The sequence below is a fragment of the Streptomyces sp. NPDC041068 genome (assembly GCF_040647455.1).
Lineage (GTDB): Bacteria > Actinomycetota > Actinomycetes > Streptomycetales > Streptomycetaceae > Streptomyces.
In genome coordinates this window covers 1-114096 of the sequence record NZ_JBEZCG010000011.1, presented here as the reverse complement: position 1 = coordinate 114096, position 114096 = coordinate 1, and the positions used below count along the sequence as shown (strand labels likewise).

Annotated in this window: 97 protein-coding genes and 4 pseudogenes (1 of these 101 only partly in view); 34 read left to right on the top strand and 67 right to left on the bottom strand. The window is 71.5% G+C overall.

What is annotated here, in order from left to right; all coding sequences use genetic code 11:
* Positions 1-195 carry the end of a DUF4132 domain-containing protein gene (locus AB0B50_RS25365; RefSeq protein ID WP_362336177.1) on the top strand. Its footprint begins 597 nt before the window's first position, so only the last 195 of its 792 coding nucleotides appear in the window; its start codon lies beyond the left edge, outside the window; it ends in the stop codon at positions 193-195.
* Here the strand turns inward: AB0B50_RS25365 and AB0B50_RS25360 are convergent.
* The 3 genes from AB0B50_RS25360 to AB0B50_RS25350 form a co-directional block, all read right to left on the bottom strand.
* Positions 113-958, bottom strand: a complete 846-nt coding sequence (locus AB0B50_RS25360; protein ID WP_362336174.1) for a transporter substrate-binding domain-containing protein — start codon at positions 956-958, stop codon at positions 113-115. The genes AB0B50_RS25365 and AB0B50_RS25360 overlap by 83 nt on opposite strands.
* 77 nt (positions 959-1035) lie before the next feature.
* The gene (locus tag AB0B50_RS25355) at positions 1036-2610 is read right to left on the bottom strand and encodes a M81 family metallopeptidase (RefSeq protein ID WP_362336171.1); all 1575 of its coding nucleotides are present in this window, start codon (positions 2608-2610) and stop codon (positions 1036-1038) included.
* Complete coding sequence (locus tag AB0B50_RS25350) at positions 2607-3827, bottom strand: ROK family transcriptional regulator (protein ID WP_362336168.1); 1221 nt, start codon at positions 3825-3827, stop codon at positions 2607-2609. The genes AB0B50_RS25355 and AB0B50_RS25350 overlap by 4 nt, the downstream gene beginning before the upstream one ends.
* A 207-nt stretch (positions 3828-4034) precedes the next feature.
* Between AB0B50_RS25350 and AB0B50_RS25345 the strand changes: the two genes are divergently transcribed.
* The 9 genes from AB0B50_RS25345 to AB0B50_RS25305 all read left to right on the top strand — a co-directional run bounded on the left by AB0B50_RS25345 (position 4035) and on the right by AB0B50_RS25305 (position 14702).
* Complete coding sequence (locus AB0B50_RS25345; protein ID WP_362336165.1) at positions 4035-5885, top strand: peptide ABC transporter substrate-binding protein; 1851 nt, start codon at positions 4035-4037, stop codon at positions 5883-5885.
* Positions 5882-6841, top strand: a complete 960-nt coding sequence (locus AB0B50_RS25340) for an ABC transporter permease (RefSeq protein ID WP_362336162.1) — start codon at positions 5882-5884, stop codon at positions 6839-6841. The genes AB0B50_RS25345 and AB0B50_RS25340 overlap by 4 nt, the downstream gene beginning before the upstream one ends.
* The gene (locus AB0B50_RS25335; protein ID WP_362336159.1) at positions 6838-7752 is read left to right on the top strand and encodes an ABC transporter permease; all 915 of its coding nucleotides are present in this window, start codon (positions 6838-6840) and stop codon (positions 7750-7752) included. Before AB0B50_RS25340 ends, AB0B50_RS25335 begins: the two co-directional genes overlap by 4 nt.
* A 17-nt stretch (positions 7753-7769) precedes the next feature.
* Complete coding sequence (locus tag AB0B50_RS25330) at positions 7770-9851, top strand: ABC transporter ATP-binding protein (RefSeq protein ID WP_362336156.1); 2082 nt, start codon at positions 7770-7772, stop codon at positions 9849-9851.
* On the top strand, positions 9848-10780 hold the full coding sequence (mmuM, locus tag AB0B50_RS25325; RefSeq protein ID WP_362336153.1) for a homocysteine S-methyltransferase: 933 nt from the start codon (positions 9848-9850) through the stop codon (positions 10778-10780). Before AB0B50_RS25330 ends, mmuM begins: the two co-directional genes overlap by 4 nt.
* 90 nt (positions 10781-10870) lie before the next feature.
* A complete protein-coding gene (locus AB0B50_RS25320) occupies positions 10871-11956 on the top strand; it encodes an exo-alpha-sialidase (RefSeq protein ID WP_362336150.1) in 1086 nt (361 codons plus the stop codon).
* 33 nt (positions 11957-11989) lie between these two features.
* Complete coding sequence (locus tag AB0B50_RS25315; RefSeq protein WP_362336147.1) at positions 11990-12667, top strand: uracil-DNA glycosylase; 678 nt, start codon at positions 11990-11992, stop codon at positions 12665-12667.
* Positions 12664-13662 carry a BadF/BadG/BcrA/BcrD ATPase family protein gene (locus tag AB0B50_RS25310; RefSeq protein ID WP_362336144.1) on the top strand — a complete coding sequence of 333 codons (999 nt, stop codon included), beginning with the start codon at positions 12664-12666 and terminating at the stop codon, positions 13660-13662. The genes AB0B50_RS25315 and AB0B50_RS25310 overlap by 4 nt, the downstream gene beginning before the upstream one ends.
* A gap of 95 nt (positions 13663-13757) precedes the next feature.
* A complete protein-coding gene (locus tag AB0B50_RS25305; RefSeq protein ID WP_362336142.1) occupies positions 13758-14702 on the top strand; it encodes a hypothetical protein in 945 nt (314 codons plus the stop codon).
* 75 nt (positions 14703-14777) lie between these two features.
* On the opposite strand, the gene AB0B50_RS25300 is transcribed toward AB0B50_RS25305, so the two are convergent.
* The 4 genes and pseudogenes from AB0B50_RS25300 to AB0B50_RS25285 form a co-directional block, all read right to left on the bottom strand.
* The gene (locus AB0B50_RS25300; protein WP_362336139.1) at positions 14778-15821 is read right to left on the bottom strand and encodes a lactonase family protein; all 1044 of its coding nucleotides are present in this window, start codon (positions 15819-15821) and stop codon (positions 14778-14780) included.
* A gap of 328 nt (positions 15822-16149) precedes the next feature.
* Positions 16150-16758: pseudogene (locus AB0B50_RS25295) on the bottom strand (FUSC family protein); the annotation flags it as partial.
* 33 nt (positions 16759-16791) lie between these two features.
* Positions 16792-18300, bottom strand: coding sequence for an FUSC family protein (locus AB0B50_RS25290; RefSeq protein WP_362336844.1), 1509 nt, complete (start codon positions 18298-18300; stop codon positions 16792-16794).
* A gap of 499 nt (positions 18301-18799) precedes the next feature.
* A complete protein-coding gene (locus AB0B50_RS25285; RefSeq protein ID WP_362336136.1) occupies positions 18800-20305 on the bottom strand; it encodes a carotenoid oxygenase family protein in 1506 nt (501 codons plus the stop codon).
* A gap of 146 nt (positions 20306-20451) precedes the next feature.
* Between AB0B50_RS25285 and AB0B50_RS25280 the strand changes: the two are divergent.
* A pseudogene (locus AB0B50_RS25280) lies at positions 20452-20751 on the top strand (IS5/IS1182 family transposase); the annotation flags it as partial.
* Between the two features lie 24 nt (positions 20752-20775).
* Here AB0B50_RS25280 and AB0B50_RS25275 read toward each other — a convergent pair.
* Positions 20776-20982, bottom strand: a pseudogene (locus AB0B50_RS25275) (transposase); the annotation flags it as partial.
* A gap of 696 nt (positions 20983-21678) precedes the next feature.
* Here AB0B50_RS25275 and AB0B50_RS25270 point away from each other — a divergent pair.
* On the top strand, positions 21679-22305 hold the full coding sequence (locus AB0B50_RS25270; protein ID WP_362336134.1) for a response regulator transcription factor: 627 nt from the start codon (positions 21679-21681) through the stop codon (positions 22303-22305).
* Between the two features lie 24 nt (positions 22306-22329).
* Here the strand turns inward: AB0B50_RS25270 and AB0B50_RS25265 are convergent, their stop codons facing one another.
* The 14 genes from AB0B50_RS25265 to AB0B50_RS25200 all read right to left on the bottom strand — a co-directional run bounded on the left by AB0B50_RS25265 (position 22330) and on the right by AB0B50_RS25200 (position 36457).
* Positions 22330-22623, bottom strand: a complete 294-nt coding sequence (locus AB0B50_RS25265; RefSeq protein ID WP_362336131.1) for a hypothetical protein — start codon at positions 22621-22623, stop codon at positions 22330-22332.
* A complete protein-coding gene (locus AB0B50_RS25260; RefSeq protein WP_362336128.1) occupies positions 22620-22886 on the bottom strand; it encodes an FAD-dependent oxidoreductase in 267 nt (88 codons plus the stop codon). Before AB0B50_RS25260 ends, AB0B50_RS25265 begins: the two co-directional genes overlap by 4 nt.
* Positions 22879-24615 (bottom strand): glycoside hydrolase family 13 protein, encoded by a 1737-nt coding sequence (locus tag AB0B50_RS25255; RefSeq protein ID WP_362336125.1) that lies wholly within the window; start codon positions 24613-24615, stop codon positions 22879-22881. Before AB0B50_RS25255 ends, AB0B50_RS25260 begins: the two co-directional genes overlap by 8 nt.
* Before the next feature lie 62 nt (positions 24616-24677).
* Positions 24678-25469: an HAD-IA family hydrolase gene (locus AB0B50_RS25250; RefSeq protein ID WP_362336123.1), complete on the bottom strand. Its 792-nt coding sequence runs from the start codon at positions 25467-25469 to the stop codon at positions 24678-24680.
* A gap of 5 nt (positions 25470-25474) precedes the next feature.
* Entirely contained in the window at positions 25475-26140 is a 666-nt protein-coding gene (locus tag AB0B50_RS25245) for a sugar O-acetyltransferase (protein WP_362336120.1), read from the bottom strand.
* Between the two features lie 43 nt (positions 26141-26183).
* Positions 26184-27098 carry an endonuclease/exonuclease/phosphatase family protein gene (locus tag AB0B50_RS25240; protein WP_362336117.1) on the bottom strand — a complete coding sequence of 305 codons (915 nt, stop codon included), beginning with the start codon at positions 27096-27098 and terminating at the stop codon, positions 26184-26186.
* Complete coding sequence (locus tag AB0B50_RS25235) at positions 27095-28090, bottom strand: methyltransferase (RefSeq protein ID WP_362336114.1); 996 nt, start codon at positions 28088-28090, stop codon at positions 27095-27097. Before AB0B50_RS25235 ends, AB0B50_RS25240 begins: the two co-directional genes overlap by 4 nt.
* Complete coding sequence (locus AB0B50_RS25230) at positions 28087-29259, bottom strand: MFS transporter (protein WP_362336111.1); 1173 nt, start codon at positions 29257-29259, stop codon at positions 28087-28089. Before AB0B50_RS25230 ends, AB0B50_RS25235 begins: the two co-directional genes overlap by 4 nt.
* Positions 29256-29864 carry a DUF1349 domain-containing protein gene (locus AB0B50_RS25225; protein WP_362336108.1) on the bottom strand — a complete coding sequence of 203 codons (609 nt, stop codon included), beginning with the start codon at positions 29862-29864 and terminating at the stop codon, positions 29256-29258. Before AB0B50_RS25225 ends, AB0B50_RS25230 begins: the two co-directional genes overlap by 4 nt.
* A complete protein-coding gene (locus AB0B50_RS25220; protein ID WP_362336106.1) occupies positions 29861-30688 on the bottom strand; it encodes an SDR family NAD(P)-dependent oxidoreductase in 828 nt (275 codons plus the stop codon). The genes AB0B50_RS25225 and AB0B50_RS25220 overlap by 4 nt, the downstream gene beginning before the upstream one ends.
* 5 nt (positions 30689-30693) lie before the next feature.
* The gene (locus AB0B50_RS25215; protein ID WP_362336103.1) at positions 30694-32082 is read right to left on the bottom strand and encodes a glycosyltransferase; all 1389 of its coding nucleotides are present in this window, start codon (positions 32080-32082) and stop codon (positions 30694-30696) included.
* On the bottom strand, positions 32063-33877 hold the full coding sequence (locus AB0B50_RS25210) for a 1-deoxy-D-xylulose-5-phosphate synthase N-terminal domain-containing protein (RefSeq protein ID WP_362336100.1): 1815 nt from the start codon (positions 33875-33877) through the stop codon (positions 32063-32065). The genes AB0B50_RS25215 and AB0B50_RS25210 overlap by 20 nt, the downstream gene beginning before the upstream one ends.
* Positions 33874-35202 carry an aminotransferase class III-fold pyridoxal phosphate-dependent enzyme gene (locus AB0B50_RS25205; protein WP_362336097.1) on the bottom strand — a complete coding sequence of 443 codons (1329 nt, stop codon included), beginning with the start codon at positions 35200-35202 and terminating at the stop codon, positions 33874-33876. The genes AB0B50_RS25210 and AB0B50_RS25205 overlap by 4 nt, the downstream gene beginning before the upstream one ends.
* Before the next feature lie 76 nt (positions 35203-35278).
* A complete protein-coding gene (locus tag AB0B50_RS25200; protein WP_362336095.1) occupies positions 35279-36457 on the bottom strand; it encodes an aminoglycoside phosphotransferase family protein in 1179 nt (392 codons plus the stop codon).
* Positions 36458-36965: 508 nt separating this feature from the next.
* Here AB0B50_RS25200 and AB0B50_RS25195 point away from each other — a divergent pair.
* Complete coding sequence (locus tag AB0B50_RS25195) at positions 36966-37709, top strand: methyltransferase (RefSeq protein ID WP_362336092.1); 744 nt, start codon at positions 36966-36968, stop codon at positions 37707-37709.
* Here the strand turns inward: AB0B50_RS25195 and AB0B50_RS25190 are convergent.
* The 12 genes from AB0B50_RS25190 to AB0B50_RS25135 form a co-directional block, all read right to left on the bottom strand.
* Positions 37706-39091, bottom strand: coding sequence for a condensation domain-containing protein (locus tag AB0B50_RS25190; protein ID WP_362336089.1), 1386 nt, complete (start codon positions 39089-39091; stop codon positions 37706-37708). The genes AB0B50_RS25195 and AB0B50_RS25190 overlap by 4 nt on opposite strands.
* Positions 39081-40835 carry a non-ribosomal peptide synthetase gene (locus tag AB0B50_RS25185; protein WP_362336086.1) on the bottom strand — a complete coding sequence of 585 codons (1755 nt, stop codon included), beginning with the start codon at positions 40833-40835 and terminating at the stop codon, positions 39081-39083. Before AB0B50_RS25185 ends, AB0B50_RS25190 begins: the two co-directional genes overlap by 11 nt.
* 86 nt (positions 40836-40921) lie before the next feature.
* Positions 40922-42499, bottom strand: a complete 1578-nt coding sequence (locus tag AB0B50_RS25180; protein ID WP_362336083.1) for an AMP-binding protein — start codon at positions 42497-42499, stop codon at positions 40922-40924.
* Positions 42500-42516: 17 nt separating this feature from the next.
* The gene (locus tag AB0B50_RS25175) at positions 42517-42753 is read right to left on the bottom strand and encodes an acyl carrier protein (RefSeq protein ID WP_362336080.1); all 237 of its coding nucleotides are present in this window, start codon (positions 42751-42753) and stop codon (positions 42517-42519) included.
* Entirely contained in the window at positions 42750-44213 is a 1464-nt protein-coding gene (locus AB0B50_RS25170; RefSeq protein WP_362336077.1) for a condensation domain-containing protein, read from the bottom strand. The genes AB0B50_RS25175 and AB0B50_RS25170 overlap by 4 nt, the downstream gene beginning before the upstream one ends.
* 83 nt (positions 44214-44296) lie before the next feature.
* Positions 44297-45610, bottom strand: coding sequence for an acyltransferase domain-containing protein (locus AB0B50_RS25165; RefSeq protein ID WP_362336074.1), 1314 nt, complete (start codon positions 45608-45610; stop codon positions 44297-44299).
* Entirely contained in the window at positions 45607-46809 is a 1203-nt protein-coding gene (locus AB0B50_RS25160) for a hypothetical protein (protein ID WP_362336071.1), read from the bottom strand. The genes AB0B50_RS25165 and AB0B50_RS25160 overlap by 4 nt, the downstream gene beginning before the upstream one ends.
* Positions 46806-47984, bottom strand: a complete 1179-nt coding sequence (locus AB0B50_RS25155; protein ID WP_362336068.1) for an acyl-CoA dehydrogenase family protein — start codon at positions 47982-47984, stop codon at positions 46806-46808. Before AB0B50_RS25155 ends, AB0B50_RS25160 begins: the two co-directional genes overlap by 4 nt.
* Positions 47969-48238 carry a phosphopantetheine-binding protein gene (locus AB0B50_RS25150; RefSeq protein WP_362336065.1) on the bottom strand — a complete coding sequence of 90 codons (270 nt, stop codon included), beginning with the start codon at positions 48236-48238 and terminating at the stop codon, positions 47969-47971. Before AB0B50_RS25150 ends, AB0B50_RS25155 begins: the two co-directional genes overlap by 16 nt.
* Positions 48231-49163: a 3-hydroxyacyl-CoA dehydrogenase NAD-binding domain-containing protein gene (locus AB0B50_RS25145; protein ID WP_362336062.1), complete on the bottom strand. Its 933-nt coding sequence runs from the start codon at positions 49161-49163 to the stop codon at positions 48231-48233. Before AB0B50_RS25145 ends, AB0B50_RS25150 begins: the two co-directional genes overlap by 8 nt.
* A complete protein-coding gene (locus tag AB0B50_RS25140; protein WP_362336059.1) occupies positions 49151-49930 on the bottom strand; it encodes an alpha/beta fold hydrolase in 780 nt (259 codons plus the stop codon). Before AB0B50_RS25140 ends, AB0B50_RS25145 begins: the two co-directional genes overlap by 13 nt.
* On the bottom strand, positions 49927-52632 hold the full coding sequence (locus tag AB0B50_RS25135) for a beta-ketoacyl synthase N-terminal-like domain-containing protein (RefSeq protein WP_362336056.1): 2706 nt from the start codon (positions 52630-52632) through the stop codon (positions 49927-49929). Before AB0B50_RS25135 ends, AB0B50_RS25140 begins: the two co-directional genes overlap by 4 nt.
* Before the next feature lie 248 nt (positions 52633-52880).
* On the opposite strand from AB0B50_RS25135, the gene AB0B50_RS25130 reads away from it, so the two are divergent.
* Positions 52881-53801 carry a cupin-like domain-containing protein gene (locus AB0B50_RS25130; protein WP_362336053.1) on the top strand — a complete coding sequence of 307 codons (921 nt, stop codon included), beginning with the start codon at positions 52881-52883 and terminating at the stop codon, positions 53799-53801.
* 98 nt (positions 53802-53899) lie between these two features.
* Here AB0B50_RS25130 and AB0B50_RS25125 read toward each other — a convergent pair whose 3' ends face one another.
* From AB0B50_RS25125 to AB0B50_RS25075, 11 genes are all read right to left on the bottom strand, one after another.
* Positions 53900-54826, bottom strand: coding sequence for a phytanoyl-CoA dioxygenase family protein (locus AB0B50_RS25125; RefSeq protein ID WP_362336051.1), 927 nt, complete (start codon positions 54824-54826; stop codon positions 53900-53902).
* Between the two features lie 3 nt (positions 54827-54829).
* Positions 54830-55582: a class I SAM-dependent methyltransferase gene (locus tag AB0B50_RS25120; RefSeq protein ID WP_362336048.1), complete on the bottom strand. Its 753-nt coding sequence runs from the start codon at positions 55580-55582 to the stop codon at positions 54830-54832.
* 96 nt (positions 55583-55678) lie between these two features.
* Positions 55679-56944: an MFS transporter gene (locus AB0B50_RS25115; RefSeq protein WP_362336045.1), complete on the bottom strand. Its 1266-nt coding sequence runs from the start codon at positions 56942-56944 to the stop codon at positions 55679-55681.
* Positions 56945-56964: 20 nt separating this feature from the next.
* Positions 56965-58521: an amino acid adenylation domain-containing protein gene (locus AB0B50_RS25110; RefSeq protein ID WP_362336042.1), complete on the bottom strand. Its 1557-nt coding sequence runs from the start codon at positions 58519-58521 to the stop codon at positions 56965-56967.
* Entirely contained in the window at positions 58521-58763 is a 243-nt protein-coding gene (locus AB0B50_RS25105; RefSeq protein ID WP_362336040.1) for an acyl carrier protein, read from the bottom strand. The genes AB0B50_RS25110 and AB0B50_RS25105 overlap by 1 nt, the downstream gene beginning before the upstream one ends.
* Entirely contained in the window at positions 58763-59887 is a 1125-nt protein-coding gene (locus tag AB0B50_RS25100) for an acyl-CoA dehydrogenase family protein (protein ID WP_362336037.1), read from the bottom strand. The genes AB0B50_RS25105 and AB0B50_RS25100 overlap by 1 nt, the downstream gene beginning before the upstream one ends.
* Positions 59884-60330 (bottom strand): hypothetical protein, encoded by a 447-nt coding sequence (locus AB0B50_RS25095; protein WP_362336035.1) that lies wholly within the window; start codon positions 60328-60330, stop codon positions 59884-59886. The genes AB0B50_RS25100 and AB0B50_RS25095 overlap by 4 nt, the downstream gene beginning before the upstream one ends.
* Positions 60323-60994 (bottom strand): hypothetical protein, encoded by a 672-nt coding sequence (locus AB0B50_RS25090; protein WP_362336032.1) that lies wholly within the window; start codon positions 60992-60994, stop codon positions 60323-60325. The genes AB0B50_RS25095 and AB0B50_RS25090 overlap by 8 nt, the downstream gene beginning before the upstream one ends.
* A gap of 445 nt (positions 60995-61439) precedes the next feature.
* Entirely contained in the window at positions 61440-62819 is a 1380-nt protein-coding gene (locus AB0B50_RS25085; RefSeq protein WP_362336029.1) for a hypothetical protein, read from the bottom strand.
* A complete protein-coding gene (locus AB0B50_RS25080) occupies positions 62816-63883 on the bottom strand; it encodes a helix-turn-helix domain-containing protein (protein WP_362336026.1) in 1068 nt (355 codons plus the stop codon). Before AB0B50_RS25080 ends, AB0B50_RS25085 begins: the two co-directional genes overlap by 4 nt.
* Before the next feature lie 922 nt (positions 63884-64805).
* Entirely contained in the window at positions 64806-65729 is a 924-nt protein-coding gene (locus tag AB0B50_RS25075; RefSeq protein ID WP_362336023.1) for an endo-beta-N-acetylglucosaminidase H, read from the bottom strand.
* 256 nt (positions 65730-65985) lie between these two features.
* On the opposite strand from AB0B50_RS25075, the gene AB0B50_RS25070 reads away from it, so the two are divergent.
* On the top strand, positions 65986-66825 hold the full coding sequence (locus AB0B50_RS25070; RefSeq protein WP_362336020.1) for a YhjD/YihY/BrkB family envelope integrity protein: 840 nt from the start codon (positions 65986-65988) through the stop codon (positions 66823-66825).
* A gap of 46 nt (positions 66826-66871) precedes the next feature.
* Here the strand turns inward: AB0B50_RS25070 and AB0B50_RS25065 are convergent, their stop codons facing one another.
* Positions 66872-68275, bottom strand: a complete 1404-nt coding sequence (locus AB0B50_RS25065; protein WP_362336018.1) for a DUF2252 domain-containing protein — start codon at positions 68273-68275, stop codon at positions 66872-66874.
* A 125-nt stretch (positions 68276-68400) separates the two neighbouring features.
* On the opposite strand from AB0B50_RS25065, the gene AB0B50_RS25060 reads away from it, so the two are divergent.
* Positions 68401-69780 carry a diacylglycerol kinase family protein gene (locus AB0B50_RS25060; protein ID WP_362336015.1) on the top strand — a complete coding sequence of 460 codons (1380 nt, stop codon included), beginning with the start codon at positions 68401-68403 and terminating at the stop codon, positions 69778-69780.
* Here the strand turns inward: AB0B50_RS25060 and AB0B50_RS25055 are convergent.
* The gene (locus AB0B50_RS25055; RefSeq protein ID WP_362336013.1) at positions 69762-70223 is read right to left on the bottom strand and encodes a hypothetical protein; all 462 of its coding nucleotides are present in this window, start codon (positions 70221-70223) and stop codon (positions 69762-69764) included. The genes AB0B50_RS25060 and AB0B50_RS25055 overlap by 19 nt on opposite strands.
* A 196-nt stretch (positions 70224-70419) precedes the next feature.
* Here AB0B50_RS25055 and AB0B50_RS25050 point away from each other — a divergent pair, with 196 nt between their 5' ends.
* On the top strand, positions 70420-70677 hold the full coding sequence (locus tag AB0B50_RS25050; protein WP_362336010.1) for a hypothetical protein: 258 nt from the start codon (positions 70420-70422) through the stop codon (positions 70675-70677).
* 128 nt (positions 70678-70805) lie between these two features.
* Positions 70806-71285, top strand: a complete 480-nt coding sequence (locus tag AB0B50_RS25045; protein WP_362336007.1) for a helix-turn-helix transcriptional regulator — start codon at positions 70806-70808, stop codon at positions 71283-71285.
* A gap of 52 nt (positions 71286-71337) precedes the next feature.
* On the opposite strand, the gene AB0B50_RS25040 is transcribed toward AB0B50_RS25045, so the two are convergent.
* The 3 genes from AB0B50_RS25040 to AB0B50_RS25030 form a co-directional block, all read right to left on the bottom strand.
* Positions 71338-73617: a LuxR C-terminal-related transcriptional regulator gene (locus AB0B50_RS25040; protein ID WP_362336004.1), complete on the bottom strand. Its 2280-nt coding sequence runs from the start codon at positions 73615-73617 to the stop codon at positions 71338-71340.
* A gap of 208 nt (positions 73618-73825) precedes the next feature.
* A complete protein-coding gene (locus tag AB0B50_RS25035; protein ID WP_362336001.1) occupies positions 73826-74311 on the bottom strand; it encodes a DUF1269 domain-containing protein in 486 nt (161 codons plus the stop codon).
* Positions 74311-74865 carry a DUF1269 domain-containing protein gene (locus tag AB0B50_RS25030; protein WP_362335998.1) on the bottom strand — a complete coding sequence of 185 codons (555 nt, stop codon included), beginning with the start codon at positions 74863-74865 and terminating at the stop codon, positions 74311-74313. Before AB0B50_RS25030 ends, AB0B50_RS25035 begins: the two co-directional genes overlap by 1 nt.
* Positions 74866-74998: 133 nt before the next feature.
* On the opposite strand from AB0B50_RS25030, the gene AB0B50_RS25025 reads away from it, so the two are divergent.
* From AB0B50_RS25025 to AB0B50_RS25015, 3 genes are read left to right on the top strand one after another with little or no spacing between them, the layout of a single operon-like run.
* Positions 74999-76441: a hypothetical protein gene (locus AB0B50_RS25025; protein WP_362335995.1), complete on the top strand. Its 1443-nt coding sequence runs from the start codon at positions 74999-75001 to the stop codon at positions 76439-76441.
* Positions 76442-76470: 29 nt separating this feature from the next.
* A complete protein-coding gene (locus tag AB0B50_RS25020; protein ID WP_362335992.1) occupies positions 76471-79170 on the top strand; it encodes a glucosidase in 2700 nt (899 codons plus the stop codon).
* On the top strand, positions 79167-80663 hold the full coding sequence (locus AB0B50_RS25015; RefSeq protein ID WP_362335989.1) for an alpha-amylase: 1497 nt from the start codon (positions 79167-79169) through the stop codon (positions 80661-80663). Before AB0B50_RS25020 ends, AB0B50_RS25015 begins: the two co-directional genes overlap by 4 nt.
* A gap of 92 nt (positions 80664-80755) precedes the next feature.
* On the opposite strand, the gene sulP is transcribed toward AB0B50_RS25015, so the two are convergent.
* Genes sulP through AB0B50_RS24995 form a run of 4 tightly spaced genes read right to left on the bottom strand, consistent with a single transcriptional unit; the run spans position 80756 to position 86650 of the window.
* Positions 80756-82474 (bottom strand): sulfate permease, encoded by a 1719-nt coding sequence (sulP, locus tag AB0B50_RS25010; RefSeq protein WP_362335986.1) that lies wholly within the window; start codon positions 82472-82474, stop codon positions 80756-80758.
* 7 nt (positions 82475-82481) lie between these two features.
* Positions 82482-85220, bottom strand: a complete 2739-nt coding sequence (locus tag AB0B50_RS25005; RefSeq protein ID WP_362335983.1) for an HAD-IC family P-type ATPase — start codon at positions 85218-85220, stop codon at positions 82482-82484.
* Positions 85217-86218, bottom strand: a complete 1002-nt coding sequence (locus AB0B50_RS25000; RefSeq protein ID WP_362335980.1) for a polyphosphate kinase 2 family protein — start codon at positions 86216-86218, stop codon at positions 85217-85219. Before AB0B50_RS25000 ends, AB0B50_RS25005 begins: the two co-directional genes overlap by 4 nt.
* 12 nt (positions 86219-86230) lie before the next feature.
* The gene (locus AB0B50_RS24995; protein ID WP_362335978.1) at positions 86231-86650 is read right to left on the bottom strand and encodes a hypothetical protein; all 420 of its coding nucleotides are present in this window, start codon (positions 86648-86650) and stop codon (positions 86231-86233) included.
* A 160-nt stretch (positions 86651-86810) separates the two neighbouring features.
* Here AB0B50_RS24995 and AB0B50_RS24990 point away from each other — a divergent pair, with 160 nt between their 5' ends.
* Positions 86811-88223: an MFS transporter gene (locus AB0B50_RS24990; protein ID WP_362335975.1), complete on the top strand. Its 1413-nt coding sequence runs from the start codon at positions 86811-86813 to the stop codon at positions 88221-88223.
* A gap of 38 nt (positions 88224-88261) precedes the next feature.
* On the opposite strand, the gene AB0B50_RS24985 is transcribed toward AB0B50_RS24990, so the two are convergent.
* From AB0B50_RS24985 to AB0B50_RS24965, 5 genes are all read right to left on the bottom strand, one after another.
* Entirely contained in the window at positions 88262-88747 is a 486-nt protein-coding gene (locus tag AB0B50_RS24985; protein ID WP_362335972.1) for an RDD family protein, read from the bottom strand.
* A complete protein-coding gene (locus tag AB0B50_RS24980; RefSeq protein ID WP_362335969.1) occupies positions 88744-89226 on the bottom strand; it encodes a hypothetical protein in 483 nt (160 codons plus the stop codon). Before AB0B50_RS24980 ends, AB0B50_RS24985 begins: the two co-directional genes overlap by 4 nt.
* A 73-nt stretch (positions 89227-89299) precedes the next feature.
* Complete coding sequence (locus tag AB0B50_RS24975) at positions 89300-90340, bottom strand: NAD(P)-dependent alcohol dehydrogenase (protein WP_362336841.1); 1041 nt, start codon at positions 90338-90340, stop codon at positions 89300-89302.
* An 89-nt stretch (positions 90341-90429) separates the two neighbouring features.
* Positions 90430-91215, bottom strand: a complete 786-nt coding sequence (locus AB0B50_RS24970) for an SDR family NAD(P)-dependent oxidoreductase (RefSeq protein ID WP_362336838.1) — start codon at positions 91213-91215, stop codon at positions 90430-90432.
* Positions 91216-91289: 74 nt separating this feature from the next.
* Positions 91290-91910: a TetR family transcriptional regulator gene (locus tag AB0B50_RS24965; RefSeq protein WP_362335966.1), complete on the bottom strand. Its 621-nt coding sequence runs from the start codon at positions 91908-91910 to the stop codon at positions 91290-91292.
* A gap of 157 nt (positions 91911-92067) precedes the next feature.
* On the opposite strand from AB0B50_RS24965, the gene AB0B50_RS24960 reads away from it, so the two are divergent.
* The 4 genes and pseudogenes from AB0B50_RS24960 (at position 92068) to AB0B50_RS24945 (ending at position 97080) form a co-directional block, all read left to right on the top strand.
* A complete protein-coding gene (locus AB0B50_RS24960) occupies positions 92068-93060 on the top strand; it encodes a winged helix-turn-helix transcriptional regulator (RefSeq protein WP_362335963.1) in 993 nt (330 codons plus the stop codon).
* Positions 93061-93754: 694 nt separating this feature from the next.
* Positions 93755-94732: an AraC family transcriptional regulator gene (locus tag AB0B50_RS24955; protein WP_362335960.1), complete on the top strand. Its 978-nt coding sequence runs from the start codon at positions 93755-93757 to the stop codon at positions 94730-94732.
* 161 nt (positions 94733-94893) lie between these two features.
* Positions 94894-95484, top strand: a pseudogene (locus AB0B50_RS24950) (dioxygenase); the annotation flags it as partial.
* Between the two features lie 96 nt (positions 95485-95580).
* Positions 95581-97080: a hypothetical protein gene (locus AB0B50_RS24945; RefSeq protein WP_362335957.1), complete on the top strand. Its 1500-nt coding sequence runs from the start codon at positions 95581-95583 to the stop codon at positions 97078-97080.
* A gap of 52 nt (positions 97081-97132) precedes the next feature.
* Here the strand turns inward: AB0B50_RS24945 and AB0B50_RS24940 are convergent, their stop codons facing one another.
* From AB0B50_RS24940 to AB0B50_RS24930, 3 genes are all read right to left on the bottom strand, one after another.
* Positions 97133-98086, bottom strand: coding sequence for a GNAT family N-acetyltransferase (locus AB0B50_RS24940; RefSeq protein ID WP_362335954.1), 954 nt, complete (start codon positions 98084-98086; stop codon positions 97133-97135).
* Positions 98087-98157: 71 nt separating this feature from the next.
* A complete protein-coding gene (locus AB0B50_RS24935; RefSeq protein WP_362335951.1) occupies positions 98158-98526 on the bottom strand; it encodes a DUF1801 domain-containing protein in 369 nt (122 codons plus the stop codon).
* 58 nt (positions 98527-98584) lie between these two features.
* Positions 98585-99241, bottom strand: a complete 657-nt coding sequence (locus AB0B50_RS24930; protein WP_362335949.1) for a TetR/AcrR family transcriptional regulator — start codon at positions 99239-99241, stop codon at positions 98585-98587.
* 65 nt (positions 99242-99306) lie between these two features.
* Here AB0B50_RS24930 and AB0B50_RS24925 point away from each other — a divergent pair, with 65 nt between their 5' ends.
* Positions 99307-100971 (top strand): serine hydrolase domain-containing protein, encoded by a 1665-nt coding sequence (locus AB0B50_RS24925; RefSeq protein ID WP_362335946.1) that lies wholly within the window; start codon positions 99307-99309, stop codon positions 100969-100971.
* Positions 100972-101032: 61 nt separating this feature from the next.
* On the opposite strand, the gene AB0B50_RS24920 is transcribed toward AB0B50_RS24925, so the two are convergent.
* Positions 101033-101473 carry an ATP-binding protein gene (locus AB0B50_RS24920; RefSeq protein WP_362335943.1) on the bottom strand — a complete coding sequence of 147 codons (441 nt, stop codon included), beginning with the start codon at positions 101471-101473 and terminating at the stop codon, positions 101033-101035.
* Between the two features lie 290 nt (positions 101474-101763).
* Here AB0B50_RS24920 and AB0B50_RS24915 point away from each other — a divergent pair, with 290 nt between their 5' ends.
* The 3 genes from AB0B50_RS24915 to AB0B50_RS24905 all read left to right on the top strand — a co-directional run bounded on the left by AB0B50_RS24915 (position 101764) and on the right by AB0B50_RS24905 (position 106119).
* Positions 101764-102939, top strand: coding sequence for an alpha-hydroxy-acid oxidizing protein (locus tag AB0B50_RS24915; protein WP_362335940.1), 1176 nt, complete (start codon positions 101764-101766; stop codon positions 102937-102939).
* A 141-nt stretch (positions 102940-103080) separates the two neighbouring features.
* Positions 103081-104601 carry an MFS transporter gene (locus AB0B50_RS24910; protein WP_362335937.1) on the top strand — a complete coding sequence of 507 codons (1521 nt, stop codon included), beginning with the start codon at positions 103081-103083 and terminating at the stop codon, positions 104599-104601.
* Positions 104602-104799: 198 nt separating this feature from the next.
* The gene (locus AB0B50_RS24905; RefSeq protein WP_362335934.1) at positions 104800-106119 is read left to right on the top strand and encodes an RICIN domain-containing protein; all 1320 of its coding nucleotides are present in this window, start codon (positions 104800-104802) and stop codon (positions 106117-106119) included.
* Positions 106120-106155: 36 nt separating this feature from the next.
* Here AB0B50_RS24905 and AB0B50_RS24900 read toward each other — a convergent pair whose 3' ends face one another.
* Positions 106156-107139 carry a hypothetical protein gene (locus AB0B50_RS24900; protein ID WP_362335931.1) on the bottom strand — a complete coding sequence of 328 codons (984 nt, stop codon included), beginning with the start codon at positions 107137-107139 and terminating at the stop codon, positions 106156-106158.
* Positions 107136-108389, bottom strand: a complete 1254-nt coding sequence (locus tag AB0B50_RS24895) for a choice-of-anchor P family protein (RefSeq protein ID WP_362335928.1) — start codon at positions 108387-108389, stop codon at positions 107136-107138. The genes AB0B50_RS24900 and AB0B50_RS24895 overlap by 4 nt, the downstream gene beginning before the upstream one ends.
* A 206-nt stretch (positions 108390-108595) precedes the next feature.
* Here AB0B50_RS24895 and AB0B50_RS24890 point away from each other — a divergent pair, with 206 nt between their 5' ends.
* The 3 genes from AB0B50_RS24890 (at position 108596) to AB0B50_RS24880 (ending at position 110716) form a co-directional block, all read left to right on the top strand.
* Entirely contained in the window at positions 108596-109429 is an 834-nt protein-coding gene (locus AB0B50_RS24890; protein WP_362335925.1) for a hypothetical protein, read from the top strand.
* A gap of 63 nt (positions 109430-109492) precedes the next feature.
* Positions 109493-109975, top strand: coding sequence for an Lrp/AsnC family transcriptional regulator (locus AB0B50_RS24885; protein ID WP_362335922.1), 483 nt, complete (start codon positions 109493-109495; stop codon positions 109973-109975).
* A gap of 57 nt (positions 109976-110032) precedes the next feature.
* Positions 110033-110716, top strand: coding sequence for an HAD family phosphatase (locus tag AB0B50_RS24880; RefSeq protein WP_362335919.1), 684 nt, complete (start codon positions 110033-110035; stop codon positions 110714-110716).
* A gap of 78 nt (positions 110717-110794) precedes the next feature.
* Here AB0B50_RS24880 and aspA read toward each other — a convergent pair whose 3' ends face one another.
* Positions 110795-112204, bottom strand: coding sequence for an aspartate ammonia-lyase (gene aspA / locus AB0B50_RS24875; RefSeq protein ID WP_362335916.1), 1410 nt, complete (start codon positions 112202-112204; stop codon positions 110795-110797).
* Between the two features lie 96 nt (positions 112205-112300).
* Entirely contained in the window at positions 112301-113320 is a 1020-nt protein-coding gene (locus AB0B50_RS24870; RefSeq protein ID WP_362335913.1) for an asparaginase, read from the bottom strand.
* 141 nt (positions 113321-113461) lie between these two features.
* On the opposite strand from AB0B50_RS24870, the gene AB0B50_RS24865 reads away from it, so the two are divergent.
* Positions 113462-113917 carry an Lrp/AsnC family transcriptional regulator gene (locus AB0B50_RS24865; RefSeq protein WP_362335910.1) on the top strand — a complete coding sequence of 152 codons (456 nt, stop codon included), beginning with the start codon at positions 113462-113464 and terminating at the stop codon, positions 113915-113917.
* Positions 113918-114096: the final 179 nt, after the last annotated feature.

Sequence of the window (114096 nt, the reverse complement as noted above, 5' to 3'; positions counted from 1 at the left end):
GTACGCCGACGCCAAGTTCGAGGAGCTGCGGCACGCGACCGCGAGAGCGAGGCGTACACGGGCGGCCTAGCAGCCATCAAGGCCCAGGAGACCCGGCCCCCCTCTATTTCATCTACTTCATCCACTCCGCCTCGTACTGCGCATACGTCCCGTCATGCGTGGCAAGGTGCACGAACTGATCGACGTACGCCTTGAATTCGTCGTCACCGCGCGGCATCGCGTACGCCTTCTCCGAGAAGGTGAAGGGCTTGTCGGGGTGGAGCGAGCACAGTTCGGGATGGATCTTCGACTGGTAGAGCGTCTCGCTCGCGTCGGTCATCATCACGTCCGCCCGCCCGTCGATGATCTCCTGGAAGATCGTGGTGTTCTCCGGGTGGAGCTTGATCGTCGCCTTCTTGATGTTGGCGCGGGCGAACTGCTCGTTCGTGCCACCGGGGTTGACGACGACGGTCGTGCCCACCTTGTCGATGTCCGCCAGCGCGCCCGCCCCGAACTTCTCCTTGTCCGCGCAGCGCACGATCGGTGTCTTGCCGTCCTCGCGCGTCGGCTCGCTGAAGTAGACCTGGCGGGCGCGCGGCAAGGTGATCGAGACGCCGCCGACGCCGATGTCGCAGCGCCGCGCCGCCACGTCCTTGGTGAGGTTCGCCCATGTGGTGGCCACGAACTTCGGCTTGGCGTCGAGGCTCTTGGCGAGGTCGTGCGCCATCTTGATGTCGACGCCGCTGTAGGTGCGGTCGGCGGGGTCGAGCTTGGTGAACGGCGCGTAATCGCCGGTCGTGCAGACCTTCAGGACGCCCTTCTTCGGGACGGTGTCCAGGAGACTGCCGTGGTGCCGGTCCGGCCTGCTGTCCGGCCGTCGTCCCGCGTCGGGCGACCGTCCCGCGTCGGGCGACGCGGGCGCGGCGGCGGTGACGGCCAGCAGACAGACCAGGGCGGACAGGGTGGCGGCACGCTTCACGGGGGCTCCTCAGCGGTGACGGGTACGGCTCGAAGGGATCAACTTGCCAGAACCGTTACCGCAGGTGAACCCCCTTCTCACGGAGCGAGCGGCGCCAGTAGGGCGGGGGTCGGGTCCGGCGCCCCGGCGTCGTACGCGTCCTCGTCGAAGGGATACAGCGGCCGCTCCACGCGGTGGTGTCCGAGCCGCAGCAGGTCCTGGTCGACGCCGCCGGGCGTGAGGGCGAGGAGCCAGTCCGCCGCCATGTCGTGGAGCTCAGGCTCCAGATAGCCGATCTTCACGACCACCAGGTCGTACGTGCGGGGGTCGATGCCGAGGCCGCCCTCGTCGGGGCCCATGAAGTCCGCGAGGGTGTGGAACGGCTTGCGGCGCTCGACGAGGATCACCGTGAGCCCGCCGCTGCGCACGGCCGCCATGTCGACGCCCCGGTCGTAGGCGCCGCCCTCCGCGCGGTCCTTGTGGTCGGCGGCGCGCTGCAACGCGACGACGGTGCCGGCGAGTTCGTACGGTCCGCCGTGGTTCGCGTCGACCTTGCCACCGACGCTCAGCGTGACCTCCGCGCCCACACCCGCCTCGAAGCAGCGCGCGACGGCGCCCGGGTCGGTGATGCCGGGGTGGACGGCGGTGACACGGCCGGTGCGGATCGCCTCGTTCTCCAGGAGCTTGCCCAGCATGTACGCGAGGTCGCCCGCGCCGCCGGCCGTCGGGTTGTCGCCCGAGTCGCTGATCAGGAAGGGCCGCTTGTCCGAGGCCACGGCCTGCGCGACGCACTCCTCGGCACCACCGGTCGGGCCGACGAAGACGAAGTCGCGGCGGGCGTCCCAGTAGCGGCGGGCGAGCTTCTCGGCCTCGGCGGCGGCGAGTTCGGCGTCGTCGCCGGTGACGACGATGGCGGCCTTGCAGCGCGGTTCGTCGGCCCAGGCGTAGCCGACCCACATCGCGGCGTCGAGGATGCCGGGGAGCTTCTCGATCTCGGCGAGCGAGGCGTAGAGGGACTTGGCGGGCTCCAGGCGGGTGCTGGTCTTCTCGCCGGGCAGCAGCACGGGGACCTGGACCCAGGCCCGGTGCGGCCGGGTCCCGTCGAGCAGGCAGCGCACGAGGTTGCGGGCCGCGCGCTCGCGGGTCTCCCAGGCGTCCTCGTGCGGGGCGAGGCGGTGGGCGGTGAGCAGGTCGATCGGCTCGGCGAAGCGGCGCGAGACGTTGCCGTGCAGATCCATGGCGGTGGAGATCATCGGGCGCCCCGTGCCGTCCGGGGTGCCGACGAAGTCGAGGGCGGCGCGGACGGCCTCCGTCAGATCGGCCTCGGCGTCGGTGAGGCCGATGACGCTCATCGCGCCGTGGATGTCGTAGACGAGGCCGTCGAGGGGGCCCGCTTCCCGTATGCGGGTGACGAGTTCGTTCTTGAGGATCAGGTACGACTCCGCTTCCACCGGGCCGCCGGGCAGCGAGGTGGCGTGCAGCAGGGGCACCCATTCCACGGTGTCGGTGAGGTCGGAACCGGCCTGCGTCCAGGTGTAGCGGTCGAGGAGGTCCTGGCCGCGGGTCTGGCGGAAGTCGTCGGTGGTGGAGCGGTGCGGGCAGAACGTGGACGACTCGATGCCGATGCCGCCGATGCCGATGCGCAGGCGGCGGGGGCTTGCCGAGGGGGTCATGCGGGTGCGCTCTCTTCCTGGGGGGCGGGGGCGGCGGCCGGTGCGGGCGCGGCCTGTGCTGAGGCTGCCGTCGTGGTGGGGAGGTGGTGGCGCAGCGCGGTGAGCCCGGCGCCGAGCAGTCCCGCGTCCGGTCCCGTGACGGTGGTGGTGATCTCCAGGTCGGCCGTGGCGACGGGCAGGCAGCGTTCGTAGAGCACACCGCGCACCGCTGCGACCAGCGGTTCGGCGGTGGCGAGCACGCCGCCGAGCACCACGGCCTGCGGGTTGAAGAAGTTGACGACGACGGACAGGACGGTGCCGATGTGCCGTCCGGCGGTACGGACCAGGGTGGTGGCCTGCGGGTCGCCGTCCGCGACGAGCCGCAGCAGGTCGGTGGTGTCGGCCACGTCGACGCCCTGCAGTGCGAGTTCGCGGATCAGGGCGGCGCCGCTCGCGACGGTCTCCAGGCAGCCGATGTTGCCGCAGCTGCAGGGCCGGTCGCCCGCGGCGTCGACGCGGACGTGACTGATGTCGCCCGCGCTGCCGTTGGCCCCGTCGTGCGGGCGGCCCGCGGAGATGACGCCGCTGCCGATGCCGCGCCCCGCCTTGACCACGACGAGGTGTTCGAGCTCGGGACGGACGCGGTGCTCGCCGACGGCCATCATGGTGGCGTCGTTGTCGACGGTGACGGGGATGCCGAGGCGCTCGGCGAGGACGTCGCGCAGCGGGTAGCGGTGCCAGCCGGGCATACGGGACGGGCTGAGGACCCGTCCGGTGCCGGGCTGCACGGGGCCGGGGAAGGCGACGCCGAACGCGCGCACCGTGCGGCCCTCGGCGCGCCGGCGGTCGGCCATCTCCTCGACCTGGCCGCAGAGCCAGTCGACGGCGGACTCGGGTCCCGCGGTGATGTCGTGCGGCAGGTCGACGGCGTCCGTGACGGTGCCGCCGATGTCGACCACGCCGAGCCTGGCGTGATGGCTGCCGAGGTCCGCGGCGAGGGCGACGCCGCCGTCCGCGGCCACCCGCAGCAGCCGTGGCCTGCGGCCGCCGCGCGATGCGCCCTCGCCGGACTCCGTGAGCAGGCCGGCGTCGACCAGTTCCTGCACCCGCAGGGAGACCGTCGAGGGGGCGAGGCCCAACTCCCGTACGAGATCGGCCCGGGAGGTGGCCGCCCCCGAGGAGACCAGGTGCACGATGTGCTGCGCCGAACCTGGTTCGCCGAGTGGTGTTCCGGCCATGCCGCCCCCATTTACTTCGAAGCCTTCGTTCGAGAACGACACGAACTCTAGGTTCCAACGAACCAAGTTGACTACCCCTGCCGAATTTTCGACTCCTTGCCGAATGAACCTATTGACTTGTTTTTCACCTGCGGCCTAGCGTTCGGGCGCCGCCCCGTCGTTCTCCGGCACGGGGGCAGGCTCCGTCCCCCTTGGAGGCCCATCGCCATGCGCTCACTCAGGTCCGCCAGGCCCGCGGCTGCGGCGCTGCTCGTCCTCGCGGCGGCCCTCACCGGCTGCACCCGCGAGGGCGGCCGCATCGACATGGGGCCCACCGGCGGCACCCCCGTCGAGGGCGGCACGGCCACCATGGCGCTCCCACCCGCCGCGACGCCCAACTGGATCTTCCCGATCGGCGCGCCCGGCTACGGCGCCTCGTACAACTACGGCATCCAGTCGCTCCTGTTCATGCCGGTGTACGACGCCGTGGAGGACACGGAGAAGGGCGAGCTGACCACGCACGGCCCGAGCACGCTCGGGCTGAAGCCGACGTACAGCGACGGCAACAAGACCGTGACGGTGCCGCTGCGCGAGGGCGTGAAGTGGTCCGACGGCAAGCCCGTCACGGCCCGCGACCTGGAGTTCTGGTTCCACCTGGTCAAGGCCGACAAGGCGGACTGGGGCAACTATTCGGTCGGCACGATGCCGGACAACGTCAAGCGGTTCGAGACGCTCGACGACCGCACCGTGCGGCTGCACCTCACCCGCGCCTACAACCCCGACTGGTTCACCGCCAACCAGCTCACGCTGATGCGGGCACTGCCCCAGCACGCATGGGATGCGAAGACCGACGGCGGGAAGATCGGCGACTGGGACCGTACGCCGGAAGGGGCCAAGGCGGTCTTCGCGCGGCTGACCAAGCATGCGAAGAGCCTCGGCTCGTACGGCTCCGACCCGCTCTGGAAGACCGTCAACGGCCCGTGGAAGCTGGCGGGTTGGCGGGACAGCGGCCAGGTGACGATCGTGCCGAACGAGAGGTTCACCGGACCGAAGTCGCAGCGCCCGCACCTCGACAAGGTGGTCTTCAAGCCGTTCACGACCGCCGACTCCGAGTACAACGTGCTGCGTTCGGGCGGCGTCGACTACGGCTACATCCCGCCGTCGGTGATGGCGCAGAAGGAGAAGTTCGAGGGGAAGGGCTACCGCGTCGATCCGTGGGAGGGCTGGGCGGCGACGTACATCGTCTACAACTTCAACTCCACGCACGCGGGCCCGCTGATGCGTCAGCTCTACATCCGCCAGGCCATGCAGCACCTCGTCGACCAGAAGGCGATGAGCGACGTCATCTGGCAGGGCAGCGCGACCCCGACGCTCGGCCCGGTGCCGGTGACCCCGAAGAGCCAGTACTTGTCCAGGCCGATGGAGAAGAACCGGTACCCCTTCTCGGTCACCACCGCCAAGAAGCTGCTCGCACAGCACGGTTGGCGCATCGAGGACGGCACGGCGCGCTGCGTACGCCCCGGCACCGGCGCCGACCGGTGCGGCCAGGGCATCGAGCGGAACGCCCCGCTGGAGCTGACCCTGCTCTCCCAGTCCGGCTCGACCGAGACGACGAACATGATGCAGGAGCTCAAGTCGTCCCTGTCCAAGGCGGGCATCGACCTGACCGTGCGTCAGCAGCCGCTCAACTCCGTGCTCGGCAACTCCGTGCCCTGCGGGGCGAAGGACCCGGGCTGCGACTGGGACATGTCCTTCTTCGGGACCGCCGGCAGCTGGTACTACCCGCTCAACCCCAGCGGCGAGCAGCTCTTCTCGACCGGGGCGTCCGCCAACTTCGGCAACTACAGCGACAAGAAGGCCGACCGCATCATCCGGGGCGTGCAGTACTCCCCCGACATGAAGGCCGTGCACGCCTACGGCGAGTACCTCGCCGAGCAGCTGCCCGTGATGTGGATGCCCAACCCGGCGTACCAGGTCTCCGTGATCCGCAACGACTTGCGCGGCGTCTCGCAGAACCCGACCGTCACCTTCGCTCCCCAGCACTGGTACTACGTCAAGAAGAAGGGAGCCGCGAAGTGACCGGCTTCTCCGGCTTTCTGGTCAAGCGCTTCCTCCAGGCGATCGTCGTCCTCTTCCTGGTGTCGGTCATCGTCTTCGTGCTCCTGCACATGCTGCCGGGCGGCCCCGCGCGCGCCATCCTCGGCCCGAAGGGCACCCCGCAGCAGATCGAGCACTTCAACCATCAGCAGGGGTACGACCGTTCGCTGCCGATGCAGTACGCGATGTATCTGAAGCGGCTCCTGACCGGCGACCTCGGCGAGTCCTTCAAGCTCAACTCGCCGGTGTTCGACCTGCTCGAGCAGCGCCTGCCCAAGACGCTGCTCCTGACGGTGCTCTCTACGGCGCTCGCGGTGGTCATCGCGGTCCCGCTGGGTCTGCTGCAGGCCGTGCGGCGCGGCAAGGCGTCGGACTACGCCCTCACCGGGCTCGCCTTCCTGATGTACGCGACGCCGGTGTTCTTCCTCGGCCTCATCATGATCATCCTGTTCGCGCAGGTGATGCCGATCTTCCCGGCGGAGGCCCCGCAGGGCGAGACGATCGGCGAACTCCTCGGCGACTTCACGGGGTTGATCCTGCCGGTGGTCACCATGGCCTTCGGCATCGTCGCAATGTTCAGCCGCTACATGCGCTCGGCGGTGCTCGACAACCTCACCGAGGAATACGTGCGTACGGCGATGGCCAAGGGGCAGTCGAGCCGCCGGATCATGGTCAGGCACGTGCTGCGCAACGCGCTGATCCCGCTGGCCACCCTGCTCGGCCTCTATCTGCCGACGCTGTTCAGCGGCGCCCTCGTCGTCGAGTCGATGTTCAACTACCCGGGCATGGGGCTGCTGTTCTGGAACGCGGCACAGGGGTCCGACTTCCCCGTCCTGCTCGGCGTGACGCTCGTCGTCGGTGTCGCCACCGTCGTCGGCTCGCTGCTCACCGACATCCTGTACGCCGTCCTCGACCCCCGGATACGGAGCGTGGCATGAGTACCACGAGTACGACGGCCGCCCCCGCCGTGGCCCCCGGGCAGGAAGAAGCGGCGCAGGCCACGCCCTCGCTGGCCCGGCGCACCCTGCGGGTCTTCACCGGCAACAAGCTCGCCCTGACGGGCGTGGTGGTCCTGCTGCTGCTCCTTGCGTTCAGCTATCTGGGTCCGCTCGTGTACTCCACCGAGCAGGTGCACACCGACCTCTCGCAGGCGAACCTCCCGCCCGGCAGCCCCGGCCATCCCCTGGGCACCACCGACCTCGGCTACGACATGATCGGCCGCCTGATGGTCGCCGGGCGGACGTCGCTCGAAATCGGCCTGGCGGCAGGCCTGTTGGCCACGCTCTTCGGCACCGTGTACGGCGCGGTCGCCGGCTACTTCGGCGGCTGGGTCGACGCCGCGATGATGCGGATCACGGACGCGGCGCTCGCCATCCCGGCGATGTTCCTGCTCGTCGTGGTCGCCGCGATCATCACGCCCAGCAAGGGCGTCCTCATCATGATCATCGCAGCGGTGGCGTGGCTGTCGCCCGCCCGCCTGGTCCGCGGCGAGGCCCTCTCGCTCCGCAACCGCGAGTACGTGCAGGCGATGCGGATGATGGGCGGGGGCGGCGCGCGGGCGGTCTTCAAGCACATCGTGCCGAACGCCGTCGGCACCGTGATCGTGAACGCGACCTTCCAGGTCGCCGACGCCATTCTCTACGTGAGTTATCTGGCCTTCCTCGGCCTGAGCATCCCGCCGCCCTCGGCCGACTGGGGCTCGATGCTGTCGTCCGGCATCACGTACACCCAGAACGGCTACTGGTGGCTGATCTTCCCGCCGGGCATCGCGATCGTGCTGGTCGTCGCCGCGTTCAACTTCATCGGCGACGGACTGCGGGACGCGTTCGACGTACGGCTGCGGAAGTAAGAGGGAGTACCGCGAAGATGACCGAGCCCCTGCTCACGGCCGAGCCCCGGCCCACGACTGAACCCCTGCTCTCCATCGAAGACCTGAGCGTCGACATCGTCTCGCGCGAGCGCACCGTCCACGCCCTCGACGGCGTCAGCCTGTCGCTCGCCCCCGGCGAGGCCCTGGGCATCGTCGGCGAGTCCGGCTGCGGCAAGACCATGACCGCGCTGAGCGTCCTCGGTCTGCTGCCGCCGGGCGGCCAAGTGACCGGCGGGCGCGTCCTGTTCGACGGCCGCGACCTCGCCGCCGCGCCCGCGCCCGTCCTCCAGGACGTCCGCGGCAACACCGTCGGCATGGTCTTCCAGGACCCGCTGACCTCCCTCAACCCGACGATGACGATCGGCGCGCAGGTCGTGGAACCGCTGCTCCTGCACCGCCCCGGCATCGGTAGGAAGGAGGCCTGGACGCGCGCCGAGGAGATGCTGCGTCTGGTCGGCATGCCGCAGCCCGCCGAGCGCATGAAGGCCTACCCGCACCAACTGTCCGGCGGCATGCGCCAGCGCGTGGCGATCGCCATGGCGCTGGTCTGCGAGCCGAAGCTGCTGATCGCCGACGAGCCGACGACGGCCCTGGACGTGACGACGCAGCACCAGATCCTGGAGCTCGTCGACGATCTGCGCGCCCGCCTGGGCATGGCGATGATCCTGGTCACGCACGACCTGGGCGTCATCGCCCACCGCGTCGACCGCGTCGCGGTGATGTACGCGGGAAAGGTCGCCGAACAGTCGGACGTGCGCGGCCTGTTCGCGCGCCCGCGCCACCGCTACACCGAGGCGCTGTTCGCCGCGCTGCCCGAGCGGGCGGCCGACAGCGGCACCGAGCTGCACACCATCCCCGGCCTGCCGCCGAACCTCGGTGTGCGGCCCACCGGTTGCCGGTTCGCGCCCCGCTGCGCCTTCGCCACGGACGAGTGCCGCGACACGGAGCCACAGCCGGTCGACGACGAAGTGCAGGGCGCGGAGCACCGGTTCGCGTGCTTCCATCCGGTGCCGGTCTCGGCCGCGTCCGAGGCCGACGTCGTGGTTCCCGCGCCCGCGCCCGCCACCGGCACCCCCGGCGCCGTGCTCCTCGAACTCGACTCCCTGGTCAAGGAGTTCCCCCTCAAGGGCGGCCCGTTCTCGCGCGGCAGGGGCACGGTCAGCGCGGTCGGCGGGGTCTCGCTCACGATCCGCAAGGGCGAGACGTTCGGGATGGTCGGCGAGTCGGGCTGCGGCAAGACGACGCTCGGCCGGATCGTCGCGGGCCTGGAGAAGCCGACCGGCGGCGCGGTGCGCTTCGAGGGCGCCGACCCGTCGCGGATGTCACGGTCGCGGCGGCGCGCCCACCGGCGCCGCGTCCAGCTGATGTTCCAGGACTCCACCGCCGCGATGGACCCGCGCATGCGGGTCGGCGAGATCCTGCGCGAGCCGCTCGTCATCCAGGGCGTGGGAGGCCGCGCCGACCAGGAGAAGCTGGTCGCCGAACTCCTCGACGCCGTCGGCCTGCCGCGCGGCGCCGTGCACCGCTATCCGCACGAGTTCTCCGGCGGGCAGCGTCAACGCCTCGGCCTGGCACGGGCGTTGACGCTCTCCCCCGACCTGGTGGTCGCCGACGAGCCGGTCTCCGCGCTCGACGTGTCCGTGCAGGCGCAGATCCTGAACCTGATGCGGGAGCTCCAGCGCGAGCGCGGCCTGACCTATCTGTTCATCTCGCACGACCTGGCCGTCGTACGACATCTGGCGGACACCGTCGGCGTGATGTACCTCGGCAAGCTCGTGGAGTCGGGTCCGGCCGCGCAGGTGTACGCGCATCCGCTGCACCCGTACACGCGCGGGCTCCTGGACACGGTCAACCTGCCCGACCCCGAGGCGGCCGCCGGTACGGAACGCACACCGCTGGAGGGCGAGACGCCCTCGGCGGCCAAGCCCCCGTCGGGCTGCCGCTTCCGCACCCGCTGCCCCGTGGCGCAGGACGTGTGCGCGACGGCCGAGCCGCCGGTCAGCACGCCGAACGGGGCGGGCCATCAGGTGGCCTGCCACTTCCCGTCGGCCGCGCCTCGGCTAGCGTCGACGGTGTGAAACTCGCAGCCGCGCTCTCGCACCGCCCGCTCGTGCTCGACGGCGGCCTCTCCAACCAGCTGGAGGCCGCCGGGCACGACCTGGGCGATGCCCTGTGGTCCGCGCGGCTGCTCGCCGACGAGCCCGGGGCGATCGAGGCGGCCCACCGCGCGTACTACGAGGCGGGCGCCGACGTCGCGATCACCGCGAGCTACCAGGCGACGTACGAGGGGTTCGCCCGGCACGGCATCGACGCGGCCCGCACCGCCGAACTGCTGCGCCTGAGCGTGGAGTTGGCGCGGCGGGCCGGTGAGGGGCTCGGGCGCGAGGCATGGGTTGCGGCGTCGGCCGGGCCCTACGGCGCGATGCTCGCCGACGGTTCCGAGTACCGGGGTGGTTACGGCCTGACGGTGGACGCCCTGGAGCGCTTCCACCGCCCCCGCCTGGAGACCCTCGCCGAGGCGGGCCCCGACGCCCTCGCCCTGGAGACGGTCCCCGACACCGACGAGGCGCGGGCGCTGCTGCGGGCGGTGCGGGGCCTCGGGGTCCCGGCCTGGCTGTCGTACAGCGTCTCGGGCACGCACACGCGCGCGGGACAGCCCCTGGAGGAGGCCTTCGCGCTCGCCGCCGACGCGGACGAGGTGATCGCGGTCGGTGTGAACTGCTGCGATCCGCGCGACGCCGACGCGGCGGTGGCGCTCGCCGCCCGGATCACGGGCAAGCCGGTGGTCGTCTACCCCAACAGCGGCGAGACGTGGGACGCCGGGGCCCGCTCCTGGCGCGGGCCCACGCGGTTCGCGGCCGGTCAGGTCGCCGGCTGGCGGGCGGCGGGCGCGCGACTGATCGGCGGGTGCTGCCGGGTGGGCCCCGCGACGATCGCCGAGGTGGCGGCGGAGCTGGCCGCGGACGACCTCGGCACGCCTCCTCACGGCCCGGAGACACGGCGCTGACCTGCGAGGACACCGCGTCCAGGGGAGACTGTCAGTGCCGGGGTGCAGACTGGCCGTACCTGAGACAACGACGTCCCGGAGGTGGTCGGCATGGCCGACATCATCCTGACCGTAGGTACGCGCAAAGGCCTGTTCATCGGCCGCAGGCGAGGCGGCGCCTGGGAGTTCGACGACAGCCCGTACTTCAACGCCCAGGCGGTGTACTCCGTCGCCATCGACACCCGCGGCCCGACCCCACGCCTCCTGGTCGGCGGCGACAGCGCGCACTGGGGCCCCTCCGTCTTCCACTCCGACGACCTCGGGCGGAGCTGGACGGAGCCCGCGAAGCCCGCCGTGAAGTTCCCCAAGGACACCGGGGCGTCACTGGAGCGGGTCTGGCAGCTGCACCCGTCGGCCGCCGAGCCCGACGTGGTGTACGCGGGCACGGAACCCGCCGCGCTGTACCGCTCGCAGGACCGCGGCGAGAGCTTCGAGCTGGTGCGTCCCCTCTGGGAGCACCCCACGCGCTCCAAGTGGGTGCCGGGCGGCGGCGGTGAGGGCCTGCACACCGTGCTGAGCGACGCCCGCGACGCCCAGGCGGTGACGGTCGCGGTGTCCACCGCGGGCGTGTTCCGCACCCGGGACGGCGGCGCGAGCTGGACCCCGTCGAACAAGGGCGTCTCCGCGGTGTTCCTGCCCGAGCCGAACCCGGAGTTCGGGCAGTGCGTGCACAAGGTCGCGCGGGACGCGGCGGACCCTGACCGGCTGTACCTGCAGAACCACTGGGGCGTGTACCGAAGCGACGACGCGGGCGCGCACTGGACGGACATCGGCGAGGGTCTCCCGTCCACCTTCGGCTTCGCGGCGGTCGCGCACCCGCACCGCGGCGGCACGGCGTACGTCTTCCCGGTCACCGCGGACAGCGACCGCGTCCCCGCCGACCGCCGCTGTCGCGTCTACCGCACGGCGGACGCGGGCAAGAGCTGGAAGCCGCTGAGCGAGGGCCTGCCCCAGGAGGATCACTACGGCGTGGTGCTGCGGGACGCGATGTGCAGCGACGACTGCGACCCGGCGGGCATCTACTTCGGCAATCGCAACGGCGAGGTGTACGCCTCGGCGGACGACGGCGACAGCTGGCAACTGCTCGCATCGCACCTGCCGGACGTGCTCTGCGTACGGGCCGCGGCCATCGGTTGAGGTGCCCGGCCGTTACGGCAGTAGGGTGACGCCGTGGCACCACGACCCTTGCATGAAATCGTCGAACCAGGCTGGGCGAAGGCCCTGGAGCCGGTGGCCGAACGGATCGCCTCGATGGGGGACTTCCTGCGCGCGGAGATCGCCGCGGGACGCACCTATCTCCCGTCGGGGGCGAACGTCCTGCGCGCCTTCCAGCAGCCCTTCGACGACGTCCGCGTCCTGATCGTCGGCCAGGACCCCTACCCCACGCCCGGTCACGCGGTGGGCCTGTCGTTCTCGGTCGCGCCGGAGGTGCGCCCGCTGCCCGGCAGCCTCATCAACATCTACCGCGAGATGAACAGCGACCTGGGCCTGCCCCCGCCGTCGAACGGCGACCTCACGCCGTGGACACAACAGGGCGTCCTGCTGCTCAACAGGGCACTCACCACGGCCCCGCGCAAGCCGGCCGCGCACCGCGGCAAGGGCTGGGAAGAGGTGACCGAGCAGGCCATAAAGGCGCTCGCCGCGCGCGGGAAGCCGCTGGTGTCGATCCTGTGGGGGCGTGACGCGCGCAATCTGAGGCCGCTGCTCGGGCAGTTGCCGTCGGTGGAGTCCTCGCACCCCTCCCCCATGTCGGCGGACCGCGGCTTCTTCGGCTCGCGCCCCTTCAGCCGGGCCAACGACCTGCTGGTCCAGCAGGGGGCACAGCCGGTCGACTGGCGGCTTCCGTGACGCCGGCGGCTTCCGCGACACCGCAGGCGTATGTCCTCGGCGTCGACTCGGGCGGCTCCGGGCTGCGGGCGGCCCTGCGCACGCCGCGGGGCCTGCGCGGTCCCGAGCCGGTGCGCTCCGCGGAGCCGGTGCGCACCGGGGCGCGCGGCATCGACGCCGGGCACTTCATACGGCAACTCCTGCCCATGGCCGAGGAGTTGCTGGAGCGGGCGGGCGGCGGGCGGATCACGGCGGTCGCCGTCGGCGCCGCGGGTCTTGCGACCCTCGGCGACGACCTGCGCGCCGAGCTGCCGTCCGCGCTCGAACAAGCCCTGGGCGTACGCCGCCTGGCGCTCGCCGCGGACGCCGTGACCGCGTACGCGGGCGCGCTGGGCGACCGCCCCGGCGCGGTCGTCGCCGCGGGCACCGGCATGATCGCGATCGGCACGGACCTGACGGCCTGGCACCGCGCCGACGGCTGGGGGCATCTGCTCGGCGACTGCGGCGGCGGTGCCTGGATCGGCCGCGCGGGACTCGAAGCGGCGATGCGGGCGCTCGACGGGCGCCGCGGCGGATCGAAGTCCCTGCTCGCCCGCGCTGAAGACATGTTCGGCCCCCTGGCGGGCCTGCCGGGACAGCTCTATCCGCGCACCGACCGACCCGCGGTCCTCGCCTCCTTCGCCCCGGAAGTGGCCGGCTGCGCGGTGGACGACCCGGTGGCCGATGCCATCCTGCGGGGCGCGGCCCGCCACATCGCCGATGCGGCCGTCGCCGTCTGCCCCGAGGGCGAGGGGTGCGAAGTGGCGCTCACCGGCGGCCTGTTCAAGATGGGCGAGCCGCTGCTCGCCCCGCTGCACGAGGAACTGACGGACCGACTGCCGCGGGCACGACAGGTCACGGCCGCGGGCGATCCGCTCGACGGTGCCCTGCGTATAGCGGTTGACCTGGCCTTCGACCGGCTGCGGCTCCCCCTCGACGTGCGCATGCTCTCGGTCCATGGAGAAGACGACAGTTGACCTCTACGTAACTGATCAGACAAAAACGGACTTATACCGCCCACCTGTACCCTCCCCGAACAGCAATGGCCCGCAAGCCAGTAGCATGCGGGCGCATGAGCTCCTCCACTGGGCCCGCATCCGGCCTGCCCGTACGAATGCCGCGCCCCCGCCAGCCGGGCCGGCACCGCCGCCCGGAGCCCGTCGCGGCTCCCGAGGGCGCGCCCGCACTGGTCCTCGCCGTGCCGGGCGCCCCCAGCACCACCACGCGCAGCCTCGCCGAGGAAGTCGTGAGCATCGCCCGCTCCGAGCTGCCCGGCCTCGACGCCAGAATCGGTTACGTCGACGGTGAGGAAGACGCCACCGTCACGTCGTTCCCCGAGTTCCCCTCGCTGCAGTCCGTGCTCGCGCGCGCGGCCGCCGAGCGCACCGCCCGCTTCGAGCAGGCCCGCGCCGCCGGCGCCGACGTCGCCGAGCCGGAAGGACCCGTCGCGGTCGTCGTGCCCCTGCTCGCGGGCCCCGACAGCGCGCTGATGCGCCGTATCCGCCAGGCCGTCATGGACAGCCGTGCCGCCGCCGAGCTGACCGACGTGCTCGGCCCGCACCCGCTGCTCGCCGAGGCGCTGCACGTGCGCCTGTCGGAGGCCGGACTCGCCCGCGCCGACCGCGCCCGCCTGTTCACCGTGGCGACCGCCGCGGACGGCATCGTGCTCGCCACGGTCGGCGGCGAGGAGGCCGTGCAGGCCGCCGGGATCACCGGCATGCTGCTCGCCGCCCGCCTCGCGGTGCCGGTGATGGCCGCCGCGCTCGACCAGGAGGGTGCCATCGCGGCGACCGCCGAGCAGCTGCGCGGCTCGGGCTCGGCCCAGCTGGCGCTCGCGCCGTACCTGATCGGCCCCGAGCTCGACGCGGGCCTGCTCGACGCCGCGGCGAAGGAGGCGGGCTGCTCCGTCGCCGAGCCGCTCGGCCCCTACCCGGCGATCGGCAAGCTGGCGCTGTCGAAGTACACGACGGCGCTGGGCATCACGCCGCAGCAGCCCTCGGGCACGCCGGTGCACTGAGCACTCTCGTCCGTACGCGAACGGGCCCGCCCCCGATGTGGGGGGCGGGCCCGTCGTGCGTCCTGGACTCCGGTCTCAGTCGAAGATCACGCAGGAGGCCGCTGGGGCCTCGATCGCCCCCGCCTGCCTCGGAATCCCCGTCTCCTGGTCGATCGTGAACCAGGTGACGTCTCCGGAGCGCTCGTTGGCCGCGTACAGATGCCGCCCGGAGGGATCGATGGCGAGGTCACGGGGCCAGTGCCCGCCGCACGACACGGTCGCCGTCAGCCGGGGCGTGTCGCCCGCCTCGTCGAGCGCGAGGACCGAGAGGACGTCCGCGCCGCGCGTGGCGGTCCACAGGAACCGTCCGTCGGGCGCGACGACGACCTCGGAGGGGTAGACGTCGCCGTCGGGGACGTCCACGAGGAGCTGCACCTCGCCGAGCGGCTTGAGCGTGCCGTCCTCGGCGTCCCAGGCGCAGACGGTGAGGGTGGGGCTGAGCTCGTTCAGGACGTACGCACGGTCGCCGCGCGGGTGGAAGACGAGGTGCCGCGGGCCCGAGCCGGGGCGCAGCGCGACCTCGCGGTGCAGCGTGAGATCGCCGTTCCCGTCCAGCGCGCAGACGCGCACGGAGTCCGTGCCGAGGTCCACGCTCACCGCCCAGCGGCCGCTCGGGTCGGGGAGGACCTGGTGGGCGTGCGGGCCCTGCTGGCGCTGCGGGTGCGGGCCCGAGCCGGTGTGCCGCAGCTGCCCCGACGCCGCGGGGGCAGGCGTACCGTCGGCGCCCAGCGGCACGGCGGTGACGCTGCCCGAGCGGTAGTCGGCGGTGAGGACGTGACCGGCGTGCAGGGCGAGGTGGGTGGGTGCCGAGCCGACCGGGACCAGCGGCGCCGCGAGCTCGGGCGCGCCGCCCGTGGTCCGGAACGCGGCGAGGGCGCCGTCGGTGGTCTCGCTGACCGCGTAGAGCATGTCGCCCGCGGGCGAGAGCGCGAGGTAGGACGGGTCGGCGACCGCGTCCGTGGCACCGATGGCGGTCAGCGCGCCGGTGTCCGGGTCGACGGCCGCGGTGAGGACACCCGGTCCTCCGGCCGCGGTGAAGGATCCGATGTACGCCCGACCGGCGTGCCTGCCGACGACCACTGCTTGTCCCCTCTCGACCGGGGCGCCGCGTGCGTGGCGCCGCTCGTGCGGCCGACGCTAGCAGTCGGTCTAGACCAAGCAGCCGCCGGAGGGACGATCTTGCGCGGCGAGGGACGGTCGGGCACGGCGAGGGAAGGTCGGGGAAGCCAGAGACGGTCGGGCACGGCGAGGGACGATCTTGGACGGCCAGGGACGATCCTGATCGGCGACGACCGCGAACCGCTCCCGCCCGGTCCGCGTCCGTCAGCCGCTGAGTACCCCGCGGACGGCATGATCCACCTTGTATGTGCCAGAAGCACATGACTGATACGGAGTACAGGGGTCCGGATCACGCGCCGAGCAGCGCCCTCGTGGGCTGGCTCAGGGGCACGGCCGGCTCGGCGAGTGCCTTCTCCAGACCGTGCAGGTGGGCGAGCGCGGTCTCGACGGCCGGGGCGTGCGGCACGGCGGCGGCCGCGACGGCGTCCGGGCGGCGGGCCCTGTCCCGCGCGGTCAGCCCGTCCACGGCCGCCTCCACTGCGGCCTCCGCTGCGGCCTCCGCTGCGGCCTCCGCTGCGGCCTCGACGCGCCAGCAGGCGGCGGCGAGCCGGTCGGCGTGCGAGGCAACGGGGTCCGCGGCGATCGAGGCGAGCCCGCACACCTCGTGGGCGCAGGCGTCGAGCAGCGCGAGCCCCTGATGGGCACGCTCCTTGCGGGCCCGCAGCGGGCTGAGCGGGTGCACCAGCGGGGCGAGCACGAGCCGTACCCTGCCCAGGAGCCGCTCCAGCTCGGCGACGCGCGACGCGGGATCGGCGGTCGCGGAACTGCCGAGCCGGGCGGCGGCCTCGGCGGTGCGGGCGCGCACGCACCGCAGGGCACGCTGGATCCAGGCGTTCGTGGTGGCGTGGGTCGTCACGGGCAGGACGAAGAGCACCGCGAGGACCACGCCGAGCGCCCCCGCGCCGCGCGCCTTTGCCGATCACGCCCGTAGTCAGCCGCCGATCGCCGGTGCACACCTCGTTCGCTGCAACGGCGCCGCAAGGTCGACCAGAGCCTTCTCCAGGCTGTGCAGATGAGCGAGTGCCGGCTCGGCAACCGCAGCATGAAGCAGATCACCGGCCGCCTCGGGCTTCCCCGGCACCGATCCCCTCGTCGTCAGGGCTTCGACCGCAGCCTCGACGCGCCAGCACGCGGCAGCGAGTCGGGCATCGTGGGACGCCTCCGGGTCGCCGGCAATGGACGCCAGCCCGCGCACCTCACGCGCACAGACATCGAGCAGAGCGAGCACTCGCAGAGCACGCCCCTTTCGTTCCCGCAGCGGGCTGAGCGGATGCACGAGCGGAGCCAAGGAGAGGCGCACCCGCCCGAGCAGGGCTTCCAGTTCCGCGACCCGCGGGGCGGGGTCGGCAGACTCCGAGCCCGCAAGGCGTGCTGCCGCTTCTGCGGTGCAGGCGTGCACGCAGCGGAGCGCGCGCTCGACCCAGGCGTCAGTCGTGGCGTGGGTCGTGATGGGCAGGATCAGCAGCACGGCGAGTACCGCACCGAGGGCGCCCACGCCCGTCTCGGCCAGCCGCAGTCCGAGCAGGCTCGCATCCAGTACTCCGAGAAGGCCGTACAGAGAGCCGGCCAGCACCGTCACCGAGAGCATCATCCACGAGTACGACACCGCTGCCGTGTAGAAGATCCCGAAAACACTGACCGCGACCAGCAAGGCGCTGGGCACGGGTGCACCGTTCAGCGGTACGACGAGAACGAGACCTGCCGCGATGCCGAAGAGCGTCCCGAGGACCCTGCGGAATCCCCGAACGAGCGTCTCGCCCCGAGAGGTCGTGTTCACGAAGACCCACCAGGTAGCGCCCACCGCCCAGTACCAACGCTCGCCGGACAGCACCTGCCCCACGGCGAGCGCGAAGGCGCCACCGGCCGTGGCCTGTATCGCCTGCCGCGTGGTGGCCCGCGCCAGCCCCTCGCCTGCCGGCGGAGCAGGCGCTGCTACGACCGGCTGCCGACGCTCGTAGCACCACAGCCCGAAGCGCACGACGGAGGAAGCCGTCAAGGACAACAGGACCGCTGCGTAGAGCTGGGGCAGCTGCCGCACCTCAGCGTGGAGGAATTGAGTGGCGAAGAAGGTCATAAAGGCGAATACGCCGAGCGAGTGCCCGCGCGGCCCCCACCGTCGCGCGTACACGCCGACCCCCATGACGGCCAGGAAGGCAAAGTCCCGCGCCACGGGGTAGTCGTGCAGTCCCGCCGCCAGGGCCAGCACAGGGAAGCCGACGACGGGCAGCAGCGCGGTGGTGACCGCCTGGCCCCGCACGGTCGCGTCCGTGACGGTGAAGAGCGCGAGGAGGGCGGCGAGCCCACCGGTGATCGCTGCAACGAGCGAATGTCCGGCGAGCCCGCACACGGCGACCGCCAACGTGATGCCGAGGACAGCACGCGAGGCGAAGCGCAACCGCGCCCGCCCCGGATCCGGCGCCACGAACACCCTCTTCAGCACGGATTCCCCGCCCCTTCCACGACCTGCCCGACTTGCCCACATGAAAAAGGCGCCGCGGAGATCCGCAGCGCCATCGACAGACACATCACACCATCTACCTGCCCAGCGGCTCAACCGAGTCGGATCCTACTGAGCCAATGGCCCACACATACATCACCGCAGCGGGCCGTGAGCGGGCCAACGGACCACGCTGTGGGTGCTAGCCGGGCGCCCGCCCGCACCGACGCGATCGCCACGCTTCGCATGCCTGGCATCGGCCGGCCACTCGAACCTCCGAGACACACCTGGGGCATGCATCTGCACCTGCACAGAGGCCCCGCCAACGGTTGCCTCATAGCGTCGGTCCCCCGGTCAGCAAAACCGGGATTTCACTTCGCAATCACCCCCGACTGAGCACGGATGGATAGGTGAAAGCAGCCTGGGGGCACCCAGGCTGCTTCATCGTTGCCTCGTTCGGGTTTCCCGTCAGGGCCCTTGGCTTGAATTGGGGAGTCCGGAATCACGGCAAGCAGTCAAGGTCTGTGCTCTGCTGCCGCGCGCCAAGGACGCCACCGCCGAGCACACCGATGAGACCTGTGGGTACAGCGTCCGTGGCGGCAGTTCGCCAGCCTTGAGATTTGGGCGCGGAGCGGAGCGCGGTTGGCTGGCCGGGGATCCAGTTGCCGTGGAAGCCTGCCGGTATACGGACGGGCACGTGGATCTCGGCGACCGGGGCGGCGCTGAGGTCGGCCGCGTCCAGGATGGCCAGGTAGCTGGTGCCACGAGAGCGGTCGTGGGCGAACGTCAGGAGGTATCCGTCGTCTTCCTGGCCGGGGGTGGAGGAGGTGCGGGGGACGAAGACGGGCTCTCCGCAGGAATGGCCGGCGGGGAAGCGGTGGGTACTGCGCAGGGCGCCGTGGGTCAGGTCGTACTTGTAGATCTCGGTGTGCTGGGGCTCGGCATCGAGGGTGAAACCGGCGGTGTAGCCGTAGCGGTGGGGCAGGCCGATACCGGTGTCGGCGATGCGGGGGTATTCGCTGGGCGTGTCGTCCAGCGGGGTCTCGGTGACCTTGCCGGTGGCCAGGTGGAGCACCCACTGGTGCAGGGCGGGCAGGCCACCGCTGAGGTCCTGCGGCCCCTGGCGCCACAGGGTCGGGACGCGGGTGCCGGTGAGGGTGATCGTCGCGCCGGTCTCGAAGGCGTTCATGGTGTGCCATACGTAGCAGGGAGCGATGTCGAACCACCGTACGCAGGCGGTCTCCTCGGTCCGGGGCAGGACGCCGAGGCGGGCGCGGTGTTCGTCGTCCCATCGCCAGGGCGGGCCGCCACGGGCGGCCCGGTCGGCGTCGAAGACGACGGGCAGGTCCATGAAGACGACGTGGTGGGCGGTGATGGCGAAGTCGTGCATCATGACTGCCCGCGGCAGGTCCACGGTCTGTTTCTGGAGCACCTCTCCCGCTGCGGAGGCCCGGTAGTAGGTCAGGTACGGCGGACGGAGGCGGTAGCCGAAGAAGTGCAGCTCCCCGGTGCGGGGGCAGGTCTTGGGGTGGGCGGTCATGGGGGTGGTGAGCGCCCCGTCGAAGGTGAAGGCCCCCAGGGTCGCCAGGTCGGGGGTGACCTCGTAGGGGAAGCCGCCTTCTTCCAGGGCGAAAAGCCGGCCGGCATGGGCGATCAGGTGGGTGTTGGCCGTGGTGACGCGGTAGTCGATCCGTGAGGTGGCCGGGTCGAAGGCGAGGGCGAAGCGGGAGGCGCCCGGTTGTGCGTACAGCGGGGTACGCACATAGCGGTTGCGGTACCAGGTGGCGTGGCCGCCGGCCAGCGCGATGGTGTGTAACATCCCGTCGCCGGCGAAGGAGTGGGGCGACCAGCCACTGCGCGGGTTGGGCCCGTTGCGGAAGTACTGGCCGCACAGCTCCTCGGGGACGGTGCCGGTCACTGTGCTCGGGCGGTGGGTGACCTCGGCCGCGATCGGCGCGTTGTTGCCCGAGAGGTGCAGGGGCGCGGGGGCACCGGATGGCATCGTCATCTGCGGTCTCCTGCCGTGGGGTAAGGCAGCCAGGGTCCCGCAGTCGGCTTCCCAACGGCAGTCTTGTTCTTTTCGCACGCGTCAGCCGCTTCTTTTCGCACGCGTCAGCCGCCGCCCTCCCCACGACGTGATCCATCCGCGGCAGCCACAGCGGCCGGTATTTCAAGCCCCAGCGCCTCCACTCGGACAAAGCCTACGACCACGTCTACCTGCGCAAATGGCTCCGCTGGAAACGCATCGGAGTACGCATCGCACGCAAAGGCATCGAGCCCAGTGAACGATTGGGGCGCCGGAGGCGGGTGATCGAGCGCACGACGTCATGGCTGTCCGGCCACCGCAGACTCAGCCCCCCCCCGCTACGAGCGCAATCCCCGCAACTACCTGGGCTTTCTCGGAATCGCTGCAGCCCTGTGCTGTTACAAGGACTCGTCCGCCTCACCACGTAGGACACGGTCTAAGGCCGTATCGAGCAGGCCGAGCCCTTGGGCGGCCTTCCATCGCAGGTCGCAGCGGAGTTCCAGGACTGTCTCGAAATCCGACAGGCCGTGCAAGCTCCGCAGCACCACGGCGGCGGTCGGTACCTGCGGCGGCGTGGACGGCCGCCCACTGGGCGACGGATACACATCGGCGAACAGACGCCACCCGGCGGGATCAACCCCGGCAGGTCTCCCGTACATCGGGCCGACCGGCTCCCCGGCCTGCTCACCCTGCCCTGCGTGCCCACCGGACTGGCTCCGGAGCACGAGATCCGGAGCCGGAACGAGCGAGATTTTCAGTGATCTTCCAGGGCCGGTCGCCAACGGTGTTGTCCCGCCCGCCGCTCATGGCGGTCGGGTCGGTGGTTCCGGCGGCTCGGGCTTTTCGTTTCCCGCCACGGGGCGGCGAATTCACATCGGTCCCGGCTGGGTAATACGTACCGCCCCTGGCTCCGCGCGGATGGCCGACCGGTCAACGGCTTCCGACGTCCGCATCCCGCGGGGGAAGCCCGCGGCAATGGCGGAAAAGGAGCAGAAGCTGACGGCGCCCGCGCGTCAAGGACGCGTTACGCGAACGGGCCGGGGAACAGCGCGGCCCCTTGCTGTGTACGGTGCCGGAGCCGGGCCCTGGCCGGGAGATCACCACATCGGGCACGGGAACGAATTGAGTCAGTTGGGCGTTGGCAGCATGACTCTCTTGATCGTCTTCATAAGTCCGGAGAGAATCACGTCAGTCTCGTACACCCTCGTCGGCCATACCTGAGGTGCGCCCTTCTCCCTTCCTGTCCCCACTTTGCCTGTTGGTTCACCGACGGTTTGCCCGACCGGAAAATCCTTGCCGCATCGGTTCTTCCTGCGCCATCCCACGGCGCGGGACCTGTCAGAAAACCTGTGTCAGTGAAACGCATTCCCGTAACCGTCCACACGTCCGATCCGCTGAGCGAAACCGGAATTCTCAGTTTCTTACGCGACGACCCCACCCTTGAGGTCCTCGACCGGGAGGAGCCCCGCACCGGTGGGGTCGCAGTCGTTCACACCGGCCGCCTGCACGAGTTGGCGGCGACCAAGCTGCGCAGACTCTCCCGCGGTAGCGACCAGGCCATCGTGCTGATCGCCGACCGCTTGCGGGAGCCGGAGATGATGGCCGTCGTCGAGTGCGGTGTGCGGGTGGTCCTGTGGCGTCAACAGGCCACCCCCGGGCAGCTGGTGGAGGCGATCCACTCCGCCGCGCGCGGCGAGAGCCTGCTCCCGCCGGACCTGCTGAGCCGTCTGCTGGCGCAGACCAGCCTCCTGTACCGGCACACCCTGAGCGACGGCGATCAGCGGCCAACGCTGGGGCTCTCGCTCCGGGAGGTGGATGTCATCAAGCTCGTCGCGGAAGGGCTGGGCACCCGTGAGATCGCGGACAAGCTCGCCTATTCGGAGCGGACGGTCAAGAACGTCCTGCACGCGATGATGACCCGCATGCAGTTGCGCAACCGGGCCCACGCGGTCGCCTACGCACTGCGGGAAGGCCATATCTGACAGGCACTGCGGGAAGGCCATATCTCACCCGCCTGTGGCCATCGTGTGACGGAACCGGACGGTGTCCAGGTTCTTGGCCGCCTCCGCCAGGACCGCGGCGACGGCCGGGGCATCGGTGCCGATGATGTCGGTCCGCAGGTCGGCGTCGCCCGCGGCGATCCGGGTGGCATTGCGCAGCCCCTGCCCCGACAGCCGCAGCTGTGCCTCCTCGCCGTCCAGCAGCCTGGCGGCCGGGAGGCTCGCCACCAGGTGGCCGTCGGCGAAGCGCGCCAGGTCACAGCCCGCCTCGGCCGCCTGGCTCCGGGGGCGACCCTTCATGGCGGCCACGTCCGTGAAAAATGCGCCAGTTCGCGGTGCTGGTGTTGCGTGAGCACCTGCGCGGTACGGCCCGGCGGGACAGCGAGCACCGCCAGGGCGACGGGGGCGCGCGAGCTGTCCGCGACGCCCGCTCCCGGGCCCGCCGCGGTCCGCGCGGCCAGTGGGTCGCGGTCCAGCAGACAGGTGGTCACGCCCCGGGCCCGCAGGGCCAGGGCCACCGACGTACCGATCGGGCCGGTGCCGACCACGGCGACGCTACGCATCGGTGTCCCTTCTGCGGGCGTCCTCGTCCGGGGGCCGCGTGGCCGACCGCTGATCGCCGGGGGCGGGGGCGGGGGTGCGCAGCCATACGGCGGTGTCGGACGGCAGGTGGAGGTCGCGCAAGGGGCCGCTGGTGAGGAGGACGGTGTGCTCGGGCGGCAGGGCGACGGGCCGCTCGCCGAAGTTGACCACGCAGACCAGGTCGCCGCGTCGCAAGGCGAGGACTTCCGGGCCGCTGGGCAGCCACCGCATCGGGCCGTCGGCCGCGGCACCGACCGAGCGGCGCAGCCGCAATGCCGTGCGGTACAGCTCCAGCATCGAACCGGGGGTGCCGTCCTGGGCCTCGACGGTGAGTTCGGCCCACTGCTCGGGCTGGGGCAGCCAGGGTTCGGCGCCGCCCTGGGTGAAGCCGAACGGCGGGGCGGTGCCGGACCAGGGAAGGGGGACCCGGCAGCCGTCGCGGCCCGGGTCGGTACCACCGGAGCGGAAGTGGATCGGGTCGCGCAGCCGCTCCGGGGGGATGTCCTCGGCCTCGGGCAGGCCGAGTTCCTCGCCCTGGTAGAGGTAGACCGCGCCGGGCAGGGCAAGGGTGAGCAGGGCGGCGGCCCGGGCGCGGCGGGTGCCCAGGGCGAGGTCGGTGGGGGTGCCGTGGGTCTTGGCAGCGAGGTCGAAGGAGGTGTCGGCCCGGCCGTAGCGGGTGACGGTGCGGGTCACGTCGTGGTTGCACAGCACCCAGGTGGCGGAGGCACCGACAGCCAGGTGGGCGGCGAGAGTGGCGTCGATACGGGCGCGTAGCGGCCCGGCGTCCCAAGGGCTGCTCAGGAGGTCGAAGTTGAAGGCGGTGTGCAGTTCCTCGGGGCGCAGGTAGCGGGCGAAGCGTTCGGGGGCGTCGGGGAGCCAGATCTCGCCGACCAGGACGCGGGGATCGGGGTAGGAGTCGGCGATCTTCCGCCAGGAGCGGTAGATGTCGTGGAGTTCGTCGCGGTCGATGTAGGGGTGCGGCCGGGAGTGTTCGGTCAGGTCGGGCAGGGCGGGGTCCTTCGCCGAGGCGATCGCGGTGTCGATGCGCACCCCGGCGGCGCCACGGTCGAACCAGAAGCGGAGCACGGCCTCGTACTCGGCCCTGACCTGCGGGTGGCTCCAGTTGAGGTCGGGCTGATCGGGCGTGAACAGGTGCAGGTACCACTCGCCGGGGGTGCCGTCCGGGGCGGTGGTGCGGGTCCAGGCTGGGCCGCCGAACTCGGAGGTCCAGTTGTTGGGCGGCTCCTGGCCTTCGGGGCCCCGGCCGGGGCGGAAGTGGAACAGGGCGCGTGCGGGGCTGCCCGGGGGCGCGGCGAGGGCCGCGCGGAACCACGGGTGGGCGCTGGAGAGGTGGTTGGGCACGATGTCGACGAGGGTGCGCAGACCCAGGTCGCGTGCCGCGGCGATCAGCCGCTCGGCCTCGTCGAGGGTGCCGAGGTCGGGGTGGATGCCTCGGTAGTCCGCCACGTCGTAGCCGCCGTCGGCCAGCGGGGAGGGGTACCACGGGGTGAACCACAGTGCGTCGATGCCCAGTTGGGCCAGGTACGGCAGCCGGGCGCGGACTCCCGCCAGGTCGCCGGTGCCGTCGCCGTTCCCGTCGGCGAAGCTGCGCGGATAGATCTGGTAGATGACGGCGCCGCGCCACCAGTCGGCTCCGGGGCCCTGCTCGGTCGCGGAGGGTTCCCGGGCCGTCGTTGCCGTGGCCGCCATCGCCGTCGTAGCCGTTGGCGCTGTCGTCGTCCGGGCCGGGACCCCGGGGCTCGTCGGGGGGTTCACGGCGTGCCCGCCGACGGGCCCAGCCGTCCCAGGTCCACCGCCCACAGGCCGGGCAGGACGTGGTCGGCCGCGGAGTAGTCCAGGGAGCGGGTCAGTTCGGTGGGGACTGCGGTCACGGTGATCCCGGCGGCCTTCGCGGCGGTGACTCCGGTCAGCGAGTCCTCGAAGGCGACGCAGCGGGACGCCGGCACGCCGAGCCGGGCCGACGCCTCCAAGTAGACGGCGGGGTCAGGCTTTCTGCGGGGTACCTCGTCGCCGCCCACCACGGTGTCGAAGAACTCCTCGATGCCGAAGTGGTCCAGCCAGCGCCGCACCCACTGCGTGTCGGCCGCCGACGCCACCGCTACGGGCAGACCGGCGGCGCGCAACTGCTCCAGCAGGTCCCGTACGCCCGGCAGCAGCCGGATGTGCTCAGGGGTCATGAAGCGCTCCCACAGCTGGGACAGCCGCTCCTTGAGAGCGGCATGCGCGCGGGGATCGCTGTCGCCGGGGCCCGGGGAGGACGCGGGCCCCGGGGAATCCGGCGCGCCCGACGAGGCAGGGGAGTTCGCGGTGTCCAGGAGGATGTCGAACAGGCGCGGGTAGCCGTCGGGTCGGCCGCACACCTCCTGGGCCCATATCCGTGCGGGAAGGGTCGCGCCGTGCTCCTCGAACAGGGCGGAGCAGGCGAGGAAGTCTGGGCGTATGGAGTCGACCAGGATGCCGTCGTGGTCGAAGATGACCGCCTCGGCCATGGGGGCCGTGGGCAGGTGCGGGACGGCGGTGGCGGTGGCGGTGGCGTCGCTCATGGCGGTCACAGCTCGCGGATGACTCGGGCGGGGTTGCCTGCCGCGAGTACCTTCGGCGGCAGGTCCTTGGTGACGACGCTCCCGGCGCCCACCACGGTCTCCGTACCGATCGTCACCCCTGGCAGGACGGTCACACCGCCGCCGAGCCAGACCCGGTCCTCCAGGGTGATGGGCTTGGCGTACTCCCACATGCTGGTGCGCAGGTCGGGGTCGAAGGGGTGGTTGGCGGTGAAGAGCTGGCACCGGGGCGCGACGAAGACGTCCGCGCCGAGAGTGATGGGGGCGCAGTCCAGCATCATCACATCGAAGTTGACCTTCGTCCTGGGGCCGAACTCGATGAAGAACCCGAACTCGCACAGGAAGCGGGGCATCACCCAGCCCCCCGGTTCGATCCGGCCCAGGAGGTCGCCCAGGAGGCGCTCGCGGGTCTTGAAGTCGCTCAGCGCGGTGCTGTTGACCTTGTCCAGCAGGTCCATGCAGCGCTGGCGGTACGGGCGCAGGGCCGGGTCGGTGGCCGAGTACAGCTCACCGCCGGCGAGCCGGGCCTTGATCCGGGTCAGCTCGGCCGGTTCGAGGGTGGCCGCGGGCGCGGCCGAGGGCGGCGCCTCGGGGGACGTCGCCGCGGCGGGTTCGGGGTGTGCGGACGAGGTGGTGGGGTTCGTCGGGTTCATCGGGTGCGGGAGGTGCCTTTCTGCGTGCTGTCGGCCCGGCCGTTCAGCGGCGGTGGAGCCGGAGGGTGATCGGCCGGTGGTCGGAGGCCGCGGGCCGCGTCCCGTGCGGGTGCAGCCGGGGGTCGTCCACGGGCCGGTACGCGGCCAGGTCCCCGGCGAGGCCGGGGGTCAGCAGGAACACGTCGATGCGCCGTGCCGCTTCGCCGGGCGGATGGAAGCCGAAGGTGGGCGACCGGTCGCCGGTCCGGGCGCCCGCGTCGAGGAACAGCGGTTCCGGCGCGGCGTCGAGCAGCCGGTGCAGCGGTGCCCGGTCGGCGTGGTCCTCGCCGGGCATCGTGTGGTCGGCACGGCGGTGGCGGGGCACGGTGGACCAGTCCGGTTCCGCGTCGCCCGGCGGCACGGTGTTGGCGTCCATCGCCAGCAGCGTGGGGTGAGGAGCGTCGGGGTCGGCGTACCGGCGCAGGTGATCGGACTCGATGCGCCGGTTGGTCGCGCTGTACGGGTCCAGGTGGGCCACGACGAACCGCAGCGGGGCCGAGCGGCTCGGCAGCCGCAAGGTGGCGCTGCCGTGGCCGTGCCACTGGGCGAGGTCGGGCGCCGACTGCTCGACTTCGACCAGCTCGATGTCCCGCTGCCAGAACACGGCCAGGTTGCAGCCGGTCTTGGCGGGGAAGAGCACCCCGTCCATGCCGAAGGCGGCCTTGGCGTCCTCGAAGAAGGCGCGGTCGTCGAGGTCCCAGCCCCACCCCTCGGTGGTCATCAGTACCCGGGGCCGGTGGTCCAGGACCAGGTCCCGCTGGAGGTGCCAGCGCTCGTCACGGCCGTAGTAGCGGTCGACGCCCGCCTCGTAGAGGTTCCAGAACATCACCAGGTCGCTCGCGCCGGTCACGTCACCGTCGGTGCCGGGGCTCGCCCCGGGTGCGCCGGTGGGAGGCAAGGGCCTTTCGGGCAGCGTCATTTGATGCCCACGACCATGGACTCGGGGCCGTCCAGGTGCTCCACGTAGGTCTGCGAGAAGCCCGCCTCGCGCAGCCACGCCTGGCAGTCGGCGCCGGTGTAGTCGAAGCCGCCGGGGACCTCGGCGTGCATGATGAGGCTGAGGATCAGCCCGACGGCGTTGCTGCACCGCTCGTCGTCGATCAGTGTCTCGTAGACCAGCACCGCGCCCCCGTCCGGCAGCGCCTGGTGGGCGGCGCGCAGCAGCCGCAGTTTCTCCTCCCGCCCCCAGTTGTGCAGGACGTGTCCGAGGACCAGGACGTCGGCGGCCGGGAGCGGGTCGCGGAAGAAGTCGCCCTCCTGGAAGGTGACGCGGTCGGCGACGCCGAGGCGCGCGGTGTACTCCGCAAAGCCCTCCCGGGCCGGGGGCAGGTCGAATCCGACGGCGCTCAGGTGGGGGTGTCGGGCCAGGACGTGGCCGGGCAGCGCGCCCTCGGCGCAGCCGATGTCGGCCAGCGAACGGTAGCGCTCCCAGGGGAACTTCTCCGCGATGGCCTTGGCCGAGCCCATGCTCAGCGCGGTCATGTCCTTCTGGAAGGCGCGCACCGAGTCGGACGCGGCGTACATGGCGGCGTAGAAGTCCCGCCCGTCCTGGGCCTGGCACGCCGCCTGCCCGGTGCGCAGCACCTGCGTCAGGTCGTCGGCCAGTCCGGCGCACTGGGTGACGAAGCTGCCGCCGAGGTAGGTCGTGGGACGGTTCGCGTCCAAGTACTCCGCCGCCTCGGGGGAGTTGACGTACTGGCCGTCGGTGCGCACCAGCAGTCCGAGGGCGACCAGGGCGTCGAAGAAGTCGGCGGCGGGCCGGGGGTGCACTCCCAGGCGGTCGCGCAGTTCGGGGGCCGGCAGCGGATTCTTGGCCAGTTCGGTGAAGACGCCGAGCTCGACGGCGCTGAGCATGGTCTTGGTCTTCCAGTGGGCCCACATCAGGTCGGTGACGGGCTGCGGTGAGGTCATGGTGAGGTCTCCAGTTCGTGGTGGGGTGCCGGTCGCGGCAGGGCGGCGGGCCGGTGGGCCAGTCGGGTGGCGACGGCGACGGCCAGGCCGCACAGCAGCGTCAGACCGGTCAGGGACAGGGGGATCGCCGCCCAGCGGCCGGGGGCCGCCAGGCCGATCAGGTAGGGCAGAGCCGCGCTGCCGACGAGATTGGCCACCAGCAGCGCGGAGTTGACCCGCTCGGGCGCGGGCAGCAGGGCGTTCGCCCAGGCGAGCGTGGTGGGGAAGACCGCGGCCAGCGCCAGCCCGGCCAGGCCGTACGCCACCGGCGCCACGGCCGCGGCCAGGGTGGCGGCCAGTGCTCCGGCGGCGGCCAGCAGGCACACTCCGATCAACTGGGGGTGGCTCAGCCGCCGGGCCGCCCACGGCACCACCAGACGGCCGACGGTGAGCCCGGCCCAGAACAGCGCGGTGAACCGCGCCGCGTCGGCCGGGTCGTGCCCCAGGGCGCTCAGATGGGTCGACTCCAGCGCGCCGATCCCGGCCTCGACGCCCGCGTAGGCCAGCGCCATCAGGGCGAAGACGGCCAGCAGCGGCGCGGACGGGCGCCGGGAGGCGGTCTCGCCGGTGCCCTGTGCGCTCTCCCCGGCGGCCGTGGCCCGTACCAGCAGCAGCGACAGGGCACCGGTCACCAGCAGCAGCCAGGACACCCCGCCCCACTGGCCCACCAGCAGCGGGCCCAGCGTGGCTCCCGCACCGAAGCAGGCGTGCAGCACGTTGAGCAGCAACGCCGGGCGCGGCAGCGAGGGTTGAGCGAAGAAGGTGTTCAGGTGCAGGATCAGCCCGCCGTACCCGACCCCGGCGACCAGGGCGAAGGCGCACAGCAGCCACCAGTGCGGCGCCAGGGCCATCCCCGCGGTGCTGCCCGCGAAGGCTGTCAGCAGTACGGTCATCAGCGCCCGGCCCGGCAGGCGCCGGGCGCCCAGTCCGCAGCCGACGATGGCCAGCAGGGCGCCGAGGTTGTAGAGCACGACCAGTTCCGCGCCGCTGCCGTCCCCGAGCCCGTAGGCCGTCCGCAGCAGCGGCAGCGCCGCGCCCAGCGCCCCGGTGACCACACCGAGGAGCAGGGACAGCGCCAGCGCCGCCGCGATCAGCGGGCCGGGCCCGGCTGCCGGTGTGCGCCCGGTCACCGGCGGTCGCCCAGGGGGACGGGGCTCAGGCGCAGCGGGGCGAACCGGGCCGCGGCGGACGGGGAGAAGGGTGCCTGGACGAACGCGCCGAGCTGGAGCTGCGGTGCCGTGAAGCCGAGGAAGGTACGGACGAACCGCCAGTCCTCCTGCGGCTGTTGGCGGTAGAAGACCGCGTGCCGACGGCCTTCGCGGGTCACCAGCAGGTCGGCGGCGGGGCCGTCCAGCGCGGGTCCCATCGCCTCGTCGGACGCAGGGCGGGACAGGACGGTGACCACCGCCCAGCCCCCCGCCCTGGTCCGCTCCACGCACACCTTCAGCCAGCCGTCCTCGCCGTGCAGGGCCAGGCCCGCCGCGTCCCCGAACGCCGAGCCCTCGACGGTGATCCGCGTCCAGGCGGTGAAGTCTCCCTCGACGGGCCGCCGCAGCAGCGGCAGGGAATCTGCCTCGTACGAGCCGGGCAGGTTGTAGAGGTCCGCTCCCCCCGGCGCTTCGATGCGCAGCGAGTCTCCGGCGCGGGACCAGGACTGCGGTTGGCCCTGCCACCGCCAGGGGCTGGGGGCGTCGGCTCCGTCGCCGGGCCAGGGCGCGTCGGCACATCGCGTCATGGGGCTGTCATCCCGCCGTCGACGCTGATGGCCTGCCCGGTGACCTTGGTCGCCGCGGCCAGGTAGACCACCAGCTCCGCGATGTCCTTGGGGGTCTGGAACTCGCGCTGGGGGATCATCGAGCGCATCCGCTCCCAGCACTCGTCCTCGCTCTCGCCGGGGCGGACGAACTCCGAGAGCAGGTAGCGCCACATGTTGGAGCGGACGATGCCGGGGCAGACGGCATTGACGCGGATGCCGTCGCGGGCCACTTCCTGGGCGAGCGCGGCGGTGAAGCCGACCACCCCGAACTTGGCGGCGCAGTAGTGCGCGACCTTGGCGAAGCCAGAACGGCCCGACACCGAGGAGAAGTTGACGATGGCGCCGCCACCGGAGGCGCGCAGCAGAGGCAGGGCGTTCTTGGAGGACAGGAAGACCCCGTCGAGGTTGCCGGCCACCACGTGCTGGAACTCGGTCAGTTCCATCTTCTCCACCGGGCAGACGTGGGTGACGCCGAAGGCGTTGACCACCACGTCCAGGCGCCCGGCGTCCTCGGCCAGGTCCGCGTACAGCGTGCGCACCTGCTCCTCGTCGGTGGCGTCGGCCTGGGCCGCGCCGACCTTGAGCCCTTCCTCGGTCAGCCGGGCGGCGAGCTTCTGGGCGTCGGCGAATCCGGTGACCTGAGTGGACTGGTAGTGATTGAACTGCGAGGGCAGCTTGTCGGTGTCGGCCACCACGACGCGTGCGCCGCGCCGGGCGAGCTCTTCCACCACGGCCGAGCCGATGCCCCGGCCGCCGCCGACGACCAGCGCCACCTTGTCGGCGAAACCTGTTGCGAAGTCCATGTCTCTCATTCCTTTCCGGCGCCCGCGCCCACCGGTTGGGGCGCGAGGCGATAGGTCAGCGGCGGCAGTACCAGGGCGTCCAAGAGGCGGGGGAAGGCCCGGTAGTCGGCGAGGTTGCGGCCGGGCCGGTCCACCAGGTCGTGCAGCGCGGCCCGTTCCCCACGGTCCTGGTCTCCGTGGCCGGTCCGCGTGGCGCAGGCGTCCAGGGCGCGGTGCACGGCCTGGTCGCGGCGGCCGAAGAAGTCGGTGAACAGCCGCTCGGCCCGCTCCAGGGTCCGCTGCGGGTCGAAGCCGGTGCGGGCGGGCACGCGCAGGGCCTGGGGCAGCGTGGTGTCGTAGGCCAGGGCGTGTTCGTCCACGTCACCGGACAGGGCGCGCAGGAACGCTTCGTCCTGGAAGGGCGCCACGCTGCGCAGGGCGGCCGGGTCGTAGTCGCGGTCGAGCAGCTTGGCCGCAAGTACGTCCTCGTCGACCCGGCCCAGCGGCCCGACCCGGCTCATGGTGAACTCGCCGGCGGTGTCGAGTTCGGTGGGCACCAGGTTGCGGGCGGGCAGCAGTTCCACAGCGGGGCCGATGTCGGCGGCCAGCACCGGAACGCCGTGGGCCAGCGCCTCCAGCACCACCCGCCCCAGGGTCTCCCGGGAGGCCGTGCTGGGGAAGAGCAGCACGTCGATGCGGGCGAAGAAGTCGGCGAGCTGGTGTTGGCCGAGGATGCCGAGCAGTTCGACGGCGCCGGGCTCGACGCCCTGCTCCCCCAGGGCCGCCCGCACCGCGTCCGCCTCCCAGCGGGCGTGGTTGGGCTTGCCCGCGCACACCAGGCTCGCCCGGCCGCCGCTGTCGCGATGGCAGCGGGCGAACACGTTCAGCACCTGGTCGAAGTTCTTGGCCAGCGACAGCGCGCCGAGGTAGCCGATGCGCAGGGTCTCCCCCGGCCCCGGGGCGGGGGCGGGCTCGCTGCGGGGCAGCCGGTCCAGCATCGGGTAGGCCACCGCCGAGTTCTCCTCGGTGACGGAGGCGAAGTGGCGGATGTACAGGCGGCGGGTGTACTCGGTGGGAAAGAGCGCCAGGTCGCCGGGGCGGACCAGCGGCGCGCACAGCTCTTCCTGCGCCCAGTAGCCCGACCACAGCGCGGTGTGCACCTCGCGGACGATCCTGAACCGGCCGCCGGTGCGCTGCCGCCAGAGGTGGTAGAGGAAGGCGTACGGCCCCGACCCGGCGTAGACCACGTCGCCCGGCCCGGCGGAGGCGACGCTGTCCGGCCCCTGGGCCAGGTCGTGCCAGGTCACGGGCTGGCGGCGGGTCAGCAGCTCGGCCATCTCACGGTGCATCAGGATGGCGCCGTCGACGATGCCGTCGGTGTCCGGGGCGCGGTAGTCATGCGTGTGCAGTCGCATGCGCGCCCTCCTCGATGCCGTCGGCCGCGGTGAGCTCGGCGCCGTCGGGCCACTCCCCCAGGCCGCGCAGCAGCTCGCCGAGCTGCTCGGAGCTCATGCCGTGCAGCCGCAGCTGCCGGTCGTGCACGCTGTTGGCGATGTCCTGGCGTACGCCGTGCACCTGGGCGGGGAGCAGGTACTTGGTGCGCAGCCGCTCGCCGAAGCCGCCGTGGGCGCCGTTGTACTCGACCGTCAACAGGCGTCGGCAGCCGCCGAGTCGGGCCAGGGTGGCGCTGTCCAGGTCGGGGTCGAGGGCGGCGCAGTGCAGATGCGGGATGCCCAGCTCGCGGTTGGCCTCGGCGATGAGGACCCCGGCGTAGCCGAAGGTGACCACGGCCGCCTGCGGCTGCTCGTCGCCGGGCGGGGTGAGCCAGGTGCCGCCGTCCACGTCGGCGGCACAGTCGGCCGCGGGCGGGTCGAACTTGGCGTCGACGGCGCTGATCACATGGGTGGTGTCCGGGTGCTGGTGCAGGCGGTCCAGGCAGGCGGCGAACTCGGCCGCGGTGACCGGCTCGTACACCCGGGTGTTCAGCAGCTGGCCCAGCAGGTTGGTGGCGTTGTGGGCGCCGCCCCACGCTCCCCAGCTCCGCCCGGCCAGCACCAGCAGGTTGCGGACGCCGGTGGTGGCCTCGGTGAGCATGCTCAGGGAGTCCATGTAGTACATCGCGTCGGTGGCGACGACCTTGACGGTCTCCTCGGGCAGGGCCAGGGTCAGCCCCAGGCTGAGCGTCTCGGCGAGCCCGGTGTTGGTGTAGGGGACCTTGCCGCGCAGGCCGAAGCGGGCCGCCATGTCGGCGGTGAACACGGCCAGTTCGCGGCCGGTGCGCTCCTGATGGGCGGCCAGGGCCGTGCCGGCGGTGTTGGCGAAGGACACCTTCGCCGGACGGCTGGTGGCCGGTGCGGCAGAGGCGGCGGGCTTGAAGCTGTGATCGCCCTTGCGGGTACGGCACACCAGCGCGGCGGAGGTCGGCGCGGCCAGCAGCTCGCTCAGGGAGCCGCGGACGGTTGCGCTGTTCAGGCCGTCGACTTCCTCGACCCGGCCGAGGTAGCTGGCCAGGTAGCCACGGCTGAGCGGTTTCAGCAGCGGCTCGATGCCCTTGTCGTTGGTGTCGACGACGAGGATCAAATTGTTCAGGTCCGCCTCGTGGGCGAAGCGCAGGCACTCGAAGACCACGCCTTCTTGCAACTCGCCGTCGCCGGCCAGGCAGACCACCTTGCGGTCCTCGCCACGGCGGGCGAGGTCCCAGGCGAGGCTGACGGCCTGGGCCACGCCGACCCCCAGGCTGTAGCGCATGGTGTTGGTGAAGCCGAGGTCCTGATGGACGACGCCGGTCAGGCCGCCTTGGTGGAGGGTGGCCAGCGGCGCGAACGGTAAGTCGCCACGGACGTAGCGCTCGGCGTAGAAGGCGGGGGCGATGTGCCCGCGCCCGACGATGAGTTCGGCCGGGGCGGGTCCGTCCTCGGGTACCAGGCCCAGCTCGAAGCAGGCTTGCACCATCGGCAGGGAGGACAGGTTGCTCTGGTAGTTGCCGGACCCGGCTATCTCGTGCATCCGCAGCAGCACCCGCGCGCTGTCGCCGTAGAGCCTCTCGGGTACGGCGGCGGCCAGTTTGCGCATGCTCTCCAGCAGAGGGCCGCTGTAGGCGCCCGCTTCGAGCTCGGCGAGCTCGCGGCGCACCACGGCGCTCTCCTGCTCGGTCAGACGGGGCAGCGCGGCGGTGGCCGGGCCCTCGATGAGGGTGCGCAGCGCGCTCATCGGGCCGCCCCGCAGACCTCGTCCAGGGCTTCGCCCAGAATCCGCAGCGTTTCGTCCGCCTCGGCCTCGGTGGTCACGAACGCGGGGGCCAGCGTGATCCAGTCGTCCTGGCCGCGCAGGATCAGGCCCCGCTTGAGGCAGGCCCGGGCGACCCGCTCGCCGATCGGGCCCTGCCCGGTGCCGCCGTCGGGGCCGGTGAGCTTGGCGCCGTACAGCAGGCCGATGGCGCGCAGGGTGCCGCGCCCGTCGACCAGTCGTCGCAGCCGGGGCTCGATGTACTGGGACAGGTTCCGCACCTTGGTGAGGTAGTCGCCGTCGTTGAACAAAGTCACCGCGGCCAGGCCCGCGGCCGAGGCCAGGGGGTTGGCGGCGTAGGTGTGGGAGGGGGCGAAGGAGCGCGGCCCGTCGGCGTCGCCGAGGACGGCGGCGACGTGCTCGCCGATCAGGACGGCGGCCAGCGGCGCGTAGCCGCCGGAGATGCCCTTGCCGACGCACATCAGGTCCGGGGTGACGCCGAAGGCCTGAGCGGCGAAGGGGTGGCCGGTGCGGCCGAAGCCGGTGACGATCTCGTCGAAGACGAGCAGGACGTTGTGCCGGTCGCAGATCTCGCGGAGGCGGCCGAGGTAGTCGGCCGAGGGGATGGCCATGCCCCGCAGGTGGATCACCGGTTCGATGACCAGGGCGGCCACCGAGTCGGGCCCCTCGGCTTCGATGGTCCGCTCGATCATCTCGGCGGCCAGCGCGGCGGACCGGTCGGCCTCCACACCCCAGAACTCCTCCAGGCAGTCCGGCGGCCAGACGTGGACGACGCCGGGCAGGCCGGGGCCGAAGCGGCTGACGTCGGGGCGGCCGGTGAGGCTCAGCGAGCCGAAGGTGGCGCCATGGTAGCCGTGGTAGTGGCTGAGCACCTTGACCTTGTCGGGGTTGCCGTGCGAGCGGTGGTACAGCCGGGCCAGCCGGATGGCGGCCTCGACGCTCTCCGAGCCGCCGTTGACCAGCTTGGCGGCGGTGATGCCGTCGGGCGCCAGGTCCACCAGGGCCTGGGCGAGGTCGAGGGCGGCTTGGTTGGCGCCGTGCAGCGGGGGGTTGAACGGCAGGGTGTGCAGCTGCTGCTGGACGGCCTGGGCGATGGGCCCGCAGTCGTAGCCGAAGCAGGTCACGAACACACCCGACATGGCGTCCAGGTAGCCGCGGCCGTCCGCGGCGGTCAGGCGGACGCCCTTGGCGGAGGTGAAGAGGAGGGAGTCCTCGGAGTGGGGGACCTCGAAGCAGTAGGCGGACAGGTCGGTCGGCCACGGCGACGCCGCGGTCTCCTTTGCGGTCATGCGGGAACTCTCTCTGTGCGGGAAGGAGTGATCAACGAAGGTTGATACACCGGCGACGAAAGAAGCTGACGAGTCGTCAGATTTCGTACGGGGACGGGCCGGACGCCCTACACGACGCGGGCGCGGAGGCGTCCGGAGCGGTGAGCAGGTGGTGGATCTCCAGCCTGCGCGCCGGTGACAGGAGGTCGAAGTAGCCCAGCCACACGGGGCTGAGGATGTTCCGTTCCAGGATGTCCTTGGCGATATCGACGATCACGGGTAGCGCGTGGGCCATGAGCAGCGGCATCAACAGCCGTTCCTCACCCGGCCGCAGGAGGCCGCGGGCCGTCGCGGCACCCCGGAAGGCGGCGAGCGAGCGGCGCCGCCGGTCGGGGTCGGCCACCCGTCCGGCCGCCTCGGCCAGCCAGGCCAGGTCCAGGAGCCGGTCGCCGAGGTGGACGTTGTCGAAGTCGAGGACTCCTCGGACGCGCGGCTCACCGGTGGGGCCGTCGTCGGTGAGCAGGAAGTGGTGATAATGCAGGTCGCTGTGGACGACCGCGGGCCTGGCGACGGGCTCCCCCACGGCGGGGACACCGGTGTGACGCAGCAGGTGCCCGCCCGCGACCGTCTCGCGCAGCGCCGTGGCCGCCGCACGGTGCCAGTCGTCCTCGCCCTGCTCGGCCAGCGGGAGCAGCCGTTCCTCGGCGTCCTTGAGGGCCGTCGGCCAGTGCTCCTCCTCGACCAGCCGGGGCAGCGGTATCCGCGCAAGCTCCCGTGCCACCGGTGACGGCAACTGGTCCAGGGCGGTACGCAGATCCAGCCCGGCGCGTACCACCTGCTGGGCCTGGGCGGCGGTGAACCACACGGCGGAGGAGCCGTCCAGGCGGGGGTTGAGCTCGCAGACCAGGCCCTGGCACCACACGCTGGTGGCGCCGTTCAGCGCGGGCACGGCCTCCGGGACGGGCACGCCCAGGTTCCGGCAGTGCGCCGCGATCCGCTCCTTGAGCGGGTAGAAGCGGCGCTGCCGGGCGGCGTCGGGGTTCAACTGCACCTTGAGGACATGGCTGTTGCCGGGCAGGTCCACGTGCCACAGACCGGCGGTGTGGGTGAGCGGCGCGGCGCCGTCGGCCGAGAACGGGCGGACGGGCAACCCCGCCCAGGGCTCGCCCCAGCCCGCCGCCAGCACCCGGCGCACCCATTGCGCGCTGCCGGGCAGCGCGTCACCCGGCGCCGGGAGGTCGTCCCGGTCCTGCTCAGGCCGTTCGTGACTGTGCATGTCGTCCCTGTTCGCGAGGTGGTTTCGGCCACCACTCCACCCCACCCACCGGGCCGTGGGCCAGATCCAGAGGGTCTCTTCCACGGGGCAGTTGCCGCTGCCCCACCGACGGCGCTTGCCCGCCGACCGCCCCGCACAAAATGCCCCCGCGCCGGGAGCCGGCGCCTGCCCGTCCTGCGCCGCCTGCCTCCCTCCGACGCCGCCGGAGAGGGCCCGTACACGGGCGGTGGCGGCCCCCTATCGGCTGGGCGGCGGCCCTTTTTCCCCCCGACCAGGGGCCGGAGGACGAGGATCGTTGCCCCAACGGTCACCGGACTGGGGGGTCGATCGCCGCCCCGGGCCATGGCCGTAACTACCCACCAGCGCCCCCTGTGGGGGCTTTTTCAGGTGCCCGGCAGCAACTGGGAACGCCGTTGACGGAGGTTTCGGTGGCGTGGATGATCCGTTGGAGCCGCGTCGGACGTCGTGACGCGTGCCCGGCCGGCCTCGAGACCCGACAGGAGTTCTCATGCTCAATGAGTTCAGTTACGACTTGGGGCAGTGGGACATCTCTCGCTTCCGGGAGCGCCCGCCGCAGGACACCTTCACGGCCTTCGACCTGGAATGGCATCTGCTCCCCGACGTATGGCCGGGGAACGCGGTCGCCACGAAGCTCTTCACGTCCTGGCTGCCCTACTCGGAGGTCGACAGTTTCCTCGAGGTCGGCTGCGGTGCCGGCGTGACGGCCGTCATCGCCGCGATGCGGGGCTGTTCGCGGGTCTGTGCCCTCGACATCAATCCGGCGGCGGCCGAGACGGCCCAACTGAACGCGACGCGGCATGGTGTGGGCGACAAGGTCACCACGCTGACCAGCGATCTGTTCTCCGCGCTCGACGAAGGCACGACGTTCGACCTCATCTACTGGAACTCACCGTTCGTCGAGGCACCGGTCGAGCACGAGTACCGAAGCCAGATCGATTACGCGGCCTTCGACGCCGACTACAAGATGCACGAGGCGTTCTTCGCCGCCCTCGAGCGGCACATGTCCGAGACCACGCGTGTCTTCCTGGGCTTCAGCGAGACCCTCGGAAATCCGCAGCGCCTCCACGAGTTGGCCGCGCGGTCGGGGTTCACCGCGTCCGTGTACCGCAGGGACACGTTCGACCTCCCCGCCGACTACGCGGGTCCCCGCAGCGGCGACGGCGAGGGCGACGGCCTCACGTCTTTGGTGTACGTGCTCTACGAGTTCCGGCGCACCGCTCCCGCCGCCTAGGCCCGGCCCGGCTCCCACAGCCTGAACTGTGGGTCGGCGGTGCCCGTGGCGAGGATCCCGCGGAACTGTTCGGCGATGTCCCGTGCCGTCGCCGCCTCGAAGAGGTCGGCGTTGTATTCGAGGCGTCCCGAGCAGCCCTTGCCCGAGCGCGTGACGGTCAAGGAGAGGTCGGCCTTCGCCGTTGCGGTGTCGCCGAACTCACCGCGCACCGCGCAGCCGGACAGGGTGAGGCCACGCCCCGCGCCGCCGTCCGCCTGGGCCGCCCCCTCCTCCTGGGCCATCTCCTGGTAGCCCAGCATCAGTTGGAATACGGGGTTGAAGGCCGGGTCGCGTACCGGCTTCAGCTCGTCCACCAGCAGGTCGAACGGCACGGCCTGGTGGGCCATCGCGCGGCGGCTCTCGTCACGGGCCCGGTGCACGAGTTCCTCGAAGGTGGGGTGCCCCGTCACGTCGACGCGGTGGACGAGGGTGTTCACGAACATGCCGATCATCCGGTGGTGGCTCTCGCGCTGCCGGGACGTCACCGGCACCCCGATCACCGCGTCGGTGCCGCCGCGCAGCCGCACGAGGGCCGCGTACACCGCCAGCAGCACGGCGAACGGCGTCGCCCGGCACGCCTTGGCGAGCGTCACCATCCGATCCGTCACCTCCGGCTCGACGGTGAAGCGCACATGCCCGCCGAACACCCCCTGGAAGGCGGGGCGTTCGCGGTCGGCCGGGAGGGTCGCGGGGGCAGGAACTCCCGCGAGGTGAGCGCGCCAGTGATCGATCAGCGGTCCGGTTCTCGTCCGGGTCAGTCGGGCCGTCTGCCACGCGGCGAAGTCGGCGTACTGCTCGTCGAGGGGGCTGAGCCCGGACGGTTCCCCTCGCCGTGCCGCCCGGTAGCAGGCCGACAGTTCGCGTTCCAGGATCTGCAACGACCCGCCGTCGCAGGCGATGTGATGGAGAGTCAGGCACAGATGATGTCGGGTGGGGGCAGTGCGCAGGAGCAACGGCCTGATGACCGGTCCCGCCGCCAGGTCGAACGGACGCCTGCCCTCCGCGACGGCCCGGCGGCGCGCCTCCGCGTCCGGGTCCGCCTCCCGGTCCGCGTCCGGGGTCGTGCCCGGGTCCGCGTGCCCCGAGACGTCCTCGACGGGGACGTTCACCGTCTCGGCGGGGCGGACGACCTGGCGCACGGTGCCCGCCCGTATCCGGTAGACGGTCCGCAGCACCTCGTGCCTGCGGACCACCTCGCTCAGGGCACCCTCCAGCGCCGCGACGTCGAGGTCGCCGTCCACTGCGTAGATCAGGGGGACGTTGTAGACAGCCGTTCCTGGCCGGAACCTGTCGATGATCCACAACTTCCTTTGGGCGTGCGAGACTTCGTGGTCATCGTTCACGGGAGACCTCGGCGGCCAAGGTGAGCACGGTCGGGTCGTAGAGGAACGTCCCGAGGTCCACATCCGCGTCGAACGTGTCGTTGATCCGGGACACCAGCCGCATGGCGAGCAGCGAGTGCCCGCCGAGCGAGAAGAAGTCGTCGGTCAGGCCGACGGACGCGAGGCCCAGGATGTCGGCGGTGGTCGCCACGAGGCGGCGCTCGAGGTCGGTGCGAGGTGCTTCGGCGCCGGTGTCGGTGTCGGGGGCGGCCACCGGCAGCGCCTGGAGGGCGAGACGGTCGATCTTTCCTGCGGAGGTCAGGGGCAGTTGGGGCGTGCGGAGGAAGACGGACGGGATCATCCACTCGGGCAGCACGCCCGCGAGGAACTCGCGCAGTCCGTCGAGGGTGCCGTCGGCCGCGGCGGGCACGGTGTGGGCCACCAGGCGGCGGTCACCGGTGGACTCGTCCACGGTGACCGCCGCCTGCCGGATGCCGGGGTGGGTGGCGAGGACGGCTTCCACTTCGCCGGGCTCGACGCGGTAGCCGCGGATCTTGACCTGGTTGTCGACGCGTCCGACGAAGTCGAGGGTTCCGTCGGCGCGGGCCCTGACCAGGTCGCCGGTTCGGTACATCACGGATTCGTCCTCGTCGGCGAAGGGGTCGGACAGGAAGCGTTCCCGGGTCTCGTCGGGACGCCCCACGTAACCCCTGCCGACGCCGGGGCCGCCGATGAAGAGTTCGCCCACCGTGCCCTCGGACACCGGCTCCAGGTCCTCGCCGAGGACGTAGCAGGAGGTGTTCGCGATCGGTCCGCCGATGGGTACGGACGTCGCGTCGTCGGGGACGGTGTCGACCGGGCCGCATACCGCGAAGACGGTCGTCTCGGTGGGGCCGTAGCCGTTGACGAAGCGGTCGGGCCGGTCGGCGGGGGCCCTTGAGGCGAGCTGGCGGGCACGGGCGACGTTGAGCACGTCGCCGCCCACGACGAGGTTGCGCAGGCCGCCGAAGCTGTCCGGCCGGTCGGCCATGACCTCGGTGAACAGGGCCGAGGTCAGGACCAGGGTGGTGACGCGGTGCGTGTCCAGCGTCCGCTTCAGCTCGCCGGGCGCGAGGACCACCTCGCGGGGGACGACGACGAGGGTGGCGCCGTTGAGGAGGGCTCCCCAGATCTCGTAGGTGAAGGCGTCGAAGGACGGGTCCGCCACCTGCGCGATGCGCTCGTCGGGGCCGAGGGGGGCGACGTCGCCTTCGCAGACGAGCCGCAGCACGGACCGGTGTTCGACCATCACGCCCTTGGGCCTGCCGGTGGATCCCGAGGTGAACAGGACGTACGCGAGGGAACGCGGCCCCGCCACCGGCTCGACGCCACCGTCCGTGCCCCCCGCGACGGCTGCCCGGACGTCCTGCGCGCGCACGACGACGCTCGCGCCCGCGTCGACCAGCATGTCCTCCTGACGGCGACGCGGGTATGCGGGATTGACGGGGACGTAGGCGCCCCCGGCCTTGAGCACGGCGAGGAAGGCGGTGACCATCTCATGGCCCCGGTCGAGGAGGACGCCCACCCGGCTCTCGTCGCCGACGCCCCGCTCGCGCAGCAGGCGGGCGATCCGGTCGGAGCGCCGGTCGAGTTCGGCGTAGGTGAGGGAGTGCGCGCCGTCCACGACGGCCACCTCGTCGGGGCGGGCCCGCACGTGTTCGGCGAAGCGCTCGGGGATGGTCGAGTCCGCGGGGTAGGGGGTCGCGGCGCCACGCAGCAGGGCCATGTCAGCTCCTCCAGTTGCTGGTTCGGGTGGTCGCTCCGGTCCCGGTCGGCCGGGGTACGGGGTTCAGGACGTACCGGGGGCGGGGTTCACGGCGTACCGGTACGCGCGGCCCGAAGGGCCAGGGCCCTCAGCGCCCGACGATCGGTCTTGCCATTGGTGTTGAGGGGAAGGGTCGCCAGGTGCAGGAAGCGCCGGGGCACGAGATGGACCGGGAGACTCGCCCGCAGGGCGCGGACCAGATCGCGGGGCGGTACGGCCTCGCCGGTGTAGCAGGCGACCAGTTCGGCGATGTCGGAGCGGCGCACCGCGGTCACGACGACGTCCTGGATCTGGGGCAGTCGGCGCATGGCCGCCTCCACGTCGCCGGGTTCCACGCGCAGGCCGCGGATCTTCACCTGGTCGTCCAGGCGTGCCAGGTGGACGAGTTGGCCGTCCTCGAAGGCGACCCGGTCGCCGGTGCGGAAGAAGTGCTCGGGTCCCGGGCGTCCGCCGTCCCCCGGGCCGAGGAAGCGTCCGGTGTCGTCCCGGGGGTCCACGTAGCCGTCGAAGCGCTGGGGGCCGCGTACGCACAACTCACCGGTGGCCGCGTCGTGCAGTGGCTCCAGGTGGTCGAAGACCTGGCCGATGGGGACGGTGCCGTTGGAGGTACGGGGCCACTGGGCGGGGTCGCGGGGCAGCCGGTAGGCGGCGCAGGCGACGGCGGTCTCGCTCGGCCCGTAGACGTTGTCGATACGGGAGCCGGGGGCGACGGCATGCCAGGCGCGCGCCTGGTCGAGGGTGAACTGCTCGCCGCCGAAGGCGCTGAAGCGCAGGGTGGTGATCTCACCTGGCGGGGTGATCTCACCGGGCGGGGCGGCCCCGGTGGTCGGCCCGGTGGGCAGCCGGCCGAGCTGGGCGCTGACGGAGACGGCGGACGGCACGGAGAACCAGTGGGTCAGGGCACGCCGCGCCACGTAGTCGACGGGGCTGAACATCTCGCCGCGGTCGGGCACGACCAGGACGGCGCCGCCGGCCCAGGTGACGAAGAGGTCGTACACGGACGGGTCGAAGCTCAGATCGAAGGTGTGCGACATGCGGCATCCGGGTCCGACCTCGAAGCGGGCGAGGCACTCGCGGACGAAGGGCAGGACGTGCCGGTGCCGCAGCGGCATGCCCTTGGGGCGTCCGGTGGTGCCGGAGGTGAACAGGACATAAGCGGTGGCGTCGGGGTCGGGGCGGTACGGCGGCAGCGTGCCGCCCGGCGCGGCGGCCAGCGCGTCGTCGTCGGTGAGCGACAGGACCGGGAGGCCGTCGGCCCACGCGTGGTCGCCTCGGCGCACGGCGGGGTCGGCCACGACGACGTCCACGGCGGCCTGTTCCCTGACGCGGGCGAGCCGGTCGTCGGGGTGCTCGGGGTTGAGGGGCACGACGGCCGCGCCGAGCCGGAGCGTGGCCAGATAGCCGACGAAGGCGACCGCGCTGCGGGTGGCGAGGAGCCCCACGCGCGCGGTGGTCGGCCCCAGGGTCCTGATCCGCAGCGCGAGGGCGTCGGCGGCCTGTCGCAGCTCGCCGTAGGTGAGGGTGCGGCCGGGCAGTTCGACGGCCGGCGCGTCCGGCAGGCGCTCGGCGGTATCGGCGAACACCTCGTACAGGGTGCCGCTCGCCGGATGAAGGTGGCTGCTCACGGGGTGAAGGACGCTGTTCACCGGTCCCCCGCGAGGAGCTCCGCCTGAGCGCGCACGGTCGGGTGCTGGAAGAGGTCCGCGACCGGCAGCGGGCGCCCCACGACGTCCTCGAGCTGCTCGGAGAGCATCACCAGGAGCAGCGAGTTCCCGCCGGCCTCGAAGAAGCCCACGTCCAGCGGTACGTCGTCGGGATCGACCACCAGGGTCTCGGCCCAGGCGTCGCGCACCACGCGCAGGGTGTCGTCCTCGGTCATCGTTCCTCCGGTGGCGCGGTCAAGGCGGCGAGGCGCAGGTGCGGGTCGGCGGCCACGGCGGCCAGGAGTTCCTCGTAGCGGCGGGCCGCCCACGCGACGGTCTCGGCGTCGAACAACTCGTGGTCGTACTCCCAGACGAGCTCGATGTCCCGCTCGGTGTTCTCGGCCTTGCCCACCGCCTGCTCGGCCCTCGGGATCGCGACGACGCTGAGGTCGAACTTGGCGCTGCCGTTGGAGACGCCGACGGTCACCGAGACGTCGAGTCCCGGCATCGTCATGGCACCCAGCGGCGAGTCGTGGAAGGCGAACATGACCTCGGACAGCGGCTGTCGGCCCGGGACGCGGGGCGGCCGCAGTGCCGCGACCACCTGGTCGAAGGGGAGCTCCTGGTGCTGGACCGCGCCGAGCGTGGTCGCGCGTACGCGGGTGAGCACTTCCCGGAACGTGAGGGCGTCGCGGAGGTCGGCCCGGAGCGCGACGGTGTTCACGAGCATGCCGAGGAGGTTCTGGGTCTCGGGGCGGCCGCGGCCCGCGATGCCGGTCCCCAGACAGAAGTCGTCCTTGCCGGACCAGCCGTGCAGCAGGACCTGGAAGGCGGCGAGCATCACCGTGAACAGGGAGACGCGTTCGCGGCGGGCGAGGTCGCGGACCTCGTCGGCGACGCGGGCCGGGACGGTGACGCGCAGGGTGTCGCCGGTGAACCGGCGGCGGGCGGTGCGCGGCCGGTCGGTGGGCAGGTCGAAGTAGGGCGGTACGCCGTCGAGTTGCTGGGTCCAGAACGCCCGTTGCCGCTCGGCGTCCGCCGACTGGAGCCACTCGCGCTGCCAGACGGCGTAGTCGGCGAACTGGAGGGCGGGTTCGGGCAGCGGCGACGGCAGGCCCTGCGCGTAGGCCCCGTACAGGGCGCACAGTTCCTCGACGAAGACGTTGAAGCCCCAGCCGTCGTGGATCAGGTGGTGTTCGAGGTGGAGCAGGACGTGCCGGTCGGACCCGGTGCGCAGCAGCCGCCAGTTGACCAGCGGGAGCCGGTCGAAGGGGATGTCGACGCGGACGGCCTCGCGCACCACCGCGCGGGCGGCTTCCTCGGGGTCGGCGGCATCGCACAGGTCCTCGACGGGCAGCTCGACGGGGAACGGCGGGTGGACGATCTGCCGAGGCCCGTCCCGGCCGTCGGCGAAGGTCGTGCGGTAGACCTCGTGGCGCCTGACCACCTCGGTGAGCGCTTGCGCGAGGGCGGTGGCGTCGAGCGCTCCGTTCAGTTCGAAGGTCGCCTGGAACTGATAGGCGCGCATGCCCCGGTTGAGGTGCAGCAGGAACCAGAGTCGCTCCTGCGAGCGCGACAGCGGAACGGGGTCCGGGTGGGGGCCGGTGCGGAACGCGGGCGCCGACCTGTCGGTGCGTGTGGTGCGACTCTCGGTGCGTGTGGTCCCACTGTCGGTGCGTGTGGTCCGACCGCTCACTGGTGCGCTCCCCCTTGCCCCTTCTACACCTTCTGTCTCTTCTGACTCTTCTGCCCCTTCGGCTTCCTGCGGCGCACGGTCCTTCACTCCCATCGCACGGCACTCCAATCGATCTCGACTCCGGCGGCCCACAACCGGCCTGCCGCGCCGAGCAGCAGCTCGCTTTCCCCACGGCTCTCGAACTGGCCGGGCATCGTCTGCACCACCAGGGCGGCGGCATCCGCGGGGCGCCCGGGATGGGCGAGCGCGAGGCGGGAGAGCGCCTGGCCCGGCCCCAGTTCGACCAGCATCGGGTCGGGCAGCCGCCACACCTCGGCCAGTTGATCGGCGAACCGGATGGTGCGGCTCAGCTGCCGGGCCCAGTAGCCCGGGTCGGTGGCCTCGTCGGCGCGCAGCCAGGTGCCGGTGGCGTTGGAGAGCACGGGCAGGCGGGGCGCCACGATCGGCATCGTCGCGATGAGGGCTTCGAGGGGTTCGGTCAGGGGCCGGGTCATCGTGGAGTGGAAGGCGTGGGTGGTCGCGAGGCGGCGGCACGCCACCCCTTGTGCGGTGAGGGCCTTGGCGCTCTCCTCGACGGCCTCGACCGGGCCGGAGAGCACGGTCTGTTCGGCGCTGTTGAGCGCGGCGAGCGACACCTCGGGCGCGAGGTGCGGGGTGACCTCGTCGGCCCCGGCCGTGACGGCGAGCATCGCCCCGTGCGGCAGCTCATCCACGAGCCGGGCGCGGCTCGCGACCAGGTGCAGCGCGTCCTCGAGGGAGAAGATCCCGGCGACGCAGGCGGCGACGTACTCGCCGACGCTGTACCCGGCCAGCGCGGTCGGCTCGGCGCCGAGGTCCGACAGGGCCCGCGACAGCGCGTACTGCATCGCGAAGAGCAACGGCTGGGCGACGACCGTGCGTTGGATCTCCTGGGGCTTCTCGCGCCGTTCGAAGAGGGCCGCGAGGTCGGGGCGTGCGTCGACGGCCGTCGTGTCGGCCTCCGGCGGGAAGAGCGCGGGGCGCAGGTCGAGGTCGTGGTCGGTGGCGAGCAGCCGCAGACAGCGGTCGAGTTCACGGCGGAAGGCGGGCACGCACCGGTACAGGTCGGCGCCCAGGCCCGGGTACTGGTCGCCGACCCCGGAGAACAGGAAGACGCGGGAGGCGCGGGCTCCGGGGCCCGCGGTGAACACGCGGCGGGGGTCGCGTCGGCGCAGCCACCGTGCCGCGTCGGCCGCCGAGGTGGCGACGAGCACGCGGCGTACGGTTCCCGGGGGCGCCGCGGCCGCGGGGAGGTCCGCGGCGGGGGCGGCGGCGCCGTCCTCCAGGGTGTCGAGCTGGTCGGCGAGTGCGTCGCTGGCCCGTTCGAGGGCGTCCGGTGTCGGTGAGGTGAGGATCAGCAGGCGGGGCGGTCCGCTCATCGGGCCACCGCCTTGCGGACATGGGCGGGCCAGCGGGCGGGGTCGACGCCGTGGCGGCAGAGGAAAGCGTAGGTGAGGCGTTCGAGGCCGAACCCGGCGCAACCGGTGAACACGGGCTGCTGGTCCGCGTCGTGGATGCCGAACGACGTCCCGAAGAACTGCTCGTGGTAGTTGAAGGAGCCGACGGCCACGTCCCGTTCGTCGTCCAGGGGCAGCCGCAGTTCGTACTTCATCTCCAGGAGCCGCTGGGACCAGGCACGGACGGCCGCGGACTCGTGGAGGAAGAACGGGTCCCCCGCGACCTCGCACCGGCCGCCGAGCCCGAGGGACTCCGTCAAGGCGTACGCGCGTTCCATCAGCCGGGCCCGGGAGGCGAGGACGAAGCCGGGGGTGCCGAGGAAGACGATCTCGCGGATGGTGAAGTCCCAGAGCCGTTCCAGGGAGCGGCGGTAGCGGGACTCGTACCGGAACGACTTGCCGCGGGAGGTGACCACCGTGTTCGGTCCTGGCGGCGGGCCGTCGGCGTACTGGTGGTAGGTGTGGAAGCACATGGTGGGCGGCAGGACGTGGTCGACGGTGCCGGTGTGCTCGCTCAGGGCCGCGGCGAGAGCGGCGTCTTCACCGCCACCGTCCCCTTGGGTCAGCGTGTCCCGAAAGGCGCGGTAGGTGTCGACGTCGCCGTGCAATCGCGAGACCAGCATGAGGAGTTGGGGGAAGGAGTCGAAGTAGCCGGTCCGGCGCAGCGCGGGGGCGGACATCAGGGTCGGGTAGCGGAACTCGTGGGCGTCGAACTCCTCCAGGACGAGGGCGCGTATCTCGGCGTCGAGGTGGTCCATCAGGGACAGGACGGGTTCGCCGAGCGCGATCTGCCCCTCCCCCAGCTCGGCGGCGACGCCCCGCGCCAGGAGTTCGGGGAAGACGTCCCGGACCGGGCCGCCCTCGGCGGAGCGCCACACCACCTTCGGCCGTACCTGACGCTGGCTCAGGACGTCGTTGGCGACGACCAGATGGAGCTTACGGGTGAGGGCGTCGAGGTCGGCCGTCGCCGCGTCCTGGGTGGTGACGTCGACCGCGGTGACGGTGTCCCCGGAGCGGATCAGCGTGAAGTCGGTGATCCGGTCGGAGACGAAGTAGACCCGCTTGGCCAGTTCGTCGGCGAGTGCGGCGGGGACCGGGGCGTCGAGCGGTATCAGGGTCATCGCGGCTCCCGGGTCGACAACGCGCCGCGTACACCGATGAGTTCACCGAGGATGCCGCGCTGCACGGCGTTGGTCCCTGCGTAGATGGGTCCGGCCAGCGCGTCGCGCAGTTCCCGCTCGAAGCCCTCCTCGGTGAGGTAGCCGCGGGCGCCGTGCACCTCGACGGCCGCCATGGCGGTCCGCACCAGGCTCTCACTGACGAAGATCTTGGCCATGGTGGCGTCCAGGAGCGCGAGACGCCCCTCGCGCTTCAGCCAGCCGACCTTGTACAGGAGCATCCGCGCCAGTTCGAGACGGATCTTCATGTCGGCTATCTCGTGGGAGACGGCCTGGAAGTTTCCGATCGAACGTCCGAACTGCTCGCGGGAGTTGGCATGGCGCACGGAGGCGTCGAGGAGCCGCTCCATGACTCCGATCTGCGGCGCGAACATGAACGAACGCTCCCACTCGATGGACGAGGTGAAGACGCCGTATCCGCCTCCCACCCGGCCGAGGACGTTCGCGGCGGGCACCGGCGTCCCGTCGAACTCGATCACGCCCATCGGTGTGGACCGCAGGCCCATCTTGGACAGTTCGGCCTTCTTGACGACGCCGGGCAGGTCGGCGGTGACGACGAACGCGGTGAGCTGGTCCTGCTTCCTGCCGTCGTCGCCGGTGCGGGCGAGGACGACGAAGACGTCGGCCACCGGTCCGTTGCTGATGAAGCACTTGGTGCCCGTGAGCCGGTACACGTCGCCGTCGCGGCGCGCCGTGGTGGTGATGTCGAGCAGGTCGGAGCCGGCCTCGGGTTCGGACAGCGCCTGGGCGCCGATGAGGGTACCGGCGCACAGCGACGGCAGGTAGGCGCGCTTCACCTCCTCGCTGCCGTGGAGCAGCAGATGAATGGTGCAGGCCCACAGGTGGTTGTTGACGGCGAAGACGAGGCCGTTGTCCCGGCATCCGTAGCCGAGTGCCTCCAGGGCGATCATCGTGGTCAGCGGGTCGAGGCCGCCGCCTCCGTACTCCTTCGGCACGGGCCAGCCGAGCACGCCGAACGCGGCGCAGCGCTCCCAGTCGGCGCGCGGGAAGCGGGCGTCGCGGTCGTCGGCCGGGGTGTCCTTGCCGAGCTCCCGCTCGGCGAAGGCGATGACGTCCTTGCGCAACCGGCGCTGCTCCGGGCTCAGTTCGAAGTCCACGCCCCACCTCCGACGCCCGCGCGCTTGCCGTCCACGTACGCCGCGACGGCATCGATCGACGAGAAGTTCACGAAGTCGAGGTCCTCACCGCTGACCACCAGGTCGAAGGTCTCCTCGACCCACATGACGAGCTGGACGGCGAAGAGCGAGGTCGCGTATCCGCTCGCGAAGAGGTCCACGTCGTCGTCCACGGGCTGCTCGCCGACGTGCAGGCCGATGAACGCGCGGATCAGTTGCTTGTCGTCCTCAGTCATGCCGTCGTTCTCCCGACTCGTCGGAACTCTCGGAACTCTTGCGACTCTCGGAACTCTTGGGACTCATGGCTCTGGGGGTGTCGTAGCGGTGGAAGCCCCTGCCCGTCTTCCTGCCGAGGAGCCCCGCGTCGACCAGCTTGCGCAGCAGCGGGGACGGGCGGTACTTGGGGTCGTCGAAGCTGTCGACCAGGACGTCGAGCGAGAACAGCACCGTGTCGAGGCCGATGAGGTCGGCGGTCGCCAGCGGCCCCATGGCGTGCCCGAAGCACTCCGTGAACAGACGGTCGATCTCGGCGGCTCCCGCGACGCCTTCGTGGAGCAGGAAGATCGCCTCGTTGACGGTGAGCATCAGGACCCGGTTGGTCACGAAACCCGGTGAGTCCGCGACGACGATGTGCCGTTTCCCCACGCGATCCAGGAGGTCCTGGGTGCGCGCCAGGGTCTCGTCGGAGGTGTGGTGACCGCGGATCAGCTCCACGGTGGGCTTGGTGGGCGCCGGGTTCATGAAGTGCGTACCGATCACCCGGTCGGGCCGCCCGGTGGCGGAGGCGACCCGGGTGATGGGGATCGCGGAGGTGTTGACGCCGAAGGGCACGTCGGGTGCGCACAGGGAGTCGAGTTCGCCGTAGAGAGAACGCTTGAGGTCCCAGTTCTCGGTGGTGTTCTCGAAGAGGAAGTCGACGCCCCGCACCTCCTTCAGGTCCGTGGTGAACGTGATCCGCCCCACGACCTCCTCCGGCGCCCGGGTCGGTGTCCCGGGGCGCAGCATCCGCGTGAAGCGGACGTCCCGGCCGATCTCGGTCCGCGCGGAGTCGAGGACCTCGTCCACGACGTCCACCAGAACGATGTGGTGCCCCTGCTCGGCGAAGAGCTGCGCGACTCCACGGCCCATGGTGCCGGCGCCCACGACGCCTATTCGCTCCACTCCGTGCCTCCATTCGTCTCGTCGAGAAGTGCTCCGGAACGCGTCAGGACGGTCTCCCGGACCAGGCTCAGGGCCTCGGTCCGGCTGTCGCGGAAGTAGAAGTGACCGCCCGGCACGAGCCGGATGTCGGTGGGCCCCGTGGTGTGCCGGGACCAGCCGCCGATGGTGTCGGCGCCCGGCTCGTCCGTCCCGGCGAACGCGGTGACCGGGCAGGTCAGCGGGGCGTCCGCGGTGGGCAGGTAACTCCCCAGGAGCGCGAAGTCGGTGCGGAAGCTGTTGAGGGCGTCGGCCCTCAGGTCCGGGTGGGCGCGCAGATGGTCGAGGGGCTCGCCCCAGCGCCGTTCGATCTCGCTCAGGAGCGCTTCGTCGGGCAGCAGATGGACGGGCTCGCCGAACACCGGCAGGGGTGGCGCCGGGCACGAGGAGACGATGAGGCGGTCGGGGCCTCGTCGGCCGCGGCGGCGCAACTCCTGCGCCGTCTCGAAGGCGAGCAGCGCACCGAGGCTGTGCCCGAAGAGGACGAACGGTCCGTCGCCGTCGAAGGGGACGGCGGTCACCAGGGCGTCGACCAGCGGGCCGACGTGCGAGAAGGGTGGTTCGTCCTGGCGGGTGGTGCGGCCGGGCAGATGGACTCCCCAGACCTGTACGTCCGGCAGGTCGTCGGCCCAGCGCACGTACTCCCCGGGCGATCCGCCGGCGTGCGGGAAGCAGAAGAGGGAGACGGCGGCGTCCGGTCGGCGGTGCCTGCGCACCGTCCAGGCGCTCATCGGGCGCTCTGTGCGGTCAGGCGCTCCGCTATGAGCGCGGCGAGCTGCTGGGCGGTCGGGGCCTGGAACAGGGTGCGGGGCACCAGTTCCACGGAGAAGACCTCGTGGGCGCGCGCGACGAGCTTGGCGGCGATGAGGGAGTCACCGCCGAGGTCGAAGAAGCTCTCGTCCGGCTCCACGCAGGGCAGTTCGAGGATCTCCGCGAAGAGGGCGGCCACCTGGTCGACGTTGCCGCTGTCACCTGTCGGGGTCGGTGCCGATGCCGGTGTCGTCTCTTGTAGCGGCTCCGGGGACGTGGCGGGAGACGGGCCGGGCCGCTGCGCGGTGGCCGGAAAGGCGTCGTCCGTCTCCACCGTGTAGCGCTCTCCCGCGAAGGGATAGGCCGGGAGCGCGACGCGCTCGGGCGTGGCGTCGTGCAGTGCTGCCCAGTCGACGGGGGCGCCCGCGAGCCACAGGCGTCCGACGGCGTCGAGCGCGGCCCGTTCGTCGGTGGGGGTCCGCTCGACGCACAGGTCGAGGGCGATGCCGCGCGGACCGCGCGCGCCGGTCCGGTGCTCCACGCTGTACGGGGCCTCCACACCGGACGAGTCCTTCACACCGGACGAGGCCTCCATACCGTACGAATCCTGCGCACCGTACGAATCCTGCTCGTCTCCTGAGGTGTCGGGCCTGCCCAGGAGCGTGGCCCAGTACGCGGGATCGACCGCCTCGTCCGACGTGACCCGCGCCGGCATCCCCTCCCGCGCGACCCAGAGCGGCAGTTCGGGCGCCCGGGGGCCGACCAGCTGGACCGACTCCTCCAACTGCTGCGGCTTCTCCGCTGTTTTCGCCAGCAGTCGTCCCGCCTCCGCCGCGTCGAACACCCCGGCCACCACGGCCGCCGCCAACACCCCGGCCACGCCCTCGCCGGAAACCGAGGCAGGTGCGACGCCGCGCCGCCGCCACAGCTGGGCGAGCGCGTACCGAGTGGCGAACCCGACGATCCGCGCGGGGGCGGCCCCCTCGAAGACGTCGCCGACCGCACACGCGTCCACGGCGCTCCGGAACGTCGGCTCGGCCGCGTACAACTGGGCGGCGGCGTCCCGCTCCCGCGCCGCGTCGGCGCCGGTCACCGGCGTGCACCGGAAGACCACCGGCTTCGGCGCGCCAACTCCGGTTTCTGTGTCGGTGTCGGCAGTGCCGACGAGCCGTTCCGGCAGCTCTCCGGAGAGCACGCGTACGGCGTCGTCGACACCGTCCACGACCGCGAACCGCCGTCGTGGGTGCTCCGTACGCCCTGTCTGGAGCGTCCAGGCCAGACCTGCGGCCGGCGTCCCGGGGAGCACCCGCAGATGCTCCGCGAGACGGGCGACGCTCTGTTCGAGCGCGGCCGGGGTCTTCGCCGACAGCGGGAGGATGTGCCAGGAGCGGCCGGGCGGCGGCGCGGTCTCCCGGGTGGGGGGCTGCTCCAGGACGACATGCGCGTTGGTGCCGCCGAGGCTGAAGGAGCTGACTCCGGCGCGGCGCGGCATTCCCTCGGGCCGCCACTCCCGCAGCTGCGTGACGACGCGGAAGGGGCTCGCCCCGAAGTCGATGTGCGGGTTGGGGGTGGTGAAGTGCAGGCTCGGTGGCAGCAGGCCGTGCTTGAGGGCCAGGACCGTCTTGATCAGCCCGGCGGCACCGGCCGCGGCGTCCGTGTGTCCGATGCCGGTCTTCACCGAGCCGATTGCGCAGGGGGCGCCGCGCTCACCGCCGCGCCGGAACGCCTTGGTGAGCGCCGCGATCTCGACGGGGTCGCCCAGCGGCGTACCGGTGCCGTGCGCCTCCACATAGGTGCAGGTGGCCGGATCGATGTCGGCGGCGCGCTGGGCGGCCTCGATCACGGCGGCCTGTCCTTCGACGCCCGGGGCGGCGAACCCCATGCGGTCGGCGCCGTCGTTGTTGACCGCGCTGCCCAGGACGACCGCGTCGATCCGGTCCCCGTCGGCCAGCGCCCGGTCGAGGCGTTTCAGTACGACGAGACCGACACCGTCGGCTCCCACCGCCCCGCCCGCTTCGGCGTCGAACGCGCGGCAGACGCCGTCCGGCGCCTGAATGCCCGCCTCGGTCGCCTCGTCCGGCACGAACGGGAAGCGCACCGTCGCTCCCCCGGCGAGCGCCAGGTCGCAGTCGCCCGCGAGCAGGCCCTGTACCGCCAGGTGCACGGAGACCAGGGAGGTGGCGCAGCCCGCCTGGACGGCCACGGTGGGGCCGCGCAGGCCGAGCTTGTAGGCGACGCGGCTGCACAGGAAGTCGGCGCCGTTGCCCATCCGGATCTCGTACGCCGACACCGGTGACTTCTGTGCCCGTCGGGCGGCGAGGACGTGCGCGTAGGCGTTGTCGCTGCCGCCCCCGTACACGCCGACGGTCCCCGGGTGGCGGGCCGCGTCCACGCCCGCGTTCTCCAGGGCCTCCACCGCGCACTCCAGGAAGGCCCGGTGCTGCGGATTGACGAGGCGGGCCTCGCGCGGGGACATGCCGAAGTAGTCGGCGTCGAAGCGCTCGGGATCGTCGAGGAGTCCGCGCGCCGCGATGCCGCGCGGGCCGGTCACGCGGGTGACCGCGTCACGGCCCTCGACCAGGTTGCGCCAGAATTCGTCGGCATTCCTCGCTCCGGGAAAACGGCAGGCCATACCGATGACGGCGACGGGGACGGTCCTGTTTTCCGGGTGCGGCTGACGCACGACATCGGTGTTCCGGCCCTGAATTGCCACTGACCGTCCAATCTCTTGCTGATGCGATCAACCGCCCTGCAATCGGGACCGTACCGCCAAGTGCCGGAGAATCGAAGGGATTCCAAACCGCTTGACATACGTCCTTTGACGCAACTGGACACATGGGCGCGGGACGGGTAGACCAACAATGTGATGCCTCTGGCAGGCCGGAATGACGTACTCAGCGCGTCTGACTCTGTTTTGGAGGAAAATTACTGGTGTTCGCAGAATTCATCGCTCCGCTCACTCCGGAGCAGTTCTTCTCGGACCACTGGCCCGACGCCCCGTACGCGGGACCGCCCGCCGCGCTCCCCGAGCGGCTCCTCGACGCGGTACCCGAACTGGGCAGCGCCGAGGCGGTGCTGAGGTCCTTCGGCGGCACCGTCTCCCTCATCCAGCGCAACGGCCCGCATGCGCGCGTGCCGCGCGGCAGCGACGCGCTGCCGATGTACCGGGCGGGGTTCACCTGCTACATGCGCCACGTGGAGCGGGAGTTCGTCGGCCTGGCCGAGCTCATCGACGATGCGGGGTCGCGGCTGGGACTGCCGCCCGACTGCATCTCCTGCGAGATCTTCTGCTCGGCGGACCGGAGCGGTGTGCCCCTGCACAGCGACTTCGACGTGAACTTCGCGCTCCTCCTGTCCGGCTCCAAGCGGTGGCGCCTCGCCCCGAACACGAGCATCGAGAACCAGACGAAGATGTGCTTCGCGCGCGACCGCAAGCAGGCGGACGACCGCCAACTCACCTATGCGCACGCCCCGTTGCCCGAGCGCATGCCGGACGACGCACGTGAGGTCACGATGGAGGCCGGCGGGCTGCTGTTCCTGCCACGCGGCTGGTGGCACGAGACGTACTCGACCGGTGCCTGCATGCAGCTGAACCTCGTGGTCAAGGGACCGCACTGGGGCCGCGTGTTCAGCGGCGCTCTGGAGGAGCGACTGCTCGAAGCAGCCGACTGGCGGGAGTTCGCGTACGGGGTGTCGGCGCCCGACGGCCCCGGGCACGACGCGGCTGTGGACCGCCTCGCCGACCTGATCACCGGCCTCCAGAAGTCCCTGGCCGGCGAGGACCCCCGCGCCCTGGCAGCCGAACTCGCCGCGTCGTTCCGGGCCGCCGCCCCGCGCCCGTCCGGCGGCTGACTCCGGCCTCGAAGGCATCGAACGTCCGATGGCCCAGCGCGTGTGCGCTGGGCCATCGGACGTTCGAGGGTGCCGCACGACGGGCGCGCGGCAGGCGCTCAGCGCTTCACCGTGCCCGCACGCAGCCGGTCGATCATGTGCCGCGTCATCTCGACCGGGCTGTCGTCGCGGGCAGCGGCGCGGCTCTGCGGCAGTTCCTTGTTGCGCAGTTCCACCGTCGCGTTCCATTCCTCGCGGCCCGCGAAGGGGATCGTCTCGCCCTCCTGGTAGGCGGGGAAGGGGCGGTAAGAGTTGAGGGCTGCGGGGTCGCTCCCCCGGACGAGCAGCGGGTCGAGGTAGAGGCCCTCGCTGTGGATCCGCGTGCTGGTGGAGATGTAGCCGATGTCGAGGCCGCAGCGGCGCTTCGCGGAGGTGTTCGCTTCCGAGCAGTGCAACAGGTTCGGGTGGTGGATCGAGACGTCGCCCGGCTGGAGCTCGATGTCCACGACGCCACGCTCGTCGGCCCACTCCCGCACCACGGTCTCGTCGGCCGTGGAGAACAGCATGTTGTCCTTGTCGGTCCGCACCGACGGCTTGTGCAGCGGCAGTCGGTGGCTGCCGGGGATCATGCGCAGGCAGCCGTTCTCCGTGGTGCTCTCGTCGATGGCGAGCCACACCGTGAGGGCTTCCATCGGGCTCAACGTCCAGTAGGCGCCGTCCTGGTGCCACAGGACGGGCTGGCCGTCGTGGGGCGGCTTGCAGATGTAGTGGGCGGTGAAGCAGGCCAGGTTCTCGCCGAGGAAGAACTCCCCGATGTCCACGAGCAGCGGCTCCGAGACCAGGCGCGCCCAGAAGGCGTCGTTGCGTATCAGGGGATGGTGGAAGTGCTCGGGGCGCAGGTCCGGGTACTTTCGGATCAGCCACTCGACGTGGCCGCGTGCCTCTTCCAGGAGATCCGGCGGCAGGACGTCACGGATGATGGCGAAACCCTGGTCCTGGTATTCCGCCGCGGCCTTCTCAAGGACACGCCGGTTGAGTGTGTGCATCTGTCAGCTCCTCGTGAGATGTGCCAGGTACTGCTTTCCGTGCCGCACCAGTTCGTGGACTCGCCACGCTGTCCCGTCCGCCAGTGATTCGAGTTCCTCCGCGGACGCGTAGAGGTAGTCGAACCAGGGCGTGGACGTCACGCCGTCCCTGATGCGCAGCCGCTGCTGGCCTGCCAGTCGGCCCGCGGCGAGATTGCGTTCCCGGTAGGCGCGGTTCCAAGCGCTCGACAGCGCGTTCGGGTCGACGCTCACGCCGAGGAGCGAGCCGCCGGGCCGGGTCACGGCGGCCAGGCGTCGCAGAATGTCCCCGGCCTTGTCGCGGTTGCCCAGGAGCCCGATGTTCTGGCCGCCGAGCAGCACGGTGTCGAAGCCGCCGATGTCGGGCGTGAGGGTCTCGACGGTGGTGGTGAGCGTCTCCACGCCCCGCAGACGGGCGATGTCGGCGGCGCCGGGCGAGGACTCGACGCCGAGCACCTGGTGGCCCTGTTCCTGCAGGTGAGTCGCGTGTCGGCCGGGCCCGCACCCGACGTCGAGGACCCGCTGTCCGGCCCGCTCGCAGAGCTGTTGTTCGAGCGGGGCCCACTCGGCGTACGGCGCGAAGTACCGGTGGACGTCGTTGGCCGTGATCAGGCCGTCGTCGCGCTCGATGATCTCGTAGGCGACGCCCGGTCGGGCACCTGCCTCCCAGGCCTCACGGACGGCGTCGCCGAAGGGGTCCCCGCCGGTGACGAGATCGAGGGTGGAGTGAACACTCACGGTGATTCTCCCGCGTGATGGGGTCGGTTGCAGGGCGAGGACGGGGCCGGTCGCAGGGCGAGGGAGGCGGGACACCGCGGGCCTCTTTCGAGCCCGTCAGGCCTCCCACTCCGAGGGAAGGGTCCGGTGCCTACGGATCGGTGAACGCAGCAGGATGACGACGGGGACGGCCGTGACGACCACACCGACCCAGAGGGCGACCGTGGTCGACCAGGTGCCGGCGAGGACGCCGCCGATCAGTCCGCCGAGCGGGGTGGCGCCCTGCGTGACGACGCCGTTGGCGGCGGAGACGCGTCCCATGTAGGCGAGCGGGGTGGCACGGGCCCGCAGTCCGGCGACGGCGACGGCCCGGCCGACCACGACGAAGCCGATGAGGATCTGGGCGGCGGCGACGAGGGGGACGGCCGCGTCGCGGAAGACAGCGGCGAAGGGTGCGGCGACGAGGGCGAACGGCGCGAGCGCGGAGAACACGATCGTCATCCGGATCTCGCCGAACCGGCGCCGCAGCCGCGGGCACATCAGCGAGGCGACGACACCGGCGACGGCGCCCAGGGTGGACAGCAGGCCGAAGACCCAGGAGGAGACGCCGACCTCGTCGAGGAGGAAGACCGGCAGCATCGCGAGCATGATGCCCGCGCCGAGGTTGTTCAGGGCGGCCTGACAGACGATCAGGCGGAGCAGGGGGTGCTTGAAGAGGAAGGTGATGCCTTCGACGATCTCGCGGCGGAAGTCGCGCTTCTCGACGGGAGGCCGGTCCGTCTCCGCGGGCTCGATGCCCTTGATCATCAGAAGGGATACGAGATGGCAGACGACGGCGAACAGGTACAGGAGGGGCGCGGGAACGGCCCGGGTCGCCAGGCCGGCCGCTCCGGGCGAGACCGCCATGATCGTGGTGGAGGAGGTCTGCAGCCGGGCGTTGGCGTCGGCTATCCGGCGCTTGGGCAGCAGTTCGGGCAGGACGCTGTTGTGCGCGACGTCGAAGAACACACCGCTCACGCTGCCGATGAAGGCCACGACGATGAGCTGGGGCACGGTCAACGCGTCGAGAGCGTAGGCGAGCGGGATGCTCACGAAGCCGACCGCGTAGATCGCGTCCGCCCAGAGCAGGACGGACTTGCGGTTCCAGCGGTCGACCCAGACTCCGGCGGGCAGCCCGACCAGCAGATAGCCCAGGCGGCTGAAGACGAAGATCAGACCGACTTCGAACGGGTTCGCGTGCAACGACGTCACTGCCGTGATGGGGAGGGCGAAGCCGGCGACCTCGGCCGCGGAGAACCGGAACCCGTTCGCTCCCCACAGTCGTCTGAAGCCGGGTATCCGAAGGACTTCGGACTCGGATTCGGACTGTTCCTCGGTGGTCACCACAAGAGCGCTCTCTTCTCCTAGCCGAAGATCGTGAAGCCACTCATTGTGGGCAGGTGCGGTGAACTCGCCAGACCAGAGAGCGATTTCCGGTCGACTTTCCCGTTGCTGAGCCTGGGGAGCTCGCCGTCGACGTGCACGACATGGCGCGGGAGCATGTAGGGCGGCAGGTATTCGGGCAGCAATCCGCAGAGCGCGCGGGCCGCTTCGATGTCGGCGGTGACGAATACCGTGATCAAGTTGGAGAAGACGGGGTCCGGGGTGGCGACGGCCACCGCCTCGTGGACGCCCGCGCAGCGGCGTACGGCCTTTTCCACCTCGCCGAGCTCCACGCGGTAGCCGCGCGACTTGATCTGCGCGTCCATCCGTCCGATGAACCGCAGATCTCCGTCCGGGTTCTCGCAGACCTGGTCCCCGCTCGCGTACCACTCGCGGCCGTCCGCGGTGTGCACCATCGACCGTGCGGTCTGCGAGGCGTCGAGGTAGCCGGTCATCAACATGGCGCCCCGCACGAGGAGTTGACCCGGCTCTCCCGGTGTCACGGCGTTCAGCTCGTCGTCCACGACCAGGATCTCCGCGCCGGGCAGTACGCGCCCGATGAGTACCTCGCCCTCGGGCCCCAAGGGGGGCTTGATCTCGTGGAAGGTGCACACATTGCTCTCGGTGGGGCCGTACACGTTCAGCAGTCGCAGCGTCGGCAGGGCCTCGTGCAGGGTGTCGACGTCGACGGGATGCAGGATTTCGCCGCCGGTGACGAACGTACGGAGCCCGGAGAGGCGGGGCAGCAGAGAGGTGCCGTGCCGCACCAGCCAGACGAGGGTGGACGTCACCGCGTACAGGACGGTGCCGCCGGAGCGTCGGCAGAAGTCGACGTACGCGGCGGGGAAGGGCGCCGCGGTGGCGGGCATCAAGGCCACCGCGGCGCCCGACCTGACGGCGGCGAAGAGGTGCAGGGTGGTGGGGTCGAAGTGGAGCGGGGCGGAGTTGACGATGACGTCCTCGGGCGTGAGGGCCAGTTCCGCCACGGCCCAATCGACGAACGCCGAGGCGCTCGCGTGGGTGTGGACGACACCCTTGGGGATACCGGTGCTCCCGGAGGTGTGCAGGACGTAGGCGAGGTCGTCCACCGGCGGGCGCGGGTCGCCCTCGCACAGGTGGGCCCACAGCCTGTCGTCGGCGCCGGGCGGCGCGGGCAGCGGGCTCCAGTTCAGGCCGGGTGTCAGCTCCTCCCACTGGGCGCGGGCCGTGCCGTCGGCCACGACGGCGCGGGGAGCGCAGGCGCGGGTGATGAGGTCGGCGCGGGCGATCGGCCCGTCCGGGTCGAGGGGCACATATCCGCCGCCCGAGCGCAGGATGCCGTGCACCGTCGCGACACCGGCGGACGACTTGCGGCCGTGCCACACCACGCAGTCGCCGTCGCGCACCCCGAGGTCGCGCAGGGCGAGCGCGACAGCCTCCGCCGCGTCGTCCAGCTCGGCGTAGCTGAGGGTCACCTCGCCGTCGATCACGGCGGGACGGTCGGCATGCAGCTTGGCCGCGGCCCGCAGGTCGTCGCTGAGCGAGGTGCCGACGCCCATCAGTGCCCCTTCGCGCTCAGGAAGGAGCGGATCGCCGTGATGGTCTCGAAGTGGTTCGGCAGCACCTCCGTGTCGTCGATGCTGATGCCGAACGAGTCCTCCAGCCGGGACACGACCGTCAGGAGCGAGAGGGAGTCGATGATCCTGTGCGCGATGAGGGGGGTCTCGTCCGTCACCTCCCGACCGGACGCCGTCTCTTGGACAATGCTCCGCACGGTGGCCAGCACGGAATCCTGCGCCATCACACACCCAGCCCTTCAGCGATGATCTTCATTTGCATGTCGGAGGTGCCCGAGTAGTACCGGCTGGCTATCGCGTCCGACATGAGGTGGGCGGCACCGGTCTCGGGCAACAGCGCGTATCCGCCGTAGACGTCGGGAAGCTCCTGGCAGAAGGCGTTGAACTCGTTGCTGACGTGGAGCTTCGTCAACGAGGCGCGCGCATGGTCGAGTTCACCGCGATCGGCCGCGCGCGCGGTCGCGACGAGGACCTCCCGGGCGCTGGTGAGACTCAGGTGCATGCGTACGAGGCGCTGCCGGATCGTCTCGTAGGTGCTCAGGGTGGAGCCGAACTGGCTGCGCGTGCGGACATGTTCGACGGCCTTGCGCAGGGCGTGGGACATCAGGCCGAGCACCGGCGCGAGGATGAAGGCACGCTCGTAGCGCATCGCGCGCATGAGGACCGCGTAGCCGCCGCCCACCGGACCGAGTACGGCGGATGCGGGCACCGAGCAGTCGTCCAGGCGCAGCGAGCCGACGTGAGCGCCCGGCAGCCCGGCCTTCTCGAAGGCGGGGCCGACGCCGAGGCCCTCGGTCGTGCGCGGGATCAAGAAGGCGCTCAGACCGGACAGCGCGCTGCCCTCCGCGGTGCGAGCGAGGACGACGAAGACGTCGGCGACCGGGCCGTTGGTCACGAAGGTCTTCGCGCCGTCGAGGGTCCACCCGCCGTCGTCTCGCGGGGTGGCACGGGTGGCGAGGGAGAGCAGGTCGGACCCGGCGTCGTACTCGGTGGCGGCGAACGCGCCCACCGCGGTCCCGGCCGCGAGCGGCGTCAGCCAGGTGCTCCGCTGTGCGGCGTCGCCGAACGCCGCGACCGGTTCCTGGCAGGCCCACATGTGGGCGGAGAAGGCGAACGGCAGCCCGGAGCGGCCGGTGGCGTCGGCCATCGCCTCCAACGCGATGCAGCCGGCGAGGAAGCCGGCGCCGGTGCCGCCCCGCTCGGCGGACAAGGGCAGCGAGAACAGGCCCTGGGCACCGGCCGACTTCCACGCCCGCTCGTCCTCGGCGGCGCCCGCCGCCCAGGTGCGGAATCCGTCGAGCCAGGTGGTGAACTCGGGGCTGTCCACCAGGTGCGGGGCGCTGCTCATGGGATCTCCTGCGTCGGGGTGATCGGCCACTTGAACACGTTGTGGGAGCGGGCGAGGCCGAAGTGGGCCATGCACGAGGGCTCCTGCCCCTCGGAGGTCAGGGCGAGGACCTCGATGTCGCGACCGGCTCCCATGTCGCTGCGCAGCCAGGCGAAGACGTCATCCGTCAGGCCGACACCGCGGTGGATGGGGCTCAGCTTGATCTCGTGCAGGAAGACGCGCGGGGCACCGTCGGGCCGCAGCCGACCGAGCCGGGTGAGGGTGAAGGCGGCCACGACCCGGCCTTCGCCCTCCACTACGTAGTGGGTGGTGCCCGGGGTCCCGCCCTGAGCGAGGAGCGTGGCGAAGTCGCCCTGGCCGTCCTCCTCGTAGATGCGCTGGAGCGCGTCGGCGTCGTCGGGCACCGCGGGGCGGATGCGGCGGGGCGCTGATCCCTCAGTCATCGTGCGCCGCCCCTACCGCGCGCACGGCCGAACCCATGTCGGCCCGGTGGCGCTCCCAGCGGTCGATGGCCTGACGGAGTTGGTCGGTGTAGTCACTGTTGGCGATGAAGCCGTGGCCGCGTCCGTCGCGCAGCATGACGGCGCGCAGGCTCGGGTGCCCGCCGAGGTGTTCCATGATCGGCCGCAGGTGCTCGAGGGCGAAGTAGGAGTCCTTCTCGGGGATCACGACATGCAGGAGGCGGGCGCTGCCGGGGGCTGCCCAGTCACGGATGTTCTCCGTGGTGGGGCGCGGGTGCGCCATGGCGGGCAAGGCGCTGAAGGGCTCTGCCTCGCGGGTCCACTGGGGCAGGATCAGGGGGTCGTTGTGCGGTGACACGACGAAGGCGAGGTCGTCCTGTCCACCGCGCATGCAGTGCTTGATGGCCGCGTAGCCGCCGGAGGAAAGGCCGTGCCAGACCGTGCCGCGCAGGTCCCACTGCTGGAGGAGCGAGGCGCGCAGTTCGAGTACCCGGGGCAGGAACTCGTCCTCGCCGAGCAGGAACCAGCCACAGCTGGATTCCTTCGTGTAATTGTGGATCGGGTCGGAGACGAGGAGGCAGACGGAGTTCTCTGCCTCGTCCCACTGGCGGCGTGCGAATACCGGAGGAACATGTTTCTCGATCACGCTGAAGCCGTGGAAGAGAACATGCAGATAAGGGCTTGTGATCTTTTCGGGCACACTCACCATGTAGTCGAGAGAATAGCCCTCGGAATGGACGAACCTTCCACTGTGCGAGCTCAGGGGAACCTCCGGTAAGTAACGCCGGGGTGTGGCGGCCTCGGCTGGACCGCCACACCCGTCAAGCGGTGTTATCCATCACTGGCGCAGTGAGTCAGTTCTTGACTTCGCTGTCGGTGATGGTCAGCGGGGTCTCGCCGAAGAGCCTCTCGAAGTCCTCCGCCGTGATCTCCTCGGTCGCGCTGACGGTCTCCTGCGTCATTTCCTGCTGCATATCTGTCTCCCAATCTCAGGTAGGGAAGTGCAGCCCGCTCTCACGAGCCGGAATAGACATTAGCGAGAGATTCAACTTCTGCCTAGATCGAGCTCCTGGCAAGGAAATGGTTTCAATTCACGCGAGGTAACGCCGGTCAAGGCTTTTCGGAACGACCGCGGGATAGGTGAGAAGGCGCCGCCGCGGCGGTGTTTCGTCGCCCGCGGCGCCGACGGGCGCGAGTTCCCTGGCGCCCTCCGAGAACGTCATGAGGCGTGGCGTGAAACTCGTACGGCACTTGCGCGCGGACTCCTCCAGACAGAAGGCCACGGACTCGTGGACGACGTTCTCGTCGCGGGTCGCCAGGAAGATGAATCGGGGCTCCACCTCGCGCAGCAGCGTCTGGGGGATGCGCGCGGGGAGCGTGAGGGAGTAGTAGCGCGGGAGGTCGATCAGCGGCCTGCGCTCCAGCCAGGACCGCCCGAAGGGGCGCAGGCTGGAGAACATCGCGAAACTCCACTCCAGCTTCAGGCCGGCCGGCACCAGCGCGACGTTCAGCAGGAAGGCGCCCCCGAGGAGCAGGTGGGTGACCAGGGCCCCGGTGCCGGTCGGCGGGGCCGCGAAAGGCTGGGCGCTCAGGACGAGGCCGCACAGGTATCCGTAGACCAGGCCCTGGAAGAGGTCCTTGCCGAGATAACTGACGGAGCGGCGTCCTGAGGCGGTTCTGCCGAGCGCGAGGGCGAGCACGGCACTGCCGGCGACGGCCGCCCACAGGAGCGGCCCGCCGCCGGGGTCGATGGCCGCCGAGTCCCGTGGCGTGAGGGCGATCACCCACAGGGCGAGGGCGAGGACGGAGAACGGAAAGTTCCCGGACACCCCGAACGCTCCGTGCATCAGGATCGCGACGCACAGGCCCCATGTCTCAAAGCCCGGCGCCAACAGCGCCGCGCCGACCCCGAGTTCGACGGCGATCACCCCGTAGGGGGCGAGGCGAAGGAGCCGGGCGGACGGCTCGAGCCCCAACAGCCCGAGGTAGTGCGCCGTCACGACGCGGCCGGCGCTGCGCTCGCTGGCCAGATACTCCTCGTTCATCTTGAGCAGCGCCGCCGAGAGATAGACACCGATGAGCAGATCGCGGGCGACCGCCGCGTGCAGCTCCGACGGCACGAACGCGAACAGCGCCGCTGCCACGACCCCGAGCAGGGCGTGGTCGGCGAGACGCCTCTGAGTGGACACCATCCACAGGACGAGCAGCGCGACCGCGACGGTGCGCGCCGCGAGCGACTGCGAGGCAAGGGCGAGCGCCAGCGCGGCCGGGAGCGCGAGCAGTTGGGCCACCGCGGTCGCCCAGCGGGGCAGCCGCACCACGAGGACGGGTGCGTAGTGGTAGGCCACCCCGGAGAGCCCTTGCTCCCACAACCGGCTGACCTGGTGGAAGAGGACTCCGGCGACCGCCAGGACAAACGGTGTGAGGGAAACGGTGTCGCCGGTGAACGCCGCCTCTGACGGAAGGCTCACTGGGCCTCCTGCAGATTGTTGTTGAGCCGCTCGGTGTGCTGGAGGGCGTCGGCGAGCCGCTCCCACTCCTTGGCGTAGTGCCGTGCGACCTCGGCGGCGGCCCGCATGCAGTGCGGCGGTACCGACTCCAACAAGCGCTTGCCCGCGGCCAGTTCCCCGTTCTGGCCGTTGATCCAGCGCAGCAACGCACGCCCCCGGTCCGTGAAGCGGATCGAGGGGTCGCGGTAGAGGGAGTCGGCGGCCCGTGGCTGGGCGCGCGCGCTCTCCGCCTGGGGCTCGGCCCGTTCGGAGATGCTCCGCAGAGAACGTTCCTCGCAGGCGACCACCACGGTGCCGATCCGGTCCCCCGCTCTCGGCGCGGCCTCCGCCGAGAGGGGCGGCAGGCTCTCTCGGCCCCGGCCCGTGTCGGGGGGTTGGGCCGATGCCGCGCGGCGCAGCCGGTGCACCGTACTGATGGAGACGCCCGCCTCCTCCGCGACGTCCCGGAGCGTGGCCTGCGGGTGTTCCGCGAGCAGGAGGCGTGCCTTCTCGCGGCGCTGCGGCATGTCGAGGGGGCGGACCCTGCCGTCCCTGCCGACGCGAGCGGTCTCCTTGCCCCCGTCGTCGCCCTCGTTCGAGTGAGGAAAATCCTCACTCGAACGTCGTTTCCTGGCGGCTCCCACGGTCTTGGGCGAGACCCCGCTGACCGCCGCGATGGCCCGGTCCGACCAGTGCGGATGGGAGGCGAGGATACGGACGACGGCCGCTCTGCGATCCTTGAGGGTCAAGGGCAGTCCATGGCGGGTGTTGGCCGCCACGGAGTGGACGAACAGGTCGGCCGATGAGCCCTCGACATAGCGGACGGGGAGGTCGCGGGCGCCGCGCAGCATCGCGGCGCGCAGCCGGTGCATGCCGTCGACCACGCGGCCGGTGGCCCTGTGCACGAGGATCGGTTCGAGTTCCTTGACGCTCTCGGCCAGCAGCTGAGCATGGTCGTGACAAATTCCCCCGAGACGCGGTGAGTCCGCCGGCAGGAGGGTCGCAACGGGCACTATGTGGATCTCAGAGTCCGGTTCGTCGAGCATTCTTCTGACCCCTTTCGAGCTGTGACGACATGCGCCCACGCCCGGAGGCTGCCTGGGGTGGGGCCGCGTCTGGCCGTGTACGAGGACTGGTTGTCTTCTCCGATGCGCTGCCCCCGATGGGTTGTCGACCGGTGGGCGGATTCACCGCGGCCGCGCGGATCCCGGCGTCGAGCGCCCTGCCTCGTGGCCGCATATGGACCCTGGCGGTCCCACCGTGGTCAGGGGCTGGAATGAACACCCGGATACGGTCCTGGGGTTGCGCCGCTCCTGTGGGACAGGGGTGCCTCACCTCTCGCAGACACAATCCGGCCAGCGTGGCGTGTGGTTGCTCTCCGTAAGCCGGGCATGTGACCGCGCGTGTGGCGCACGCGCCAGGCGTGCAGTCTCCCCCTCCGGACCACCGTGCCACCCCTCCGGTCATGAGTGATGTCGCCAGTACTGCCCGCGCCACTGCCTCCACTCACCCGGAGTCGGCGCGCGCAAGAACATAACAGCGAGGTGACAAGGCCGTGAAGCCCCGAAGATCATGGCTGAAATCAGGAGAACGGCCGTCCTGCGAAACCTCAAGGCATCGAGCTCCTTTTCGACCCGAGGAGTGCCGCTGTCAAGGGCTCCAGGACCATGCTTTGGCCGAAAACCGAAGAGGTTTCACCCACACCTCAGCCGTATCAACCGCGCGTGGAGGATGGCGAGTTCTCGGGCACCCTTCGCCGAATAGCGCTTGCTTTCACGGGGTAGCGGTGCGCCTCCCACCGTCCAGCGGCGGCGGCCTGCACCGGCTCGGCCGAGTGCGGCGCCGCGGTTGAGCCAGAACCGGCCATGCCTCCGACATCGTTGTCGGAGACGTGGCCGGTACGGTTCACAGCCCTACGGGATGCGGCGAGCCCCGGGAGAGCGCCGCGCGCCGGGGCTTCCGGTCTCCTTACGGCGTGTAGACGGCGTCACTGCCGTACAACTCCCTTGTGAACGCGGAGACATCGGCGCTGCGGTCGGTGCCGTCGAGGTTGTACGTGAGGTAGACGCCGTACCCCTCGCCGACGGTGCGGCGGGCCAGGTTCGCGGCCGTGCTCTGCGAGGTCCGGCCGATCTCGACGGCCGCCGGCGACAGCTTCGACTTGGGCAGGGCGATGCCGGGGACCTGCCAGGTGCCGTAGTACGGGTTCCAGGCGTAGTCGAACTTGGACGAGACGTCGACGCCGCCGTAGGAGAGGCGCGAGGCGGCCGGGCCGATGTTGTAGAGGCTGATGATCTTGTCGGGCATGTTCGCGCGCAGCGCCGTCACCAGGTGCACGAACGAACTGGCGTTGGGCTGACCGGTGCCGTTGTTGCCGTACTCGGCGTACTCGTCGTCGAAGTCGATGCCGTCGAGACCGTACTTGCCCACGGTGTCCGACAGTTGCTTCGCGAACGCCGAAGCCGCCCGCTGGGACGGGAAGTTGGCGAAGCCCGCGCCCTGGTGGTTGCCGAGGACGGAGAGGACGACCTTGATGCCCTTCTGCTGCAACGGCCGTATCTGTGTGGCGGCGTTGTCGAGGACGCGCTGCACGTTCTCGTTGAAGTGCAGGTACGCCTCCTTCTTGCTCGTGTCGTAGTTGATGTTCGCCGCGAAGATCACGGCGACGTCGAAGACGTTGCCGCCGCCGCCCGCGAGCGTGTACTTGCCGACGTTGAGCATGCTGTTGTCGTTCACCTCGACGTACGCCACCGAGGTCGGCCCCTGTTTCGTGGGAGCGGGAGCGGGGGCCGCTGCCGCGCCGGTCGTGGCGGTCGTGCCGAAGGCGAGGGCCGCGACGGCCGAGAGCGCGAGCGCGGCCGTCCGCACTCTGCTCCGCACCAGAGTGAACATCGTTGATCGGTCTCCCATCACATAGGTCGGCTCACATGGGTCGGCGCCCGACCTGTTTCGAAAGCGCCCAGTGAGCCCTCTGAGTTTTCCGCCCCCGTGACCGAATCCCCAGAAGCGTGCGCGAATTTTTCACAACTCCCCTGCCCGCCGGGCCCCGCCCCGCCCGGGATCGTCACCCGCGGCGGGCGACGTGCCGCGGGCCTCGGGCCATCACCGTGACCGGTAGGAACCAAGGCCGTCACGAGAGGACGCCGTCATGCCGATCGCCGGTGCCGTTCGGCCGCTGGCGGCCCGTGTCGTCCAGCAGCTCGTCCACGTCAACATCCTCGACATGGCGACGCGACTTGCGGCCCAGGCCTTTCTCGCGGCCCTGCCGATGCTCATCGCCGTGGCCTCGTTCTGCCCGGAGGCCGTCCGGCGCGAGCTGCTGCGCTCGTTGCGCACCCTCTTCGGTACGAGTGGGCCCGTGGTGGCGCAGACCGAGGAGCTGGGCGCGGGCGGGGACACCGCGCTGCACAGCTGGGGCGCGGCGGGCGTGCTCGTCGCGCTGCTGTCGGCCACGGCGTTCACCCGTGCCCTGCAGCGGCTGTGCGAACGCTCCTGGGATCTGCCGCGTGCGACGGTCCGACTGGTCGCCTGGCGCTGGGCCGTGTGGCTCCTGGTGTGGGCCGCGATGCTGATCGTGCAGGGCATGCTGCACCGGGCCTTCGGGGCGGGCCCCGTCCTCGGGGTCCCGCTGCAGCTGGTGGCCGCGGTCCTGATGTGGTGGTGGACCCAGCATCTCCTGCTGGCCGGGCGGGTCTCCTGGCTCTTGCTGCTGCCGGGGGCCCTGCTGTCCGGTGCGGGGGTGGTCACGTTCTGCACCGTGTCAGGGCTGTGGCTGCCGCGCGCCCTGCGGATGAGCGAGGGACGCTACGGGGCGCTCGGCTCGGTGTTCACCATGCTCTCCTGGCTCATCCTGTTCTTCACCACCGTCGTGTTCGGTGTCGCCGTCGGCCGGACGCTCGGCCAGGAGGAGTTCCTGCGGCATCGCCTCGGCGGGACGGAGCGCACACCGCGGCCCGCCGGCTCCACGTCCACGCCCACGTCGTCGTGACGGTCACCGTCCATGTCGTCGGTCACCGTTCACGTCGTCGTGACGGTCACCCCGGCTCCGCGGTCACCCTGCCGTCCTTCACCGCCGCGGCCAGCGCCTCGTGGTCGCGCTCGTTCTGGTCGGCGTACGCCTCGGCGAAGTTCACGAGGGCCCGGTCGAAGACGTCGGAGCGGCCCAGGTAGGCGGCGATGGCGATCCGGTCGCCGGACCGCGCGTGGGCGCGGGCCAGCGTCGCTCCGCACACCCGGCCGAAGAGCCTCATGACGTCCGGGGTCATCAGATCGGCCTGCGGGATGGCCTTCCAGTCGTGCAACTGCCGCAGATAGAAGTCGCGTTCGCGGCCGTCGAGCCCCTCGACCCGCTCCCAGCCGAGGAACATGTCACTGGTCGCCTGCATCAGTCGCTGGCCCGCGACGACCCGCTCCCCCTGGTTTGCGTGACCGCTGGCCCCCGCGAACTCCGCGAGCACCGACTGCTGCGCCTCCTTCGCCTGCAGCAGCAGGGGGTCCCCGTCGTCACGGCCGAGCAGCAGGACGATCCAGCAGCGGGTGCCCACGCTCCCCACGCCGACCACCTTGCGGGCCATGTCGACCACCCGGTACTGGGCCAGCAGCGCCCTGCGGTCGGCGGGCAGGGTGAGGGCGTAGCGCTCGATCAGTTCCCTCAGCTGCCGTTCCAGGTTCTCGCGCTCGACGCCGGGCAGCAGGGCGTCGAGCGGAGTGATCAGGGGCGGGTCGGGGGTGATGCGCAGCGCGCCGTCGACCACTCCGGCGAGCTTGCCCAGCGCCTGCAGGTGATCGCGGGTGCGGGCCTTCTTGAGCGTGCGGGACATCCGCTGCCGCGCCCGCGAGCCGAGTTGGGCGGACAACGTGGCGAACAGGTCCTCCGCGTCGATCCGCGAGTACCACACGTCGATCGTCCGCATGGCGGCGAACCCCTCCATCGACGTCCGGTACGAACGGACCGTCCCGCGCACCACTCGGGCACGCTCCGCCCGGCCGAAGCCGTTGGCGCGCCCGGCGACGACGAGACTGGCGGCGAGGCGCTTCACGTCCCACTCCCACGGCCCGGGAAGCGTCTCGTCGAAGTCGTTGACGTCGAACATCAGGCGCCGCTCCGGCGAGGCGAGGAGTCGGAAGTTCAACATGTGCGCGTCTCCGCAGAGTTGGACCCGGATGCCGCTGGACGGCGTGGCCACCAGGTCGGAGGCCATGATCGCGGCCGCCCCCCGGTAGAAACGGAAGGGTGATTCGAGCATGCGTGCGTAGCGGATCGGCACCAGATCCGGGAGCCTGCTCGCCGACTGCCGTTCGATCACGTCGATCGGATCCGGCCGGTCCTTCGCGGCGGCGAAGTCGCCGTGGCTGGACCGCGGGGCCGCGGACCGTGCGGCCCTGCCCCGCGTCGCCCGTTCCTGGGGCGTGAGGTGACGGCTCGTGGTCTCGGTCATGACGCGCTCCCTCCCGACGGTGTGGACTCTGGGACCCGCCGGGCCGTCCCGCGTCACCCCATCGGTGTGAGGTCGCCTTCCAGGGGTGAGGCCCGAGCGCGTGCCGCGGCCGCAGACTGCGGGGCATGGAACCGACGACGCGTGGACCGAGCGGACCGGACGGACTGCGGGGACAGCGGTGGCTGGCTCGTGCGTCCCTGGCCTCCGCGGCGGCCGCGGTACTGGTCCTCGGGGTGTTCGCGGGGGTACGGACCCTCGGGCTGCTCGGGGTGGGGATCGCGGGTCTGGTGGTCACGGCCGCCGCGGTCTGGTGGACCATCAGCAGGCGGGGGGTGCTGCGGGTGCTCGCCCTCGTGCTCGCGCTCGCCGCGCCCATCTGGGTCCTGGTCGAGTACGCGAGGGCGCACCTGGTGTGGGTCGCCCTTCTGTCGGGAGGGCTGTGGCTCCTCGCGGCGGGCACGGGCCGGGCGGCTCTCGGCGGGCACTCGTCTCCGGCGCCGATGCCCGAACGGGCGGCGCCGAGGCCGCACCACCCGGTTCTGATCATGAATCCGCGTTCGGGCGGGGGCAAGGTCCGCCGCTTCGAACTCCGTGAGCAGGCACAGGCGCTGGGCGCTCAGGTGGTGCTCCTGGAATGGCGGGACTCGACCGATGTGGCGGCTCTTGCCCGCACGTGCGCGGCCGAGGGCGCCGACCTGCTCGGGGTGGCGGGCGGGGACGGGACGCAGGCACTGGTCGCCGACGTCGCCGCCGCCCTCGATCTGCCCTTCCTGGTGATTCCCGCGGGTACTCGCAACCACTTCGCACTGGACCTGGGCCTGGACCGCGACGACCCCTCGAAGGCGCTGGACGCCCTGCGGGACGGGGTGGAGCTGAGAGTGGACCTCGGCCGGGCGGGCGGACGCCCCTTCGTCAACAACGTGTCGTTCGGCGCGTACGCGGAGGTGGTGCAGAGCCCGTCCTATCGGGACGGCAAGACCCGCACCACCCTCCAGCTCCTGCCCGACCTCCTCGTGGGCCACCAGGGCGCGCGGCTGACCGCACGGGCCGAGGAGCGCGCCTTCTCGGATCCGCAGGCCCTGCTGGTGAGCAACAACCCCTACGGGTCGCGCGACATCGCGGGACTAGGGCGCCGGACGCGCCTGGACGGCGGGGTGCTCGGCTGCGTCGGCGTGCGGGTCACGAGTGCCGCGCAGGCCGCGGGACTGCTGCGCGGCAGGCGGTCCGCCGGACTGGTCCGAGCCCTCGCGCGCACCGTGGTCGTCGAGGCCGACCAGGAGTGGATCCCGGCCGGTCTCGACGGGGAGGCGGTGCGTCTGCGCACCCCCGTGCGGTGCGAGGTGCGGCCCGGGGCACTGCGGGTGGTCGTGCCGCGGCGGCGGCCGGGGGCGTACCGGGAGCGCCCGCAGCTCGACTGGCGCCTGATCGGCAGGCTCGGCCTCGCATCGGGCCGCCGGAGCACCGTCCCCGGTGCTCACAACGGTGCTCACAACGGCGCCCCGTAGACCTTGTGGGCCTCGCGGTGTCCGTACATGGTGAGCGACCAGATCACCGCGATGTCCAGGAAGATGATCATCGCCGACCACACCGGGTGGTACGGGGTGAAGAAGAAGTTCTCCAGCGCGCTGAACCCTGCGACCATGATGCCGATCGCACGGGCCCAGGTGCGCCCGGAGAAGAGGTTGAGCGCCGCCGCGAGGACCACCACTCCGGAGATCATCTGGACCCAGCCGCGGATGTTGGCGTCGAAGTCGTAGGGGTAGTCGCTCTGCGACTGGTAGAAGTTGTCGTCGAGAATCCCGGCGAGTCCCGCGATCGCGTGGTAGGCGCCGATGATGCCCATCACACACACGGCGAAGACGACTCCGCCGAGGGCGACCGGACCGACGTGGCGCTCCTGTTGCGGCGCACCGGAACGGGGCTGTCCCGATGAGACCTGATCAGTCATGGCGAACCTCCTCCTCGGAGAACCCACGGAGCGTCCCGCCCCGCCCGGCCCCGCCGGTTCACCCGCTGAGGATGAACCCCGGCCCCCGGCGGCCTCCTGCCGCGCCGTCACCCGCGCAAGGTGATGCCGACGGCCGTGGCACCACGAGAATGGCGGCCCAGGCCAGGTCGTCGCACGGAGGTACGGAGGTGACGCCATGGGCGGGGCACAGGCGGGCGCGGCCGGGACACCGCCCGGCCGTGGCGACTTCGAGATCCGGGTGCGGGGCAGGTTCGGTGAGGCCTTCCGGTCGGCGTTCGGCGAGCTGACGGTCGTACTGCGCCCGGCCGAGACGGTGTTGCTGGGCTCCGGGCTCGACCAGGCCGCCTTGTACGGGATCCTCGACCGCATCCAGGCCCTGGGGCTCGAACTGCTGGAGGTGCGCCGGCTGCCCGGCCCCCGCGACACGGTCTAGACCGGGCCGGACGGACAGGGCCAGGAGGTAAAGCCTCCGTCAAACAGGGCCGACAAGTCCCTTCACAGCCTCGGCGCCCCCTCCGCACTGTGGAGGGGAAATGCCCTGCACATGGGGAGGTGAGGGGCATGTCCACAGCTCTGTTCACGGAGCCGGGGGGCCGGTCTCCAGCGGACCGTTCTCCGGCCGCAGGACGGGTGGCCGTCCTGCACGGGCGCTTGCGCTCGCTGGGCGGCGAGGAAGCCGACGAAGCCGTCGACACGATAGTGATGACCTGTCTGATGTGGGTCGCAGACGTCCTGGTGACGGTCGCCGTGGACGTGGCCGATCCGCACAGCGCGGGAGCGCTGGTCGACGAGGCGTCGGCCGTCCTGGCCTCGGCGCCCGCGCCCGCCGCCGTCGCGCCGTCGCCCGCCGCCCCCTTGACGGGCCGTCAACTGGCGGTGCTCCTGAGGCTGCAGGAGGAGGCGTCGCTGCGGCAGATCGCCGACGAGATGTACGTCTCGTACAACACCGTCAAGAGTCACGCCCGAGCCGTGTACCGCAAGCTGGGTGCCGGTTCCCGCGCCGAAGCGGTGCTGCGGGCACGGGAGTTGGGGATCGTGTAAAGGGCCGTCCCCATGGAGGCCGTCCCCAAGAAGGCCGCCCCCAAGGAGGCCGTCACAGGAGCTGGAGCTCGCGCGCCCTGCGCACGGCGGCCGACCTGCGGGTCACGGCCAATTTGCGGTACACGCTCTTGAGATGGGTCTTCACCGTGTTGACCGAGAGGTACAGCTCCTCGGCGATCTCCTCGGTGGTCATCATCTGCGCGAGCCGGACCAGGACGTCGCGCTCGCGTGCGCTGAGCCGCTCGGTGACGTCCGGCGGTCCCGCCTCGGCCTGCGGTACCGCGCGGTTCGCCCCGCGACCCGGGCGGGCGGGCCCGAGCAGGGCGGCGCACGCGGGCACCACGGTCCGCAGCACCGCTCGGGGCAGCTGCGACCCGGACACCAGGTCGCCGATCGGCACGGTCTGCGGAGCGCTGTTCTCCGCCGCACGGACGAGCCCGGCCACCAGAGCGCCCACCGCGGAGAGGAACGCGTCGGGATGAGCCCTCAACGCGGCCTCGCCGTCCCCGAGTTCACGCCGGGCCATGACCGCGTCTCCGCGGGCCAGTTCGACCCAGGCGCGCGCCATGTGGAGAGCGGCCTGCGGAGGCCCCGACCGGGACCAGGCAGGCAGGGGCGGCTGGGCGGCCTGGGTGGTGAGCTCGTCGGCGTCCCTGAAGCGTCCGCGCAGCGCCTGCAGGAGCGCGAGTTCGGCGAGGCAGTCCCGGCGCAGCGTGCCGTTGCCGGCGGCGCCCGCGGCCCTCAGGGCGCCGGTGAGGGACGTCTCGGCGGCCTTCAGACCACCGGACCGCAGCTCGCTGCTGCCCCGGATCGCCAGGATGAGCGCGGGAATCTCGGGATGCTGCGCCAGAGCGGCCTGCGGGAGCTGCGACGTGACCGCCTCCGCTTCGGCCGCGGCCGCCCGCGCCTCCTGCGGACTGCCGGTGCGCAGCCGGTCCATGCCGATCACGGCGTGGGCCAGTCGGCACCGGGCACCGCGGTCGCCTTCCTCGTCCGGCAGCTGTTCGAGGAGCAGCACCGAGCGCTCCATGTACCGCGTGTACGCCTGGTCGTCGCCGCACGCGTGGGCCACGGCCGCGGCGAGCAGCACGGGTTCGGGCTCGTCCGTCGGCACGTCCGCGGGCACCTGCCGGGTCAGCTCCGCCGAAAGGCGGGCCCTGGTCAGGCCGAGCACCTGGCCGATCACCAGGCGCCGCACGATCAGCCGGCCGGTCTCGTCCCAGTCGCCCGCGGCCAGCAGATGCCGCACGGCCTCGGCGAGCAGACCGTGCCGGCCCAGCCAGGCGGCGGCCCTGCGGTGCAGGGGGCAGACGAGTCCGGGTGCCTCGTGGCGCAGGCACATCCGCAGCACGTCGGCGAACATCTGGTGGCAGCGGTACCAGCCCTGGCCGACGGGTTGCAGGAAGGAGTTGTCCCGGACGAGGGCGGCGAAGTGCCCGCCTGCCTCCTCGCCCGAGAGCTCGGCGGCCAGTTCCGCGTTCATCCGGTCCAGCACGCTCGTGGTGAGCAGCAGCCGACGCATGCCGGCCGACTGCAGGTCGAGCACCTCCTCGACGAGGTAGCTGACGATCGCCTCGTCGTCGCCGGCGAACTGGGCCACGTACCGCTCGGGATCGCTCTGCTTCTCCAGGGACATCGCGGCAAGCCGCAGCCCGGCCGCCCAGCCGTCCGTACGGCGGCGCAGCGCGCTCACCGTCTGCCGGGGCACGTCGATCCCGTGCTGGGCGAGCAGGGCCACCGTCTCCCTGTCGTCGAACGCGAGGTCGTCGGTGCGCAGCTCGGTGAGGTCGCTGGTGAGCCGTTCACGGTGCAGATGCAGGGGTGGGTCCCGGCGCGAGACCACCACCAGGCGCAGTACGCCCGCGGTGTGCCGCAGCAGGCTGGTGACCCCCTCCGCGATCGGGGAGCCGGGTGCGGGCTGGAAGTCGTCGAGGACCAGCACCAACGGCTCGCCGCGCTCGTTCAGTTCGCCCGAGAGCGCCGCCACGAGCGCGGGGCCCTCCGCTCGCACGACCGCCTCCGACAGGTCCACGCCCGCCTGACGCAGCGCACCGACCACACGCGGCCAGAACACGCAGGGCTGCTCCGCCCTGCCGTCACAGCTGACCCAGGCCAGCGGTCCGGGCAGGCGTCGCGTGTGCGCCCACTCCAGGGTGAGGGCCGTCTTGCCCGCCCCGACGGGGCCGACGACCACAGTCAGCTGACCGAGGACGCCCCTGGCCAGCCGGGACGTGAGGCGGGGCCTGGGGACGAGCCAGGTGGGCAGCGCGGGTACCGTGCCGACGGCCCCGCTGTCCGGACCCGTGTCCCGTGGGCGTGACCGCTCGTCCATGGTCGGCACCTCGCTTCCGAACTGCGGTGCGGCGGTGCGGCGCAGGCATGTGCGGTGTGACACAGGCAAGTGTGGTGCCCACGGCTCGGGCGGAGTACGGGGCGGGCGCCATCTCACCCGGGTGAAGTTCCGGCGCGAGACGGCGCACGCGGAGGACGGCCGGCCCTGGGCGGACCATGCCGTTCCTCGGTCACTTCCCCCACAGGAGTCACTTGTCCCGCAGGGCCTCGACCAGTTCCTCCTCCCTGTCCTTGGTCAACGAGGTACGGATCACGGTCGGGTTGAAGGGACGCAACGCGTCGCGCACCCGGTCGGGGGTGGAACGCCGGACGAGCGCGAAGACCGCGGCACGGCCCGGTTCGAGGGTGGCCGCTATCTCCTTGATGAAGGGGTCCTTGATCCCCACATCGGTGAGCTTGCCGGCGACGGCGCCGGTGGCGGCCCCGACCGCGGCACCGAACACCGGCATCAGGAAGAGCAGTCCGAACAGTGAACCCCAGAGCGCACCGCCGGCCGCGCCGGTGCCCGTGGTGCTGAAGGTCTGCCGTACGTGGATCTTGCCGTCCATGGTGCGCCAGGCGAGCGCCGCGTCCCCCAGGTCGAGCAGTTCCTGCTTGGACAGGTCCCCGGCGAGCCGCAGCACGGCCTCCGCCTTCTCCTTGTCCGAGAATCCGAGCACAACGAGATCGGCCATCAGGTCCTCCTGTGGTTGTTGCGTTTCGTCTGGTCCGGCTCCGATCCGTTCGGGACCGGTTCGCCCGACCGCTGTGCCGCCCTGATGAGTTGGGCGGCGACCGGTGCCAGTGCCTCCTCGGTGAGGAAGCCCTCCGCGAGCGGCACGCCTCCGGCGTCACGGACCGCCTTGCGCAGGTACTTCGCCCAGACGTGCTCCAGCAGGACGAAGGCCGCCGCGGTCCCGGGATCGAGGGACTCGGCCATCTCCCTGATCTGGGTGAGGGAAAGTCCGAAGGCATTGCCCTCGGCCACGCTCGGAAAGACGTCCTCCGCCCCCCTGAGCCGCTCGGCAGAGATGCCCAGCAGCGCGGCGACGGTGTCGCCCATGCCCTCCGCCTGGAAGTCGAGGGTGAAGAGCTCCCCGCTGGACTCCCTGGCGACGAAGAGCAGGTCGAGGACGTGGATCTGTTCGTTCGACTCCAGGACCGCCAGCTCCTCGATGATCCTGCCCTCGAACTTGGCGTCCGGACCGAAGCCGATCGTCAGGAGCTGAACCGGCCCGATGTCAGCCATGGTGCCTCCCTTCAGCGGAACCTCCGTCACGAGCGTCATCAGAGCGTCGGACGTGCCGTGGCGCGTCACCCGCCGCAGGTGAGGGACCCGGGCACGAGAGGCGGCGACAGTGGGCCGAGGAGGTGGGACACCGATGGCCGACGAGACACCGGGCCGCGACGACGGCGTGACACCGCACCACGAAGACAGCGAGTCACCGGACCGTGAACTGGAGCGCCTGCGGGCCGAGAACGCGCGCCTGCGCGACCGCGCCGGGACCGAACGGCGGCGCCACGCCCGCACGTTGATGCTCCGGCACGCGCTCGCGGCGGTGCTGATCGCGCTGGTCGCCGTCCTTGCCGTGACGTCGGTGGTGGGCGTGTGGGGTTCGCGCACCACGCTGAACACCGACCGCTGGATCGCCACGGTGGGCCCGCTGCCCGAGGACCCCGAGGTGAACGCCGCCGTCTCGGCGTATCTGACGAACGAGATCTTCGATCAACTGGACGTCGAGCAGCGGCTGTCCGAGGCACTGCCGCCTCGCGCGTCCTTCCTGGCGGCGCCGGTCACCGGAGCCGTCCACGACTATGTGCGGGACTCGATCTCCAAGCTCATCGCCACGGACCAGTTCCAGGAGCTGTGGCGCGCGACGAACGAGTTCGCCCATGCGCGGATCGTCGCGGTCCTGGAGAAGAGCAACAAGAACGTACGGGTCGAGGGCGACACGGTCACCCTCAACCTGCTGCCGATGGTCAACAACCTGCTGCGGTCCCTGGAGGACCAACTGCCCACGCTCTTCGGCAAGAAGCTCGACCTGCCGCCCCTGTCCTCGGGCGAGATCCCGCCCGGCCTGCACGAACGCGTCGAGAAGGCACTGAACGTCGACCTGCCCGAGGACTTCGCGCAGATCCGGCTCTACGACCGGCACGAGCTGGGTCAACTCCAGGAGGCCGTCCTGGTGTTCAAGCGCGCGGTGGTGGGCCTGCTGATCGGCGTGCCGGTGCTCCTCGGCCTCGCCCTGTGGGTATCACCCAACCGTCGGCGCACCCTGCTGCAACTCGGTCTGTGGCTGGTCGTGACGGTCACCGTGCTGTCGAGCGTCCTAAGGGCGGTGCGCGACCAGCTGCTCGACCAGGTGCCGTCCGGGGTCTACCGCGAGGGCGTGCGTTCCGCGCTGTGGACGGTCTTCACGACCCTGCGCGAGCGGGGCGACCAGTTGCTGTGGCTCGGCGTCGCCATCGCCGTCATCGCCTATCTGGTGGGGCCGGGGCGCCTGCCGGTGCTGTTGCGCAGGCTCGTGGCGCAGGGTACCCGGGCAACGGGCCACTTCCTGGCGAAGTCCGCCGACCGGATCGGCACGAAGGAGTCCTCGGTGCGGCCCTGGCTGGCCCGGCACGCCGATGTGCTGCGGGTGTCCGGCGTCGTCGTCGCTGCCCTGGTGGCCCTGCTGCTCTCGTCGTGGACCGCCCTGCTCGTGGTCGGCGTCCTGCTGGCCGCGTACGAACTCGCGATCACCCTGGTCGCCCGGACAGGAGCCTCACCCCCAGAAGGTGAGGCGGGCCCCCGGACCCCCGCAAAGACTGGCGCCCCTGGCTGAACGGCCGGGCCGAGGCAGGGAGACTGCGCATGAAGAGGCAGACGCACACCGGCCGGTCGAAGGCCGGCGACGCGAGCGGACGGTCCCGTCTGTGGGGCCCGTACCTCAGCGAACGCCAGTGGGGTACGGTCCGCGAGGACTACAGCCCCGGCGGTGACGCCTGGTCCTACTTCCCGCACGACCACGCACGCTCGCGCGCCTACCGCTGGGGCGAGGACGGCCTCGGCGGCATCTGCGACGAGAAGCAGCGGCTGTGCCTGGCGCTGACCCTGTGGAACGGCCGCGACGCCATCCTCAAGGAGCGGGCCTTCGGCCTCACCAACGGCGAGGGCAACCACGGCGAGGACGTCAAGGAGTACTACTTCTACCTCGACAGCACACCCAGCCACTCCTACATGCGCTATCTGTACAAGTACCCGCAGGCCGCCTTCCCGTACGGCGATCTCGTGGCGGTCAACGGAGCCCGTACACGGCAGGAGTTCGAGTACGAGCTCCTCGACACCGGGATCTTCGACGACGACCGGTACTTCGACGTGACGGTGGAGTACGCCAAGGCCGACCACGACGACGTACTGATGCGGATCACCGTCGACAACCGCGGCCCCGACGAGGCGACGCTGCACGTGCTGCCGACGCTGTGGTTCCGCAACACCTGGTCGTGGGGCGAACACCACGACCAGGAGAACAAACCGCGGCTGCGGGCGGTGGACGGTCCGCGCGGGGCCGCCACCATCAGGGCCGACCACCCGGAGCTCGGCAGCTACGACCTGCGCTGCGCCGACGCGGCGGAGCTGCTGTTCACGGAGAACGAGACCAACAACGAGCGGCTGTTCGGCTCGCCCAGCGCCTCCCCCTACGTCAAGGACGGCATCGGCCGCTACGTCGTCGAGGGCGAGGCCGGCGCCGTCAACCCCGAGCGGCAGGGCACCAAGGCGGCCGCGCACCACACACTCACCGTTCCTGCCGGCGGCTCCGAGACGTTGCGGCTGCGCCTCGGCCCCGCCGGTGCCCAACTTCCGCTGACCGGCCGGGGGTTCGACACGGTGTTCAAGAGCCGGGTCGCCGAGGCGGACGACTTCTACCGGCAGTTGACACCCGAGGGGGCGAGCGAGGACGAGGCACGCGTGCTGCGCCAGGCCCTCGCCGGGATGCTCTGGTCCAAGCAGTACTACGCGTACGACCTGGAGACATGGCTCGCCGAGCACGACCTCACCCCATGGAGCCCGCCGCGGCCCGGCATCCGCAACCGCGAGTGGTTCCACATGGTCAGTGACGACGTCGTCTCGATGCCGGACAAGTGGGAGTACCCCTGGTTCGCCGCCTGGGACCTCGCCTTCCACGCCGTGGCGCTCTCGGTCGTCGACGTCGACTTCGCCAAGGAGCAGCTCGAACTGCTGCTGCGCGACACCTACTTGCACCCCAACGGCCAGATCCCGGCCTACGAGTGGAACTTCGGCGACGTGAACCCGCCGGTGCACGCCTGGGCCGCGTACTTCGTGTACACGGTGGAGAAGGGCACGACCGGCGTCGCCGACCACGACTTCCTGGAGCGCACCTTCCAGAAGCTGCTCACGAACTTCACCTGGTGGGTCAACCGCAAGGACCCCACCGGCCGCAACGTCTTCCAGGGCGGCTTCCTCGGCCTCGACAACATCGGCGTCTTCGACCGCAGCGCGCCGCTGCCCACCGGGGGCACCCTGGAGCAGGCGGACGGCACCGCCTGGATGGCGCTGTACTGCCAGTCCATGCTGCAGATCGCGGTGGAGCTCGTCGAACACAACCCCGCATACGAGGAGTTGGTCCTGAAGTTCGTCGAGCACTACCTGTGGATCGCCGCCTCGATGGACAGGCTCGGGAACCTCGGTGACGAGCTGTGGGACGAGGAGGACGGGTTCTTCTACGACGTGCTGCGCCTGCCCGACGGGCAGGCCGTCCGGCTGAAGGTCCGCTCCATGGTGGGACTTCTACCGCTGTGCGCGTCGACCGTCTTCCAGCCACGGCAGCTGGAGCGCCTTTCCGGCCTCACGGAGCGGCTGCAGCGGTTCGCCGAGCGCCACCCCTCGCTGTCCGTGTCGATGACGGCGGCGCAGGCGGGTACGGCGGGCGGTCCGCGGCTGCTGTCCGTCGTGGACGAGAAGAAGCTGACGCGGGTGCTCGGCCACCTCCTGTCGGAGGACGAGTTCCTCAGCCCGTACGGGATCAGGGCGCTCTCCCGCCATCACGCGGAGCACCCGTACACGTTCTGGGTGGACGGCCAGGAGTACCAGGTCTCCTACCTGCCCGCCGAGTCGGACACCGGCATGTTCGGCGGCAACTCCAACTGGCGCGGCCCGGTGTGGCTGCCGATGAACACCCTGGTCGTGCGCGCCCTGCTCAACCTGTACGGCTTCTACGGCGACGACCTCACCGTCGAGTGCCCGACCGGCTCGGGGGTGCGGAAGAACCTCTACGAGGTCGCCGAGGAGATCAGCACGAGGCTCGGCAAGATCTTCCTGCGCGACGACGAGGGACGGCGGCCGGTGTACGGCGGGCAGCCCAAGTTCCGCGACGATCCGCACTGGCGGGACCTGATCTCGTTCTTCGAGTACTTCCACGGCGACAACGGCGCGGGCATCGGCGCCGCCCATCAGACCGGCTGGACCGGTCTGATCGCCGCCCTGATGAAGGTGTTCGGCACACTCGGCCCGGACGACTTCCGGCCCGGGTCCACGAGGAGGCAGAGCCGATGACCGAGCTGCCCGCACAGCCCGTCGTCCACGAGGTCAACACGCGGGTGTGGCTGCGGGAGACCGCGCTGCGCACCGGCCGTGCGACCACCGGTCTCGCGGAGGTGCCCAAGGACGTCTGGGACGAGATCACGCCGACGGGGATCGACGCCGTGTGGCTGATGGGGGTGTGGGAACGCAGCCCCCAGGGGCGGGCGATCGCCCTGGACAACCCGGCGCTGCGCACCGCCTTCACCGGGGCCGTCCCCGACATCGACGAGAGGGACATCGCGGGATCGCCGTACTGCATACGTCGCTACGAGGTCGACGCGGCGCTCGGCGGGGCCGCGGGGCTCGCCGCCGCGCGGGCCGAACTCCAGCGCAGGGGCGTCGGGTTGCTGCTCGACTACGTGCCCAACCACGTGGCCCCCGACAGCCCCTGGGTCGGCGAGCACCCGGAGTACTTCGTCCGGGGCGACGCGCAGGACGTCCTGCGCGATCCGGCCGGGTTCCTCGACACCGGGCGGGCCGTGCTGGCGCGGGGCCGCGACCCCTTCTTCCCGCCCTGGCCGGACGTGGTGCAGCTGAACGCCTTCGCGCCGGCCCTGCGGCGGGCGACCGCCGAGGTGCTCGTCGACATCGGCCGGGTCTGCGACGGGGTGCGCTGCGACATGGCGATGCTCCTGCTGAACGAGGTCTTCGCACGGACGTGGGGCGAGCGCGTGGGAGCCCCGCCCCAGGAGGACTTCTGGGCCGAGGTCCTGACGGCCGTCCGCCGCGAGCACCCTCGGATGGTCTTCGTGGCGGAGGCGTACTGGGACCTCGAATGGGCCCTGCAGCAGCAGGGGTTCGACTTCTGCTACGACAAGCGCCTCTACGACCGGGTGCTCAACGAGCCCGCCGAATCCGTGCGTTCGCACCTGCGGGCCGAAGAGCAGTACCAGCGGCGGCTCATCCGGTTCCTGGAGAACCACGACGAGCCGCGTGCCGCGCAGACGCTGCACCCGGCCAAGGAGCGGGCCGCGGCCGTGCTGATCGCCACGCTGCCCGGCGCCACGCTGTGGCACGAGGGGCAGTTCACCGGGCGCCGCGTCCACCTGCCGGTGTTCCTCGACCGTCGCCCCGACGAGCCGTCGGACCCGGCTTTGCGGTCGTTCCACGAACAGCTCCTGTCGCGCGTCCACGGCAACGGCATCCGTACGGGGCAGTGGCGGCTCCTGGACTGCGCGGGCTGGCCGGACAACGACTCCGCCCGGAATCTGATCGCCTCGTGCTGGTCGGGGCCCGCGGGCAGGTTCCTGACCGTGGTGAACCTCTCCGAGCATCAGGCGCAGGCGCGTGTCCGCCTCCCCTGGACCGAACTCGGTCCGGACACCTGGGAGTTGACGGATCTGCTGCACTCCGACCGCTACGGCCGCTCCGGTGCGGAGCTGCTGGGCAGCGGTCTGTACGTGGATCTGCCACCGTGGGGCACACACCTGCTGTCCGCCTCGGCGACGCGGGCCACGACCGCCTAGCCGGTCCCGCCTGACTGGTCGAGCCGGTCGAGTACGAGTAGCTGGTCTTCGATGCCCTGCCGGCTGGTCTTCGGCGCCCTGTCTGGGTCTGGCTAGTCTTCGGTGCCCTGTCGCCGCACCGCGGCCCACCGCGCACCGCTCCGCGCCCGGAACGCGTCGACGGCGCTCTCCACCGTCGGGAAGAAGCGACCCGCGTCGAAGGCGCGGGTCAGGCCGTAACGCTCGACCTTGCCGCGCACCGGATCCTTGAGCTCCGCGAAGACGAGGTCGATACCCCGCTTCTGAAGCGTCTCGTCCAGCTCTTCCAGCACGTCGGCGGCGGTCGTGTCGACGTCGGTCACCGGCTCTGCCGCGATCAGCACGCACCGCGGCGACGGCTCGGTGCGCACGCACCGCAGGACCTCGTCACGGAACGACTTGGCGTTGGCGAAGAACAGCGGCGCGTCGAAGCGCATGATCACCAGGCCCTGCAGTTCCTCGGCCCCCGGGTACGAGCGCACGTCGTGGTAGCCGGGGAGGCCGGGCACGCGCCCGAGCACCGTGCTGTAGGGCCACCACGCGCGCCGGAAGACGTTCAGGATGGACAGCCCCACCGCGACACCGATCCCCGGCAGCACCCCGAGCAGCGCCACTCCGAGGAAGGCCGCGATGCACAGCAGGAACTCCGCCTTGCGCTGCCGCCACAGCCGCGCCGTGCCCTTGCCGTCGGCCAGCGACAGCGACGCCGTGAGGACCACAGCGGCGAGCGCGGGCTGCGGCAGATCGCGGAACAGCCCCGGCAGCAGCACGAGCATGAGGACGATCAGCGCCGCCCCGACCACCCCGGTGAGCTGGCTCCTGGCACCGGCCCGTTCGGCGACGGCCGTCCGTGAACCGCTCGTACTCACGGGGAAGCCCTGGAAGAGACCGGCGGCCGCGTTCGCCGTGCCGATCGCGATCATCTCGTCGTTGCCGCGGATCTCCTGGCCGGTGCGGGCGGCGAAGGCCGACGCGTTGGAGATCGTGTCGGCCAGGGACACCAGGGCGATGCCCAGCGCGCCGACGAACAGCGGGCCGAGGTCGTCCCACCGGATGTCGGGGACGGTGAACGGCGGCAGCCCCTCGGGCAGCTCGCCGACCATCCGCACCCCGCGCTCCTCCAGGTCGAGCAGGACGGAGGCGCCGATGGCGAGCACCACCATGACGAGGACGGCGGGGACCTTCGGCAACAGGCGTTGCAGAAGCAGGATCACGGCGATGCAGCCCGCGCCCACGGCGACGGCGGCGGACACCGCCTGTCCGTCGGCCACCCCCTCCACGAACGCGCCGACTTCCTCGATCAGCCCGTCGGCGTCCGTGGAGAACCCGAAGAGTTTGGGCAACTGACCGACGAGGATGGTGAGGGCAAGCCCGTTCATGTAGCCGATCATGGTGGGCTTGGAGATCAGATCGGCGACGAAACCGAGGCGCGCCACACCCGCGAGGAGCGTGATCGCCCCGACCATCAGGGCCAGGGCCGAGGCGAGCGCGACCGCCCGTGCGCTGTCGCCGCCGGAGGCGACCAGCGGCAGGACGGTCGCGGCGATCATGGGGCCGAGCGAGGAGTCGGGCCCGAGCACCAGGATGCGGGACGGGCCTGCCACGGCGTACGCCAGCAGACAGAGCACGGACGTGTACAGGCCGGTGATCGGCGGCAGTCCGGCCAGTTCCGCGTACGCCATGCCCTGCGGCACCAGGAGCGTGCTCAGGACGATGCCGGCGACGATGTCCTTGGCCAGCCACTTCCGGCGGTAGGTCCGCAGCGCCCTGAGGCCGGGCGGCTCCCCGGGCACCCGTGCCTCACCGCCGTCCGGGGCCGGCGGGCCGCGCGCGGCGGCGGGCCACGAGCTTGCCCGACTCCCACAGCGCCAGCAGGGCGAGAGGCGGAAGGAAGGCCCAGCCGAACTGACCCGCGCCGAGGGGGGTGGTGTCGAGCAGCCGGTTGAACACGTCCGTCTGGACCACCAGGACGACGAGCACGAACTCCCCCAGCATCGTCCAGTTCAGCTGCTTGCTGTCGAAGGTGTCGGCCGTGAGGACCGTCCCCGTCTGACTGCGGCATTCGAGGGCGGCCACGATCAGGCAGAGCGCGAACGACGCGAAGGCGATGGAGTTGCCGACACGGACGCTGTCGTACCGGGCCTCGCCCAGCTCGATCATGCCGAGCAGCCCGACCGCGACGGTCAACCCCGCCAGGCCGACCGTGACCATCAGACCGGGGGTCATCACCGGCTGCCCGCGGGGGCGCGGGCGCCGGGTCATGAGGTCGCTCCTGACCCGGTCGAAGCCGAGCGAGAAGCCGAAGGCCGCGTTGACGACGAAGTGGATCCACAGCACCTGCGCGGGCGTGAACGGTTCGCCGTCGGCGATGTCGAACAGGGCGGCGCCGAGGAAGCTGAGCACGAAGACGACGAGCAGGACGAGCACGAAGCGGATGTACTTGGTGAGGTTGTCGTAGATCTTGCGACCCTGCTCCACGGCGTGGACGATCGTGGCGAAGTCGTCGTCGGACAGGATCATCCGCGCGGCGTTCTTGGCCACCTCCGTGCCGGATCCCATGGCGATGCCGATGTCGGCGGACTTGATGGCCGGTGCGTCGTTGACGCCGTCGCCGGTCATGGCGACCACGTCGCCCTTCTTCTTGAGGGTCTCGGCCAGCAGGACCTTGTGCTCGGGGGCCACCCGGCCGACCACTCCGATGGCGTCGACCCGGTCGAGCCGCTCCTGTTCGGACAGGGCCGCGAAGTCGGCGCCGAGGATCGCCTCGCCGCCGATGCCGACCTGCTCGGCGACCGCGGCGCCCGTGATGACGTCGTCACCGGTCACCATGCGTACGCGGATGTGCGCGGCCTGGGCGGCGGCCACGGCGTCCTTGGACACCTCGCGCGGCGGATCGACCATGCCGACGAGGCTGGTCACCCGCAACTCGTCGACCTGCGCGAGGAGATCGCCGCCCGGCACGAACGCCGCCGGGTCGAGGTCACGGGTGGCGGCGGCCATCACACGGCGGCCCGCGCGCTCCATCCGCTCGACCTCGCGCTCGGCACGGTCGTGCAGCGCGGCGTCGAAGGGGATGCCCGCGCCCTGCGACAGGGCCGTGGTGGTGCGCGCGAGGACGGCCGGCGCCGCTCCTTTGACGAAGCAGCGCACGACGGGGTGGCCCTTGTCGTCCGTGGCCTCGTGGAAGGTGGCCATCAGCTTGTAGGCCGGGTCGAAGGGCAGGGTCGCGAGCCGGGGCAGCCGTTCGCGGGTGGCGTCCACGTCCAGACCGGCCTTGTGGCCGAGGACGAGCAGGGCGCCCTCGGTGGGATCGCCCACCACACGCCCGTCCACCAGTGAGGCGTCGCTCGCCACGAGGTACGGCAGGATCGCGTCGTCGATGCGCGGCGAGGTGCCCGCGGCGTGGTGGATCCTGCCGTCGAGGGAGTAGCCGCTGCCCGAGACCGTGTACCGGTCGAAGGGGTCGACCACTTCGACGACGGTCATCTGGTTCATCGTCAGCGTGCCGGTCTTGTCGGAGTTGACGGCCGAGGTGAAGCCCAGGGTCTCCACCGAGGGCAGGTCCTTGACGATCGCGTGGCGCCGTGCGAGGTCGAGACCGCCGAGCGAGAGGATCGTCTGGGTCACCGTGGGCAGCGCCTCGGGAACGGCGGCGATGGCCAGCGAGACGGCACTGACGAACAGCGCGTCCCACGGCTCGCCGCGCCCGCGCCCCAGCGTGAACATCACGACCATGGTCACCCCGGCCGCGCCGACGATCCACAGCGTGAGCCGGTTCAACTCACGGGTGAGCGGGGACATTTCGCGCCGGGTCGCCGACAGCATCCCGGAGATCCTGCCCAGTTCGGTGGCGGCGGCGGTGGCCGTGACGAGGAGGACCCCGCTGCCGTGCGTGACCGGCGTGTTCATGAACGCCATGTCCGTCTGGTCCACCGGCCCGAGGCCCACGCCCCGCACGGGGGCGGTGTCCTTGGCGACGGGGACGCTCTCACCGGTGAGCGCGGACTCGTCGATCTGCAGGGCACTCGCCGCCAGGAGCCGCCCGTCGGCGGGCACTTCGTCGCCCGCGGCCAGCAGGACGACGTCCCCGACGACGACGTCCGCCGCGTCGATCTCGACCACCCTTCCCTCGCGCCGCACCCGGGCGGTGGCCTTCGTCATCGCCTTCAGGGCGTTCATGGCGCTCTCGGCCTTGCCCTCCTGCCGTATCCCGATGACCGCGTTCAGCACGGTCAGGGCCATCAGCACCACGGCGGTGCCCCATTCCTGGATGAGGAGCGACACCAGGGCGGAGGCGACGAGGATGATCTGCATGTACGAGGTGAACTGCCCGAGGAAGCGGACCAGAGCCGACGTCGACTGCTCCTCCGGCAGGGTGTTGGGCCCGTCCTCGGCGAGCCGTGTGGCCACCTGCGCGGCGCTGAGGCCGAGCGCCGGATCGACGCCGAGCTCCTCGGCCACCGAGTGGGCCGGGCGTGCGTACCAGGCATGGGCGGGTGACGCCGCGGGGGCGTCGTGCCCGGGTGCCGGTGCGGTCATCGTGCCCGCCTTCCCCTGCCGTGGCGGCCCCGGCCTTCGGCGGCGGCCACCCAGGGGTCGGCCGCCGCGCCGGTCGGCGCCTCGTCCTCCAACTGCCTTTTCTCCAGCTCCAGTTCGTGACGCGCCTTGTCACCGATGTCCGGATAGCGCGGATCGATGTCGATCAGGGTGTGCGCGAGTACGGCGGCCGCGCAGATCCGGGCGAACCACTTGCGGTCCGCGGGCACCACGTACCAGGGCGCCCACGGCGTACTCGTGGCGGACAGCATGTCGGAGAACGCCGCCTGGTACGCGTCCCACGAGGAGCGCTCGCGGGCGTCCGCCGCCGAGAACTTCCAGTTCCGCTCCGGGACGTCGATCCGCTTGAGGAAGCGGACGCGCTGTTCCTCCTTGGACAGGTTCAGGAACAGCTTGACGACGCGGAAGCCGTTGTCCGTCAGATACCGCTCCCAGTCGTTGATCTCCCGGTACCGCCGGCGCCAGAACGCCTTCTTGCCCTTGGCCTTCCCGGGCAGCCGTTGGCGGGCGAGGAGTTCGGGGTGCACGCGCACCACCAGGACCTCCTCGTAGTGCGACCGGTTGAAGATGCCGATCTCCCCGCGGCGCGGCAGCCGGCAGGCGTAGCGCCAGAGGTAGTCATGGCCGAGTTCCTCGGCCGATGGCACCTTGAAGTTGGCCACGTGCACGCCTTGCGGGTTGACTCCGCTCATGACGTGGCGAATCGTGCCGTCCTTGCCCCCGGCGTCCAGCGCCTGAAGGCACAGCAGCACTCCGTGACTGCCCTCGGCAGCCAGCTTGCGCTGGTGGTCGGCCAGCAGCAGGACGCCGCCGCGGAGCAGTTCCTCTCCTTCCTTCTTGTTCCTGACGCCCGCCTTGTGGGCGGGGTCGAAGTCCCTGGACAGGTTCACCTTCGAACCGGGCTCGACCCGCAGAGGGGCGATGAACTCGGCGATCCGCTTGGCTCTTTCGTCCCTCGTGCGCGCCCGTCCGTCCGCCATGAGGCACCCCGACTAGCCCAGGGTTTCCCGGTCCACGACGCACAGACCCCAGATGATGAACCCGCCCATGGCGATCAGCGTGAGGGACCAGAAGGGGTGGTACGGGATCGAGAGGAAGTTGGCGATGATCATCAGGCTCGCGATGACGATGCCCAGGATCCGGGCCCACTTCGCGGTGGCGAGCAGGCCGAGGGCGACGATCACCGCGACCGTGCCGAGGATCATGTGGATCCAGCCCCAGCTGGTCAGGTCGAACTCGAAGACGTACTCGGGCGTGGTGAGGAACACCTTGTCGTCGAGGACGGCCATGAGGCCCCGGCAGAAGTCCATGGAGCCGGAGATGAACAGCATCACCGCAGCGAAGATCGTCAGCCCGCCGGCGGCAGCCCTTGCGGTGCCCGAGCGTTGGTGCGGAGTGGTCGTGGTGGCCATGACAGGACCCCCATGGTTGAGCAGGGTGCCGATTGCACCGCTGAGTGGGGGCGAGTCTCGCGCCCGCGCAGGGACCGGGTCGTCACCCCCCGAGGGTGACGCCGCAGGGCGCCTCGTCCAGGAGTCTGGCGCTCGTCCGGGCCGAGACAGAGGCGAGGCGATGACCGTGCCGTCCACTTCAGGCGGAGCAGACGACCACAACAACAGCCGCCCATGGCCTCGAAAGGTTCTTGCGCCGCTGGCACTGGCCCAGTTCATCTGCAGCTTCGCCGGCTCGAACATGACGGTCATGATCCAGGACATCAGCGAGGACCTGGACACCTCCGTGCAGGGCGTGCAGATCGCGATCACCACTTTCCTGCTGGTGATGGCGGCGCTGATGATTCCCGGCGGCATCCTCACCGAACGCTACGGCCGCAAGCGGTGTCTCATCGTCGGACTCGCGATCTACGGGATCGGTGCCCTGCTCAGTGCGGTCGCGCCCGGCCTCGGTGTGCTCATCCTGGGCAACTCGATCCTGGAGGGGGTCGGCACGGCCCTGCTCATCCCTCCCGTGTACATCCTCACCACCCTCCTGTTCACCGAAGTGACCGACCGGGCCCGCGCGTTCGGGGCGATCATGGCGATGGGCGGCATCGGCGCCGCAGCGGGCCCGCTGCTCGGCGGGCTCATCACCTCGGCCATCAGCTGGCGGGCCGCCTTCGTGTTCCAGGCCGCGGTGGTCGCGGTGATCATCGTGCTGAGCCGGCACATCGACGATCCGCGCCCGGCGGACCCCGGCCGCTCCTTCGACACCGTCGGCGCGATCCTGTCGGCCACCGGCCTCGTCCTGGTCGTCATGGGAATCCTCGCGGCGGACGACAACGTCTGGCTGATGGCCGGTCTGCTGCTGGTCGGCACCCTGGTCCTGGTGGCCTTCTTCCGCTGGGTGCGGGCCAAGGAGCGCGCGGGCGCCGTACCCCTGCTGCCCACCGAGCTGTTCCGCAACCGCACGTCCAACCTCGGTCTGATCACCCAGCACACCCAGTGGCTGCTGCTCATGGGGGTGTCGTTCGTCGTCGCCACCTACCTCCAGGTCGTACGGGGTTACGACGCGATCGGCACCGGCGTGATCTTCACCGCGTCCACGGTGGGCCTGCTCGCCAGTTCGCTGGGCGCCGAACGCTTCGCCAGGCGGCGCGAGCAACGGACGCTGGTGATGGCCGGCTTCGCCGTGACGGTCTGCGGCCTCGGCGTCCTGCTCGCGCTGGCCCCTGTTTCACCGAGCGCCTGGGTCCTCACCCCCGGGCTGCTCCTGATCGGGCTGGGAGTCGGAGTGATGCTGACGCCTTCGGTGAACGTGGTGCAGTCGAGCTTCCCCGAGGAGCTCCAGGGCGAGATCTCCGGCCTGTCGCGCAGTGTGTCCAACCTCGGTTCCTCGGTGGGCACCGCACTCGCGGGCACCATCCTGGTGGCCGACCCGGCCATGGGGCCGTACGCCGCCGCGCTCGTACTGCTCGCGGTCGTCGGGCTCGGCGGCCTCGGCGCGGCGGCGAAGCTGCCTCGGACACCGGCCCCCGCGCGGCGCGGCTAGCCCGCGCACGCCACCGTCAACTCCGTTCGTGGCGCACCTCAACTCCGTTCGTAGCGCACCTCGCTGGCGACGACCAGGTCCTGGAGCGACGCCCGGCGCGCACTGATCAGGACCCAGCACAGCCCCAGCGGGAACGTCACGGACAGGGCGGCCCGTGCCAGGGAGCGCGGCAGTCTCAGCAGTTGTCCGGCGCGGTCGGTCACACGCAGCCCCATCAGCCGGCCGCCTGCCGTGTGCCCGATCGCGGCCCAGGCCCCACCGAGGTAGAGGACAGCGAAGATCCAGGCGACGGGCCCGGTGAGCCAGAGCGGGAGATCCGGGAACCGGAAAGGGGGCCCGGTCACGAGCAACCGCGCACAGCCCGCGCCGACTTGGACCGCGAGGCCGGTCGCGGCGAGGACCAGTGCGTCGAGCACCGCCGCGATGCCGCGCGAGACGATCCCGGCGGAATCGGATCCGGGGTCGGATCCGGAATCGGATCCGGAATCGGATCCGGTCCCGGCTCTGCCACGGCGGGCGGTCACCTCGGCCCCCGTTCCGGTGGACCCGCGCCGTCGTCCTGTGCCGCGGCCGCCCGGCGGAGCAGCCGGTCGGCGAACCGGTTCACGCTCCGGTCGCCGCGCTGTCCGAGCAGCCGGATCCCGTCGACGGTGTCCGCGGTCATCCCGCCCCCGGTGTCCCGGACGATCCTCCCGAGATCGATCTCGTTGAGCACGTCTCGGGTGAGGCCCACCAGATCGATCCGGGCGATCACCGCGTCGACGTCGACCCGGTCGGCGACCCGGTTGACGTCCACCCGCTCGGCGATCCGGTTCACGTCGATCCGCTCGGCGATCCGCTCGGCGTCGACACGGGACACGAGGGCGTCCAGGTCGATCCGGTCGAGAACCGCGCCGATCAGCACGCGCGTGAGCGCGTCCGCCGCTCCTGTCACGGTGTCCAGCGCGCCTCTGGCCCGCCGGACGGCACAGGCCACAAGGCCGCCCACACTTACTGAAGTCATCCGCAGACCGCAGCAGTTGCCGGGCGGCCCGACATCCTCCGCCGGGGGTGAGGCGCGGAGCGCGGCCGAGCCCTCAGCCGTTCGGCAGGATGACCGCCCGGCCGTTGACGCGCCCCTCGTGCAGGTGCTCGTACGCCGTGGGGGCGTCGTCCAACGCGTACGTCTCCACATGGACGTCGATCGCGCCGGCCCTGGCCAGGTCGAGGACCTCGATCAGTTCGGACCTGCTGCCCCAGTACGGGGAGCGGACCGCCACGTCGTAGGGGGTCGTGCCGAAGCCGACGGACGCGGCGCCGCCGCCGAGGCCGACGATGGCGACGTCCCCCTCCACCGCGGCGCAGGCCGTCGCCGTGGCGGCGGTGGGCGGGGCGCCGACGAAGTCGAACACCGCCTCCGCGCCCTGACCGCCGGTCAGTTCGCGGACCTTGCCTGCCGCCGACGCGTCCGACAGGACGGCCTCGTGGGCGCCGACCTCGCGGGCGAGCCGCAGCTTCTCCTCCGTCACGTCCAGGGCGATCACGCGGGCCGGGGTGAGCGCCCGCAGCAGCTGGATGGCGACGTGGCCCAGGCCGCCGGTGCCGATGACCACGGCGGTGGAGCCGGGGGTCAGCTTCGGCAGCGACGTCTTCACCGCGTGGTACGGGGTCAGCCCCGCGTCGGTGAGCGGCACGGCGGTCACCGGGTCGAGGTCGCCGAGCGGCACCAGGTGGCGCGCCGCGTCCACGATCATGTACTCGGCGATGGCGCCGGGCGCCCCCAGACCGGGCGGGCGGATGCCGAGGTCGGCGGCCGACGTGCAGTAGTTCTCCTTGCCCTGCGCGCACATCAGACAGGTGCCGCAGCCCCACGGCCCGTACACGGCCACGGAGTCGCCGAGGCCGAAGCCCGTGACGCCCTCGCCGAGGGCCGCGACGGTCCCCGCTCCCTCGTGGCCGAGGGTGAGGGGCAGCGGGAACTTCAGTGCCTCGGCGGGCATGGTCATCACGGCGATGTCGGAGTGGCAGACGCCGGCGGCGGTGACCTTCAACAGCACCTGCCCCGGACCCGGTTCGGGGCGCGGGACGGTGACCACCTCGGGGGCGGCGCCGACGGTGCGGTACTGGACGGCCTTCATCCGGGCGGGCAGGCCCGGGAGTTCTCGACCTGACATGGGGTGCCTCTTCTCTTCTGCCTTGTGCGCTGCTCCGTGTGGGTTTCGCCGGGTCAGCGGGCCGCGTAGCCGCCGTCGACCAGGTGGTAGCTGCCGTTGACGAACGAGGCGCGGTCCGAGAGCAGGAACAGCGTGAGCTCGGCGACCTCGTCGGCGGTGCCCAGGCGGCCCTGCGGGTGGAGCGCGACCAGCTGTTCGCGCTGGGCCTCGTCGCCCTTGAGCAGCGGGGTGTCGATGAATCCGGGGGCGACGGCGTTCACGCGGACGCCCCGGGAGGCGTACTCCACGGCGGCGGTCTTGGTCAGGCCGACGACCGCGTGCTTGGCGGCGGAGTAGGCCGCGGAACCCGCGAAGCCGTTGGTGCCGAGGATCGAGGACATGTTGACGACGGCGCCGCCGCCCGCGGCGAGGATCTGCGGGAGCTCGTAACGGAGCGAGTAGAAGACGCCGTTGAGGTTCGTGTCGATCACACGCTGCCAGTCCTCGACCGCGTACTCGCCGGTCGGGGCGGAGGCTCCGGCGATGCCCGCGTTGTTGACGGCCAGGTGGAGGCCGCCGAAGGTCTCGACGGTGAAGTCGACGGCCTGGCGCACCGATGCGGGGTCGGTGACGTCGACCCGCACGGCGGCGGCCCGGCCGCCGGCCTCGGTGAGCGACCGGGCGACGTCCCGCGCGCCCTGTTCGTCGTAGTCGGCGACGACGACGGCCGCGCCCGCCGCCGCGAGCCGGCGGGCGATCGCCAGGCCGATACCGGAGGCCGCTCCGGTGACGAGGGCGGTCTTCCCGGCGAACTCCGCAGGGGCGGGGGCCGAGGCAGCGGTGTCCGTAATGGTGCTCATGCTGGTGCTGGTGCTCATGCTGGTGCTGGTGCTCATGCTGGTGCTGGTGCTGGTGCTCATGGTGGTGCCTGGTTTCACTTGGTGGTGGTACGGGGTGCGGGTTCGTCGGCCACGGCCGCGAAGGCCGCGTCGATGAGCCGCGGCAGCGAGGCGCTCTCGCCGGGCGCGAGCCAGAACCGCACGGCGGTGCCGAACGCGCCGACCGCGAGCGAGACGGCAAGGGCGGGGCGCAGATCGCGCTCGGCGTCCAGGCCGAGCCGCCGGGCGACGATCGCCACCGACTCGCTCTGGGCCTCGTCCTGCACCCGCAGGTAGGCGGGCAGCGGTGACTGCTCCTCGTGGAGCAGCCGCAGCAGGTCGCGCGAGCGGGGCAGGCGGTGCCAGGCCGTCGGTTCGTCGTCCAGCCAGCTCCGCAGGGCGCGGTAGTAGGCCGTGAGCGGGCTCTCCTCGGCGGGGCGGGCGGCGAGCGCCGCGTTGATCCGCGCGAAGTCGGCGCGCAGCGCGTCGACCACGGCGTCCTCCTTGCCGGAGAAGTACCGGGAGAAGGTGCGGCGGGAGACGTCGGCGCGTTCGCTGATCGTCTCGACGGTGACCTGGTCGATGCCGTGGGCGAGGACCAGGTCCACGGCGGCGTTCGCCATGGCCTCCCGGCTCTCCTGGACCTTGCGGGTCCGACGGCCCTGCGTGGTGCTCATGTCTTCGACTGTACTCCTCAAAGTGTCCCAATGGGACACATGGCCCGTCGGGACAGATCGAGGCATCGGGACAGGCGGCTCAGGGCTCGACACCAGGCACGCACTATGGAAAAACTAAGTACCCACTATCGAAACCGGGGAAGGCGGCCGCTCCCACATGACCCGCAGCTACGACCAGTCCTGTCCCGCGGCCCGCGCCCTGGACGTCGTCGGCGGCCGATGGTCGCTGCTGATCGTGCGCGAGCTGCTGCTCGGCCCGCGGCGCTACACGGACCTCGTCGAGGGCCTGCCCGGCATCGGACCCAACGTCCTGGCGGAGCGGCTGCGCGAGCTGCGCGACGCGGGCGTCGTCGGGCGGACCAGACTGGAGCCCCCGGCGGCGTCGACGGTGTACGAGCTGACGGAACTCGGCGCCGCCATGCGGCCGTTGCTCGACGAACTCACGCGCTGGGGCATGCGGCTCCCGGCGCCGTCCCGGCCCGGCGACACCTTCCGTCTCAGCTGGATGCTCGGCTGCCTGCGGGCCAGCTTCCGGCCCGAACAGGCCCGCGGCGTGCGGGAGACGTACGAATTCCGGGTGGACGACAGCACGTTCCACCTCCGGGTCGACGACGGCACTCTCGACATCCGGCACGGCGGCGCCGCGGACGCCGTCTGCACCCTCACGACCGACCTCGGCACGCTCCTCGCCGTCGGCGCCAGACTCGTGGACGTCGAGGACGCCGTGGCGCGCGGCCTGGCCCGCCTCGAGGGTGAACTCCCCGCCGCCGCACGGGCGATCGGGATCCTCGGCACGCATCTCGAGGCCACGGACGGACGCCACGGCATCGTCGGCGCGGTCGGCTCCACCTTCCGCCCCGACCGCGCCCGCGGCGTGCGCGAGATCTACGAGTTCGTGGTCGACGACCTCGTCTTCCACGCCCGCGTCGACGACGGCACCGTCGAGACGGACCTCGGCCCCGCCCCGGACGCGGCCGCCACACTCGTCACCGACCTGGGCACCCTGCTCCAACTGGGCGCGGGTTCCCTGCCACTCGAGGACGCGCTGAGCGCCGAGGTCATCACGGTCGACGGGGACCTGGAGGCGGCCCTGCGCATGGCGGACGCGTTCGGGGTCGTCCGCGCGGACCGGTCGGCTTCCGCGCCCTGACCGACCCCATCGGGGCGACGGCGGCGGATCATCGGCGGGATCGCCCTGCCTGCCTGTCCGAACAATCGAAGCGGTCGAGGTCGAGTGGCCCGTGGGAGACGCCCAAGTACCGGATACTGCCGCCTACTTGCCGACCGGCCGCGTACGCGCTGAAGGGTGGTACCGCGCGGTTCGGCCGGGCGTTGCAGACCGTGCGCGACACGTCGATTCCGCTGAGCGCCGGGGAGCCGCGCGAAAGGCAAGGGCTGTGCGCCGAGGCGATCGCCTCGTACGAACGCACCCGCGACCAGGGCGAGGGGCGTGCCCTTCTCGCCCTGGCCCGTCTGCATGCGGACAGCCGTTCTCCGTTCTCCGGCACGGTCGTTGCTCCACGAAGCCGTCGACAGCGGCGCACCCGACGCGCCCGAACTGCTCGCCGCCCACTACGACAGCGTCGGCGACCGTGCCGCGGCACGACCCCCACGCCGCTACGGCATCACGGCAGGAGAACCGTCCGCCCCCCTGGTGACCGGCCACCCCCTGGTGAGCCACCCGACGCCGTGGCCGGTTCGCGCCGCTGTCCGGCCGTGGCCCACGTGCCATCGTGGGACGCCTCTGGTCCGGACCAACGTCCGGACCAACTCCCGGACCGCTTCCCGGTCCTGCGAGGCGATCGGCCGATGGAGCACGACAAGCCCCGACGAGGAGCAAGCCCATGCGCGGCACAACGGTCCTGCCCGGTGAGGGGAACAACGGCGAGCCGGGCGAGGACGGCATGCCGACCCATCGGCTGCAGGTGCCGATGCCCAACTCCCTGCCGTTCGCGATCGGTACGTTCGACACGATCGGCGCCATGTCGCGTGCCACGTTCCCGCACCGGCACACCTTCCACGAGATCGTCCTCGTCACCGGCGGCACCGGCGGGCACGTCGTCGACCTCAGCCGGTTCGCCCTGCGGCCGCCGAACCTGTGCTTCCTCACCCCCGGCCAGGTCCACCACTGGGAGGACGTGATCGGTCTGGAGGGGTACGTCATCCTGTTCACCGACGACTTCCTCGTCGACCACCCCGCCGACCGGTACGTCCTGCGGGTGCTCGGCCGACGGTCCTGGCTCGATCTGCCCGACGACGCGGCGGAGTGGGCCGCGCGCCTCGTCGCCGAGCTGGACGGGGAGTACCGGTCGGGGGCCGACGGCTTCCAGAGCGTGCTGCGCGCCCTGCTGCACGTCCTGATCGTGCGGGCGGCGCGGCTGCCCGCCCACCATCAGGCGGCGGCGCAGACGGTGCTGCCCGAGCCGTCGCCCGGACCCCGCTCGCGGCCGGGTTCGATGGCCGCGGAGTTCACGACGCTGCTCGGCACGCCGGAAGGCGCCCTGGAGTCCGTGCGGTCGTGCGCGGACCGGCTCGGTGTCTCGGTGAGCTACCTCAGCGAGGTGGTGAAGTCCTCCACCGGCCGCACCCCCGGCGAACTGATCCGGCAGGCCCGTGTGCACGAGGCCAAACGCCTGCTGCTGCGCACCGAGTTGTCGGTCCGTCAGATCGCGGGGCGGGTCGGTTTCGGGGACCCGGCCTACTTCTGCCGCTTCTTCCGCCGCGAGACCGGGGCGAGCCCCGGGGACTTCCGCCGCGGCGGTGGAGATATTCACCACGACCACCGGCTCGAGTCCATCGCCCGCCCCCGCTCCTCCGCATAGCTTCATAGCCGATCCGGAACCCACCCATCCCCGCAGCCCCAGGAGGAGCGATGGACCACGAGATCGGCACCCCGGCCGGAGACGGCCCCGACAAGTCCGACGGGACCGAAGGCGTCGGCGACGTCAACGGCACCCGCAGGGGACCCAGCCGCAAGACCGTCCTGAGGGCCGCCGCCGCGGTGGGCATGGCCGTGCCCGTGACCCTCATGGGCGTGCCCGCCCTCGCCAGGACCGCCGGCGCGCGGGGCGACGCCGTGGAGGCGACCCCGTCCTGCGACGACGGCGACGACCCGACCATCCCGCAGATGGAGGGCCCCTACTTCAAGCCCAACTCCCCGCAGCGCTCCTCGCTCGTCCAGCCCGGCACCCCGGGCGTGCGGCTCACCGTCACCGGTTACGTCTTCGGACTCCGCTGCAAGCCGATCCCCCGGGCCCTGCTCGACTTCTGGCAGGCCGACACCTACGGCACGTACGACAACGCGGGCTACCGCTTCCGCGGGCACCAATTCACCGACGCCAACGGCGCGTTCAAGCTCACCACGATCGTGCCCGGCCTGTATCCGGGGCGCACCCGGCACCTGCACGTCAAGGTGCAGGCCCCCGGCCGCCCCATCCTCACGACCCAGCTGTACTTCCCCGGTGAGCCGCGCAACAACACGGACCCGATCTTCGACGCGCGGCTCCTCATGAACGTACGCAACGTCGGAAACGCGAAGGAGGCCGACTTCGACTTCGTCCTGAACGTTCCGCAGTAGTCCCCGCCGGGGCGCCGTACAACCTTCGGCGGCCGGGGCCGGTCAACTGATCGGTCATGACCGTCCAGGGAACAAGGGAACAGAGGAAGTCGTATGTCGCTCGCCGGCCGCAGAGTCCGTCGCACCATGCCCCTGATCGCCGCGTCGCTGTTGGTGGGCAGCGGCCTTGCGACCCTGACGCTGGGGCAGGGCAGTGCCCGCGCGGACGCCGCCGTGCGGGCGACGGACGACTTCGACGGCGACGGCTACGCCGACCTCGTCGTCGGCGCCCCGGGCGGCACGGTCTCCGGCAAGAAGAAGGCCGGGTACGTGGTGGTGACGTACGGGTCGAAGGACGGCCTCGACCCCGCCGACAAGAAGATCGTCAGCCGCTCCACCGCCGGTGTGCCCGGCGCGGCCACCGCCGCGCAGGAGTTCGGCGCCACGTTCGCCAAGGGCGACCTGGACCACGACGGATACGCCGACCTGGTGATCGGTTCGACGGGTACCGGCGCGAGCGCGGGCGCGGTGATCCTGTGGGGTTCCGCGTCCGGCCTCACCGGCGGCACGAAGATCGACACCTTCGGATTCGCGCCACAGGCAGGGGACTTCGACGGCGACGGCACCACCGACCTGGCCCTGTTCGCCCGCTCGGGCTCGCACGGCGACGACCCCGTCAACCAGAACGCCCGCCTCTGGAAGGGGCCTCTCACGCGCGCCGGAACCCCGGCCAAGACGCTCGACTTCATGGACAAGTCGCAGTGGTGGAGCTACGAGAACGAGGAGCGCCCCGATCTCTCCTGCCGCGAGAAGCCCGAGATCTGCGTCGACGGCCCGCTCTCCGTGCAGGGCCCGGTGGTCCCGAGGGCGGTCGGCGACATCAACGGCGACGGCCGCGCCGACATCGCCATGAACGACTACCACGGCGACGGCTCGTGGGGGAACGCCGTCCTGTACGGCAGCGCCACCGGCTTCGAGCGGGGTTCCGCGCCGGGCTCGCGCGGCGCGCTGGGCGTCGGCGACGTAAACGGCGACAGCTACGACGACCTGGTGGCCGGCGGCGGCGACTTCTCCGACGAGGACCCGGACAAGGTGACCGTCGCGTACGGCTCGGCGGCCGGCCTCAAGGACGAGGTGCAGAAGTTCGACCAGGACCTGCCGGGCGTGCCGGGCGCCGAGGAGAGCGGCGACCGCTTCGGCGAGTCGGTTGCCGTCGGCGATGTGACGGGCGACGGTTACGCGGACATCGCGGTCGGCGTCCCCGGCGAGGACGTCCGCACCGTCGCCGACGCGGGCGCGGTCGTCCTGGTGCGCGGCGGCAAGGACGGTGTGACGGGCACCGGGGCCCAGGCCTTCCACCAGGACACGGCGGGCGTTCCCGGGGTCGCCGAGAAGAACGACGCGTTCGGTGCGGCCGTGGCGCTCCTCGACGTCACCGGAGACGGCCGCGGCGACCTCGCGGCGTCGTCCACCGCGGAGAACGCGCAGGCCGGTGCCGTCTGGTCGCTGCGCGGCACGGCGTCGGGCCTGACGGCCACGGGCTCCCTCGCCTTCGGCCCCAAGGACGTCGGGGCCCCGGACACCGCCGCCCTCTTCGGCAGGACCCTGCGCTAGACGCGCGGGCGCCGGGCGGGGCCCGGCCTGAGGCCTCCCCCCGTAGGAGGTCTCAGACCGGGCGGATCAACTCCCATGTATCCACGGCGTGGTCGAGGGTCATGCCGTGCCGTTCGTACAGGGCGAGGGCGCCGCTGCTGTTGTCGGTGTCCACACCGAGGCCGATGCGGTCGCGGCCCAGCGCGGCGTAGTGCCCGAAGGCGTGGCGCAGGAGGTGGCTGCCGAGGCCGCGCCCGCGGACCTCGGATCGGACGCCGAGGTTGCCGATCCAGGCCATCGACGGACGGTCGTTGTGGGTGCGAAGCACGGCCGCGTCGCCGACCCCCTCGACGTGCGCGATCCAGATCAGCGACCAGTCGGCGCGCTCGCCGTCGATGTCGTGGAACCACTGGGTGTACGTGCGCGGCTGGTGGTCGAAGTGCTCGGCGAAGCACTCCTGGAGGAGGAGGTGGGCGCGCCTGCGGTCCTCGTCGGCGAGGCAGGTGCGCAGCGTCACGCCGGGCACCGGAGTCGGCAACTGGTCTGACGTGGACGAGAGTTGACGCTCCATCACGTTATAGCGGCGCACGGTGCGCCAGCCGCGGGCGCGCAGTTCCGCCGGGTCCGTGGTGGGTGCGGTGTTGAGGTGCAGGTGGACGACCGCGCGTCGCGCGCCGTTGGCCGCGGCCCGCTCCGCGGCGCGGGTCTCCAGCAGGTCGAACAGGTGCAGGGAGCCTTCCGGGCGGCCCGGCAGGACGTAGTGGTCGGCGTCGATGCGCTCGCCGCCCGACTCGTCCCACAGCAGGGCGTAACCGACGAGTCGGTCGCCTTCGAAGAGCAGCCAGGAGTCCCGCTCCAGGTCCACCTCGGGGTGCTTGAGGTCGACCTCGACGTCCGACAAGTCCGTGTCGGCGCGGCCTATCTCCAGCAGGTCGACTTCGTTGAGCAGCGCGCACACCGCCGGCGCGTCATCGGGCGTGGCCGGGCGCACGGTCAGGCCCGCGGGCGGCCGGAGAGAGGTGGTCATGACTCCACTGTCCGGGGCCGGGGGCCCGCCTCGCAACGGAGTTTTCGCGGGCTCGCCACGCCGTGCCGGGCTCAGCAGACCGTGCCGGGACCGGCCGCCGTGGCCCTCAACAGATCGCGTACGAGCGTGAAGTCGATCGACTCCGGTCTGCGGAAGCGCAGACAGCCCTTGCCCATGTCGTGGCCGGCGAGGCGTTCCTCGAAGGCGTCCCTGATGTCGCTGCGCATCAGATAGAAGGACATGTACTGCTTCTGGTTCGCGAAGGCGATCTCGGCGGCGCCGCCCCGTTCGTAGACGGGCATGCCGTACGCCATCACCTCGGTGTGGTCCGGGAGTTCGGCGCGGCACAGCTCGCGCAGCCGCGCGAGCGCTCGTCCGCGCGCCTCGTCGGACACCTCCGCGAGGTAGTCGTCCACCGTCTCCGCCGCACTCCGCGCCATGCGGTCGAGCGTACGGCGCGGCGGCGGTGCCCGCTCGGCGGCCGTGCGCGCTCGGCGGCTATCCGTCGGCGGGACGCTCCCCCGGCTCCCGGTCGCGCAGGGTGCAGACGCCGGTGAAGACTCCCGCGAGGTGGTCGGCGAGCGCGGACAGGGCGGCATCGGGCGGCAGGCCGTCCGGGTCCGCGTAGAGGTGGGCGGTCAGCCCCTCGGTGTACGCGGCGATGCGGGCCGCCTGGACGTGCTCGTCCACCTCGGACGGGACCTCGCCGCACTCCTTGGCGTTCACGATCGCCTGGGCGATGTGGGCGCGGGTGCGGGCCAGCGCGGCGGTCTTGAGTTCGCCGAGGCGCGGGTCGTCGGCCGCGCGCCCCGTGAAGGCGAGCGCGACGCGCCAGTCCTGTCTGCGCTCGGCGTCCAGCGGCATGCTCTCGGCCAGCGCGTCGAGGACCATGTGCTCGATGCGCGCCCCCGCGACCTCGGCGCTCCCGATGAGGGCGGTCACGCGCTGCTCGAAGCGCTCCAGGACGTGGCCGTACGCGAACAGCAGCATCTCGTCCTTGCTGCGGAAGTAGTGCTGGACGAGCCCGACCGAAATACCGGCCTCGGCGGCGGTCTTGGCGACCGTGACCGCGTTCAGGCCGTCGGCGGCGATGATCCGTCCCACCGCCGCGGCTACTTGGTGACGGCGCTCTTGGTGATCAGCGACGCGAGGCATGGGTTGACCATACCGCCATACGGTAACGTCATAACCGTACGTCCATATGGTTATGGGGAGGCGTCATGAGCACAGGCATGTCCAGAGGCTTACGGAGCGGGCCGCACACGTGGGTGCGAAGGTTCGGCGCGGTGTGCTTGGCGGTCGCCGCCGTCATGGGGTCGGCGACGTCCCCGGCGTGGGCCGAACGCGATGCGGCGTCCGCCGCTTCGTCGTCCGCCGCTTCGTCGTCCGCCGCTTCGTCGTCCGACCTGATGGACCGCGTCGACGCCTACGCCGAGGAGCGGCGCGAGCATATGCGCGTCCCCGGCATGGCGCTCGCGGTCGTCGAGGGCGACGACGTGGTCCACCGGCGGACCTGGAGCAAGGACGGCAACGGCGATCCGGTGACCCGCCGGACCCCGTTCCTCGTCGGTTCCCTGTCCAAGCCGATCACGGCGACCGCCGTGATGCACCTGGCCGAGGCGGGCGAGGTGGAGCTCGACGCCCCCGTACGCCGCTATCTGCCGTGGTTCGAGCCCTCGGGCACCTCGGCGCGGAGCATGACGATCCGTCATCTGCTGAACCAGACAAGCGGCTTGACCGAGCTGGACGGCCTGACGCGCGCCGACCGGTTCGACAACGACCCGGGCGGGGTGGGGCGTGTGGCCCGCAGCCTCGCCCACGTCCGCACCGTCACACCTCCCGGCGAGCGCCACCAGTACAGCAACGCCAACTACATGCTGCTCGGCGCGGTGGTGGAGCGGGTCACCGGGCAGCCCTTCGAGCGGTGGCTGCGGGCAGAGGTGCTGCGACCGCTGGGCATGGACGGCGCGATCGTCGACGCCCGCGACGCCCAACGACGCCAACTCGCCCCGGGGCACCGCTACTTCTTCGGCCACCCGAAGACCTTCGACTCGCCCTTCGACACCTCCGGCGTGCCCTACGGATACGTCGGCGCCGACATCGACGACCTGAGCCGGTTCGCCCTGGCCCATCTCGGCCGCGGCGGCGCGGCGGCGCGCGGCGTGGTCTCGCCGCAGGGGCTGCGGGAGCTGCACAAGGGCACCGTCAAGGCCGGGTCCTCCCACCGCTACGGCCTGGGCTGGCGCGACGACGCCTTCGACGACCTGGGCGAGCGCATCGTGTGGCACGGCGGCGCGACCCCCGGCTTCCACGGCACCGTCGTCCTCGCGCCCGACCGGGACCTCGCGGTCGTCGTGCAGCACAACGCCTACAACCCGCTGCGCGACGAGGAGCTCAACTCCACCGCGTTCGGCGCGATGCGCATCCTGCTGGGCGGGCAGCCCGAGCCCGCGCCCGCCGATCCGATGCTCGCCACCATGCTGACGGTCCTCACCGGCGCCGTACTCGTGCTGGCACTCACGCTCGGCTGGTCGGTGTTCCGGCTGATCCGGCCGCGTACGCCAAAGGCGCGTACGCCAAAGGTGCATACGGCAAAGGCGCGTGGGAAGCGGTGGATCGTCACCCGTGGCGTCGTCTCGGCCGCGGGCCTGCTGCTCCTCGCGTACGTGGCCGTTTACCCGCTGCCCCGGCAGATCACGGGCGTGGACCTCGCGCAGATCCTGCTGTTCGTGCCCGACGCAGGGTGGCTCCTCGTCGCGGTCGCGGTGCTCGCGGCCACGCTCGCCGTGGTGAGCGGGGCCCGGACGGTGCGGGCCCTTCGCTCGGGGCCGCCGCTCGACGAACGGCCCGACAGGCACGGCGAGTTCGCACCCGAGATCCCCTGAGCCGGCACCCCCCACCCCGCGCGCCCCGCGCCCCACAGCCCGGGGCCCGGGGGCTCAGCCCTCAGGCCAGTACGGCCCGCACCGTCTTGCCGCCCCGGTGCGCGCCCACGACCTCCAGGCGCTCGGCGAGTTGGCGGACCATGACAAGGCCACGGCCGCTCTCCCTGTCGGCGCTCGGCGTCAGGAGCCGAGGGCGTACGGGACTGGCGTCGTACACCTCGACGGTCACGCGGCCGCCGGAGACCTCCACCCTCAGGCGGCAGCCGCCGTGCGCGTGCCGCACCGCGTTGGACACGAGCTCGGAGACGATCAGCGTGGCGTCGTCCACCCGCTCCGCGTCCACGGGATCGGCGGGGTCGGCGTCCGCCGACGCCGTGCGGCGATGGGACCTGGCGAGGAACGCCGAGGTCAACTTCCTTGCCCGGCCCGCCGAAGCGGGCTCCTGCGGCAGTGCGTACTCAACCCGTGCGGTAGGCCGATGGGCGCGCTGATGCGCACGCATGGCAACTCACTTCCCCTCCCTGGGACAACCGGCGTCCACCCGCGATCACTGTCGCCACCGGGGTCGCGGCCTGTCTTGCGCGACCGGTCCTGCCCCACGGTGATGCCCGCGCCGAGTGATCGCCAATCAGCCCGTCCACCCGGCCCCTACTGCACCGGGCCCAGGCGCCGCATATGCGTCCGCGAACCACCCGTCCGGCCCCGGCGGTTCCCGTGACCGCGGCGCATTGACCTTGACATCGACTTCAAAGAAAACTGGGCGTTTCCTCCCCCTCCCAGAGAGGCTTCCCCATGAACCCGACGCCCCGCCCCCACAAGGACTACCAGGACGAGATCTACCTCGACGGGCTGCGCGGCGTCGTCCCCAAGTACCCCATGACGTTCGCCGAGTTGGAGTCCCGCGCCCACGCCGCGCTGCCGCCCTCCGTCATCTCGTACGTGGCGGGCGGCGCCGGGGACGAGCGGACGCAGAACGCCAACGTCACCGCGTTCGACCACTGGGGGCTCATTCCGCGGATGTTCGTCGGCGCGACCCGGCGCGACCTGTCCGTGGACCTGTTCGGCATGACGCTGCCCTCCCCTCTGTTCATGGCGCCCATCGGCGTCCTCGGCATCTGCGCTCAGGACGGCCACGGCGATCTCGCCACCGCGCGGGCGGCCGCGCGGACCGGCGTTCCGATGATCGCCTCCACTCTGTCCGCCGACCCGATGGAGGAGGTCGCCGCCGAGCTCGGTGAGACGCCCGGCTTCTTCCAGCTGTACACCCCGACCGACCGAGGACTCGCCGAGAGCCTGGTACGGCGGGCCGAGAAGTCCGGGTTCAAGGCGATCGTCGTCACGCTGGACACCTGGATCACCGGGTGGCGCCCGCGCGACCTCGCCACCTCCAACTTCCCCCAGCTGCGCGGCCACTGCCTGGCCAACTACACCAGCGACCCGGTCTTCCGCGGACTGCTGCCCGCCGCGCCCGAGCAGGATCCGCAGTCCGCGGTCCTGAAGTGGGTGCAGGTCTTCGGCAACCCGCTCACCTGGGACGACCTTCCGTGGCTGCGCTCCCTGACCTCGCTGCCGCTGATCGTGAAGGGCCTGTGCCACCCCGAGGACGTGCGCCGCGCCAGGGACGGCGGGGTGGACGGCATCTACTGCTCCAACCACGGCGGCCGCCAGGCCAACGGCGGGCTGCCCGCCCTCGACGTGCTCCCCGCGGTCGTCGAGGCGGCCGGCGGGCTGCCGGTTCTCTTCGACTCGGGGGTGCGCAACGGCTCGGACATCGTCAAGGCCGTCGCGCTCGGCGCCACCGCCGTCGGCGTGGGCCGTCCGTACGCGTACGGGCTCGGCATCGGCGGGGCCGACGGCGTCACGCACGTCCTGCGCTCGCTGCTCGCCGAGGCGGATCTGCTGATGGCCGTCGACGGCTACCCGACGCTCGCGGACCTGACGCCGGAGGCGCTGCAGCGGGTGCGGTGACGGTCCGGGGCGGCCGCTGTGACGGTCCAGGGCGGGTGCGGTGACCGTCCGGGGCGGCCGCGGGCGGACGCCACCCCGTTGGACACCTCCTTGTTTCATGTGAGACATTTATGTCTCATTCGAAATTGAGGTGTTACAGCCATGACCCCGCAACGTGATCCACGGCGCTGGGCCGTCCTCGCGATCCTCTCCGGCAGCCTCCTGCTGATCGCCATGGACACCACGATCCTGAACGTCGCCTTCCCTTCCCTGGTCTCCGATCTGCGGCCCAGCTCCGTACAGCAGCTGTGGATCATCGACGTCTACGCCCTCGTGCTCTCCGGCCTGCTGGTCACCGCGGGTGCGCTCGGCGACCGGTGGGGCCGCAAGCGGTTGCTCATGATCGGCTTCGGCGTCTTCGCCCTGGCCTCGCTGCTCGCCGTCTTCGCGACGGCCGCCTGGCAGGTCATCGCGGCGCGCGCGCTGCTCGGCGCGGGCGGCGCCGCGATCATGCCGGCCACGCTGTCGATCCTGCGGAAGGTCTTCACCGACGCCCGCGAGCGCGCCCTCGCCTACGCCGTGTGGGCCGCCGTCTTCGGTGGCGGCATGGCGCTCGGCCCGGTCGTCGGCGGTCTCCTCGTCGAGCACAACGGCTGGCAGTCCGCGTTCCTGATCAACATCCCCGTCGCGCTGGTGATCATCGCGCTCGGCCTGTGGATCCTGCCCGAGTCCCACCAGCCCCGTGAGGGGCGCTGGGACTGGTGGGGCGTCGGTCAGTCCGTCGTCGGCATGCTCGCCCTCGCGGGCGGCATCAAGCAGCTCGGCAAGGGCGGCCCCGCCGACCCCATGGCCTGGACCCTGCTCGTCGTCGCCGCGGTGACGCTGACGGTCTTCGTCCGCCGCCAGCTGCGCCTGGACCACCCGCTTCTGCAGGTACGTCTCTTCGCGTCCCGTCCGTTCGCCATCGCCGCCGCCTCGATCTTCCTCGGCATGATCGCGCTGGGCTCCGCCCTGTTCCTGATCACCCAGTGGTTCCAGTACGGACAGGGCTACACCCCGCTGGAGGCGGGCATCCGGCTGCTGCCCGCGCCGCTGGGCCTGGTCCTGACCTCGCTGTTCACTCCGGCCCTGATGCACCGCCTGCCGATCCGCCACGTCATGGGCGGCGGTCTGGTCCTGATGACGACGGGCCTCGCCCTGCCGTGGCTGCTCCAGCTGTCGGGGCCGCTCGGCTACGGCCAGATGGCCGTCGCGCTCGCGGTCATCGGCTGCGGCGTCGGCATCGCGACGACCGCCGCGTCCGTGACGCTGATGGCCGCCACCCCGGCCGAGCACGTCAGTGGCGCCGCGGCCGTCGAGGAGACCTGCTACGAACTCGGCGCCGCCATGGGCGTGGCCGTCCTCGGCAGCATCGCCACCGCGCTGTACCGCGTGAACCTGCCCGACCTGGGCCTCGGCGCCGACACCGCGTCGGCCGTGAGCGACTCGATCGGCGAGGCCGCGCGGGTGGCCGCCGAGCTCACGGGCCCGGCAGGCGCCGCCCTGCTTGCGCGGGCCGGCGACGCGTTCACCTCCGGGATGACGCCTACGTTCCTGATGGCGGCCGCGCTGCCACTGGCCGCCGCGGCGCTCACCTGGGCGAAGATCCCCAAGGGGCTGCGCCCGACGGAGAACGCGCACTGACGCGGCGCGTTCCGAACTGACGCAGCGCGTTCCGAAGCGGCGCGTTCCGAAGCGGCGCCTTCCGAAGCGCGACAACCCCAACTGGCAACACCCGTCCCTCACTTCACGCCTATCATCTGTGCGACCCCGGATTCCCGTTCCCCACCGGAGCGGTCCCCGGGGTCCACACATGCTCTGCAGCGAGAGGACAACGGGGACGTGAGTTCCATACGCAAGCGCGGCGCCCGCAAGCGCCGCATGGCGATGGCCGCCGTGGGAGCCGCGGCGGCCGTCGTGGCGGGAATCCAGCTGTCGCCCGCCGCGTTCGGCACCGGCGGCGACGAGGAGCCGCGGGCCACGCGCCCGGCCGCCGCGCCCGCGGCGGCGGCCCACGCCGAGAGGGAGGACTTCGGCACCTCGGGCCCGGACGGAACGGCCTTCGCGGACGGGGTCATGACGCTGAAGTCCACGCGCTCGGCGGCCTCGGCCCGGCGCGCCGCCGCCGCTGCCCCGCACGGCGAGGGCTGGGTGTCGGGCGGCGCCTCCAAGTACCTCGCCACCGGCTACACCATCAAGTTCTACGACAAGAAGGCCGCCGACTGGCTGGCCCCCTATGTGAAGGCGTCCGCGGCCGACCTGCGACGCGTGACCGCCCTGCCGGTGACCGTCGACACCGATCCGGTCGGCTGGGACCACGTCCGCCCCAAGGGCGAGATCGTCATCGGTCTGCTGCACCGCCCCTGCGTGCCGCCCGCCGACGGCGGCTCGCAGGGCTGGAAGGTCGTCCGTGACGGCTCCGGCAGCAAGAACCTGAGCTGCGGCTTCTACTCCTCGTCCGTCGCCTCCACGGTGACCAGCGGGCACGCCTACATCGACGACGAGTTCTTCACCGCGGACGGCAAGCCCGCGCCGTCCATGGGCGCGACGTATCTGCGCAACCACATCAGCCACGAGCTCGGCCACACGATGGGCCTCGCGCACGCCAACCGCAGCGCGGCGCGCGGCGACTGCGTCAAGGGCACCGACTCCGGCCAGTTCCCGGTGATGTGCACGCCCACCAACGCCTACCAGGACAAGCGCGCGGGCACCTACGTCCAGCAGTACGACGTGCAGGGCCTGCGGCACCTGGCCCGCGGCGGCGGCGCGGCGGTTCCCCCGCAGGGCAGGGTGACCGGCATCGCCACCAAGTGCCTGGACGTCAAGGGCGGCAAGGCGGCCAACGGCACGCAGATCCAGCTCTACACCTGCAACAAGGGCTCGGGGCAGTCCTGGATCCTGCAGAAGGACGGCACCTTCCGCGCCCTGGGAAAGTGCCTGGACAACTACCGCAACAAGAGCACCAACGGCAACAAGATCAGCCTCTACGACTGCAACGGCGGGGCGTCGCAGCGCTGGTCGGTCAATGCCAAGGGCCAGATCGTGCACGCCGCGTCCGGCAAGGTCCTCGATGTGACGGGCGGCTCCACCGCCAACGGCACCAAGGTCCAGCTGTACACGGCGAACACGAACAAGCGACAGGTGTGGGTCACGCCCAAGTAGCGCGCGGGGAGCGCGAGGAGGGCAGGCGCGGGCGCCTCAGATCAGGAAGCGCCACGTCCACCACACGTGGGTGCTCAGCGTGGTGTGGCTTCTGTCCTCCTTGTTCCCCTGCTTCACCAGCGTGGTGCCGATGGCCTTGACGTAGTGGTTCACCTTGGAGGTGCCGCTCCAGGCGAACTTGAACGTCATGTCCTTGGCGTCGGGGAGCTGCGCCGGGCCGTGGGTGTCGCCGCAGATCTCCTTCTGTACGCCGAAGGTCTGGCCGCTGGTGCCGGTGAGGCCGACGTTGACCGTGGCGCAACTGCCCTTCAGGTCCGCATCGTCCGCGGGCTCCCATTTCACGACGTTCTGGGTGCCCGTGTACTTGACGGAGGTCTCCACCCGGGCCATCCGGTACGTCAGCCACGTGGTCTCCTTGCCCACGGCGGAATGCGTCATCTCGTCGACGATGTAGCGGCCGTGCTGGGGGCTGTCCTGGTCGAGCTTGCGGACCGCGCAGCCGCGCGAGTCGATCGCCCCGTCCTCGGCGTCGTAGTCGACGCACCAGCTGTCGATGATCTCGGCCGCCCTGCCGTCGCCGAACTCCTTGCGTGCCTGAGCGGGATCGGCGCCCATGGCGATGACCTGCTCGGCGGCCGTGGCGACTCGGTCACGGTAGGCCGCGCGCAGCTGGGCGTCGGACTTGCCGCGCAGCGGGGTGGACTGGCTGACGTCGACCCGGAGGTCGCGCGCTCCCGCGTCGATGTGGACCTCCGCGCCCCTGCGGGTGGCCGTGCGCACGGTCGTCCCGCCGCCGCGCCATTCACTGACGTACGTGTCCGGGCTCAGCCTGTGCTGCTTCACCAGGCGGAACCCGCCCGCGTCGGGGCCGGTGAGTCTGATCCCCGCCGTGTTCGCGGCGGGGGCTGGCGACGCGGCCGCCGGGGCAGGGGCCGTGGCGGCGGCGAGGGCGCCCGCGGCGACGAGGGCCGTGGCGCACAGCGCGGCGCGCGGCCCGTGACGGTTGCTGCGCTTGCTCATCGATGGCCCTTCGGCTTGCAGTGGTGGGCGTCGCTCGTGGCGGAGCCGAGCACGACGTCGATCAGTCCGAGACGGTCCTTGAGGTGCAGGGCGTTGACGGTCAGACCGTGATCCGCGCCCGGCACGGGCAGCCGCTCGTCGACGACGAGCCTGGCGAGGCCCAGGTCGATCTCGGTGTTCGGTTCGGCGACGACGACCTCCTTGCCCGCGATCTTCAACGTCAGGCGGGCGCGGCCGCTGGTGCCCTCGCAGGTGCTGGTGGAGACCGCCTCGATCCCGGCGGCCTCGATGACGGGCACTCCCGGCAGCCCGATCCGTACCCCCGTGGTGGTCGTCGTCGCCGTCGACTTGCCAGGGGCGAGGCTCGTGACGACCTCGGCGCACACGGCGTCGGCGTCCAGGACGAGCGTGCGCACCTCGGCGCTGCACGGCGGTGCGGTGGTGGTGGCCCGCGCGGTGCGGATCTTGCCGGTGTCGGGCTGCGGCGGCAGGTCGAGCTTGGCGAGAAGCAGGTTCACCCGGCCCATGACTCCGTAGGCGCGGCCGGTGGCGTACTGCAGGAGGGCGGTCGCCTCGGCCCGGGACGGCTTGTAGTACGTGTCTCCGGCGAAGGCCGCGTCGACGGGCACCGTGCCCTTGTCGTTCAGCGGCTGGTCCACCTTGTCGACGGTGCAGGCCGCGGTGCCCTTGGCGTCGCTCTCGCCGGTGCAGCCCTGCCGGTGCTCGCCCGCGCCGAGCCCGAAGCTGACCGGGCGGGTCGGGACCGCCTGGCCCGCACCGTCCGTCAACGACGCGGCGAGGCGGGCGGGTTCGTCGTTGGCGAGGTGCTTGGTGCCGGTGTAGTCGAGCTTGGTCGTCGCCCTGGTGATCCGGAACGCCCGCGAGGTGCCGACGTTGCCCTTCTCGCTCTCCACGCGCACGCTCACCCCGTGCCGCCCGGGCTTGCCGCGAGGGTGCAGCGTGCACGACGCGGTGCCGCCGGCGCCGGTGGTGGCCGTGCACGCTCCCTCCCCCACGCTGAACGTGGCCTTCGCCCCGGAGATCCCGCCGCCGTTCGCGGTGAACCTGGCCGACACCTTGGTCGGGGCGTTGTACTCGGCCTGGAGCGGTCCCGTGTAGTGGACCATCGGCGGGAGCGGTACGGCCGCCGCCTGTGGGGTGACGGCCGTGGTCGCGCACACCGCCCCCAGCACTCCCGCGGCGGCGAGGTGCCGCCCGGTCCGTCCGGGCAGGGTTCTGCGCCGTTGCATGCGTACCTCCGTGGAAGGTGAATCACCCCTGGATCGCCGGGGGTTGAAGTGGAGGTTTCCCCGAGAAATCATATACGTCACGATTTCGGCGGAAAGGCACCCATTCGAATAGGGGCACGCACGTACGAGCTCCCCCGGTTAGGATCACCCCACATTCGGCGCCGCCGAGTCGGTACGACCCAGAGGAAACAAGAACAGTGCAGGTCATGGGGAGGGGCATCGTGATGGCGGCCGTGGGGGCGGCGCTCACGATGACGTTGGCGGGATGCGGCTCGGACGGCGGCGGGGACGACCCCGGCGGCGCGGCCCGCGACAAGGGCGGAGCGTCGCGCGACGACCGCACCGACGCCCGCGAGGTGCTGCTCGCCGCGGCGAAGAAGACCGGTGCGCAGCCCTCGTACAAGACGATCCAGACCGGCAAGGGCGGCTCCGACCGGTCCGAGATGCTCTACCAGAAGAAGCCCGCAGCCACGGTCGTCAAGGCCGAGGTGGGCAAGTCCGCGGCCAACCCCGACGGCACCAGCCACATGCTCTCCGCGGGCGGCGTCACGTACGTCAAGACGGCCAAGGTGCCCGGCAAGAGCTGGTACAGCATGGACGTCGGCGGATCCGGGAGCCACAAGGAGGGCGCGCCGCGGGCGGCGGGCTACGTCGCGGAGTTCACGGGCGCGCTCGCCGCGACGAAGTCCACGGAGTGGGTCGCCGAGGAGAAGGTCGGTGGCCGCCCCGCCGACCACTACCGCGGGAAGGTCGTCCTCGACGAGCTCGCGAAGTACCGGGGCCCCGCCCTGTCCAAGGACCTGCGGGACATGTACGTCGGCCTCGCGAAGAAGCAGGGCATGAGCTCGGTCGTCATCGACATGTGGGTCGGCAAGGACGACCTCGTCCTCAAGTCCCGCGAGACCGGCACGGGCAAGAAGGGCCGCGAGGAGATCAACGAGGAGTACTCGGACTTCGGCGCCGTGCCCCGGATCTCCGCGCCGCCGGCCGGCGCGGTCGCCACCTGGGACGAGTTCATCGCGGCCCAGGCACAGCCGTAACTCCGTGGCCAGCGGCTACAGTCACCACCGTTCAGCCCCGCCCACCTGGGAGAACCTCGGACCATGGCCGTCGACGAACTCGACACCCGCATCCTGCGGCTGCTCCTCGAACAGCCCCGCACCAGCCTGCGCGAGTACGCGCGCGTCCTCGGCATCGCCCGCGGCACCCTGCAGGCCAGGCTCGACCGCCTGGAGCGGGACGGCGTGATCACCGGCACGGGCCCCTTCCTCTCCCCCGCGGCGCTCGGCCACCCCGTGCTCGCCTTCGTGCACATCGAGGTCACGCAGGGACACCTGGACGACGTGGGGGACGCGCTCGCCGCCGTGCCCGAGATCATCGAGGCGCACTCGATCACGGGCGGCGGCGACCTGCTGACCCGCGTCGCGGCACGGGACAACGGCCACCTTGAGGACGTCATCCAGCAGCTGATCAAGCTGCCGGGCGTGGTCCGTACGCGTACGGAGATGGCGCTGCGGGAGCGGGTGCCGCACCGTCTGCTGCCGCTGGTCGAGTCGGTGGGCAGGGCGACGGCCGCGCGGTCGTGAGCCGGTCCCGACGGCAGCCGCGCGGGGTGTGAGCTGGGCCTTTGGCATGCTGGAGGCATGAGCAACTTCGGCACCACCTCGGTCATCTTCGATCTCGACGGCACACTCGTGGACAGCGAGCCCAACTACTTCGAGGCCTCGCGGGCTCTGCTCGCCGAGTACACGGGCCGCGAGTACACCTGGGCCGACAACGAGAGTTACGTCGGCATCAGCTCCCACGAGACGCTCGCGACGTGGAAGAAGGAGTACGGGATCGAGGCGTCGCACGCCGAACTGCTCGCCGACCTCGACCGCCGCTATCTGGCGCTGGCCCGCGCCGAGACGCACGTCTACCCGGAGATGCGGAAGCTCGTCGAGCGGCTGCACGAGGCGGGCGTACCGATGGCCGTGGCGTCCGGTTCCTCGCGCGCGGCCATCGAGGCGATCCTGGCGGGCACAGGCCTGGACGCCCAGCTGACCACGTTCGTCTCGGCCGAGGAGGTCCCGCGCGGCAAGCCGGCGCCGGACGTGTTCCTCGCCGCGGCGGCGCTCCTTGGCGCCGAGCCGAAGGACTGTGTGGTCTTCGAGGACGCGGCGCCGGGAGCGGAGGCCGCGCGGGCGGCCGGGATGCGGTGTGTGGCGATCCCTTACGTGGCCGCCCACGCCGATGACGCGGCATTCGCTGCGGCAAAACCGCTGTTCCGGGGCGGCCACGGCGAGTTCACGGCACAAGCAGCGCTGGACGCGCTGGGGCGCCGCTAGGGGGTGCCCCGTCAGGGGCGCGGGCAACCGCGCGCCCAGCCACAACGAACCCGCGGACAGGAACCGGCGCCGAACCGCTCAGGCCGCGCCCGCCACCCTCTCGGGCGTCAGCAGCTCCGCAAGCCGCTCGGGGGGCAACAGCCCCTTCTCAAGCACCAGTTCGGCAACGCCCCTACCCGTACTCAAGGCCTCCTGCGCGATCTCCGTCGCCGCGGTGTAGCCGATGTGCGGATTGAGCGCGGTCACGAGGCCGATGGACGTCTCCACCGAGGCGCGCAGCACCTCGGTGTTGGCGGTGATGCCCGAGACGCAGCGCTCGGCGAGGGTGTGGCAGGCCGCGCGCAGCGAGGTGATGCTCTTGGCGAGCGAGTGCAGGATGATCGGCTCGAAGGCGTTGAGCTGGAGCTGGCCCGCCTCTGCGGCCATGGTGATGGTGACGTCGTTGCCGATCACCTCGAAGGCGACCTGGTTGACCACCTCGGGGATGACCGGGTTGACCTTGCCCGGCATGATGCTCGAACCGGCCTGCACCGGCGGCAGGTTGATCTCGTTGAGCCCCGCGCGCGGGCCCGAGGACAGCAGCCGCAGGTCGTTGCAGCTCTTGGAGAGCTTGACGGCGATCCGCTTCAGGACGCCGGACAGGTGCACGAAGGCGCCGCAGTCCTGCGTGGCCTCGACCAGGTTGGCGGCCGTCACCAGCGGCATGCCGGTGATCTCGGCGAGGTGGCGGCGGGCGGTCTCCGCGTATCCGGCGGGGGCGTTGAGGCCCGTGCCGATCGCGGTGGCGCCGAGGTTGATCTCGTGGATCAGCTCGACGGCCTCGGCGAGGCGCATGCGGTCCTCGTCGAGCATCACGGCGTACGCGGAGAACTCCTGGCCGAGCGTCATCGGCACCGCGTCCTGGAGCTGGGTGCGGCCCATCTTCAGGACGTCGCGGAACTCCAGGGCCTTCGCCGCGAACGCGTCCTGCACCACCGACATCGCGCGCAGCAGCCCGTGCACCGCGCTGATCGTCGCGATCTTCACGGCGGTCGGGTAGACGTCGTTGGTGGACTGGCTGAGGTTGACGTCCTCGTTGGGGTGCAGGTGCTCGTAGGCGCCCTTGGGGTGCCCGAGGAGTTCCAACGCCCGGTTGGCGACGACCTCGTTGGCGTTCATGTTGGTGGAGGTTCCCGCGCCGCCCTGGATGACGTCGACGACGAACTGGTCGTGCAGCCGCCCCTCGCGGATCTCCCGGCAGGCGGCCGCGATGGCGTCGGCCTTGGCCTTCGGGAGCAGACCGAGCTCCTCGTTGGCGCGGGCGGCGGCCTCCTTGACGGCGGCGAGCGCGTCGATCAGCTGCGGGTACACGGAGATCGGGATACCGGTGATGGGAAAGTTCTCGGTGGCCCGCAGCGAGTGGATGCCCCAGTAGGCATCAGCGGGGACATCACGATCACCGAGCAGATCGTGTTCACGGCGAAGGGCGGAGACAGGGGCGGCGCTCATGGTGCTTACTTGTTCTCTTCCGGAGACTGTGAGGCGCCCCTTCAGGGGCGCGGGGAACTGCGCGACCAGCCACAACCAGCCCGCAGAGGAACACACTCAGGCGGCAGCGGCCTCATCCAAAGCCACCGCCGCACCGACGACATGGCGCAAGGCTTCGATCCGCTCCCCCGGGCCGGAGGCCGAGAGCAACGCCGCAAGCACCGCGGTACGTGCCTGACCGGCACGCAACGTGCCGGTAAGAACCGCTCCGGCCGCGGCGAGGTCGACCGCCCCGCCGTGCGTGTAGATCTCGGTGACGGGACCGGCCTGGACCCGGGTGGTGAGGGCGACCAGGACGCCCTTCTCGATCGCGGCGGTGACGGCGCCGACGAACTCGGGGGTCGCGTTGCCCGCGCCGGTGGCGACGAGAACGATGCCCCGGGCGCCCGCCTCGACGGCCGTCTCCACGAACAGCGGGTCGGCGTCCACGTGGTGCATGACCATGTCGATGCGCGGCAGGGTCGCGTCGGCGGCGGGCAGCGGCAGCGGCGCGGGGCGCTCCGGGCGGTGCAGTACCGAGACCTTGCCGAAGCCGACCTTGCCGACGCGCGGCCCGGAGGGGTCGGCGAAGGCGTCGGCGGCCAGGGTCTGGGTCTTCACGGTGCCGCGCGCGGCGTGCACCTTGCCGTCGAAGACGACGAGTACGCCGATGTCGCGGACGGTCGCGGCGGTGAGCAGCGCGTCGTAGAGGTTGCCGGGTCCGTCGCCGTCCTCGGCGCCGAGCGGCTTCTGGGCCCCGGTGAAGACCACGGGGCGGGGGTCGTCGTGGTGGAGGTCGAGCAGGAAGGCGGACTCCTCCAGGGTGTCCGTGCCGTGGGTGACGACGATGCCGTCGACACCGGGGTCGGCGAGCACCTCGTGCACGGTGCGCAGGAGGGTGAGCTGCTGGGCGGAGGTCAGACGCGGGCTGTTCACGTTGAACAGGTCGATGACCTCCGAGGCTATGCCCTGGGGCATCGCGGCCGTGGCGAGCACCTCGCGGCCGGGGGCGTCGGCGGCGAAGCCGGTGCCCTGCCAGCGGCTCGCGATCGTCCCGCCGGTGCTGATGACGACGATCCGTCGCGCCTGCGCTCCCACGTCTGCGTACCTCCCAGGAATCCCGAGGCCCATCAGCCCCCCGAGTGGCGGCCGGCCTCAACGCAACGATAGATCGAACACGGCGCAATGTGCTTGCCAAGATCTGGCGCCGTCGCAATAGGCGTGGTGGATAATTGCGCCATGGACGACATTGACCGCAACATCTTGCGCGAGCTACAGAAGGATGGGCGGCTGACCAATCAGGAGCTGGCCCAGCGGGTGGGCCTGAGCGCGTCGCCGTGCATGCGACGGGTGCGCCAGCTGGAGCTGGACGGGGTGATCCAGGGGTACCGCGCGGTCGTCGACCCGGCGACCGTCGGCCGCGGCTTCGAGGTGCTCGTCTCGATCGAGGTGCGGCGCGACCGCGAGACGGTCGAGGCGTTCGAGGAGGCGCTGCAGGACATCCCCGACGTGATCGAGGCGCACCGGCTGTTCGGGAGCCCCGGCTGCCTGCTGCGCATCGCCGTCGCGGACCTCGCCGCGTACGAGAGGCTGTGGATCGAACGGCTGACGGCGCTCGCGGGGGTCACGGAGGTCAACTCCCAGATCATCATGAAGCGGATCAAGGAACCGAAGGGCCTCCCGGTGGACGGCTGAGCCGCCCCGACACCTGCCCCCACACCGTCAACTCCCCTTTGGTACAGACCTATTGACGGCTGGTCCGGACCAGCCTAGGTTGACGCATCGCACCACGCACGCCTCCAGGCCGTCCTCGGGCACGACGCGTTCGGCACCGGTGTGCGGATCCTGCCGATGATGGGCGGGCTGCTGATCGC

Excerpts from the sequence above, each read along its gene's own strand:
- AB0B50_RS24910 (WP_362335937.1), top strand. The coding sequence starts at position 103,081 with ATGACCCCGCAACGTGATCCACGGCGCTGGGCCGTCCTCGCGATCCTC.
- AB0B50_RS24930 (WP_362335949.1), bottom strand. The coding sequence starts at position 99,241 with ATGCCTCGCGTCGCTGATCACCAAGAGCGCCGTCACCAAGTAGCCGCG.
- AB0B50_RS25075 (WP_362336023.1), bottom strand. The coding sequence starts at position 65,729 with ATGTTCACTCTGGTGCGGAGCAGAGTGCGGACGGCCGCGCTCGCGCTC.
- AB0B50_RS25020 (WP_362335992.1), top strand. The coding sequence starts at position 76,471 with ATGAAGAGGCAGACGCACACCGGCCGGTCGAAGGCCGGCGACGCGAGC.
- AB0B50_RS25040 (WP_362336004.1), bottom strand. The coding sequence starts at position 73,617 with ATGGACGAGCGGTCACGCCCACGGGACACGGGTCCGGACAGCGGGGCC.
- AB0B50_RS24965 (WP_362335966.1), bottom strand. The coding sequence starts at position 91,910 with ATGAGCACCACGCAGGGCCGTCGGACCCGCAAGGTCCAGGAGAGCCGG.
- AB0B50_RS24865 (WP_362335910.1), top strand. The coding sequence starts at position 113,462 with ATGGACGACATTGACCGCAACATCTTGCGCGAGCTACAGAAGGATGGG.
- AB0B50_RS25345 (WP_362336165.1), top strand. The coding sequence starts at position 4,035 with ATGCGCTCACTCAGGTCCGCCAGGCCCGCGGCTGCGGCGCTGCTCGTC.
- AB0B50_RS25335 (WP_362336159.1), top strand. The coding sequence starts at position 6,838 with ATGAGTACCACGAGTACGACGGCCGCCCCCGCCGTGGCCCCCGGGCAG.
- AB0B50_RS25235 (WP_362336114.1), bottom strand. The coding sequence starts at position 28,090 with ATGACCTCACCGCAGCCCGTCACCGACCTGATGTGGGCCCACTGGAAG.
- AB0B50_RS25185 (WP_362336086.1), bottom strand. The coding sequence starts at position 40,835 with ATGGCCCTGCTGCGTGGCGCCGCGACCCCCTACCCCGCGGACTCGACC.
- AB0B50_RS25175 (WP_362336080.1), bottom strand. The coding sequence starts at position 42,753 with ATGACCGAGGACGACACCCTGCGCGTGGTGCGCGACGCCTGGGCCGAG.
- AB0B50_RS25320 (WP_362336150.1), top strand. The coding sequence starts at position 10,871 with ATGGCCGACATCATCCTGACCGTAGGTACGCGCAAAGGCCTGTTCATC.
- AB0B50_RS25225 (WP_362336108.1), bottom strand. The coding sequence starts at position 29,864 with ATGACGCGATGTGCCGACGCGCCCTGGCCCGGCGACGGAGCCGACGCC.
- AB0B50_RS24980 (WP_362335969.1), bottom strand. The coding sequence starts at position 89,226 with ATGACTTCAGTAAGTGTGGGCGGCCTTGTGGCCTGTGCCGTCCGGCGG.
- AB0B50_RS25110 (WP_362336042.1), bottom strand. The coding sequence starts at position 58,521 with ATGGGCGTCGGCACCTCGCTCAGCGACGACCTGCGGGCCGCGGCCAAG.
- AB0B50_RS25150 (WP_362336065.1), bottom strand. The coding sequence starts at position 48,238 with ATGACTGAGGACGACAAGCAACTGATCCGCGCGTTCATCGGCCTGCAC.
- AB0B50_RS25055 (WP_362336013.1), bottom strand. The coding sequence starts at position 70,223 with ATGACTGATCAGGTCTCATCGGGACAGCCCCGTTCCGGTGCGCCGCAA.
- AB0B50_RS24935 (WP_362335951.1), bottom strand. The coding sequence starts at position 98,526 with ATGGCGCGGAGTGCGGCGGAGACGGTGGACGACTACCTCGCGGAGGTG.
- AB0B50_RS25035 (WP_362336001.1), bottom strand. The coding sequence starts at position 74,311 with ATGGCCGATCTCGTTGTGCTCGGATTCTCGGACAAGGAGAAGGCGGAG.
- AB0B50_RS25095 (WP_362336035.1), bottom strand. The coding sequence starts at position 60,330 with ATGACTGAGGGATCAGCGCCCCGCCGCATCCGCCCCGCGGTGCCCGAC.
- AB0B50_RS24970 (WP_362336838.1), bottom strand. The coding sequence starts at position 91,215 with ATGAGCACCATTACGGACACCGCTGCCTCGGCCCCCGCCCCTGCGGAG.
- AB0B50_RS25215 (WP_362336103.1), bottom strand. The coding sequence starts at position 32,082 with ATGCGACTGCACACGCATGACTACCGCGCCCCGGACACCGACGGCATC.
- AB0B50_RS25050 (WP_362336010.1), top strand. The coding sequence starts at position 70,420 with ATGGGCGGGGCACAGGCGGGCGCGGCCGGGACACCGCCCGGCCGTGGC.
- AB0B50_RS25165 (WP_362336074.1), bottom strand. The coding sequence starts at position 45,610 with ATGAGCGGACCGCCCCGCCTGCTGATCCTCACCTCACCGACACCGGAC.
- AB0B50_RS25355 (WP_362336171.1), bottom strand. The coding sequence starts at position 2,610 with ATGACCCCCTCGGCAAGCCCCCGCCGCCTGCGCATCGGCATCGGCGGC.
- AB0B50_RS25060 (WP_362336015.1), top strand. The coding sequence starts at position 68,401 with ATGGAACCGACGACGCGTGGACCGAGCGGACCGGACGGACTGCGGGGA.
- AB0B50_RS24925 (WP_362335946.1), top strand. The coding sequence starts at position 99,307 with ATGAGCACAGGCATGTCCAGAGGCTTACGGAGCGGGCCGCACACGTGG.
- AB0B50_RS25240 (WP_362336117.1), bottom strand. The coding sequence starts at position 27,098 with ATGACGCTGCCCGAAAGGCCCTTGCCTCCCACCGGCGCACCCGGGGCG.
- AB0B50_RS24880 (WP_362335919.1), top strand. The coding sequence starts at position 110,033 with ATGAGCAACTTCGGCACCACCTCGGTCATCTTCGATCTCGACGGCACA.
- AB0B50_RS24945 (WP_362335957.1), top strand. The coding sequence starts at position 95,581 with ATGTCGCTCGCCGGCCGCAGAGTCCGTCGCACCATGCCCCTGATCGCC.
- AB0B50_RS25285 (WP_362336136.1), bottom strand. The coding sequence starts at position 20,305 with ATGACGATGCCATCCGGTGCCCCCGCGCCCCTGCACCTCTCGGGCAAC.
- AB0B50_RS25160 (WP_362336071.1), bottom strand. The coding sequence starts at position 46,809 with ATGACCCTGATACCGCTCGACGCCCCGGTCCCCGCCGCACTCGCCGAC.
- AB0B50_RS25105 (WP_362336040.1), bottom strand. The coding sequence starts at position 58,763 with ATGGCGCAGGATTCCGTGCTGGCCACCGTGCGGAGCATTGTCCAAGAG.
- AB0B50_RS25305 (WP_362336142.1), top strand. The coding sequence starts at position 13,758 with ATGAGCTCCTCCACTGGGCCCGCATCCGGCCTGCCCGTACGAATGCCG.
- AB0B50_RS24990 (WP_362335975.1), top strand. The coding sequence starts at position 86,811 with ATGACCGTGCCGTCCACTTCAGGCGGAGCAGACGACCACAACAACAGC.
- AB0B50_RS25025 (WP_362335995.1), top strand. The coding sequence starts at position 74,999 with ATGGCCGACGAGACACCGGGCCGCGACGACGGCGTGACACCGCACCAC.
- AB0B50_RS25005 (WP_362335983.1), bottom strand. The coding sequence starts at position 85,220 with ATGACCGCACCGGCACCCGGGCACGACGCCCCCGCGGCGTCACCCGCC.
- AB0B50_RS25070 (WP_362336020.1), top strand. The coding sequence starts at position 65,986 with ATGCCGATCGCCGGTGCCGTTCGGCCGCTGGCGGCCCGTGTCGTCCAG.
- AB0B50_RS25210 (WP_362336100.1), bottom strand. The coding sequence starts at position 33,877 with ATGAGCGCGCTGCGCACCCTCATCGAGGGCCCGGCCACCGCCGCGCTG.
- aspA (WP_362335916.1), bottom strand. The coding sequence starts at position 112,204 with ATGAGCGCCGCCCCTGTCTCCGCCCTTCGCCGTGAACACGATCTGCTC.
- AB0B50_RS24895 (WP_362335928.1), bottom strand. The coding sequence starts at position 108,389 with ATGCAACGGCGCAGAACCCTGCCCGGACGGACCGGGCGGCACCTCGCC.
- AB0B50_RS24890 (WP_362335925.1), top strand. The coding sequence starts at position 108,596 with ATGGGGAGGGGCATCGTGATGGCGGCCGTGGGGGCGGCGCTCACGATG.
- AB0B50_RS25250 (WP_362336123.1), bottom strand. The coding sequence starts at position 25,469 with ATGAGCGACGCCACCGCCACCGCCACCGCCGTCCCGCACCTGCCCACG.
- AB0B50_RS25205 (WP_362336097.1), bottom strand. The coding sequence starts at position 35,202 with ATGACCGCAAAGGAGACCGCGGCGTCGCCGTGGCCGACCGACCTGTCC.
- AB0B50_RS25000 (WP_362335980.1), bottom strand. The coding sequence starts at position 86,218 with ATGGCGGACGGACGGGCGCGCACGAGGGACGAAAGAGCCAAGCGGATC.
- AB0B50_RS25065 (WP_362336018.1), bottom strand. The coding sequence starts at position 68,275 with ATGACCGAGACCACGAGCCGTCACCTCACGCCCCAGGAACGGGCGACG.
- AB0B50_RS25265 (WP_362336131.1), bottom strand. The coding sequence starts at position 22,623 with ATGAAGGGTCGCCCCCGGAGCCAGGCGGCCGAGGCGGGCTGTGACCTG.
- AB0B50_RS24920 (WP_362335943.1), bottom strand. The coding sequence starts at position 101,473 with ATGCGTGCGCATCAGCGCGCCCATCGGCCTACCGCACGGGTTGAGTAC.
- AB0B50_RS25125 (WP_362336051.1), bottom strand. The coding sequence starts at position 54,826 with ATGCACACACTCAACCGGCGTGTCCTTGAGAAGGCCGCGGCGGAATAC.
- AB0B50_RS24960 (WP_362335963.1), top strand. The coding sequence starts at position 92,068 with ATGACCCGCAGCTACGACCAGTCCTGTCCCGCGGCCCGCGCCCTGGAC.
- AB0B50_RS24955 (WP_362335960.1), top strand. The coding sequence starts at position 93,755 with ATGCGCGGCACAACGGTCCTGCCCGGTGAGGGGAACAACGGCGAGCCG.
- AB0B50_RS25260 (WP_362336128.1), bottom strand. The coding sequence starts at position 22,886 with ATGCGTAGCGTCGCCGTGGTCGGCACCGGCCCGATCGGTACGTCGGTG.
- AB0B50_RS25030 (WP_362335998.1), bottom strand. The coding sequence starts at position 74,865 with ATGGCTGACATCGGGCCGGTTCAGCTCCTGACGATCGGCTTCGGTCCG.
- AB0B50_RS24940 (WP_362335954.1), bottom strand. The coding sequence starts at position 98,086 with ATGACCACCTCTCTCCGGCCGCCCGCGGGCCTGACCGTGCGCCCGGCC.
- AB0B50_RS25255 (WP_362336125.1), bottom strand. The coding sequence starts at position 24,615 with ATGGCGGCCACGGCAACGACGGCCCGGGAACCCTCCGCGACCGAGCAG.
- AB0B50_RS25100 (WP_362336037.1), bottom strand. The coding sequence starts at position 59,887 with ATGAGCAGCGCCCCGCACCTGGTGGACAGCCCCGAGTTCACCACCTGG.
- AB0B50_RS24900 (WP_362335931.1), bottom strand. The coding sequence starts at position 107,139 with ATGAGCAAGCGCAGCAACCGTCACGGGCCGCGCGCCGCGCTGTGCGCC.
- AB0B50_RS25245 (WP_362336120.1), bottom strand. The coding sequence starts at position 26,140 with ATGAACCCGACGAACCCCACCACCTCGTCCGCACACCCCGAACCCGCC.
- AB0B50_RS24995 (WP_362335978.1), bottom strand. The coding sequence starts at position 86,650 with ATGGCCACCACGACCACTCCGCACCAACGCTCGGGCACCGCAAGGGCT.
- AB0B50_RS25350 (WP_362336168.1), bottom strand. The coding sequence starts at position 3,827 with ATGGCCGGAACACCACTCGGCGAACCAGGTTCGGCGCAGCACATCGTG.
- AB0B50_RS25200 (WP_362336095.1), bottom strand. The coding sequence starts at position 36,457 with ATGCACAGTCACGAACGGCCTGAGCAGGACCGGGACGACCTCCCGGCG.
- AB0B50_RS25080 (WP_362336026.1), bottom strand. The coding sequence starts at position 63,883 with ATGCTCGACGAACCGGACTCTGAGATCCACATAGTGCCCGTTGCGACC.
- AB0B50_RS25220 (WP_362336106.1), bottom strand. The coding sequence starts at position 30,688 with ATGGACTTCGCAACAGGTTTCGCCGACAAGGTGGCGCTGGTCGTCGGC.
- AB0B50_RS24915 (WP_362335940.1), top strand. The coding sequence starts at position 101,764 with ATGAACCCGACGCCCCGCCCCCACAAGGACTACCAGGACGAGATCTAC.
- AB0B50_RS24885 (WP_362335922.1), top strand. The coding sequence starts at position 109,493 with ATGGCCGTCGACGAACTCGACACCCGCATCCTGCGGCTGCTCCTCGAA.
- AB0B50_RS24975 (WP_362336841.1), bottom strand. The coding sequence starts at position 90,340 with ATGAAGGCCGTCCAGTACCGCACCGTCGGCGCCGCCCCCGAGGTGGTC.
- AB0B50_RS25195 (WP_362336092.1), top strand. The coding sequence starts at position 36,966 with ATGCTCAATGAGTTCAGTTACGACTTGGGGCAGTGGGACATCTCTCGC.
- AB0B50_RS25045 (WP_362336007.1), top strand. The coding sequence starts at position 70,806 with ATGTCCACAGCTCTGTTCACGGAGCCGGGGGGCCGGTCTCCAGCGGAC.
- AB0B50_RS25330 (WP_362336156.1), top strand. The coding sequence starts at position 7,770 with ATGACCGAGCCCCTGCTCACGGCCGAGCCCCGGCCCACGACTGAACCC.
- AB0B50_RS25140 (WP_362336059.1), bottom strand. The coding sequence starts at position 49,930 with ATGAGCGCCTGGACGGTGCGCAGGCACCGCCGACCGGACGCCGCCGTC.
- AB0B50_RS25015 (WP_362335989.1), top strand. The coding sequence starts at position 79,167 with ATGACCGAGCTGCCCGCACAGCCCGTCGTCCACGAGGTCAACACGCGG.